Below are 113,076 nucleotides of genomic sequence, written 5' to 3'. Positions count from 1 at the left end.
GGTACATGATCCCGTACCAATGCACTTGCAGCGGGCCGAGATGGATGGCGATCGGATCGATCTGGTGCAGGTAGATCATGCGGCGTAGCGACCCGGCGGTTTGGGGATGCCGGTATTGTGCCCGAGGGGCATGGCGCGTGCCTTGCCCGGCCGTGACCGGAAGGCGATTGCGGCGAAACGGAGCGTCGCGGCCGTCGAGCCGCTCGGCGGGGCCCCGCCAGTCGCTTTGAGGTAGGAGCGACGTGAGTCGCGACCGGACGCCCTGCGGGCGGCGCGGCCGATGAGGTGGCGCGGTCGCGGCTCACGCCGCTCCTACCCCACGGCTGCGGCCTTCAAGCCCCGATCAAAGAATCCGCGGCAGATCCGGCAGCTCGTTGACGTCCTGATCGCCGTCCGCGCGCGGGTAGTGCTCGGCCAGCAGCGCCGACAGCGCCTCGATCCCGCCCAGCACGGCGGCCTCGGCATCGCCCGAGCGCAAGCGTTCCTCGACCAGCTGGCAGACCCCGCGCCACTGCTCGGCGCTGACCCGGCCCTCGAAGCCGCGGTCGGCGACGATCTCGATGCGGTGATCGGCCAGCAGCAGGTACAGCAGCACGCCGTTGTTGGCGCGCGTATCCCAGACCCGCAACTGCGCAAACGCGTCCATGGCCGCGGCGCGCGCCTGGCGGCCGGCCCAGACCGCGCGCGGGTGCAGCGCGGGCTCGACCGCGAAACAGATCTCGCCGGTGTGGCGCAGCTCGCTGGCCGCGATCGCCGCGGCGATGCGCCGCAACAAGGGCTCGGGGAACAGGCGCGTGGCCGAGGGCGCGAACAGGTGTTTGAGTAGGCGCATGGGCGTGGTCTCCGTCACCAGCTACCGGAGGCGCCACCGCCTCCGCTCATGCCGCCGCCACCGGACCAGCCGCCGCCACCGCCACCGCCGCCGAAACCGCCGCCTCCCCAACCACCGCCGCCTCCGCCCCAACCGCCCCAGCCCGCGTCGCGGGCGAAACGGCCGCCGCGCGGCGTGCTGATCAGGCCGATCACGAAACCGATCACCGCGCCGATGCCGCCGACCAGCAACAGCGAGGAAATCAGCCAGGCCACGCCGCCGGCCGCGCCGGCGCCGAGCAGGGCGCGCAGCGGCCGCGGCGCGCTGCCGAAAATGCCGCGCGCGACCTGGGCCACGATGAAGGCCACGAACAAGGCCATCAGAAAACTCTCGCCGCCGCCCTGGTCGCCGCGGTTGTCGGCCATCAGCGCCGGTAAGGGCTCGCCGTCGATGAGCTTGGTCAGCGCCGCGCTGGCCTCGGTGATGCCGCCGGCGTAGTCGCCGCTGCGGAAATGCGGCACCAGATATTCCTGGATCACGCGGCTGGCGGTGGCGTCGGGGATCGCGCCTTCCAGGCCGTAGCCGACCTCGATGCGGACCCGCCGATCTTCCTTGGCGACCACCAGCAGGACGCCGTCGTCGACGCCCTTGCGGCCGATCTTCCACTGCTCGAACGCGCGCACCGCGTACTGGGCGATGTCTTCGGGCTGGGTGGTCGGCACCACCAGCACCTGCAGCTGGCTGCCCTTGCGCTGTTGCAGCGCGCGCGCCTGCGCTTCCAGGTTCTGGCGGGTGGCGGCGTCGAGGGTGCCGGTGGTGTCGATCACCGGCGTATCCAGGGCCGGAATCGGCGCCAGCGTCTGCGCCTGCGCGACCGCGCAGACCAGCCATAGCAGCAGCAACGCGCACCAGCCGCGCGCCAGGGCGCGGCCGGTGTTCGCGAATGCGCGCTTCATCGCCCGGCGTCCGCCGCCGCGCCGATCAGCCCGCCGGCGCCGGCTGCTGCTGCGCGGGCGCCGGCTGCGGCGCGGGCTGCGCGGCCGGCTGGCCGAAGTCGACCTTGGGCGCTTCCTGGATCTGCTGCTCGTTCTCGACCGAGAAGTTGGGCTTGGCCTTGTAGCCGAACATCATCGCGGTCAGGTTCTGCGGGAACGAACGCACGTAGGTGTTGTAGTCCTGCACCGACTGGATGTAGCGCTGACGCTCGACGGTGATGCGGTTCTCGGTGCCTTCTAGCTGCGCCTGCAACTGCAGGAAGTTCTGGTCGGCCTTGAGCTGCGGATAGTTCTCGCTGACCACCAGCAGGCGGCCGATCGCGCTCTTGAGTTCGCCCTGGGCCTGCTGGAACTGCTCCACCGAGGCCGGATCGTCGGCGTTGACGTTGATGCTGCCGACCTTGGCGCGCGCCTCGGTCACCTGGGTCAGCACCTGCTGCTCGTGACTGGCGTAGCCCTTCACGGTCGCGACCAGGTTGGGCACCAGATCGGCACGTCGCTTGTAGACGTTGAGCACCTGCGACCAGGACGCCTTCACCGCTTCGTCCTTCTGCTGGATGGTGTTGTAGCCGCAACCGCTGAGCAGGGCGGCCGCCGCGACCAGCAGCAGGGACATCATGAGCTTACGCATGGCGCAACTCCTTCGTGAGGATGGCGCATTGCACCACCCGCGCCCCACGCTTGCAATGGACGCCGTGTGAGGGTCGCGTCGCGATTGCGGCGCCGCCGCGTGGGCGGCGCCGTGCGGGCGCGCCTGCCTCAGTCGGGCTGAACCCGCGCCATGGCGCGGCGCTTGGCCCACAGGTTGAGGCACTCGACCAGGGCCGAGAAACCCATCGCGCCGTAGATGTAGCCCTTCGGGATGTGCAACTCGAAACCGTCGGCGACCAGGTACACGCCGACCAGGACGATGAAGGCCAGGGCCAGCATCTTGATGGTCGGGTTGCGGTCGATGAACTCACCCAGCGGCTTGGAGGCCAGCAGCATCACCGCCACCGCCAGCAGGATCGCCGCGACCATCACCGGGGTGTGGCTGGCCATGCCGACCGCGGCGATCACCGAGTCCAGCGAGAACACGATGTCGATCACCGCGATCTGCGCGATCACCGCCATGAACGAGGCCGCCGGCTTGGAGTGCACGTCCTCGGACTCGCCCGCGCCGACGATCATGTCGCGCATTTCCATCGAGCCCTTCACCAGCAGGAAGGCGCCGCCCAGGATCAGGACCAGGTCGCGCACCGAGATGCCCTGGCCGAATACCGAGAACAGATCGCTGGTCAGACCGGCCAGCCAAGCCAGGGTCAGCAGCAGCGCGATGCGCGTGATGCAGGCCACCGCGATGCCGAACTTGCGGGCCTTCTCGCGTTGCGCGTACGGCAGCTTGCTGACCGCGATCGAGATGAAGACGAGGTTGTCGATGCCCAGCACGATCTCGATCGCGCTCAGGGTGACCAGGGTGATCCAGACTTGCGGATCGGTTAGCAGTTCAATCACTAGCGGGTTTCCTAGGCTTACAAAACGGGGGCTGCGCGCGATGCGCGCGGCGGATTAGGGCACGGTTGCGCTCAGAACAGGCGCGGCACGACGATCGCGCCCCAGGTCAGCAACACGTTCATCATCAATACGAACACTGCCGCCGACCCCATGTCCTTGGCGCGGCCGGCGAGCTCGTGGAACTCCGGGCCGTAGCGTTCGATCACCGCTTCCACGGCCGAGTTCAACAGTTCGATGCTCAGCACCAGCAGCATCGAGCCGATCAGCAGCACGCGCTCGACCGGGGTCTGGCCCAGCCACCAGCCCAGCGGCGTCAGCACCACGAACAGATAGACCTCGAGCCGGAACGAGGATTCGTGCAGCCAGGCCGCGCGCAGGCCCTGCATGGACCACATCGTCGCCTTGAGGATGCGCGCGGGACCGCGCGGCAGGTGGCCGAATTCGTCTGCCATGGCGGCCTCAGGGAGCGGAAGGGGGAACGACGCCGGCGCGACTGGCCGGTTGCGGCAAGACGGACGGCGCGGCGGCGCGGCCGCGGCGGGACTGCTCGGTCATGGGCATGAGGGTCGGGCTCTCTCCGGACGGGCCGGCGGGGCGCAGCCGGCGGCCGCTACAGGGCATGGATTTTGCCATAAGCCCCGCTCGGCCGCCCCGGCGGCGACCGTGCCGGATCCGGTTAACGCGGGCCCAGGCCGGGCTTCGCGCCCGCTTAGCGCGGCCGGCGCTAGCCTGCCCGCCCCTGACCGACCGAAATGCCTTGCGCCCATCCGGCCCGGCGCTGCGGGCCGAAGCGTCGAATCCGGCCCGCCCGCGGCCTGCCCGGCCGGCCCGCAGTCGCAGCCGGTGAGAATCGCGCGGTTCAGCATCTGCGCCCGGGCAGCACCGCGTCCGCTTCGATCCGCCCCGGCGCATCGGGCCTTCGCGCACGCAGCGCCGCGCCGAACCCACCACTCACGGAGACACCGACATGGCCGTACAGCCCCGCCCCGATGGCTACCACAGCGTCACGCCCTACGTGATCGTGCACGACGCCAACGCCGCCATCGATTTCTACGTGCGCGCCTTGAACGCGACCGAGATCTACCGCCTGCCCATGGGCGACAAGATCGGCCACGCCGAAATCCGCATCGGCGACAGCGTGATCATGCTGTCCGACGAGTGGCCCGAAATGAACGCGCTCAGCCCCAAGACCCGCGGCGGCGCCACCACCGCCTTCATGATCTACGTCGACGACGCCGACGCCGCCTTCGCCCAGGCGACCCAGGCCGGCGGCAAGGTCGACAAGCCGCTGCAGAACCAGTTCTGGGGCGACCGCACCGGCACCATCGTCGATCCCTTCGGCCACAAGTGGACGCTGGCCACGCACGTCGAGGACGTGTCGGAGGAGGACATGCAGGCGCGGATGCAGGAGTGGTCGTCGCAGCAGGGGGCGTGAGGGCGACGGGCCTTTGATCTTCCCTTCTCCCGCGCGCGGCGACCGAAGGAAGGGCTGGGCCGAGTAGGTGCGCCTTTCGGCAGGCTCAGCACAGGCTGCGGGCGGATGAGGGCGGCGACTGGGTGGACTTACGCGCCTGCGCCGGCCCCCGCCCCAATCCCTCTCCCGCGTTGCGGGGGAGGGGCTGGCGAACCTCACTCCTCTTCGTGTATCGCCGTCCCCCGGCTCCCGTCCGGCTTCACCCAGCCGCGGAACATGCTGCCGCTGTTGAACGGCATCGCGATATGGCCTTCGCGGTCCAGCGCGATCGCGCCGCCATCGCCGCCGGCGGCGGGAATGAGCTTGTTGATGACCTCGTCGGCCGCCGCCTGCAGGCTGTCGCCGCGGTAGGCCACGCGCGCGCAGATGTCGTGGGCGGCGTTGTAGCGGATGTAGTACTCGCCCCAGCCGGTGCCGGACACGCCGCAGCGGTCGTCGGCCCAGGTGCCGGCGCCGATCACCGGCGAATCGCCGACGCGGCCGTAGCGCTTGTTGGTCATGCCGCCGGTGCTGGTGGCCGCGGCGATATGGCCCTGGCGGTCCAGCGCGACCGCGCCCACCGTGCCGAAGTACTTGCCCGGATCGACGGCCGCGTTGGCCTCGCGCTTGCCCTTCGCCGCTTCCTCGCGCTGCGCCTTCTCCAACTGCTGGCGGCGCTTGGGCGTATCGAAATACGTGTTGGGCACGCGCTCAATCTCGGCCCGGGTATCGGCGAAAGCTTCCGCGCCCGCGCCGGCCAGCATCACGTGCGGGCTGTGTTCCATCACCGCGCGCGCCAGCTTGATCGGGTTCTTGATCGTGGTGACGCCGGCGACCGCGCCGGCGCGGCGGGTGTGGCCTTCCATGATCGAGGCATCGAGTTCGTGGCCGCCGCGGGCGTTGAACACCGCGCCCTTGCCGGCGTTGAAGATCGGCGAGTCCTCCAGCACCACCACCACCGCCGACACCGCGTCCAACGCGCTGCCGCCGCCCTGGAGCACGCCGTAACCGGCGTCCAGAGCGCGATTGAGATCGGCATGCGCGGCCTTGCGGTCGGCCTCGCTCAGCGCGTCGCGCGGCACGAAGCCGGCGCCGCCGTGGATCACCAGCGCGATCGGGCGTTCGCCGCTGGGCGGGGTCTGGGCGAGAGCGGCGGGGCTGGACATGGCGGCAAGGCTCAACAGCAGGATCGGCAGGCGCATGGCGGTCTCCTTCAAGACCGCGAGAATAGCCGCTTGCGGGCGTTAAGGCTGCTGGCCCGCCGCGATCGTCACGTCGCGCTCCCAATAGCCGCGCAGCTGGTTGCGCTGGCGCGGGCTCAGGCCGTCGGCGCAGGCATCGAACAGCGCCTGCGCGGCGGCGGCATCGCCCAGCGCCCAGGTCTCGCGCGCCGCCTCCAGCAGCGCGCGCCGGCGCACATCCAGATTGCCGAACGGATCGAAGTAGGAGTCCACGCGCGCGGCGTCCTTGACCCCGTTCCAGGCGAAGCGCGCATCGCCGGCTTCGGCGGCGATGGCGCGGTAGCGCGCGATCGCATCCTCGCGCCGGATCCGCGCCTGCAACAGGTCCAGACGCGTGCGCAACAGACGCGTCTGCGCGGTGGCGCCCTGGGCGTCCAACGCATCCAGCGCGCGCCCGACGTAGGCGTAATCGACCTGGCCGGACTGCGACTGCAGACCCAGCAGGTTGAAGCTGGCGATCGCGGTGCGGTACTCGGGCCGGTCGTGCGCGGCGATATCGGCTGCGCTGGGGCGCCCGTAGCTGGAGGGCTGGACCAGGCGCAGGCCGGGCTCGTCCTTCAGGATCGCCTCGATATCGTGCTTGTGGAATTCGCCGACCACCACCGCCACGCGGCCGCCGGGATGCGCGCGCGCGGCGGCCAGAATGCGACGCGCCTGCATGTAGGTCCGATACAAATACAGACGGCGCGCCAGATCGTTCTTGGCGCTGGCGGCCGGCGTCGCGGCCCACTGCGTCACCTTCTGCAGATTGGCCGGATCATCGGCGTGGAAGAAGTCGCGCTGCAGCGTTTGCGCGCCGAAACTGAGGAAGCTGGGGAAACCCTTGAGCAGACGCAGCTCCGGCGGCGCATCCAGGGCCATGCCGAAACCCAGGCGCTGCTCTTCGACCGGCGGCTCCCAATCGATCGGACACAGCTCGATCCCGCTGCGGCGCGCATACGGCACCACCACGTCCTGCACCTCGTAGGTGAACTCGTAGTAGTCGCCGCGCGCGTAGGCGTCCGGCGCGCGCTCGATGCAGATCGCATCGGGCTTCACGCGCGCCAGGAAGGCCTCCAGCAACGCCGGCGGATCGCGCGGCGCGACCAGCTGCGCGGCGTGATCGACGCCAAGGATGGTCACCGTCGTCGGCGCCGCGGCCGTATCCGCGGCCTGGGCCGCGAAGGTCATCGACATCAACAGGGCCAGGGGCCACCACTTGCTCATATCCGCTCCGATCGGGCTGGTCGCACGCACCATGCCAGTCCGCGGCGGCGCCCACCCGTGCCGGTGGTCGTGGTTAGCGTGCGGCGACCGCCGCACGCGAACGCTTACTGCTGGCGCAGCGCCTCGATCGGATCCAGCAGCGAAGCCTTGCGCGCGGGATAGTAGCCGAAGAACAGACCAGTGGCGATCGAGAACGCCGCCGCCAGCCCCACCACCTGCGCGTTCAGCGCCACCGGCAGCGAGCCCAACTTGCCGACCAGCAGCGCGCCGACCACGCCGATCGCGATGCCGATCACGCCGCCGATCATCGCGATCACCATCGCCTCGGCCAGGAACTGGCGGCGAATGTCGCGCGGCCCCGCGCCTACCGCCATGCGCAGGCCGATCTCGCGGATGCGCTCGGTTACCGACACCAGCATGATGTTCATGATGCCGATGCCGCCGATGATCAGGCAGATCGTGGCCACCGCGCCCAACAGCTTGGACATCAGGTTGGTGGTGGCGGTGCGCGTGGCCACCACCTCGGCGATGTTGCGCACGGTGAAGTCGTCGTCGGCGCCGGGCTGGATCTTGTGGCGCTGGCGCAGCAAGGCCTCGATCTCGCCTTGCGCGTAGGTCACGTCCTCGGCGCGCCCCACCCCGACCGCGATCTGCATCACCGCGCCCGGCGGCAGGCCCATCGCGCCGAGCAGGCGGCGGCGTCCGGTTTCCAGCGGTACCAGCAGGATGTCGTCCTGGTCCTGGCCGAAACCGCCCTGGCCCTTGGGCTTGAGCGTGCCGACCACGGTGAACGGCACCCGGCCCAGGCGTAGGGTCTGGCCGATCGCGTCCTCATCGCCGAACAGCTCGCGCCGCACGGTTTCGCCCAGGATCACCGACTTGCCGCCGCCGCTGTAATCGCGCGACTCGAAGCCGTTGCCGGAGGCGATGCTCCAGCCGTTGATGTCGAAGAACTCCGGCTGCACGCCCTGCCACTGCGTGGACCAGTTGTTCTCGGCGTAGACCACCTGGGTGCCGCCGCGCAGGGAGCCGGCGACGAACTGCACCTCCGGGATCTCCTGCCGGATCGCGTCGACGTCGCCCTCGTTCAAGGTGAAGAAACTGGATGCGCTCTGGCGCGCGCCGCCACCGCCACGACCGGCGCCGGAGCCGATGTCCAGCCGGTTCGACCCCAGGCCCGACACCAGCTTGTCGATCTCGGCCTGGGTGCCCTGGCCCACCGACACCATCACGATCACCGCGGCGATGCCGATGATCACGCCCAGCGAGGTCAAGGCGCTGCGCAGCCAGTTGCCGCGCAGGGCGAATACGGCGGTGCGCAGGACTTCGAGGAAGTTCATGCCGCGCCCTCTTGCTGCTCGTGCAGCTCGCCATCGCGCATCGCGAACACGCGGTCGCAGTGCGCGGCCACGTCGGGATCGTGGGTGATCAACACCACGGTGTGATCATCGGCCTGCAGGCGCTTGAACAGGGCCAGGATTTCTTCGCCGGTCTTGGTGTCCAACGCGCCGGTGGGTTCGTCGGCCAGCAGGATCGGCGGGCGGTTGATCAGCGCGCGCGCGATCGCCACGCGCTGCTGCTGGCCGCCGGACAATTCGCTGGGCCGGTGACTGGCGCGTTCGGCCAGACCGACCGAGGCCAGAGCTTCGCGCGCGCGCTCCAGACGCTGCTCGCGCGGCACGTTGGCGTAGCCCATCGGCATCGCCACGTTTTCCAGCGCGCTCATGCGCGGCAGCAGATTGAAGCCCTGGAACACGAAGCCGATCTTCTCCAGGCGCAGCGCCGCGCGCTCTTCCGCGTCCAGGGTCGCCACATCCACCCCGTCGCACAGGTATTGGCCGCTGCTGGGCGTGTCCAGGCAGCCGATCAGGTTCATCAGGGTCGACTTGCCCGAGCCCGACGGCCCCATGATCGCGACGAACTCGCCGCGGCCGATGCGCAAGTCGACCGCGTGCAACGCGATCACCTCGGCCTCGGTGCCCGGCGAATAGACCTTGCCCAGCGCGCGCGTTTCGATCACCGCGGCGCCGGCGGCGGACGCCTCGCTCATGGTTCCTTGCGCCCGCTGCCGACGATCACCTCATCGCCCTGCTGGATGTTGCCCGACACCTCGGTCCAGCTGCCGTCGCTGGCGCCGACCCGGACCACGACCAGCTCCGGCTTGCCGTTGACCAGCTTGTACAGCGGTGCGCGGCGCGCGTTGAGCAAGGCCGCGACCTCGCTGTCCCAGCGCGCCTGCTGTTCGGGATTCAAACTGCCGCGGAACTCGGCGAACTGCTGGTTGAAGCGCTCCTGCATGCGCTGACGCAGGGCGCCCGCGGCCGCGCCGGCGTTGCCGCCGCCGCGGATCACGATGCCGCCGCCACCGCCGCCGGGGCCGCGGCCGCCGAACAGCGGGCTGCCGCCGCCGTTCGCGGGCGGCGTGGCCTGGCGCGCGGCCGAGCGCTGCTTCATCGCTTCCAGCGCGGCGTCGAAGGTCACCTGCTGCGCCGAACTGAGCTTGAGTTGCTGGGCCACACGCGGAAGATCGTTGGCCATGCCGCCGCGTCCGCCGCCCTGCCCGCCGGGACCGCCAGCGCCGCCCGCGGCTTGCGCGGCCGGGTCGTCCTCGGCCGGCTTGTAGCGCAGCGCGGCGTTGCCGACCCGCAGCACGTCGTCGCGACGGCTGACTTCGATCTCGGCGTTGGCGGTCATGCCCGGCAGCAGAATCTGCTCGGCGTTGTCCACCGACACCACCACCGGGTAGGTGATCACGTTGCTGGTGTTGGTCGCCGACAGGCGCACCTGTTGGACCTTGCCGCGGAACTGGCGATCGGGAAAGGAATCGACGGTGAAGCTCACGCCCTGGCCGGACTTGACCTGGCCAATGTCGGCCTCGTCGATGGCCAGCACGATTTCCATCTTCGACAGATCCTCGGCGATCTGGAACAGCACCGGCGACTGCAGGCTGGCGGCCACGGTCTGGCCGGGCTCGACGGTGCGGGTCAGGACCACGCCGTCCACGGGCGCGCGGATCACGGTGCGCTCCAGGTTGAGGCGCGAGGTCTGGGTGGAGGCGATCTGCTGGTTGATCTGCGCTTCCGCCGCGGAGACCTGGGCGCGCGCCTGGTCGCGCGCGGCGCGCGCGAGGTCGGCGTCGCTGCGCGCGACCAATTGGCGTTCGACCAGGGCCGATTTGCGCTGGAAATCCAGTTCGGCGTTGCGCAAGGTGGCCTGTGCGGTGGCCAGGCTGGCGCGCGCGCTGGTGACCTGGGCCGAGCCCTGGGCGATCTGCGCCTGGTAGGTGCTGGGATCGATCTTGGCGATCACCTGGCCCTTGTGCACGCGGTCGTTGAAGTCCACCAGCACGTCGGTGACCTGGCCCGAGATCTGGCTGCCGACATCGACGGTCGAGATCGCCGCGAGCGCGCCGGTGGCCGAAATCGCGACCCGGATGTCGCCGCGCTCGGCCTTGGCGGTGCGATAGGCCGAGGCTTCCGCCTGCTCGTTGCGCTGCGTGTAGTAGTAATAACCGCCGCCGGCCAGGGCCAGCAGCACCGCGGCGACGACAGCGCGACGGATCCAGGGCGAGGGTTTGCGAACGGGCGACTGCGGCTTGCGGGCTGCGCTCATGAGGTTCTGATTGAGAGGTATGGAGCCGGCAACGCGCGCGGCCGCTTTCGGTTGACAGGCCGGGGGGCGGTTTCGTTCCCGGGCGGGGCCGCTGCACGGCGGACTCAGCTTAGCGGGCCTGAGCCTACTATGGATGCCGGCGGGCCCCGAAGCGTCGCGGGAAGGGGCAGCTAGTAACGGGTTGGACCAGGAACGAGCAACTGGTAGGGGCGGTGAGCCACGCCGTCACTCGTTACTCGTTACTGCCCACTAGTTCCTGCCTCAATGGCTGAAACGGATCACCGCCAGCGTGCCCTGCCCCGGCACGCTGCTCAGCTGCACCGGCCAGCCGAAGCGCTCGCCCAGGCGGCGCACGATCGACAGCCCCATGCCCTTGCCGTCCACGCCGGAGAAATCGGCGCGATAGAACGGGTCGAAGGCGCGGTTGAGGGTTTCGGCGGACATGCCGATGCCGGTATCGCGGATTTCGATGCGGTCGCGCGCCAGATGCACGTCGATGCGGCCGGCGTCGGTGAAGCGCACCGCGTTGCTGAGCAGGTTGCCGACCATCACGCTGAGCACGTGCGGCGGCGCCAGCAGGCGCGGCCCGCCGTCGTCGACCACATTGAGCTCGACGTCCTTGCCGGTCAGCATCGGCCGCACCCGCTCGACCTCGTGATCGACGATCTCGCGGACCGGGAACTCCTCGCTCTGCGGCGCGATCTCGGCCTCGCGCGCGAGGATCAGGAAGGCGTCGATCACCGCCTCCATGTCGCGCCCGGCGCGCTGCACGCGCGCCAGCGAACGCTGCGCGCGCACCGGGGTTTCCGGATCGGCCAGCATCAGGTCGGTGGCCACCCGGATCACGGTCAGCGGCGTGCGCAGCTCGTGGCTGGCGTCGCGGGTGAAGTCGCGCTCGCGCTGGACGAATTCGCCGACGCGCTGGGCCAGTCCGCGCAAGGCGCTGGAAAGCTGGCGCACCTCGGTGCCGATCTCGCCGGGCAGGTCCTCCAGCGACGCCGCGACCGCGCGCGGGTCGCGCGGGTCCCAATGCGCGACCGCCGCGGCCAGGCGATTGACCGGCGTGACCAGGCGCTTGGTGTTGCGGTAGGTCAGCCAGGAAATGAAGTACATGGTCAGCAGCGACAACAGCAGCGATGCCAGACCGGTGAACAGGATCGCCTCGTCGATCAGCTCCGACGAGTACAGCAGGTAGAACGCGCCCTCGGCGCGGCGATCGACCAACATCACCCGGTCGTCGCCGGGCAGCTCGTTGAGGCCCTGTCGGCTGGTGCCGCGCGCGACCGCCGGCAGCCCGTCGTTGCTGGCGCCGGCGGGAATGAAATAGCCGACCGTGGTCGACGTGATCGGCAACGGGTGCTGCGGATCGCGCGCATGCCCGGCCCAGAACGCATCGGCCTCGCGCTGCATGCGCTGTTCCAACACCAGGTTGCGCACCGCCAATCCCGCCAGGCCTATGCCCAGCGTGATGACGATGCTGCCGATCAAAGCTTGCGCGATGAAGGCAAGCTTGATCTTGCGCGGCAACCCCTGCGGCATGGCGGCAGGCTCAATCCGGCGGCTGTGAGATGTCCGCGACGCGGTAGCCGGCGCTCTGCACGGTGTGCAGCAGCTGCTTGCCGAACGGCTTGTCGATGGTCTTGCGCAGATTGTAGAGATGGCTGCGCAGGGTGTCGGAGTCCGGCAGGCCGTTGCCCCAGATCTCGCGCTCGATTTCCTGGCGGCTCACCACGCGCGGCGATTCGCGCATCAGAATGGTCAACAGGCGCAGCCCGATCGGCGACAACTGCAGTTCGCTGCCGCCGCGGGTCACCCGCAGGCTGGCCGGGTCCAGCACCAGATCGGCGACCTTGAGCACCTCGCCGCCGACCTGGCGGCGCTCGCGACGGATCAGGGCGCGCAGGCGCGCTTCGAGTTCCTGGATCGCGAAGGGCTTGGTCAGGTAGTCGTCGGCGCCGGCACTGAGGCCGGTCAGCTTTTCGTCCAGGGTGTCGCGCGCGGTCAGCATCAGCACCGGCGTCGACTTGCGCGCTTCCTCGCGCAGGCGCTTGCACACCTCGATGCCGTCCAGACGCGGCAGCATCAGGTCCAGCACGACCACGTCGTAGCTGTTCTCGGCCGCCAGACGGTAACCGTCCAGGCCGTCGGCGGCGTAGTCGACCTCGAAACCACGCCCTTCCAGGTATTCGCCCACCATCTCGGAGATGTTGCGATTGTCCTCCACGATCAGGACCAAGCCCCCGTCTCTAGTGCCCTGCATGCAGCTCTCCAGTTTCCTTCAGTTTTGTGAAGACTGCCGGGGTCGGGGTGGACGCCCCGTGAAGGACCGGCGTTAAGCTGCCCACTTTCCCTTGCGAACCGCCCCCTATGCTCGCCGACCGCCTGTACCCGATCCTGCTGCTGCTGGGCTCCAACCTGTTCATGACCTTCGCCTGGTACGGCCACCTGAAGTACAAGTCGGCGCCGCTGACCGCCGCCATCCTGGTCAGCTGGGGCATCGCCTTCTTCGAGTACTGCCTGATGGTGCCGGCCAACCGCATCGGCAGCGCGGTCTACTCGGCGCCGCAGCTCAAGGGCATGCAGGAGGTCATCACCCTGCTGGTGTTCGCCGGCTTCTCGGCCTGGTACCTGGAGCAGCCGTTGAAGTGGAACCACTGGGCCGGTTTCGGCCTGATCGTGGTGGCGGCCTGGCTGATCTTTCTGGACTGAGCCTCAGAACCGGATCTTGCCGGTCAGGATGTCCTTGAACATCACCCAGTCGCCGACGAAGGAATACAGCGGGTGCTTGAAGGTCGCCGGGCGATTCTTCTCGAAGAAGAAATGCCCGACCCAGGCGAAACCGTAGCCGCAGACCAGCGCCGCCAGCAGCAGCCAGGGCCGGCCCTGGATCACGGCCAGCGCCAGCAACACCAGCACCCCGCAGCTGCCGATGAAGTGCAGGCGCCGACTGGTGCGGTTGCTGTGTTCGCTGAGGTAGAAGGGGTAGAACTCGCTGAAGCTCGCGAATCGATTGGCCATGGCTGCCTCCTAGTCCTCGTCTAACGGACGGTCGCTGCCGGCTCCTGAATCGTCTCTGGAACGGGCGGCCTCGTTGAACACGGTTCGCTGTTTGATCTTAATCAGCTCCGACAGCGTGTTGCCGGTCAAGCAGTACGCGCGGTCGCCTTCGATCCTGAAATGCCGGGGTGGATAGATCCGACGATTCTCGGCCGCGCTCAGCTCGGTGTCGACCGGCAGGTAGGCATCCGATCCGAAGGCCATCGGCTTCGCGGCGGCAATACCGTCGCGCTGCTCCGCATCGTACTCGTCGGACGGCGCACAAGCCGCCCACGCGCCGTTCCGGGTCAGGAAGACGGGGTAGTACTGGTACTTCGCGTGGTAGTAGCGGTCGTCGGACCGGTTCACAAACAGCAGCACATGGGGATAACGCTCGAAGCGCGGCCGCCCGTAGTGATCGTAGACCGTGAATTCGATGACGTCGCCTGGATCATCGCCTTGCACGACCTGCCGCACCCGATAGCGGGCCTGGAACACGCTATCCAGCATGATCTCGCCCGGCTCCAACGCCGGATGAACCTGCTCGAGCAACAGCTTCTCGCCGACGAAGATCGTCATGTGTTCCATTGTCGGCGCGCGCCCCGTAACCATGACGACGGGGCCGTCTTCTGCCATCGCGATCGAGCAGGTGCCTACCATCAGCACCAGCGAAGCGGTCAGGCGGAGCTCTACTCGCATGCGCTAACCCCGATCATTGCGTCGATCTCGACACCGGATCTACTCGCCCCGCTCCTGTCGCTTGGCACTGGCCCAGTAGGCGTCCTGTGCGTCCAGCGACAGACCCGACAAGGGTGTGCGGTCGCCAGCCGCCAGCCGTTCCATCGCCCGGAACCGCCGTTCGAATTTCAGATTCGCGCGCCGCAGCGCGGCGCCCACGTCGACCTTGCCGTGCCGGGCCAGATTCGCGGCCACGAACAGCAGGTCGCCGATCTCGTCCTCGAGGCGGTCGCGCGCGGCCGCATCGTCCGGCGCGGCGGCGACGGCGTCGAACTCGGCGCGCACTTCCTCGATTTCCTCGTGCAGTTTGGCGATCACCGGGGTCACGTTGGGCCAGTCGAAGCCGACCGAGGCGGCGCGCTTTTGCAGTTTCACCGCGCGCTGCCATTCCGGCAGGCCGCGCGCGATGCCCGCGAGCGCCGAGGTGTCGGCTTCGCCGGCCGCCTCGCGTTCGCGACGCTTCTGTTCTTCCCAGGCCACGGTCTGGGCCTCGACGTCCTCGACGCTGGCGCCGGCGAACACGTGCGGGTGGCGGCGCACCATCTTGTCGCTGATCGCGGCGACCACGTCGGCGAACGCGAACGCGCCCTGCTCCTCGGCCATGCGCGCGTGGAAGACCACCTGCAACAACAGGTCGCCGAGTTCGTCCTTCAGCGCCGGCAGGTCTTCGCGGTCGATCGCATCGGCGACTTCGTAGGCCTCTTCGACCGTGTACGGCGCGATGGTGGCGAAGGTCTGCTCGACGTCCCAGGGGCAGCCGCCGTCCGGGTCGCGAAGGCGCGCCATGATCGCGATCAGGCCGGCGATGCCGTCCGGCAGCGGCGCGCCCTCAGCCATCCAGGCAGTCCCGCCAGGGCAACGAAGGATCGCCCAAGGCGATGAAATCGCCGTTGAGGATGCGCGCGCGTTGGTTGTAGCGGAACGGCCGTCCCTGTGGATCCAGCACCTGCCCGCCCGCGGCTTCGAGCACGCATTGGCCGGCGGCGGTGTCCCATTCGCTGGTCGGGCCGAAGCGCGGATAAATGTCCATGCCGCCCTCGGCGATGCGGCAGAACTTGAGCGAGGAGCCCAGGCCGATCGGCTCGACCTGGCCGCCGGCCAGCGCCGACAGGCGGCTCATGAAGGCTTCGGTGCGCACGTCGCGGTGCGAACGGCTGGCGGCCACGCGCAGCGGCGGGCTGGCCGGGATGCGCACCTGCAAGGCCTGTTCGCGCTCGCCGTCGCGGCGGAACGCGCGGCCGCCGCGCACGCCGTACCAGAGCGCGCCGCCGACCGGGGCCTGGACCACGCCGAACACCGGCACGCCATCGTCGATCAGGGCCAGGTTGACGGTGAACTCGCCGTTGCGCTTGACGAACTCGCGGGTGCCGTCGAGCGGATCGACCAGCCACAGCCGCCGCCACTGCCGGCGCAGCTCGAACGACACCTCGTGCGCGGATTCCTCCGACAGCACCGGGATATCGGGGGTGAGCCGGGCCAGGCCGTCGACGATGCAATGGTGCGCGGCCAGGTCGGCCGCGGTCAGCGGCGAGGCGTCGGCCTTGTGCTCGACGTCGAAGTCCTGCTCGTAGATCGCCAGGATCGCGGCGGCCGCGTCGCGCGCGATCGCGATCGCGCCTTCGACCAGGGCCTGGTCCACGTAATCGGGTGCGGTATCGGTCATGCGGGGGGATGCTCTACCTGGGTGCGCAGCCATTCGCGCGCGATGAACAAGGCGGCGATGCTGCGGCCCTCGGAAAAGTCCTCGCACAGGATCAGCTCGTGCAGGCGGTCGAGTTTCCAGGGCACGACCTCGAGCTCTTCGGGCTCGTCGCCGGGCAGGCGCTGCGGGTACAGGTCGCGCGCCACCACCAGCTGCGCCTGATGGCTCATGTAGGTCGGCGCCAGCGACAGCGAGCGCAGCAGGGTCAGGGAGTGCGCGCCGTAGCCCGCCTCCTCCTTGAGCTCGCGGTCGGCGGCCTCGATCGCGGTCTCGCCCTCGTCTATCCGGCCCTTGACCAGGCCCAGCTCGTAGCGGTGCACGCCGGCGGCGTACTCGCGCACCAGCAGCACGGTCTCGGCGTCGATCATGGGCACCACCACCACCGCGCCGTGACCGCGCCCGAGCAGGCGCTCGTAGCGGCGGCGTTCGCCGTTGGAAAACTCCAGGTCCAGCCGCTCCAGCTTGTAGGGCCCGGCGTCGTGCTCGGTGACCCCGTGGATGATGGGCAGGCGCCGGCTCACGAACGCACTCCCGCGGTGCGTGTGCGCGGGGCAAAAGGCGGGATAATGGCGGGATGCAAGATACGAATCAGCATGCCGCGATGCTAGCAGAGGGCGGCGTCTCCGAGGCCGACGCCTGGCGCAAACGCGACCTCGCCGTGCTCTGGCACCCGTGCACCCAGATGCGCGAACACCCCGACACGCTGCCGCTGCTGCCGATCGCCGGCGGCCAGGGGCCGTGGCTGATCGGACGCGACGGCCGGCGCTACCTGGACGCGATCTCGAGCTGGTGGACCAACCTGTTCGGCCACGCCGAGCCGCGCATCGCCGAGGCCATCGCGACCCAGGCGCGCACGCTGGAGCACGTGATCCTGGCCGGCTGCTCGCACGCGCCGGCGGTGGAACTGGCCGAAGGCCTGCTGCGGATCGCCCCACGCGAAGCCGGGCGCGCACCGCTGGCCAAGGTGTTCTACGCCGACAACGGCTCGGCCGGGGTCGAGGTGGCGCTGAAGATGGCCTTCCATTGGTTCCGCAACCGCGGCGAGCCGGGACGCACCAAGTTCATCGCCCTGGACAACGGCTACCACGGCGAGACCCTGGGCGCGCTCGCGGTCGGCGACATTCCGCTGTACCGGCGCGTGTACGCGCCGCTGCTGGCCGAGGCGCTGTTCGCGCCCTCGCCCGACGCCTACCTGTGCGAGCCGGGCGAGACGCCGGCGCAGCGCGCCCAGCACGCGGCCGACGGCCTGCGTGCGCTGCTCGAACGCCATGCCGGCGAAGTCTGCGCGCTGATCCTGGAGCCGCGCGTGCAATGCGCGGGCGGCATGCGCATGCACGACGCCTCCTACCTGCGCCACGTGCGCGCGCTGTGCGACGAGTTCGGCGTGTTCCTGATCGCCGACGAGATCGCGGTCGGGTTCGGCCGCACCGGCACGATGTTCGCGTGCGAACAGGCCGGCATCGCGCCCGACCTGCTGTGCCTGTCCAAGGGCCTGACCGGCGGCGCGCTGCCGCTGGCCGCGGTACTGACCACCCAGGCCATTTACGACGGTTTCCTCGACGATTCGCGCGAGCGCGCCTTCCTGCACTCGCACAGCTACACCGGCAACCCCTTGGCCTGCGCCGCGGCGTTGGCCGCGCAGGCCATCTTCGCCAGCGACGATATCCTGGCGCGCAACCGCGCCACCGCCGCGCGCATGGCCGAGCTGGCCGCGCCGCTGGCCGCGCATGCGCACGTCGCCGACGTGCGCCAGGCCGGCATGATCGTCGCCTTCGAACTCACCCAAGGCGGCGACAAGCGCACTCCGTTCGAGGCCTCGGCCCGGATCGGCCTGCGCGCCTACCGGGCGGCGCTGGAGCGCGGCGTGCTGCTGCGTCCGCTCGGCGACGTGCTGTACTGGATGCCGCCCTACTGCGTCGACGACGAGGCGCTGACGCTGCTCGCCCGAACCACGCGCGAGGCCATCGACCACGCGGTGGCGGAGGCCGGCGCATGAGGCTGACGCGCGTCCACGTCGATCAGCCGCTGCGCGCGGGCACCGAACTGGCCCTGCCCGAGGGCCCGGCCACGCATCTGGCGCGGGTGCTGCGGCTGGGCGTCGGCGATGCCTGCGTGCTGTTCAACGGCGACGGCCACGACTACCCGGCGCGCATCGTCGCCCTGGGCAAGCGCGAGCTGCGTGTCGCCATCGATGCGGCCATGCCGGTGGAACGCGAATCGCCGCTGCGCCTGGTGCTGCTGCAAGGCATCGCGCGCGGCGAGAAGATGGACCTGATCCTGCAGAAGGCGACCGAACTGGGCGTGGCCGAAGTGCGCCCGCTGTGGTCGCAGCGCAGCGAGGTCAAGCTGGACGAGGCGCGCGCCGAGAAGCGGCTCGCGCATTGGCGCAGCGTGGTGGCCTCGGCCTGCGAGCAGAGCGGCCGCGCGCGCGTGCCCGAGGTCGCCGCGCCCTTGTCGCTGAGCGCGGCGCTGGCGGCGCTGCCTGCCGGCGGCCTGCGCCTGATCCTGGACCCGGAAGGCGAGCTCGCCTTCTCGACCCTGAGCGTGGACGCCGACGCGGCGGTCCATCTGGCGATCGGCCCGGAAGGCGGCTGGTCGCCGCTGGACCGCGAACAACTGCGCGCCGCCGGCTTCCTCGGCCTGCGCCTGGGCCCGCGCATCCTGCGCACCGAAACCGCCGGCCTGGCCGCGATCGCGGCCTTGCAGGCGCGGTTCGGCGATCTGGCTTGAGGATGGCGTGCGAGGCGGCTCGCTGCGCTCACCGCATCCTACGAGGTGCGCGGTTTCGTCGGGAACGTAGGATGTGGTGAGCCATAGGCGAACCGCATCGCGCGCCGCCACGGCGGCTAGATCTTGAAGTAGATCCGACGCATATCCAGCGCCCGCACCACGACCCACCACAGCGCGACGAACGCGAGTGCATAGGCCAGCGAAGGCAGGTAGGGTCCGAAGCGCGGGGTCATCCAATCCGCGAACGCATGCCGGTACAGCGGCTCCAGCCAGCCCGCCGCGGCCAGGGCGTAGAGCAGAAAAGCCGAGCCGGCATAGGCCGCGATCGCATTGACGCCGAAAGCGCGCCCCAGCGCCGGCCAGCCGCGCACATCGATGGCGCGGTGGAATACGGCCAGAATCCAGCAGGCGATACCGCCGGTCCACAGCACGTAGCTGGGCGTCCACAGATTCTTGTTGAGCGGCTGCGCATACGACAGCAGGTAGCCCAGCGCCATGCACAGCGCGCCGGCGATCCACAGCGCGCGCAAGCGCCCGTTTCGCAGCCAATCGCCTGCGCGCAGTCCGAGCAAGGTGGTGGCCAAGGCGCCGAGCGTGCTGAGCAGGCCTTCGGGATCGTGACCGCGCCCGCTGCCCGTTTCCAGTTGGTAGACGTGGACACCGAGCAGTTGGCTGTCGAAGCGGCTGGCGATATTCGCGTAGAGCTCGTAGCCGCCACCCGCCGCCAGCAGCAGGCCGTATCCCAGCAGCACGGCGGCCAGCAGGCCCCATTGCGCGCGCGCCGGCAGCCACAGCGCGCACAAGCCGGCCGCGCCGAAGCACAGGCCGATGCGTTGCAGCACGCCCATCGCCCGGTAATGCTCCAGATCGAAGGCCCACCAGGCGCACAGATGCAGCAGCAGGCCCAGGCCGAAGATGCGGGCGGCGCGCGCCAGCACGCCGCGCGCGAGCGCGGGTTTGGCGTCGCCGCGCTCCACGCGCGGATTCAGCGCCAGCGCGATCGACACGCCGACGATGAACAGGAACATCGGGAAGATCAGGTCGGTCGGCGTGCAGCCGTGCCAGTGCGCATGCAGCAGCGGCGCATACACGTGGTTCCAATCGCCGGGATTGTTGACCAGCAGCATCGCCGCCACGGTCAGGCCGCGTAGCGCATCGACCGATGCGTAACGCGGCGGCGCAGCGGAGGTCGCACAGGCGCCCACGCCGCGCGGGAGGCCGGACTCAGGCGGCCTGCGCGAGCGCGCCGCCGATCAGGGCTTCCACGGCTTCCAGGTCGGGCACGAAGGCCACGTCCTCGTTCAGCACCACGCGCGCGTGCACGCCCTGCGGGATGCCTTCCTGGTTGGCGTCCAGCAGCAGGCCGTCCTGCGACACCGTGACCAGGCGCGGGAAGCCCTGGGTCAACATGGCGAAGTACGGTGCGCGCGGATCGCCGCCCAGCGCCTTGAGCACCACGACCTTGCTGCCCAGCGCGGCGTTTTCCTGGGCGAACCCGGCCATTTCCGCGAACGCGATCAGCGGCAGCTGCCAACCGCGCCAGCGCAGGCGGCCCAGCAGCCAATGCGGCGCATCGGCGATCGGCTCCGGCGGCGCGTACGACAGCACCTCGGCGATGGTGGCGTTGGGCAGCAGCAGGCGCGCGCCCGAGACCTGGATCAACACGCCTCGGATGTCGCTGGGCACGGTGGTGTTCTGCTCGGACATATCGTTCGCTTTCCTCAGGACCAGCGCGCGGCCAGGCGCGCGGCCAGTTCGGCCGGTTGACCCGCTTCGCCGCCGCGCGCGATCAACGCGTTGGGCGCGGCCGCGTCGAAGCAACCGTCGGGCGCCTGGCCGGCGACCAGCGCGCCGGCCCAAGCATGATTCATCGCCGCGTCGACCAGGGCCGGATCGCTGCCGCTGAGCATCAGCACTGCGCTGTCGGCGGGCGGCAGCGCCGCCAGCACGTCGGTGCCGTCGCCGTTGAACTGGATGCCGGAGTCGCCGACGTTGATGCCGACGCCCGCGGGCAGGATATAGATCACGCCGGCGATCGCGCGCGAGCCCGGCTCGGCCAGCTTGACCAGCACCGAGGTCGCGCGCTGCATCTGCGCGACCAGCTTGTCGTAGCGGCCGCCGTCCAGACGCTGCTGCACCAGCAGCGGACGCGGGAAGTCTTCCGGCATCGCGCCCAACAGCTGACGCACCGCATCCGGGCCGCCGATGCCGGCCAACACCAGCACGGCGCCGCCGACGGTCTCGGTCGGGCGGTCGTCGACCAGTTCCAGCGAGGAAATGCGTTGTTCGATCGCGTCGAGATCGCGATGCAGGTTGCCGTCGGCGTTGTCGCGGGCGCGCGGCTCGGCGGCGGCGCGCAGCGCCGGCGCCTCATCGTCGAAGCCCCACTCCGGCGCCACCGGCACGGCCACTTCGGCCGCGGGCGCGGACGCCTCGGCGACGGGCTCGTCCTGCGGCGGCAGCGGCGGCGGCACGCGTTCGGACACGAATTCGAACTGGGTGGAGTACATCACCACCGGCGCTTCGGTGGGCGCGCCGGGCATCGACACCGGCGCGGCGGGCTCGGCCTCGAAATCGAAGCTGGACTCGAACGGCGCCAGCTCCACCGGCGCTTCCGGCGCGGCGGCCGCGGCCGGATCGGCATCGATGTCGAAGGTGGATTCGAACGGTTTGAGCTCGATCGGCGCATCGTGGAGCGCGCCTTCGATCTCGATCGGGGCCAGCTCGGACGGAAGCTCCGGCGGCAACTCGGCGACGTGATCGGGGGCGACGAAGGACAGCCCGCCGCTGGGGATCTCGACCGCGACCGGGTCGAAACCGGCGTAGGACTCTTCGCGCACCGGCGGCACGTAGGGACGGTCGGCCTGGGGCGCGAACAGCGCCTGCTCCGGTTCCGGCTCGCGGCCCGGCGGCAGCACGTCGTTGTGGTGGTGCAGCTTGGCGCTGAGGTGGCGCACCCAACGCGCCGCATCCCAGCCTTCGCGGGCGGCGGCGAGTTCGGCTTCCTCGAACAGCACTTCGATCGAGGGGTCCACCAGCACGCTTTCGAAACGGTCCAGCGCGTCCTCGGTGACCTGATCCAGCGCCACCACGACCACGTTCGGCGCGGCGGCGCTGAGCTCGGCCGGCAGCAGCCGGGTCGGATCGGCTTCCAGCACCAACTGCGCGCCGGCGTCGTTAAGCGCGCCACGCAGGCGATCGCGGGCCGCGCCTTCGCGCGCCAGCAGTACCACGCGTCTGCTCGAATCACTCATGGTGTCGCGCGATTCCCAGCAATTCGAACACGTTGCGCATCAGTTCCGGCTCCTGGTAAGGCTTGCCCAGGTAGCGTTCCACGCCGATCTCGAACGCGCGCTGACGATGCTTGTCGCCGGTACGCGAGGTGATCATGACGATGGGCACGTCGCGCAAGCGCGCGTCGGACTTCATCTGCGTGGCCAGCTCGTAGCCGTCCATGCGTGGCATTTCGATGTCGAGCAGCATCAGGTCCGGCACCACATCGGTCATACGCTCCAGCGCATCCAGGCCGTCCTTCGCGGTCAGAACCTCGAAGTTGTGGCGCTCCAGCACGCGGCCGGTGACCTTGCGCATGGTGACCGAGTCGTCGACCACCATCACCAGCGGCACGCGGCGGGTTTCGACCGGCACCACCGGCGCCGGCACGTAGTCGCGCGGCAGCAGGGCCTGACGGCGCACCAGCGGCGCGACGTCCAGAATCACGACCACGCGGCCGTCGCCCATGATGGTGCCGCCGAAGATGCCCGGCACCGAAGCGACCTGCGGACCGACCGGCTTGACCACGATTTCGCGGTTGCCGACGACCTGGTCGACGGTGACCGCGGCGCGCAGATCGCCGGAGCGGATCAGCAGCAGCGGCATCTGCAACTGGCCTTCGGCCTTGGCCGGGGCGTGGCCCAGCAGCAGGCCCAGGTCGTGCACGGCGTAGTCTTCGCCGCCGTAACGGTAGTTGGCGCCTTCGGCTTCCAGGCCCTCGCGCGCGATCCGGCCGACGCCACGCACCGAGGCGATCGGCACCGCGAAGGTCGTATCGCCGATACGCACGAACACCGCCTGGGTGACCGCGAGCGTCTGCGGCAGGCGCAGGAGGAAGGTGACGCCCTTGCCCGGACGCGATTGGATGTCGAGCGTGCCGCCGAGCTGACGCACTTCGCTGGCGACCACGTCCATGCCGACGCCGCGGCCGGCCAGGCGGCTGACCTCGTCGGCGGTGGAGAAGCCCGGTTCCAGGATCAGTGCGTCGAGGTCGCTGTCGGCCAGCACCGCTTCGGCGCGGACCAGACCGCGCTCTTCGCCGCGGCGGCGGATCGCGGCGCGGTCCAGGCCGGCGCCGTCGTCGGCCACTTCCAGCACGACTTCGGAACCTTCGCGGCGCACCGCGATGCGGACCGTGCCCTCTTCCGGCTTGCCGGCCTGCCTGCGTTGCGCGGGCGCTTCCAGACCGTGCGCGACGGCGTTGCGGAGCATGTGCTCCAGCGGCGCGGTCATGCGCTCCAGCACGTTGCGGTCGAGTTCGCCCTGGGTGCCTTCCAGCTTGAGCTGGACCTGCTTGCCCAGTTCGCCCGAGGCCTGACGCACGACGCGACGCAGACGCGGCAGCAGCGCATCGAACGGCACCATGCGCGTGCGCATGAGGCCTTCCTGCAGATCCGAGCTGACGCGCGACTGTTGCAGCAGCAGGGTTTCGTACTGGCGCGTGAGGTCGTCCAGCGTGGTCTGCAAGCTGCCCTGGTCGGCCGCGGACTCCGACAGCGCTCGCGAGAGCTGCTGCAGATTGGAGAAGCGGTCGAGTTCGAGCGGATCGAAGGACTGGTCGCTGGCGTCGCCCTCGCGCTGGTAGCGCGCGATGATCTGGGCTTCGGTTTCGATTTCCAGACGGCGCAGCTGGTCGCGCATACGCGTGTTGGTCTGCGCCATTTCCGCGATCGCGCCGCGGAACGCACCCAACTGCTGTTCCAGGCGGGCGCGGTAGATCGCGACTTCGCCGGCGTAGTTGACCAGGCGGTCGAGCAGGTCGGCGCGGATACGCACCTGTTCCTGCGGCGCGCGCACGCCGATGTCGTCGTCGTCGCCGACGGCGACCTCGACCATCGGCGCCGACAACGGCTTGAGTTCGACCTTGGGCGCGCTGGCCGGGACGATGGTGCCGTCGTCGGTGACGGTGGGCGCGGTGTAGATCTCGCCGCGCGCACGTGCGTCGAATTCGGCGATCAGCGCCTCGGGCATGGCGATCGCGCGACGCGTGCCGACCCGGGTGACCATCGCGTGCAGGCGGTCGAAACCGCGCTCCAGCAAGGGCACGCCGTCGCGGCCGAGTTCGCTGCGCTGATCGACCACCGCCTCCAGCAGCGATTCCATGGCGTGGCCGAGTTCGCCCACGGCCATGATGCCGGCCATGCGCGCGCCGCCCTTGAGGGTATGCAGATCGCGCTGCAGGCCGACCAGCGGCTCGCGTTCGTTCGGGGCCTCGCGCAGCTGCGCGAGCAGGCCGTCGGAATGGTCGAGCAGGTCGCCGCCTTCCTCGACGAAGATGTCGACCAGCTCGGGATCGAGCTCGGCCAGATCCAGCGCTTCGTCCGGATCGGGGTTGGCTTCGATGATGCGCTTGAGCGTTTCCGGCAGCGGCGCGGCCTCGGCGACTTCCACCGTTTCGACCGCGACCGGCTCGGCGACGACGTGGCCGTCTTCGACCGGATCGTCGTTGAAGTACTCGATTTCCGCGAGCTCGTCTTCGGGCGGTGCCTCGAGCGACTCTGCTTCGAGCGACTGGGCTTCGAGCGACTGGGCTTCGAGCGACTGGGCTTCGAGCGACTGGGCTTCGAGCGACTCGGCTTCGCCCGACTCGGTTTCGTCGTTCGCGGCCGGCTGCGGCGCCAGAGCGTCGGCGGGCGGCGCCAACGCCGCGGCGATCGCGGCTTCGGCGGCGGCCTGCTGCTCGCGGGCCACGCGCTCGGCTTCGGCGTACTCGGCTTCCAGGAGCGCGTACTCGCGTTCCTCTTCGGCCAGACGTTCGGCCTCGGCCTGCTCGGCGGCGAGGCGCTCGGCTTCGATACGCTCGGCTTCGGCCTGTTCCGCGGCGAGGCGCTCGGCTTCGAGACGCTCGGCTTCGGCCTGCTCGGCGGCGAGGCGTTCGGCTTCGACGCGTTCGGCTTCGGCTTGCTCGGCGGCGAGGCGTTCGGCTTCGACGCGCTCGGCTTCGGCTTGCTCGGCGGCGAGGCGTTCGGCTTCGACGCGTTCGGCTTCGGCCTGCTCGGCGGCGAGGCGTTCGGCTTCGACGCGCTCGGCTTCGGCCTGCTCGGCGGCGAGGCGTTCGGCCTCGGCGCGCTCGGCCTGGGTTTGCTCGGCGGCGAGGCGCTCGGCTTCGATGCGCTCGACTTCGGCCTGCTCGGCGGCAAGACGTTCGGCCTCGGCGCGCTCGGCCTGGGTTTGCTCGGCGGCCAGGCGCTCGGCTTCGATACGCTCGGCCTCGGCCTGCTCGGCGGCAAGGCGTTCGGCTTCCGCCTGTTCGGCGGCGGCACGTTCGGCCTCGACCCGTTCGGCTTCGGCTTGTTCGGCGGCGATACGTTCGGCTTCGGCCGCAGCGCGTTCGGCGTCCGCCGCGGACGACAGGGCGTCGTCGCTGGGAATCGCCGCGGCGATGGCGCCCGCGATCACGCCGACGAACTCGCCGGCGGCGGAGGTTTCGGACTCCGGCTCATCCAGATCGGCGGCGCTGTGGCCGCGTACCAGACCGGCGGGCACGGCTTCGTCGTCGAGCTGGCCGAACGCGCTCAGGTCCAGCGCGGTGAGTTCGCTGTCCAGGCTGGTGTCGGCGAACGGCGATTCGGCCGATTCCACCGTCTCCAGATGCGGTTCTTCGATCTGCAGGCTGGAACGCGCATCCGGCAGGCTGTCGCGCAAGGCGATCATGCGCTCGGCCAGGCCCGGGAACACCGGCACGCTCTGCGGTTCGGACTTGAGACTGGCCAGGGTGCGTTCGATCGCGACCGCGACCGCGCCGATGGCGGCGACGCCCTCGGCGCTGGCCGGACCGCCCGCGGCCAACAGGCGCTTGACGTAGACCTCGGTCGGCGCGATCACGTCGGTGATGACCGGAACCTCGGTCATCGCGAACGCACCGTTGAGGGTGTGGATCGCGCGTTGCAGGCCGTCGTCGGCCGGCGACGGCGCGGCCTGCGCGGCAGCCAGCCAGCGCTGGATGGTGACCAGGTGACCGGTGACTTCGGTGTCGAGGATTTCCAGCAGCACCGCGTCGACCGAGGCCGGCACGCCGGCGGTGGCGACCTCGACGGCGGCGGGGGCCTCGGGCTCGGCGTCCACGGCCAGCGCTTCGGGCTCGACATCCAGCACGAAACTTTCGCTTTCGACCTCGACCGGAACCGGCACGTCTTCGACGATGGTTTCCAGCACCGGCTCGATCGGCGCCTCGGCCGCGGGCGCGGCCGGCGCGACCAGGTGCATCGGCCGGTAGAAGGCTTCCTCGCCGGTGGCGAGCAGGTCGGCATGGGCCTCGATGCCAGCCAGATCGGCGGTGATCGGCCCCTCGTTGCGCAGCGCCGAGTACAGCTGCGGCAGCGCGCGATGGGCATGACCGACCAGATCGATCAGCTCGGGGCTGACCACGCGGCCATGATCGCGCACGCGGTTGAGCAGGCTTTCGATCTTCCAGCTGAACTCGCCCAAGGTCTTGGCGCCGACCAAGCGGCCGCTGCCCTTGAGGGTGTGGAAGACGCGACGGATCGGGTACAGACGCTCCAGATCGTCCGGCGCTTCGCGCCAGGCCGGCAGCAGGTCGTCGAGGTTGCCGATTTCTTCCTTGAACTCTTCCAGGAAGATGTCGCGGATCTCGTCGTCGATGTCGTCGCTGTGGGCGAAACCGCCGGTGGCGGCGGACTGGCGCGGAGCCTCGGCGAGCGCGGGAGCGGGAGCGGGAGCGGGTTCGACAGGCGGCGCGACCGGCGTCGGTGCCAGGGCTTCGGGCGCGACGTAGTCCAGATGCGCGCGGCCGGCGACCATGGCGTCGATCTCGGCCGCTTCCGGCAGTTCGATGCGGCCGGCGGCGGGCGCCGCGATGGAAGCGCTGGCCGGATCGGGCGTGCGCACGACTTCGGGCAGCGGCCAGTAGCGCAGGGCTTCCAGGCTCTGGCGCGCGATGTCGAGGATGTCGTCGCGGTTCGGACGCTGCTCGCGCAGCGCCTCGAGGTAGTACTCCAGGCTGGCCAGGGCGTCGGCCAGGGTGTCCAGCTGCTGGCCGTTGGGCACGCGATGGCGGCCGATCAGCTCGACTTCGGTGTAGCGCTTGACGCCGGTTAGGTAGTCGGCGGGCAGCGGCAGTTCCAGCATGCGCAGCGCGCCGGCGACTTCGTCCAGCACGCGCGGCACTTCGACCAGCTCGGCGTGATCCCAGTTGGTCTCGACGAAGGCGACGAAGGACTGGCGCGCGTCGCCGAAGTTGGCGATGGCTTCGCGCACGACCACGTCCAGCACCTTGCGCGATTCGCCGGCCAGCAGGTCTTCGTCGGCCTTCTCTTCCGGCAGGCCCAGGCGCGAGACCTGGTCGTCCAGCGAGGCGTCGACATACAGCAGGGCGCCGGCGACATCGAGCAGGGCGCCTTCGTCGGCCGGACGCTTGCCGTCGACGATTTCGATCATGGCGTCGCGCTGCTGCAGCACCACGGTGCGGGCGACGCCCAGCCCCATCATGCCCAGGGTGTCGCTGACGCGGGCCAGGGCCTCGATCTGCGGACGCAGTTCGCTGGCCTCGGTCTGATTGGTGCGCAGGTGCAGGTCCAGCGCGTCCTTGACCCGCAGCAGGTCTTCCTTGATCGCCGCCGATACGGTATCCAGCAGCGCGCGGTTGCGGCCGCTGAGGCTGCCGCGCGCGTGTTCGAGTTCGGACTCGCTGGGCAGGTGCGACGCCAGTTCGAAGGTCTGGCGCAGGTCGTCCAGGGCCGGATGGCGGCCGTCGCTATGGGCGACGTGATAGAGCAGCTGACGGGTCGGCTCGGCCGCGGGTTCGCCGCGCGGGCTGGAGAAACCGTCGTCGGCGAGCATCTGCCGGGCTTCGCGTTCGACGCCGCCGAAGGCCTGGCGCAGCGCGCGCGTGGGCGGCAGGGCGCCGTCGCGCAGGGCGCCGGCGACCGACGAGGCCACCCACAGCATGCGCCGCACCGGCTCCAGCACGACGTCGGCGAGCAGGCCGTCGACCGCCTGGGCAAGCTTGCCGGCATCGGCCGGGGCGCCGTCTTCCGGCCACGCCGCCAGCGCATCGCGCAGCGTGGACAGATGCATATTGGTACTGCCGCGCGCGGGCGAGCTCGGCGGCGGCGGCGCGAGGTGCGCCGGCAGCGGACGGTCGAGATCGGGCGCGAACAGCACGCTTTCGTTGAGGCCCGCCTCGCCGCGCGAGGCGCGCAGTTCGTTGAGCAGCGGCAGCAGCACGATCGGAATGTCGCGATGACCGCCCTGCAGGCGTTCCAGGTAGTCGGGCAGCAGCACCACGCCGCGCATCAGCGCCGCGCAGGCTTCATCGCGATCGCCGACCTGGCCCTGTTGCAGCGCCAGCGCCAGGCGCTCCATTTCCTCGGCGACCATGGCCGGCGCGTACAGCTCGACCATGCGCAGGGTGCCGTGCACCTGATGCAGGTGGCTGGCGCAGAAGCGCATGCGACTGGTGTCGGTGGGATCCTCGGCGTAGGCCTCGATCTCCTGGCGCGCCTGGCGCAGGGTCTCGTCCAGCTCCGGCTTGATCCAGCCCAGCGTGGTGGTATCGATCGCTTCTCGCAGTGCGGTCATGCCGCCCCCCGCCCGTCAGCGAGGCCTCGGCGTGTTCGCCGGTCCTGGAGAAGCCTTGCGGCTGGGATCTTCATCCTGATTGCGACCTCGTCGTCCTGGGCTTGGCTTAGGCCGGCAGCTTGAAGTCGGCGACCGAGCGGCGCAGGTCGGCGGCCAACTGCGCCAGATTACCGATCGACTCGGCGGTCTGGTTGGCGCCTTGGGAGGTCTGCGAGGTGATTTGCTGAATCGTGTTCATGGTTTGAGTGATGTTCGAGGCCGCGCTGGACTGCTGCTGCGCCGCGCTGGAAATGCCTTGAATGAGGTTGGACAAGTCGGACGACACCTTTTCGATCTCGCCCAGCGCGGTACCCGCGTCCTCGGCCAGTCGGGCGCCGGCGACCACTTCCGAGGTCGTCTGCTCCATCGAGCTCACAGCTTCGTTGGTGTCGGACTGAATTGTCTGGACCAGCGTCTCGATTCGCTTCGTCGCGTTGGACGCGCGTTCCGCCAGTCGCTGCACTTCGTCGGCCACGACCGCGAACCCGCGGCCCGCTTCACCGGCCGAGGCGGCCTGAATGGCGGCATTCAGCGCCAGGATGTTGGTCTGCTCCGAGATGTCGTTGATCAGTTCGACGATCGAGCCGATTTCCTGCGAGCTCTCGCCCAGGCGCTTGATTCGCTTCGAGGTTTCCTGGATCTGGTCGCGGATCGAGTCCATGCCCTGAATCGTCTGCCGCACCACGCCCGCGCCCTTGGTCGCGATCTGCACCGAGCGCTGCGCCACGTCCGCCGATTCGGCCGAGTTCTTGGAGACCTGGTCGATCGAGGCCGCGATTTCGCTGATGCGGTCGGAGGCCGAGTTGATCTCCTGGGCCTGGTGTTCGGCGGCCTCGGCCAGATGCATGGCGGTGGCCTGGGTTTCCTGGGCCGAGGAGGCCACCTGCACCGAGGTGTCGGTAATCGTCTGCACCAGGCTGCGCAGCTGTTCGACGGCGAAGTTGATCGAGTCCGCGATCGCGCCGGTCATGTCCTCGGTGACCGTCGCCTTCACCGTGAGGTCGCCTTCTGCGAGCGAACCCATTTCGTCCAGCAGGCGCATGATCGCCTCCTGGTTACGGTCGTTGAGTTCCTTGGTGGTCTGGTAACGCTTCTGCTGGGCGCGGTTCAAGGAGAACAGCAAGCCGGCGATAGCGAGCAGCGCGACGATACCGGAGATGATCGAGACCAGGATGTGGCCGAGCGGGTTGGTGCTGCGCACCGAGCCGAACGAGGTGAAGGCGCTGAACAGGTTTTCGCTGTCGTTGAGCAGCTTTTCCGAGCCGCTGGTGATCGATTCGGCCGCGCTCTGCGCGGCGAACAGCTTGGGCGAGCTGGCCGAGATCGCGTCCAGGTCCTTCTTCATTTCGGCCCACAGCGCCTCGGCCTGGCCGAGCGCGGCGAGCGCGCCGCCGTTGCTCAGCGGCAGCACGCCGGTGGAGGTGTCGCCGCCCTTGCGCAGGCCGGTGAGCACGTTGCCGAACACCGCCGCGTCGCGGCCCAGCGCGTCGCCGGCCAGCGAGGCGCCGCTGCCGCCGGCGCGCATTTCGGTGATGCGACGGGCCATGTTGCCGGCCAGCAGGACCTGGCGCAGGGCGATGTAGACCTGCGAGGACGGCGAGCCGGAGGCCGACATCGCGCGCACCAGCTCGTCCAGGCGCGCCTGCAGCTGCGGCACGCGGCCGGAGAAGCTGTCGAAGTTGCCGGCCAGGTCCAGGACCTGCTTCTCGGAGTTCAGCACCTGGTCGGCGTTCTTGCCCAGCAGGTCCCAGGTGTTGGTCACGGTCCCGATCGGGGTGGACACCTCGAAGGTGCCGCCGTAGACGTCGTTGAGCTGCTTGATGTCGCCGTCGATCTTGGTCTTGGTGGCCTTGAACGCCGCGAAGGCCTCCTTGGCGCCGCCGACCGCTTCACGCCCCTGCACCGCGAGTCTCTGCGAGTTCACCTGCAGCTGCGAAGCCGCGGTGCTGGCGCCGCCCAGCCGCGCCGCCTTCCAGGTCGCGTAGCCCGTGTTCAAGCCGAACACCGTCACCGAGATGCCCAGGATGATCAGCCAGGTGTTGACGCCCAGGTTGCGGCCCTTGCCGGCCACGTTGTCCATCACAGTGCTCATGTTCGACCTCAGAAAGTGTTGCTTATGCGGATTTGATGGTTTGGGCGGGGGAGCGGTTCGGGGTGCAGCGGTGTTGCCAGGGCAATGCGTAAAGGTCCGGACCGGGCCCGTCAGGCCGCGGCCTGACGGAACTCGGGCGTGCGGGCCAGCCGTTCCAGGCTGAAGATCCCCCACGGGTGATCGGCCAGGCGGTAGGCCCGGTCGATGAAATTGGCGTAGCGGCCTTCGGCCATGCGCTCCAGCGCGATCTCGTCGGCCGCGACCAGTTGCTGGTCGTTGAAGCTGCGCTGGCCGTAAAGCTCGTCGATCAGCACCGCGACGTCGCCGCCGGGCTGGCGCACCAGCAGCACGCGCTGACTTTCGTGCAGCACGGTGCGGGTGCCTTCGAGGAATTGCTTGAGGTCGACCACCGGCAGCAGGTTGCCGCGCACGTTGGCCAGTCCCAGCATCCACGGCTGCGCGCCGGGGACCGCGGTGACCTGCGGCAGCGGCAGGATTTCCACCACCTCGTCGAAACCCGAGGCCAGGCGGCGATCGCCGATGCGGTAACCGACGCCGCGCCAGAGGCCCGGCGCATCGAGCTGCTCGGGCAAGCCGACCACGTGCGCCAAGCTGCGGCGCTCGTAATCGACCAGCACATCGAACGGCGACTGCGTGTTCATAGACCGTACCTGATGGCGTCAGCCGCCGAGCAACGCGCTGATGCGCGCGATGAGCTCATCTTCGCGCGGCGGCTTGACGATGTAGTCCTTGGCGCCCTGGCGCATGCCCCAGGCCTTGTCGGTGTCCATGCCCTTGGTGCTCACGATGAGCACCGGGATGGCGCTGGTCGCGGCGTCGCGCGACAACGCGCGAGTCGCCTGAAACCCGTTCATGCCCGGCAGCACCACGTCCATCAGCACCAGATCGGGCAACTCGCGCTTGCACGCCTCGATTCCGTCCTCGGCGCTGCCGGACGCGAACACCTGGTGTCCGTTGCGCTCCAGCAGCTGGGTCAGGACCGCCGTATCGGTCGGCGAGTCCTCGATCAGAAGAATGCGTGCCATGTGATTGCCCTACCCCCCGGTCAGGCGTGTACGTGCTTGCGAATCGCGTCGAGGAGTTCCTCGCGCGTAAATGGTTTGGTGAGGTACTGCTCCGAACCGACGATGCGTCCTCTCGCCTTATCGAACAGACCGTCCTTGGAGGACAGCATGATCACCGGCGTGCTCTTGAACAACTGATTGTTCTTGATCAGCGCGCAGGTTTGATAGCCGTCCAAACGCGGCATCATGATATCCACGAAGATGATTTGTGGATGCTGGTCGGCGATCTTCGCCAGTGCTTCGAATCCGTCCGTGGCCGTGACCACCTCACAACCTTCGCGTTTCAACAGCGTCTCGGCGGTACGACGGATGGTCTTGGAGTCATCGATCACCATGACCTTCAAACCGTCGAGGCTGCCGTTACGAGCCTCATCGAGCATTCTTTGTATCCCCCGGAGCGAAACGCCGCGCAATCCCCGGCGCGTCGCGAAGATGCCTTTATTCCAAGCCGCGCGCATGCTGTCAAGCACGCGTTTTCCCAGCAATAAAGCTGAACGCGTGGACCATGGCGCCCGCCGGGCCCTGAGGCTGCGGCTGGCGCGAGGGCCCGTTCGCGTCCGAGCATGCGCACGAATTGGGTCGGTCCCGTCGGGAATCCGGCGAAGGCCGACCCGACGAGTCAGAAAGGGCCCGGCAAGGACCAATCCTGACGCTACATGATGGCAGATATCGATGACCCGCCTGCTACCATCGCGCACATTTCCAGGTACGAATCGCCCATGCCGCTCGATATCGTCGTCGTGATGGACCCGATCGGGTCGATCAAGATCGCCAAAGACTCCACGTTCGCGATGCTGCTGGAAGCGCAGCGGCGTGGCCACCGACTGCACTATGTGCGCCCCGGTGCGCTGAGTTTGCGCGACGGCGACGCCCTGGCCACGGTCGCCCCGCTGAGCGTGCGCGAGGACCCCAAGGGCTGGTACGAACTGGGGCCGTGGTCACAACTCGTACTGGGCCGCGGCCATGTGCTGCTGATGCGCAAGGACCCGCCGGTCGACGCCAACTACCTGCACGACACCCAGATCCTGAGCGTGGCCCAGAACGCCGGCGCCCTGGTCGTGAACGACCCCCAGGGCCTGCGCGACTACAACGAGAAGCTGGCCGCCCTGCTGTTCCCGCAGTGCTGCCCGCCGACCGTGGTCAGCCGCGACCCGGCCGTGCTCAAGGCCTTCGTGCAGGAGCACGGCGAAGCGGTGCTCAAGCCGCTGGACGGCATGGGCGGGCGCTCGATCTTCCGCGCCCGCGCGGGCGAGGCCAATCTCAACGTGATCCTGGAGACCCTGACCGGCGACCACGGCCTGGCCCTGGCCCAGCGCTATCTGCCGGAGATCGCCCAGGGCGATAAGCGCATCCTGCTGGTCGACGGCGTGGCGGTGGACTACTGCCTGGCGCGGATCCCGCAGGGCGACGAGTTCCGCGGCAATCTGGCCGCCGGCGGCCGCGGCGAAGGCCGCCCGCTGAGCGAGCGCGACCGCTGGATCGCCGCCCAGGTCGGGCCGGAGCTGCAACGCCGCGGCATGCTGTTCGTGGGCCTGGACGTGATCGGCGACTACCTGACCGAGGTCAACGTGACCAGCCCGACCTGCATCCGCGAGCTCGATGCCCAGTTCGGCCTGAACATCGCAGGCAGCCTGTTCGACGCCATCGAAGCCCGGGCGGCGCAGGCGGCATGAGCGCGACGGCGGCCCCTGCCCCCGGCGGTGCCGGCCTGGATGGCGAAGGCCGTTTCAGCGCGACCATGGTGCTGTCCCTGCTGATCCACGGCGTGTTCGTGCTCGGCGTGGGCTATGCCCTGGAGCAGGCCGCGCCGGTGATGCCGACCCTGGACGTGATCCTGACCCAGACCTCGACCGCGCTCACGCCCAAGCAGGCCGATTTCATGGCCCAGGCCAACAACCAGGGCGGCGGCGAGCACGACAAGAGCAGCCGCCCGCGCGAGAACCAGTCCGGTCCGGCCCCGCAGCCCGAGCCCGGGGTGGCCGCGCGCGCCCTGCAGGCGCAGTCGCCGGCGCCGGCCCCGCCGCCGCAGGCGCGGGTGATCAGCTCCGCGCGCGGCGAATTCGTGGCCGCGCGCGCCCAGGCCACCACCCCGCCCAGCGAACGACCGCTGCCGGTGGGCCCGGAAAAAATCGACCGCGACATCCGCATGGCGCGCCTGGCGGCCGAGATCCATCTGCGCTCGGAGCGCTACGCCAAGCGTCCCAAGCGCAAATTCGTGTCCGCCAGCACCCAGGAATACGCCTGGGCCGGCTATCTGCGCGGCTGGGTCGACCGGGTCGAGCGGGTCGGCAACCTCAACTACCCCGACGAAGCGCGCCGGCGTCGCCTGCAGGGCCAGGTCGTGATCAGCGTGGCGGTGCGCCGCAACGGCAGCGTCGAGCGCGCCGACATCGTCCAGTCCAGCGGCATCCCGCTGCTGGACGCCTCGGCGCTGCGCATCGCCCGCCTGGCCGAGCCCTACCCGCCGCTGCCGCACACCGACGAAGACCCCGACATCCTGCATGTGACCCGGACCTGGCAGTTCCTGCCGGACGGGGCGCTGGTGGACGAGTGAGCCAGCGATCGCCGCAAGCGCCGGCCCAGCAGGCGCCAGCGCTCGGCCTACCTCACAGCGACTTCCAGACCGGCCCTTCGCCGCTGCGCCAGTACACGCCCAGCGCCTTGGCGTACAGCGATTTCGCCGGCACCAGACCGAAGTAGCGACCGTCCTGGCTGTTGCCGCGGTGGTCGCCCATCACCAGCACCTGACCCGGCGGAATGATCGCGTCGAGGACGTCGGGCCCGCCGCCGGCATCCAGATTCAGCAGCGCGCGATGCGCGCCGAACCGTTCGACCAGCGGCTCGCTCGCCGAGGCCATCGGCGCGCCGTCGATCGCCAGATGCCCGTCGATCACGCTGACCCGGTCGCCGCCGATCGCGACCACACGCTTGATCAGACGGGTGCCGTCGGTCGGCGACTTGAACACCACCACATCGCCGCGTTGCGGCTCGCCGCGCGCCAGCAGGGTGGTCTCGGTGAACGGAATTCTCAGGCCGTAGGCCGACATATCGACCGCGACCCGATCGCCCGGCATCAGGGTGTGCTCCATCGAGCCGCTGGGCACCACGTAGTGATTGGCGAACGAGGTGCGCGCCACGGTCAGCAGCACCAGCATCAGCAATAGGGACCGGCCTTCGCCGCGCATCCAGCCGCGCAGGCCGGAGGCTTGCTCATTCTTCGCCATCTCGCTTCTCCTTAAGGGCGAAGCTAGTGACCGGCGCGGAATCGTCGGAGTTCCCGTGCGCCTAGGCCGGAGGTCAGGGCGACCGATGGGTGGGTAGGCGACTGGAACACCGGCAGAGCGCGCTCAAGCGCCGCGCAGTTGCTTCAGCAGATGACGGCTCAAAATCTCGCACGGATCCAAGGCGATCAGACGTTCGATCAGCGCCCGATCGCATTCGCCCGGGCGTTTGATCCAGTGCCAGTACAGGCCATTGCGATAGTGCTCGGCGCCGGGAATTCCATCGCCGGTATCGTCTTGCGCGGCGCCGCCATCTTCGAGGAAAAGCTGCAGCTGCGCTTGGAAAAACTCGTCGGGATACAGGTCCAGATCCAGCCACTGGCGAGGCAGCCGGATGAGCGCGGCAAACTCGGACTTATCCATCGTTCTTGCGACGACCGCGATCAACGGCTCGCGCGCAGCGCGCGCTGCTGCTCGATCGTCAACGCAACGTTGTTGCGCAGATAGGCGGGCTCAACGCGTTCCGGCGCCAGCGCTTCGCCGCGCGCGTAGGCGGCGACCGCGAGCCGCGCCACGTCGGCGGCGGTCGGCAGGGCGCTGGCGTCGATCGCCAAGAAGCGCGTGCCGAGATGCCGCGCCAGCGCACCGTCGGCAGCGCCGAAGCCGGTGCCCACGCCCAGCCAACCGTCGCGGTCGTCGGGCAGTGCGGCGGCTTCGGGCGCGAGCACGGCCTCGGCGTCCAGCGCGAACGCGTCGCCGTCGCGCAGTTCGAAGGCGCCGGTGTAGACCTCGCCCATGCGCGCGTCGATGCAGGCCAGGACGCGCTGGGGCTCGCCGATGCTCGCGTCGGCAAGCGGAGCGCGAATCATGTCGATCGCGCACGGCGCGGTGCGGGCGCCCAGGGCCAGGGCCGCGAGGGTCGACACCGCCACGATCGGGCGGTCCAACGCCAACGCGATGCCCTGCCCGATCGCGATCGCCAGGCGCACGCCGGTGAACGCGCCCGGGCCGCGGCCCAGCGCGATCGCGTCCAGCTGCGACTTGCGGATCCCGGCTTCGGCCAGCAGTTGCTCGGCCCAGGGCAGGGACAGTTCGGCGTGACGGCGCGGCGCCAGCTCGTGGCGCTGACGCAGTTCGCCGTCGATCCACAGCGCGACCGAACAGGCTTCGGTCGCGGTTTCGAAGGCGAGCAATTTCATGCGGCGTGGCTCATGCGGATCTCAGGCCGGCGGCGCGGTCGAGGCGTCGTCGGGCGCGGGCTGCCACAACTCGATCAGCGCACCTTCCGGATCGACCACGTAGCCGAACTTGCCCTGCTCGCTTTCCTCGTAACGGTCCAGCACCTGGCAGCCCTCGGCGCGCAACGCGGCCAGGGTGCCGGCGAGGTCGTCGACGCGGTAGTTCAGCATGTAGGGCTTGTCGCTGGGCTGGAAGTACTGAGTGTCGGCCTTGAACGGCGACCACACCGTGCAGGCGCTCTCGCCGGTGTCGGCGCGGTTCCAGAACATCAGCGCGCCGCCCCAGTCCTGGGCGTCGATGCCGAGGTGGCGCGCGTACCACTGCGACAGCGCGGCCGGGTCCTGGGCCTTGAAGAACACGCCGCCCAGCCCGTGCACGCGCGGCTTGCGGCCTTGATCGGTGTCAGTCATGGTCCTGCTCCTGGCTGGGGTCCGGTCCGGATTCTAGCGATTCGTCGCGCGCCGCATCGGCGCCCGGGGCGAAGAACGCGGCCACATCGGCGATCTCGCGGGTGCGCGGCAACGGCGGCAGCGACTCCATGAACACCCGGCCGTAGCTCTTGGACTGCAGGCGCGGGTCGCACAGCACCAGTACGCCGCGGTCGGTCTCGGTGCGGATCAGGCGGCCGGCGCCCTGCTTGAGCGCGATCACCGCCTGCGGCAGCTGCTCGTCGCGGAAGGGGTTGCCGCCGCTGCGCCGGATCGCGTCCAGGCGCGCTTCGAACACCGGGTCGTCGGGCGCGGCGAACGGCAGCTTGTCGATCACCACCACGCTCAGCGCCTCGCCGGCCACGTCCACGCCTTCGCGGAAACTGGCCGCGCCCAGCAGCACGCCGTTGCCGGAGGCGCGGAAGCGCTCCAGCAGCACCGGCCGCGGCGCCTCGCCCTGCACGAACAGCGGCCAGGGCCCGCCGCGCAGCAGCTCGGCGGCCTCGCGCAGGGCGCGGTGCGAGGCGAACAGCACGAAGGCGCGGCCACCAGAGGCTTCCAGCACCGGCCGCAGCTTGTCGACCAGGCTTTCGTTGTAGTGGCGCACCATCGGATCGGGCAGCCCGCGCGGCAGGTAGCACAGCGCCTGGCGCTCCCAATCGAAGGGGCTGGGCGCCAACAGGGTCTGCGGTTCGACCAGGCCGAGCTTGTGCGCGTAATGCTGGAACTGGCCGCCGACCGCGAGCGTGGCCGAGGTGAACACCCAGGACGCGCGCGAGCGCTCGCGGTGCTCGGCCAGCGGACCGGCCACGTCCAGCGGCGTGCGGCTGAGACGGAAGCCGCGCGCGGTGAGCTCGTACCACAGCACGCTGGCATCGGCCTGCGGCGGCGTCGGCTCCTCGCCGAAACCTTCGTCGTCCACGCTCGTCGGTAGCGGCATGCGCACTTCGAAGTCGTCGCCGTCCTCGTCGACGATGTCGTCGGCCTCGCCATGGCGGCGCGGTTCGCCGCGCCAGCGGCGCAGGCGCGATTCGAATTCCTTGGCGCGCGCGTGGCAGCCGTCGAAGCCGGGCGCGGCCTCGCGCAACGGCGCCAGCGCGGTCTGAATCTGCTGCAGCGACGCGGCCAGCACGTCGAAGGCGTACTCGACCGCGGGCAGCTCGGCGGCGCGCTTGCGGGTCGCGCGCACCGGCAATTCGTCCATCGCCGCGCGCAGCGCGCGCACGGCCTGTTCCAGGTCGCGCGCCGGCCCCTGCATGACCGCCAGCGAGCCCGGCGAATGCTTGCACTCGGCCAGGGCGTCGCGCGCCAGCTCGACCAGCGGGCGCGCGCTCAGCGCCTCGCCGAAGAACTGCGCGGCCAGGTCGGGCAGCTGATGCGCCTCGTCGACCACGAAGGCCTGCGCGCCCGGCAGGATTTCGCCGAAGCCCTCCTGCTTCAGGGCCAGGTCGGCCAGCAACAGATGATGGTTGACCACCACCACGTCGGCGGCCTGGGCGCGCTGGCGCGCCTGCACCACGAAGCAGTCGCCGAACATCGGGCACTCGCTGCCCAGGCAGTTTTCCGCGGTCGAGGTGACCATCGGCAGCAGCGGCGAATCCTCGGGCAGGGCCTCGAGTTCGGCCAGATCGCCCATGCGCGTGCGCCCGGCCCAGGACACGATGCGCTGGAACTGCACGGCCAGCTCACGGCTGCCGAAGCGCGGCTCGCCCTGGGCCTGCTTCAGGCGGTAGAGGCACAGGTAGTTCGCGCGGCCCTTGAGCAAGGCGGTCTTGAGGCCGACGCCGAGCGCGTCGCGCACGCGCGGCAGGTCGCGGTGATAGAGCTGATCCTGGAGCGCACGGGTGCCGGTGGAGACGATGGTCTTGAGGCCCGACAACAGCGCCGGCACCAGGTAGGCATAGGTCTTGCCGGTGCCGGTGCCGGCCTCGGCCAACAGGGTGCCGCGCGATTCGAACGCGTCGGCGATCGCCGCCGACAGCTCCTGCTGGGCCGGGCGCGGCGCGAACGCGGCGATGCTGCGCGCGAGGTCGCCGCCTTCGCTCAACGCGGCGCGGCTGGCGACGCCGAGGCGGCCAGGTTCCATTACGCCCACCCCCTCGCCTTCAATACCGCGGCGGCGCGGAAACGGTGCAGGCGTCGGCCTGCGCGCGCGCGGCGGCGACGTCACGGCCGGCCTGGGAGATGCGCGCCAGCACGGCGTCGAACTCCTCCTTGTAGACCGGCGTGGTCTTCAACACGTCCAGACGCGACTGGCGCACCGCCGCGATCGTGCTCCAATGCCGGCGGCACAGCGGGCCGACCTTGGAACCGCCGTCGTAGGCCTGCTTGGCGTAGCGCTCGGCGTCGTCGAGCTTGCGCAGCAGCAGCGCCGCTTCGGCGCGCTCCTGCAACAGGGCCGGGTCGCTGGCGTTGATCGCCAGCGCCTGGTCCAGCGCGGCGGCGGATTCGGCGTACTTGCGCTGCTTCTCCAGCGCGCTCGCGCTCTGGCGCAGGTCCTCGACGCGATTATCGCGCAGGGGCTGCACGTCGAGCTCGCGCGCGGCCACGGCCGACTTGCGGATCGCGGCGACCGCGGCTTCGGCGTCGTAGGGCGGTTGCGGCGGCGCCTGCGGGGCCGTGCTGCAGGCCGCGCACGCGGCGCTCAGGACCCACAGCACGCTGGAACGGAACCTCATACCCACTTCACTGCTCCTGCTGCTCCGGCGCCGGCTCGGCCGGCGCCTCTTCGTCGTCGCGCTTGCCGATACCGAACCAGTCGCGCCAGCCGCCGCCTTCGGACTCCGGCTCGGCCTGCGGCATCGGGCACGGCGCGTAGTCGGGGGCGAAACCGGCGACGAAGGCGAAGCGGCGCGCGCTGGCGCAGCCCGGGTCGGTGGTGTTCTGGTTGACGATGAACTGCCAGTCGATGCCCTTGTCGCCGACCTGCAACGGCGCGCTGGGCAGGCGCGAGAAGATCGACGACCACACCCGCATCGCGCCGGTCGCGCCGTACAGGCCGGTTTCCTTGTTCTGGTCGTTGCCGACCCAGATCACCGCCAGATGATCGCCGGTCCAGCCGGCGAACCAGCTGTCGCGGCCGTCGTTGCTGGTGCCGGTCTTGCCGGCCGGCGACAGGCGGCCGAGGCCGTCGTTGACGAGCTGGCGGCCGGTGCCGCTGGACACCGCCTGCTGCAGCGCGATGGTGATCAGACGCGCCGCGATGGCGTCGCCTTCCTGGGCCGGTGCCGGCTCCTTGTCGTAGCGGTTGACCGCCTTGCCGTTGGCGTCCAGCACGCCGCGCACCGCGTGCAGCGGCTGGATCTCGCCGCCGGAGGCGAGGAACTGGTACAGCTGCGCCATCGCGTACGGGCTTTGATCGACCGCGCCCAGGATCAGCGAGGGATTCGGATCGGCCTCGATGCCGGCCAGGGTCTTGATCAGGCCGGCCACGCGCTCGGGCGCGACCTGCATGCCCACGCGCACCGTGGCCTGGTTGTAGGACTGCGCCAGGGCGTCGACCAGACGCACCGTGCCGTGGCTGCGGCCGTCGGAGTTGCCCGGGTTCCAGCGCTTGCCCTTGCCCAGGGTGACGGTGACCGGCGAATCGTCGACGTAGCTGGCCAGCGAGTACTTGCCCGGCTGGGCCAGCGCGAGCAGATACACGAAGGGCTTGAGCAGCGAGCCGACCGGCCGCTGCGCCTCGACCGCGCGGTTGAATCCGTGCTGGGCGACGTCGCGGCTGCCGACCACGGCCACCACTTCGCCGTTGTGCACGTCGGTGACCACCAGGCCGGCCTGCAGCGGCGGGCGGCGCTTGCTGTCCAGGCTCTTGAGCGTGCGCGCGACCGCGCCTTCGGCCTGGGCCTGGGCCGACGGCGCCATGCCGCTCATCACGCTCAAGCCGGCACCGGCCAGCGCGTCGGCCGGATAGTCGCGCGCGAGCTGGCGGCGGATCAGGTCGACATAGGCCGGGAAGCGGTTGGCGGCGGTGCTGCCCGGCGTCTTGGTGATGCCCAGCGGGGTCTTCAGCGCACGCTGGTACTCGGCGTCGTCGATCAGCTGGGTCTCGTGCATCTCGCCGAGCACGAAGTTGCGCCGGTCCAGCGCGCGCGCAGGATTGCGGCGCGGGTCGTAGTGGGACGGGCCCTTGACGATACCGATCAGCAGCGCGATCTGCTCGGTGCTCAGATCGCGCAGGTCGCGGCCGAACCAGAACTCGGCGCCGGCGGCGACGCCGTGGATCGCCTGCGAACCGCGCTGACCCAGATAGACCTGGTTGAAGTAGGCCTCCAGGATGGTGCGTTTGTCGTAGCGCGCCTCGATCAGCAGCGCGTACAGGATTTCCTTGGCCTTGCGGGTCGGGGTCTGCTCCTGGCCGATGCCGAGCAGGCCGCTGCGCGCGAGCTGCTGGGTCAGCGTGCTGGCGCCCTGACGGGTGCCGGTCGCGGTCTTGAAGGCCGCGCGGATCATGCCGGAGATGTCGATGCCGAAGTGGCTGTTGAAATCTCGGTCCTCAACCGCCTGCAGGCCGGTGACCAGCAGCTCGGGCACATCCTCGATCCGGACCAGGCGACGCTCTTCCTGCTTCTGTCCATACAAGGTGGCGATGCGGGCCGGATCCAGGCGCGCGACCTTCAGCGATTTCTTGTTGCCGGCCTCGCGCAGGCTGGCCACGCGGCCGCCCGACAGCACCACTTCGATCCGGCGCCCGGCGACCGCGCCGTCGACGTCGTTGTAGCCGCGGCTGGAGATGGTCCAGCGCCCGCCCTCGCGGGCGTAGGTGCCGGTGCGCGCGCCGGCGCCGTCGTCGCGGTAGGCCGAGGCGTCCAGCTCGGTCTTGAGCGTGGTCGCATCCAGGGTTAAGCCGGGAGTCAGTTCCAGCGGACGGGCGTAGACGCGTGTGGGGATCTGCCAGCGCAGCTGGCCGAAGCGCTGCCCGACCTCGTGATTGAGGTAGAGCGTATACGGGATCAGGAAACCCAGCCCCAGGCCGATCGCGGCCAGGGCCCAGGTCACCAGGCGCCGTTTCCACGTCGGGGCGGCGCCGTCGTGCGTGCGGGCGTCGTCGGAGCTGTCGTCTTCGTCGTAATCGATTCGGGCCACGGCATGGGACAATGACAGGGCTGCGCCCTCGTAGCCATCGAGTCTAACGCAGCCGGCCGGCGCCGCCGCGCGGCGGGCCCGGCCACCGTATCCGTATTAGGGAATCCCTTCAGCAATGGCGAGCGTTCGATGGCGATGAGTTGGACCGATCTTCGGTTTCTGTTGGACCGGGGAACGGGCCTGGCGCGACGCGGCCTGATCAGCCTGCGTACCCGCGGTCTCGCCGCCTCCTGGCAGCGCGTGCTCCGGCAGTTCCGGCGCGTGCCCGACGCCCAGCGCGCGGCCTTGTGGCTGCCGCAGGAACAGCCGTTCGCGCCATTCGCGCTGCCGACCTCGCCGCAGCCGCGCGCCAGCGTGGTGATCCCGGTCTACAACCAGTTCGCCCACACCCTGGCCTGCCTGCGCGCGCTCGCCGCGCGCCCGCCCGAGGCGGCGTTCGAAGTGATCGTGGTCGACGACGGCAGTTCCGACGCCACCGAGGCCTCGCTGCGCCAGGTCGAGGGCCTGCGCTACCACCGCCGCGCCCGTAACGGCGGCTTCATCGCCGCCTGCAACGACGGCGCGGCGATGGCGCGCGGCGAGTACGTGGTTTTCCTCAACAACGACACCATCCCGCAGCCGGGCTGGCTGGACGTGCTGCTGGCGACCTTCGACGAACAGCCGAACGTCGGCCTGGTTGGCGCCCAGCTGGTTTACCCGGACGGCCGCCTGCAGGAAGCCGGCGGCATCGTGTTCGCCGACGCCAGCGGCTGGAACTACGGCCGCTTCGACGCCCCCGACCATCCGCGCTACGCCTTCCTGCGCGACGCCGACTATTGCTCGGGCGCGGCGATCGCGCTGCCGACCGCGCTGTTCGAGCGCCTGGGCCGTTTCGACACGCGCTACGCGCCGGCCTATTACGAAGACACCGACCTGGCCTTCGCGGTGCGCGCGGCCGGGCTGCGCGTGGTCTACCAGCCCAAGTCGCGGGTGGTGCATTGCGAAGGCATCACCGCCGGCACCGACACCGGTTCGGGCGTGAAGGCCTACCAGGTGCGCAACCGCGGCGTGTTCGCGGAAAAGTGGCGCGAGACGCTCGACGCGCAATGGCCGGCGAACACGCCGGCCGAACGCGCCGCGTACGCGCGTGGGCGCCGCTGCGTGCTGATCGTGGACGCGCTGGTGCCGCAGCCGGACCGCGATTCGGGTTCGCTGCGCCTGGTCAATCTGATGCGCCTGTTGCTGGAGGAGGGCGCGCAGGTGGTGTTCCTACCGGCCAACCGCGCCAACGACGGCCGCTACACCGAAGACCTGCAGCGCATGGGCGTGGAGGTCTGGCATGCGCCGTACGCGCAGCGCGCGCCGGGCTGGCTGCGCGAACATGGCCCGCGCTTCGACACCGTCATGGTCTGCCGCCACTATGTGCTGCGCGAATTGCTGCCGCTGCTGCGCAAGTACGCACCGCAGGCGCGGCTTGTGTTCGACACCGTCGACCTGCACTACCTGCGCGAGCGCCGCGGCGCCGAGGTCGCCGGCGACCCGGCGCTGGCGCGCGCGGCGGAGGCCACGCGCAAGCTGGAGCTCGACATCATCGCGCGCTCCGACGCGACCTTCGTGGTCAGCGAGGTGGAGCGCAGTTTGTTGGCCCAGGATGCGCCGCAGGCGCGGGTCGACATCCTGTCCAACCTGCACCGCGTCGCCGGCGCCGGCCGCGCGTTCGAACAGCGCCGCGACCTGGTCTTCGTCGGCGGCTTCCGCCATCCGCCGAACGTGGACGCCGTGCGCTGGTTCGCGACCGAGGTGTTCCCGCTGATCCGCGCCGAGCTGCCGGAGCTGCGCTTCCATTGCATCGGCGCCGACGCGCCGCCGGAGATCGCCGCGCTCGCGGCCCAGCCCGGCATCGAGATCCTCGGCCACGTGCCCGACCTGGACCCGTACATGGACGGCGCGCGCATCGCGGTGGCGCCGCTGCGCTACGGCGCCGGCGTCAAGGGCAAGGTCAACCTGAGCATGGCCCACGGCCAGCCGGTGGTGGCCACGCGCTGCGCGGTCGAAGGCATGCACCTGCGCGACGGCGAAGACGCGCTGGTCGCCGACGACGCCGCCGGTTACGCGCAGGCGGTGCTGCGCCTGTACCGCGACCCGGCGCTGTGGCAGCGGCTGTCGGAGAACGGGCTGCGCAACGTCGAAACGCATTTCTCCCTCGACGCCGCGCGCGAAGTGGTGCGCAGAGTGCTTTTGAGGCAGGAGTGAGTTTGGAGGAGTGAGGAGTGAGGAGTGAGGAGTGAGGAGTGAGGAGTGAGGAGTGAGGAGTGAGGAGTGAGGAGTGAGCGACAGCGTTCTCCTCCGGGCACAGCCGCACACACGCCTCGGCCTCGCACGCACCGCCGCGTTGCGGCGATCGTGGCCAGATCGCAAGCCGATTTCTCGACGCCCTGCGACACCGCGCGAACGATGCGGTTCGCCTACGGCTCACCACATCCTACGACCGGCATGGCGCGTGCCGTTGCTCTTGCCATTGCCGTTGCCGTTGCCATTGCCGTTGCCGTTGCCGTTGCCGTTGCCGTTGCCGTTGCCGTTGCCGTTGCCGTTGCCGTTGCCGTTGCCGCAGCATTGAAGTCCAAAAGCAACGCACCCACACGACCAACCGTAGACCCGAAGGGCGGCGCGCAGGACGCGCGCCGTTTTTCGAATGGACAGGGATGTCCATTCGAAAAATCCCGGCGAAAGCCTCGAACTCGCAGGGGAGGGTTGGTCACGCTAGCCCTTCTCTTTGGTTACTTTTGACCGAAGGGAATCCAGACGGACTCTTGGGCTAGCAAGAGAAAGTGACCCGCATGCGCAGCAGGCGGAAGCCTTTGACTTCCGTGAAGAACCCGCACAAGCAACAGCAAGAGCAAATCCTCCCCAACCCTCCTTTTCAAAGGAGGGAGCTATAAGCACAGAGAAAGTGACCCGCATGCGCAGCGGGCGGAAGCCTTTGACTTCCGTGAAGAACCCGCACAAGCAACAGCAGGAGCAAATCCTCCCCAACCCTCCTTTTCGAAAGGAGGGAGTTAGGAGCAGAGAAAGCGGCCCGCATGGAGCGCCGACCGCGCTCAGTTCGCCCCAGGCGCAGCCGCGCGCACGCGCTTGGCGAAATCTTCCAGACCCGCCGCCCCCGGGTCCAAGCGGCGCGCCGCATCCAGCGCCGATTGCGCCGCGCGCAACTCGCCCGCGCCCAGACGCTCGTCGCCGACCGCGATCCAGCGCTGGGCCAGGCGTCGGCGCGCATCGCCCAGCGCCGCGCCCTCGCCTTCCAGCGCGCGGCGCGCGTCCAGGCATTCGCCGGCGCGGCTGAGGCGATTGCCGCGCAATTCATCCTCGAAACAGCGCCGCGCTGCCGGCAGCAGGCGGGCGGCGGCGGCGCGCACCTTGGGATCCTGCGGCGCGATCGCCTGCGCCGCGCGCAGCTTGTCGTAGGCGCTGTCGCCGGGCGGCGCCAGCAGTTCGCCGCGCGCTTCGGCCGCCGCGGCCTCGTCGAGCAGGCGGTGCAGACGCTGCTGGCGCTGCGCGAGCGGCAGCTCGCCGCCCAGGCGTTTGCGCGACTGGCGCGCGCGTTCCAGGTGCTGGCGCGCCTCGCTCACCGCCGCGGTCGCCGGCGCGATCGCGTCGGCCTCGCGCAGTGCGGCGGCCGCCTCGTCGAAACGGAAATCCGCGGCCAGGCGTTCGCTGCGTTGCGCGTATGCCGTCGCGACCGCGCTCAGGCCGCGCTGGGCCGCGGCGTCGTCGGGCAGCGCCGTCAGGATCTCGCGATAGCCCGTGGCAGCCTCTGGCAAACGGCCGCGGCGCAGCGCGCGCTCGGCCTCGCCGCGGCCGGCATCGGCGCGGCGCGCGAGGTCGGTCAGCGCGTCGGGCAATTCGCTGTGGCCGGCGTCGGCGGCCTGGACGCGGCGGATGCGCGCGGCGCCGGCCAGCAGGTCGCCGTGGGCCAGGGCCTGACGCGCCTGCTGCAACAGATCGGCCAAGGTATCCTCGCGGCCCTCCAGGGCTTCGACGCGCTCGGGCTGCAGCGCCAGCACGCGCTGGTACAGCGGCAGGGCGGCGCTTTCGCCGTCGTCGAGGTGGCCGGCCGCGCGCGCGCTGGCGGCCTGCGCGAGCAACTGGTCCAGGCCGGCGTCGGCGGCTTCGCGCGCGCGCAGGCGCCGCTCCAGCGCTTCGGCCTGCGCACGCGGCACCGCCAGTTCGGCGGCCAGGGTCAGGGCGGTGTGGGCCTCGGCGTAGCGGCGCTGCGCGATCGCGCGTTCGGCCTGCGCCAGCGCGGCCTGGCCGACCTGGGTCAGGCCGGCGCGCGCTTCGTCGCGGTCCGGGTCCAGGGCCAACGCGGCCTCATAGAGTTGGCGCGCGCCGCGGCCGTCGGCGGAACTCAGGCGGCCTTCGCGCAGGGCCTGGGCGGCGTCGCTGCGCAGTTGCTGCAGGCGCGAATCCGGCCACAACCGGTCCGACAGCGGCCGGCGCAACAGCACCAGCGCGAGCAGGACCAGCATCACCAACCCCGCCGCACCCCAGCCGAACCAGGGCCGCGCAGCCGGCGCCCGCTGTGGGCGTTCGCGGCGATCGAAACGCAGCTCGTTCCAAGGCCCGAATTCGGGCTCGATCCGCGCCGGCGCGGTGGCCGGCGTGCGCGCGCCGGGGGGCGGGTTGCGGTCGTTGCGGGGCGGGCGTTCTGACGTCACGGCCGAAGCATAGCCCCGTCGCGGCTGCGTCTGAGTGACGGTGGCGGCGGGCGCGGGATGGCGAGGCGCCGGACGCGCCTCAGCAGCGCTGCGCCTGCTCCACGCCGGGCAGCGAGGACAGCTTGCCCAGCAGGGTCGAGAGCTGGCCGTAGTCGGCCACGCGCAGGCGCAGACGCAGGCGCACCCGCGCGCCGCTGCGTTCGACGTCGCTGCGGATGCTGACCACATGGGCGTTGCCCTGCGCGATCAGATTGGTGACTTCCTTCAGCAGCCACTTGCGGTCCAGCGCCAGTACTTCGATGTCGGTCTCGTAGCCGCTGCCCTTGCGCCCCCATTCCACCGGCAACACGCGCTGCGGCTGGCCCGCGGCCAGGCGCTCGAACGCGGCGCAACCGGGCCGGTGCACGCTGACGCCGCGGCCGCGGGTGAGGTAGCCGACGATGGGCTCTCCCGGCAGCGGCTGGCAGCAGCGCGCCAGCTGCACCAGCAGGTTGCCGACGCCTTCGACGGTGAAGTCGGTGCTCTTGCTGGGGCGCCGGCGCGGGGCCGGCGCCAGGGTGGTGGTGCCGGTCGCCGGCGCTGGCGCAGCCGCCGCGCGCTCGTGTTCGTGCAGGGCGCGTCCGACCTGATGCGGGCCCAGATCGCCCAGCGCGACCTGCACATAGAGTTCGGCGTCGTTGCCGAGGTTGAAGCGTTCGCGCGCGGGCGCCAGATCGGCACCGAGCAGGCCGAGCCGGCGCAGTTCCTTGTCCAGCAGCTCGCGTCCGGCCTGTTCGTTGCGCGCGCGGTCGAGCTTGTGGAACCAGGCCCGGACCTTGTCGCGCGAGCGTCCGCTGGCGAGGAAGCCGTTGGCCGCGACCAGCCAGTCGCGGCGCGGTTCGCCGGTCTTGGCGGTCAGGATCTCGACCCGGTCGCCGCTGCGCAGCTTGTGGTCCAGCGGCACGATACGGCCGTCGACCTTGGCGCCGCGGCAGCGGTGCCCAACCTCGGTATGGACGTGATAGGCGAAATCCAGCGGCGTCGCCCCGGTCGGCAGGTCGATCACCTCGCCCTTGGGGGTGAGCACGTAGACCCGGTCCTCGACCAGCTCGGTGTCGAGCTCGCCGGCCAGGGTCGCGTCGCCGCCGTCGCGGCCGCCCTCGCCATGGGCGTCGAGCAGCTTGCGCATCCAGGCGATCTTGCGGTCGAAGGAGGCGTCGGCGGCCTGGCTGCCGACCTCCTTGTACTTCCAATGCGCGGCCACGCCGAGTTCGGCCTGGCGGTGCATGTCGTGGGTGCGGATCTGTACTTCCAGGGTCTTGCCTTCCGGCCCGACCACGGCGGTGTGCAGCGAGCGGTAGTCGTTGCGCTTGGGCCGGGCGATGTAGTCGTCGAACTCGCTGGGGATCGGCGCCCACTGGGCGTGGACCACGCCCAGCGCGGTGTAGCAGGCGGCCAGGTCTTCGACCATGACCCGTACCGCGCGCAGATCGTAGAGCTCGCCGATCGGCACGTCCTTGCGCTGCATCTTCTTCCAGATGCTGTAGATGTGCTTGGGCCGGCCGGCGACCTCCGCGCCCTGCAGGCCGGCCGCGGCCAAGGCCCCGCGCAAGGTGCGTTTGACCTGTTCGATGTAGCGCTCGCGGTCGCCGCGCTTCTCGTCGAGCAGGCGCGCGATCTTCTGGTAGGTCTGCGGTTCCAGATAGCGGAACGCCAGGTCCTCCAACTCCCATTTCAGTTGCCAGATGCCGAGCCGGTTGGCCAGCGGGGCGTGGATGTCGCGAGTCAGCGCGGCCAGTTCGCGGCGCGCATCCGGCGCCAGGGCGTCGGCGTTGCGCATGCGCGCGAGCTGGCGCGCGAGCAGGATCGGCACCACCCGCAGGTCGCGCACGATCGCCAGCAACAGCCGGCGCAGGCCTTCGTGACCGGAGCGCCCGCCGTGCTCGGCGTGCAGGGTCCAGACCTGGGCGGCGGCGCGCTGGCCGTCGAGCAGGGCCGCCACCGCCGGGAACTGCTTGTCCAGCGCCGTGCCCAGCGCCGCCGCCAGCCCGGGATAGGCGTGCAGCAGCGCGGCCGCGACGGTGTCGCCGTCGGCGCCGAGCAGGCCCAGCGCGTCCAGGGTGGCCGCAACCACCGGCGGTGCGTCCAGCGCATCGCGCGCGGCGGCCGGGTCCAGCGCGGCCTGGTCCAGGCGCTGCCGCAGCGGGCCGGCGATCGTCGCCGCCGAGGCGTGCGCAAGCGCGGTCTGGACCGGAGCGGGGGCGGAAGGCGATGCGTTCATCGCGGATTGCGTATCGGGATCGAAGCGGTTTGGGGGAGCGTCTACACTAGCCGCCAACCGACCCGAGGAACAGCACATGCTCCGCACCCGTCCGCTGATCGTCGCCACCCTGCTCGCGCTGGCACCGCTTGCGGCTTTCGCCCAATCACTGCCGCCGATCCAACAGGAGATGACGCCCGAGCAGTTCAAGGCCGCGGGCCTGGACAAGCTCAGCGCGGAAGAGCTGGGCCGCCTCAACGACTGGCTCAACCGCAAGATCGGCGACGAGAGCGCCAAGGCCGCCAAGAGCGCCAAGGAAGTGATCGAAACCGAGCACCGCGGTTTCTTCAACTTCGGCGGTTCCAGCGACCCGATCGCCTCGCGCATCAGCGGCGAGTTCCGCGGTTTCGGCCGCGGCCGTCAGTACACGCTCGACAACGGCCAGGTCTGGCAACAGTCCGACGACGCCTCGCTGGCCGGCGTGAAGCTCAGCAATCCGGAAGTGAAGATCAATCCGGGCCTGATCGGCAACGTCTGGTATCTGTCGGTGCAGGGTTACAACGCCCGCGCCAAGGTCCAGCGCATCAAGTGACGCAATGGCCCGTGCGCGCAGCGCACGGCTTTGCCATTGCGTCACCCCCGCGTAGGCGGGGGTCCAGAGCGCCAACGCGCTCCCGTGCGCGCAGCGCACGGCTTTGCCATTGCGTCACCCCCGCGTAGGCGGGGGTCCAGAGCGCCAACGCACTCCCGTGCGCACAGCGCGCGGCTTTGCCATTGCGTCACCCCCGCGTAGGCGGGGGTCCAGAGCGCCAACGCACTCCCGTGCGCGCAGCGCATGGCCTTGCCATTGCTGCCACCCCCGCGCAGACGGGTGTGAGCGGATGCGCCTGCGTGCCACTGGCTCGCGCAGCCGCGAACGCCCGAGCGCTATGCGCTCGGGCCGGTGCGGAATAACGAATCGCGTCGTACCAATGGCGCCGACGCCAGGGTCGCTCTTTACAGCCCGAGCGCATGGCTCGCGAGCCCCCACCCCGCCTTCGCGGAGATGACGAGCGAACGGCAACGCTGACGACGACGCCCGCAGTCTCGGCTGCGCGGCCGCTGGCCACCCTCGCCCGTGTCAAGAAACTGTCACGCCACCGCAATAGTGTGGGCGGCCTGAGCGCCGCCCGCCATCGCCGCATACCGGCTGGCGGCCCGCCCGAATCCGACTCCGCCGTCGCCAGGCCCGAATCCATGCTTCGTCTCCCCCGCACCGCCCTGCTGCTCTTGCTCGCTCTGCTGCCCGCTCTGGCCGGCGCGCAGACCGCCTACCGCGAGGTCGAACGCCGCCTCAGCCCCGAACAATTGCGCGAGACCGGCCTGGACGCGCTGACCCCGGCGCAGCTGGCCCTGCTCAACCGTCTGCTGCGCGAGGATGCCGAACGCGAGGCCGCGGCCGCGCCGCCGGCAGCCACGCCGGCATACGCAAGCGCGACGCCCGGCCGCGACGACGCCGGCCTGCTGGAAGGTGCCGCCGACGGTCCGATCCGCAGCCGCTTGGTCGGCACGGTGTCCGAATGGGCGCCGGGCACGGTGTTCGCGCTGGAGAACGGCCAGCAGTGGCGCGTGCTCAAGGGCGCGCTGAAGCTGGCAAAACCGATGCAGGCTCCGGAGATCGTGGTGGTGCCTGGTGTGAGTGGGCGCTGGTTCCTGCAGGTAGACGAGGATCTGCCAAAGGCGCGGGTGCAGCGGATCAAGTGAGGTTTCGGCCCACGCGCGCAGCGCGTGGCTTTGCCGAAACGTCACCCCTGCGGAGGCAGCGGTCCAGAGCGCCGACACATTCTCAACAGCGCTCAGCGCGGCCGGCGCGTGCCCAGGACTTTCGCTTGGTGCGGGCCAAGTCGCATGCCCCTCATGACGCCGAAGTCGCTGGATCCCCGCCTACGCGGGGATGACGAGCAAAAGCGAAAGCAGAAGATTCGGCGAACAGCGAACAGCGAACAGCGAATAGCGAAAACGGCTGATCGCCGCGCCCTAATTCCGCAACTGCGCCAACCGGTTCGCCAGCTTCTTAGGCGACACCCCGCCGCGCACGCCCAGCTCTTGCGCGAACAGCGACACCCGCAGTTCCTCCAGGTCCCAGCGCAGCGCCTGCCAGCCCGTCGATCCGGCCGTGCCGGCGGCGTTCGCGGCCGCCAGGGCGTCGGCGAAAGGCTTGAGCTCCAGCATCCGCGCCTGGTCGCGCACCGGGTCGCGCAGGGCACGCTCGCCGCGCAACGCCAGGGCCTTGAGGTAGCGCGGGTATTCGCGCAGCGCCTCGGCCGGCACCTCGCGCAGGAAGCCCGGCGGGGTCAGCGTCGCCAGTTGCTTGCGCATGTCGTCGAGATTGCCGCTGGCCCAACCCATCAGCGGCGACTCCAGCTTGGCGCGCGCCTCGGCGACCGCGCCCAGGATGACTTCGGCCTGACGCAGGCGCTCCATCGCTTCCGGGAACAGCTTGCGCGCGGCCGTCTCGCGGCGCGCTTCGAACGCGGCCGCATCGCGCACCTGCTGCAATTCGTCGTCGTCGCCCAGCAGCGAGCGCAACGCGCCGCCGGCCAGGTCGTCGCGCAGGCGGTCGCTGTCGCGCGGGCCGTCGGCGCGCGGCGCGGCCGATTCGATCGCCGCGTACAGCAGACCGGTCTTGGGCGATACCGGCAGTTGCTTGCGCGCCTGCTTGAGCTTGTCGGCCAAAGCGATCGCCAGCAATCGGCGTACGCCGTCCGGATGCGCGCGCAGCGCGGCCTCGCGCTCGGCATGCACGCGCAGGGAAACGCTGTCGCCGTCGTCGTGCAGGGCCGGGAACGCGGGCACGCCGGCCGCGCCCGGCACCGACACCGGAATCGGCTGCTCCGGGAACGCGACCAGACCGCGCTGACCCAAGCCGTCGGCGGCGCGTGCCGCGAATGCGCGCGCGGCGCGCTCGCCGAAGCGCGCGCGCAGTTCGTCCAGATCGCGCGACTCGGCCAGCACCAGCGGTTCGCTCTTGCGGCCGCCACCCTGGTCGTCGCCGCTATCGAGCAGACGCAGGTTCATGCGCAGATGCGCCTCGATCGCGCTCGGATCGAAGTCGGTGGCCGCTACCTCGGTGCCGGTCAGCTTGCGCAGGAAGCGCGCGAGCGCGCCGGCCAGATCGTCGGCCTCGGGCTGGGTGTGCGCTTGCTGGAAGGCCTTGGCGAAATCCGGCGCCGGCACGAAATTGCGGCGCAGGGTCTTGGGCAAGGACTTGATCAGCGCTGCCGCCTTGTCGGCGACGAAGCCCGGCGCCAGCCAGGACAGTTGGGCCGGGTCCAGCGCGTTGAGCAGATGCAGCGGCACCGCCAGGGTCATGCCGTCGTCGGGCGCGCCCGGCTCGAAGCGATAACGCACCGCCAGACGCGCGTTGCCGAGCTGCAGATAAGGCGGAAACCGCGCGGCCTCGCTCTCGCCGCCGACTATCAGGTCCGCATTGGACCATTCCAGCGCCGCCTTCTCGGCCGCGGGCAGCTTGGCGTACCAGGCGTCCAGGGCCTGCGCGTTGTGGATCTGCGCGGGCAAGCGGTCCAGGTACCACTGCGCCATCCATTCCTCGTCGACCACCAGGCCGGCGCGACGCTGCTTGGCCTCTTCGTCCAGCGCCTTCGCAAGCGTGGCCAGGTTGCGCTGCAGGAAGGCGGCGCGGGTGTTGATCTCGCCGGTGACCAGGGCATCGCGGGCGAAGATCGCGCGGCTCTCCTCCGGGAACAGCGCGCCGTAGTGCACCGGCCGCTTCGGCGCCAGCACCAGGCCGAACAGGCTGATCTGCTCGCTGCCGACCACCCGCCCCTGCGAACGCGCCCAGCGCGGGTCGTGATAACGGCGCGCAAGCAGGTGCGGCAGCTCCTGGATCGCCCAATCCGGCTCGATCCCGGCGTTGGTCATCGACCACACCCGCTCGGTGTCCAGCAGGGTCGCGGCCAGCACCCACGGCGGCGGCTTCTTGGCCAGCGGCGACCCCGGGAACAGTTGGAACTTGCGACCGCGCGGGCCGTCGTAAAAGCCCTTGTCTCCGCGCTGGCCGATCTGGCTGGGCAGGCCGGCCAGCAGCGCGCGGTGCAAGGTGGCGTAGGCGGAGGCGTCGTAGCCGCCGGCGGCGTCTTCGTCGGGCTTGCGCGCCTGCCCTCCCTGACGATGACCCTGGCGCTGTAACGGCAGCTGCGCGGCGTCGCGGCTGCGTTCGCTCGCGACCGCACGAGCCGATGGCTCTTGAGCGCGGTCGCTCGCCCAGCCCAGTTCCTCGCACAACAACTTGAGCTGGCGATGCAGCTCGCGCCATTCGCGCATGCGCAGGAAACCCAGGAAGTGCTTTTCGCACCAGCTACGCAGCTTGGACTGGGTCAGCTCCTCGTGCGCGTTCTGGTAGGCGTCCCACAGTTTGAGGATGCCGATGAACTCCGAACGCGGGTCGGCGAACTCGGCGTGCGCGGCGTCGGCCGCGCCGCGCTGATCGGCCGGGCGCTCGCGCGGGTCCTGGATGCCGAGAAAGGCAGCGATCGCGATCATCTCGCGCAGGCAGCCGTGGGCCTGCGCGGCCACCAGCATGCGCGCCAGTTTCACGTCCACCGGCAGGCGCGCCATGCTGCGGCCGACCGCGGTCAGGCGGCGCTGCTCGTCGACCGCGCCCAACTCGGTCAGCTGCTGCCAGCCGTCGGCGATCGCGCGGCTGTCGGGCGGCTCCAGGAACGGGAAGTCCTCGATGATGCGCGCCGCGCCGCCGGCTTCGGCATCGCCCGCGCGCTTGCCCGCGCGGCCGTCGATGCTGCCCAGACCCAGCGAGAGCATGCGCAGGATCACCCCGGCCAGGGCGGCGCGGCGGATTTCCGGATCGGTGTAGCGCGGCCGCGATTCGAAATCGGCCTCGCTGTAGAGCCGGTAGCAGGTGCCCTCGCTGATGCGGCCACAGCGGCCCTTGCGCTGGTCGGCGCTGGCTTGCGACACCGGCTCGATATGCAGGCGGTCGAGCTTGCCGCGCGGGCTGTAGCGCTTTACCCGCGCCAAGCCGGGGTCGACCACGTAACGGATGCGCGGCACCGTCAGCGAGGTCTCGGCGACGTTGGTGGCCAGCACGATGCGGCGCTTGGGGCCGGGGTTGAACACCCGGTCCTGATCGCGCACCGACAGCCGCGCATACAGCGGCAGCACTTCGGTTTCGCGGTACTTGCGCCGTTCCAGGGCCTGGTGGGCGTCGCGGATCTCGCGTTCGCCGGACAGGAAGATCAGCACGTCGCCGCGCGGATCCTCGCGGGTGATCTCGTCGCAGGCGGCGACGATGCCGTCGTTGACTGAAAGGCCGGGAGTCGGGAATCGGGAATCGGGAGTCGTAGCAGCGGCTTCGCGACGGCTCGGTTTTTCGGTTCCCGATTCCCGATTCCCCATTCCCGTATCGTCCAAAGGACGATACCGCACCGTCACCGGATAGCCGCGGCCCTCCACGCTGACCACGGGCGCATTGTCGAAATGGGCGGCGAAGCGCTCGGTATCGATGGTCGCCGAGGTCACGATCAGCTTGAGGTCGGGCCGCTTCTTCAGCAGCTGCTTGAGATAGCCGAGCAGGAAGTCGATGTTGAGGCTGCGTTCGTGGGCCTCGTCGATCAGGATGGTGTCGTAGGCCGACAGCCAGCGGTCGGACTGGATCTCCGCCAGCAGGATGCCGTCGGTCATGAATTTGATCGCGGTGCGCTCGCCGACGTTCTCGTTGAAGCGCACCTGGTAGCCGACCGCGCCGCCGACCGGGGTGTTCAGCTCCTCGGCCACGCGCCGCGCCACCGCGCGCGCGGCGATCCGGCGCGGCTGGGTGCAGCCGATCATGCCGGCCGCGCCGCGCCCGGCCGCCAGGCACAGCTTGGGCAGCTGGGTGGTCTTGCCCGAACCGGTCTCGCCGGCGATCACCACCACCGGATGCGCGCGGATCAAGGCCACGATCCGCTCGGCCTCGGCCGCGATCGGCAGCGAGGCCTCCACCGGCGCGCTGGGCAGGGCGGCGGCGCGCGCCTCGCGCTGCGCCACCGACACCGCCAGGGCCTGCGCGAACGCCTCGCGCGCGGCCGCATCGGCGGGCTTGCCGTTCCAACGCGACCACAGCCCGTGCAGGCGGCCGCGATCGCGGCTCATCGCGCCGTCGATGGCGCGCCGGGCCTGGCGTAACGCGGCGCTAGCGTTCGTGGCGCTAGCATCGTCGGCAGGTGATTGTTTGGAGGACTCGTTCTTCATCGATAGATCGTCTGCATCGCAGCGCTAGGCACAAACCATTTCACATCGGCGGCGACAGCGCCTATTGTCGTCGCAATGCCGTAAAAACCCTATCCGGCGCCGTTCGCCACCCTCTCGCACCTCACACAAGGACAAGCCCCCCATGGCCAAGCCGAACAAGTCCGACAAGACCAAAACCAGCAAAACCAAGGCCGCCAAGCCGCTGGCGCAGGCCGCCTCGCCCGCGCCGGGCAGCAGCGCGCCGTCCATCGATATCGGGATCTCGCCGGCCGATCGCAAGAAGATCGCCGAGGGCCTGTCGCGCTTCCTGGCCGACAGCTACACCCTGTACCTGAAGACCCACAACTTCCATTGGAACGTGACGGGCCCGATGTTCAACGCCCTGCACGTGATGTTCGAGACCCAGTACACCGAGCAGTGGACCGCGCTGGACGAGATCGCCGAGCGCATCCGCGCGCTGGGCTTCAATGCGCCGGGTTCGTACGCCGAGTTCGTGCGCTTGAGCTCGATCCCGGAGGAACCGGGCCTGAGCGACGCCGCCGACTGGCGCGAGATGGTCCGCCAGCTGGTGGTCGGCAACGAAGCCGTCTGCCGCACCGCGCGCAAGGTACTCGACCAGGCCGACGACGTCGATGACGCCCCGACCGAGGACCTGCTGACCCAGCGCCTGCAGACCCACGAGAAGTACGCCTGGATGCTGCGCTCGCTGCTGCAGTAAGCGCTTAAACCCTGCCACCTGTGGGAGCGGCGCGAGCCGCGATTCGGCGCGGGACCGGCGCTGCGCGGGCCCGCCGAATCGCGGCTCGCGCCGCTCCCACAGGGGCAGGCACCGATGGCCGTCGGCCATCGCCGCCCCCGACGGCCGGTGGCGGCCGCGTGACCCGGATAGCGCGCCCTGGGCCGCCCGCGGCGAATTCCTACAGCGGGCCACGGCATCGGCTTAGCGGCCATAAGGGCGACGCTCGTTACACTAGCGCCATGTCAGACCACGCCCTCGACCTGCTGCGCCGCACCTTCGGCCATTCCGACTTCCGCGGCGAACAGGCGCAGATCGTCCACCACGTCAGCGAGGGCGGCGACGCCCTGGTGCTGATGCCCACCGGCGGCGGCAAGTCGCTGTGCTACCAACTGCCCTCGCTGCTGCGCGACGGCTGCGGCATCGTGGTCTCGCCGCTGATCGCGCTGATGCAGGACCAGGTCGAAGCCCTGCGCCAGCTCGGCGTGCAGGCGGCCTTCCTGAACTCCACCCTGGACGCGACCGCCGCGGCCGAGGTCGAACGCCAGCTCCTAGCCGGTGAACTCGACCTGCTCTACGTGGCCCCCGAGCGTCTGCTGACCGGGCGCTTCATGTCCCTGCTCGATCGCGCCCCGATCGCCCTGTTCGCGATCGACGAGGCCCACTGCGTCTCGCAATGGGGCCACGACTTCCGCCCCGAGTACCGCGAACTCACCGTACTGCACGAGCGCTGGCCGCAGATTCCGCGCATCGCCCTGACCGCGACCGCCGACGCTCCGACCCAGCGCGAGATCGCCGAGCGCCTGAACCTGGAGGACGCGCGCCGCTTCGTCAGCTCCTTCGACCGCCCCAACCTGCGCTACCGCGTGGTCCACAAGGACAACGGCACCCGCCAGCTGCTGGATTTCCTGACCGCCCACCGCGGCGACAGCGGCATCGTCTATGCCTTCTCGCGCCGGCGCGTGGACGCGGTGGCCGAGCAGCTGGTCGAAGCCGGCATCCGCGCCCTGCCCTACCACGCCGGCATGGATGCGGCCACGCGCGCCGCCAACCAGCGCCGCTTCCTGCAGGAGGACGGCGTGGTCATGGTCGCCACCATCGCCTTCGGCATGGGCATCGACAAGCCCGACGTGCGCTTCGTCGCCCACATCGATCTGCCCAAGTCGATCGAGGGCTACTACCAAGAAACCGGCCGCGCCGGCCGCGACGGCGAACCGGCCGAGGCCTGGCTTTGCTACGGCCTGGGCGACGTGGTCAACCTGCGCCAGCTGATCCAGCAGGGCGAGGCCGGCGAGGAGCGCAAGCGCCTGGAGCTGCGCAAGCTGGACGCCCTGCTCGGCTATTGCGAATCCACCCAATGCCGGCGCCAGGCGCTGCTGGGCTGGTTCGGCGAACCGCACCCGGGCGCCTGCGGCAACTGCGACAACTGCCTGGAGCCGCCGCAGAGCTGGGACGGCACCCAGGCCGCGCGCAAGGCGCTGTCCTGCGTGTACCGCACCGGCCAGCGCTTCGGTGCCGGCCATGTGATCGACGTGCTGCGCGGCGTGGAGACCGAGAAGGCGCTCAAGTTCGGCCACGATCGCCTCAGCACCTGGGGCATCGGCAGCGACCTGGACGCGCGCCAATGGAGCAGCGTGTTCCGTCAGCTCGTCGCCGGCGGCCTGCTCGAAGCCGACATCGAACGCCACGGCGCCCTGCGCCTCACCGCCGACAGCGGCCCGGTGCTGCGCGGCGAGCGCGACCTGCGCTTCCGCACCGAACAACCCAAGACCGCGCGCAGCCGCAAACCGCGCGCCGGCGCCGCCGCGGCGCCGATGATCGACCTCGACCCGGCCTCGCTGGCGCGCTTCAACGCCCTGCGCGAATGGCGCTCGAGCACCGCGCGCGAACAGAACGTGCCCGCCTACGTGATCTTCCACGACGCCACCTTGCGCGCGATCGCCGAAGCCGCGCCCGACGACCTCGACGACCTGTCGCAGATCCCCGGCATCGGCGCCAGCAAACTCGACCGCTACGGCGAGGCCGTGCTGCAGCACCTGCTCGATCACGCCTAAGCCGCACCACCACCGCCTGCGCAAACCATCCATCGCAACCAACCTGCCCCGCCCCCTGTGGGAGCGGCGCAAGCCGCGACCGCGCACCTCACCCTCCGGCGCAAGCCCAGCATCGCGACGCCCCTCCCTACCCCCTGTAGGAGCGGCGCAAGCCGCGACCACGCACCTCACCCTCCGGCGCAAGCCCAGCATCGCGACGCCCTCCCTGCTCCCTGTGGGAGCGGCGTAAGCCGCGATCGCGAAATTCCCCCATCGACGCGAGCCACGCTCCGCCGCGACACGCCGCCACGCGATCGCGGCTTATGCCGCTCCCACAGGGTAGGAATCTCGCTCTCGATCGCCCGCGTCGCCTCTGCCTACCGGCCCACCGCCCGACTACCGCCCCACCATCGTCCGCATCGCCGCCTCACCGTATGCTTGGCGCAACACCCAAGGAGCGGCGCCATGCGCGAGCTGTACCCCGAGATCCAGCCCTACCGCACGCATCGCCTGGCGGTCGACGATCTGCACGAACTGCACATCGAGGAATGCGGCAATCCCGACGGGCTGCCGGTGATCTTCCTGCACGGCGGCCCCGGTGCCGGGGTCTCGCCCTACCACCGCCGCTTCTTCGATCCGGCGCGCTACCGCATCGTTCTGTTCGACCAGCGCGGCGCCGGCAAATCCACGCCGCATGCCGAGCTGCGCGACAACACCACCTGGCACCTGGTCGCCGACATCGAGCGCATCCGCGAACACTTCGGCATCGACCGCTGGGTGGTGTTCGGCGGCTCCTGGGGATCGACCCTGGCCCTGGCCTACGCCCAAGCCCATCCCCAGCGCTGCCTGGGATTGGTGCTGCGCGGCATCTTCCTGGGCCGGCCCGGCGAGCTGCGCTGGTTCAACGAACTCGACGGCGGCGCGCGCTGGATCTTCCCGGAACGTTGGGAGCGCTACGTCGCGCACATACCCGAAGCCGAACGCGACCACCTGACCGAGGCCTACTGGCGCCGCCTCGACAGCGAGGATCCGGCTGTGCGCCTGGCCGCCGCTCAGGCCTGGGGCTATTGGGAGGGCGGCAGCACCACTTTGATCCACGACCCCGACGAGGCCGGCAATTTCGAGGAACCGCACCTGGCGATCAGCGTGGCGCGCGCCGAAGCGCATTACTTCCGTCACGACGTGTTCCTGGAACCGGATCAACTGCTGCGCGACGTCGGCCGCATCCGTCATATCCCCGCCACCATCGTGCAGGGCCGCTACGACGTCATCTGCCCGGTGAAGAGCGCCTACGACCTCGCCCAGGCCTGGCCCGAAGCCGAGTTCCGCGTGGTGCTGGCCGGGCACAGCGCGGCGGATCCGGCGATCGTGGACGTGCTGGTCGCTGCGACCGACGCCCTGGCCGATCGGTTCGCGTAGTCGGCCACCTGGCCGGTCGCACCGAAGGAGCTCATCGGAATCATGGGGTCGCTCTGGGGCAGCACCTGCGAGTGCCGGAACTGCGAGTTCCGGTTCTCAAGCCATCATTCGTACGGCAGCTATCGCGGCGACCCGCCGATGGGCGGATATTTCTACGTGGTGTGCGCCGACTGCGCGGCGCAGCACATGGTGCCGACCCGCGGCGCGCGCGGCCCCGCCGACGGCGAGCGCATGGAGCTGTGCGCCGTGTCCACCGAGCGGGGTCAGGTCCGGCTGCAAGGCAGCGGCGAGTACCTGGAGTTCTACAAGCTCGCCGACGCCGCGACCTGGTCCGACCTCTTCACGCTGGCCACCACCGCCTGCCCGGTCTGTTGCGCACAGGGCGTGCTTAAGGTCGAACTCCATGCCGGTAATGCCTGCCCGCGCTGCAAGCGGATGGCGCTAAATTGCGATCGGATGCCCTAGGCTTTCCGAACGCTCGCTCACGGCCTTTGGCGTTACAGGAGTACTTCATGCGCACCCCGCTAGCCACTCTGGCCGCCCTCGACGAGGACGATCTGTCCGAGGCGCTGATCTGGATCGACTGGCGCTCGTTCGAGTCCGAGGTGGTCACCGGCTTTTCCGATGAACTGGCCGAAGACGACGCGATCGGCATGCTGGACGAGGACGAGCCCCGGGAGCTGGTCCATCGCGGCGCGACCTATGCGATCCCACTGACCGAGAGCGGTCGCGACCGCTACGTCATGATCGCGTCGATCGCGCAGATCCTCAAAGACCGCTACAGCGTGTTCGTGCACAGCGATTCCTACGGCGGCTCCGACACGCACGGATTCCTGGTGCTGACGAACACGGAAGCCGACCTGGCGCGGCGGCAGCACGCCGATTGGCTGAGCCGGAACTTCGAACCGTTGCCGATGGGCATCGACGGCTTCAGCGGCAAGCCCATTGCGTATCTGGGCTACACGCCGCCCGAGGGCGAAGCCGAGGAACCCGCACCGAGGAAAAAGCCGTTCTGGAAGATCTGGTGATCGGCACGCCGTCGCCTACGCAGGCGGCGCTGACGCCCGCACCGCCGTTCGAATCGCGGACCGGGCCTGAAGCCCGCGACGGACGCCGCCTGCGCGCGGCGGCGCCCACCGGCATGCAGCGACGCGCGCAACGCGCGCCGCCGCGGATGCGCTCACTCCCGCGCAGGCGCGAACTTCATGGTTTCGTACAGCTTGGCCATGCCGGCGCTGGCGGCGCTCTCGTTCGCAGCCAGGGTCTGGGCGTAGATCAGACAGACCCAACCGTCGCCGCAAGGCTTAAGCGCATACAGGTCGACCCGCTTGGCGTACGGCGAATCGGCGCCGAACACGGTATGCGTGTAACGCGACACCAGCGCCGGGAAACGGCCGCCCAACTTGTAGTCGGCGTGCTTGGGTTCCGAGTAGTTCTCGGAGCCGTCGATCTGGCGCTGGACCAGGAACTCGGCCGCGCCCTCCAGCGACGGCGCGATGTCGTCGGGATAGACCTGCAGCGTGATGTCCAGGCCCAGGGTCTCGAAGTCCGGCTTGTCGGCCTCGATCCCGAGCGCGCGCCCGCCACCCTCGTCCATGGCGGTGTTCTCGGTCACCGTCCAGTTGCCCGGCAGCGAAACGCTGATGCCGTCCTGGGCGTATTGCTTAGCGTGAGCGACATCGGGGGCGGCGATGGCGGGCGTGGCGATCTTTTCGGCGTGAACCGGCGTCGCGGCGGCCAGCGCCAGCAACAGGCAGAACGAGGAACGGAGCATGGGATTCCTTTCGATGGGGGATGAACGCCGCAGGGGCGCGGGCCACGATAGACGCTGCCGAGGTCTTCGACAATCGCAAACCGGACGCCGCAGCGGCAAGCGCGCGGCCTTCGCGCGATCGGCGGTGTCGTCGATTCGGCCGCCGGCCGCGTTCGCACCGATACCCGCGCTTCCGGCACAATTCGCGTCCACTCGCGCGATCGGGACCGCATGACCGACATCGCTCTACCGGTACTGGGCCTGGCCGTCGTCGACAGCGTCAACCCGTCCGCACTGGCCGTCGCGCTGTGGTGGATGGCGCGCCCGGGCGCGGGGCCGCGCCTGCTGGCCTACATAGCCGGCATCGCCGTCACCTACACAGCGCTGGGCATCGCCTTGATGCTGGGCTTGGGCACCACGGTCGAGCGCTACGGCACCGTCTTCGATCATCCGCTGGTACTCGCGCTGCAACTGGTGCTCGGCCTGGGCATGCTGGCCTACGGCATCTTCGCGCCCAAACAGGGCAAGCACCCGCCCGAGCAACCGCAGCCGCGCGTCGGCGGCCTGATCGGCATGGTCCTGCTGGGGATGACGGTGACCGCGATCGAGATGGTCACCGCCTTGCCCTACTTCGCCGCGATCGCCCTGATGACCTCGGCCTCGCTCGCGTACTGGCAATGGCTGCCGCTGCTGCTGGTCTATAACGCCGTCTTCGTCGCGCCGCCGCTGCTGTTGCTGGCCTTGTACCTGTTCGCCGGTCGCCGCCTGCAGAGCCGCTTCGAACGCTGGCGGCTGTCCCTGCAGCGCGGCGCGCGCGAAACCCTGCTGTGGATCGTGGCGATCGCCGGCGCGGCCCTGGCCGGCGACGCGGCCGGCCGATTCATGGGCAAGCGCAGCGACCTGGACAAGATCCTCGCCCGCGAGCGCTGCAACGCCGCCGCACGCGAGCCCATGGCCCATGCCGGCTCAGCGCGCCCGCACCATGCCGTGTGCGTCGGCCTGGCGGAGCAGGCTTAGTCGGTCGCTGCCGCCTACCTCAGTTCGATTTCCCGAAAATCGCGCTGCAACTGTTGCTGTAGCTCAGGCTCTGCAGGCTTTGGCCCTTGGTGACGTAGTCGACGATCATGCCGTCGCGGATTTCGAAGCTGGCGGTGCAATCGACGTTGGTTTCCGATCGCGCCGGCGCGCCGCCCACGCACATCATGCCGCCGTTCCTGGAGTTCGGATCGGGCACGTACATATTGCCCGCCCCGCAGCCCTGCGACGGATCGGGACCGAGCAGAACGGTGGCCTTGTAGTAATGCAGGATGCGCTGAGCGCCCTTGTCCTCGAAGGTGGTCGGCTTGCCCCAGGCGCCGACCAGTTCGGTTTCGCCATGCCCGATCCAGGGATCGAGGCCGTTGCGCACCTCGCGCGGCTCCCGCTTCTTGCGCGCCTTGGCGATGCTGGCGTTCGCCGCGGTCAGCGCCATTACGTCGGCGGTGCGCTGCTGGTCCTGCTTATCGGCCTCGACGACCTGGCCGGCGATGGCATTGGCTTCGGCGAGCGCCGCTTTCCTACGCTCGGCGAGCTCGGCCATTTTTGCGTCCATCTCCTGCTTGGACCGCTTGCTGGCGACCACCGGGCGCTTGCCGTCGTTCCAGAAGTTCTTCCAGGCGAACTCGCGGATGTCGGACGTCGTAAGCGGCCCCATGAACAGCAAGCCGCGCTCGCTGTTGTTGAGCGCGCGCATGGCCTTCCGCTCGGCCTGATTCTTCGGCCCCATCTCGCAGGCGAACTCGACCAGCTTGTGGCCGACCGCATCCTTGGGCGGATGCGCGGGCTGGTCGGGCACGGTCTGGATGAAATCGTCGCGCGGCGAGACCTGAATCAGCTTTTCCTCCAGCGTCTTCCGGTCGCAATCGATGAAGATGTTGGAGGTCACCGAGTCGGGCGACTTCGGATGCTCCATCAGCGAGAAGGTTTCCAGCTTGTAGGTGTTCTTGGCGAAGGGCACCGGGTCGAGAAAGGCCTCGTCGACCGCCACGATCAGGCGCCCGGGCTTCTCGCCGCCCATGAACACCAGCCACCATTCGCCCGCCATCGCGGGCGTTGCCATCATCGCGGCCACTACCGCGACGACCATCCTGCATTTCTTCATATCGGGCTCCCGCGCACTGGCGAAAACTGTGAGTCATGCGGCGATCGAAGTCGAGGCGATCGCCCCGCGATTCAGCGCAAACTCCGCGCATTTCGGCGCAAACTTCCGTTCCCAGACATGGCCGGCGGCCGGCGCTACCACCGCGCATGGCGTAGCGCGCCTATCCGATCTTCGCTAAACACCCTTTCGATGAGCAGGCCCTAGCCCATCCGCCTTTGCGCCCGCACGGCGGGCGACGAGCCGCACGCGCGAACGGCCGCGGCGCCTCGAGAGCGTTTTGCCGCCCTCAGGCCTCGCCGCGCGCGAAGCTCGCGCGTATGCAGCCTTCGAGCGTGCGCAGCGCGGCGCCGTCCGCGCCGGGCAGGCGGCGCAGATTGACGTAGTAGTGCGGTAGCGCGGGCAGGCCGTGACCGCGCAGCACGTCCAGACCATCGGGCACGCTGTTGGCCAGGAAGGTCGACACCGCCATGTCGGCCTCGATCGTGCCGGTCACCGATTCGAGATGGCCGAGGTGGCCGATCGGGCGCCACGGAATGCCCGCATGGCCCAGCGCCTCGATGGTCGCCGCGCGCACGCCGCAGCGTTCTTCGTGGCAGACCGCGACCGGCAGCGGCCGGCGTCGCGGCGCCTCGCCGCCGCGCGCGCCCACCCAGACCAGATCGTCGCTGAGCAGCAGCTCCTCGCCCTGGCCCGGCTCGCGTTCGGCCAGCACCGCCAGGTCGACCTGGCCGCCGCGCAGCAGCTCGCGCATGCTCTGGTTATTGTCGCTGAGCAGGGTCAGCTGCACTTCCGGATGGCGGCGGCGGAACGCCTGGAATACCGTCGGCGCCATCAGTTCGGCGACGTCGTGCGCTACGCCCAGACGGATCTCGCCGGGCTCGTCGGCACCGCGCATGGCGCGCACCACTTCGTCGTTGAGCGCGATCAGCCGCTGCGCATGGGCGAGCAGGCTCTGGCCGGCGGGCGTGGGCTTGAGGCTGTCGCCGCCGCGATCGAATAGGATGGCGTCGAGCAGTCCTTCCAGACGCTTGATCTGCTGGCTCACCGCGCCCTGACTGAGATGCACCACGCGCGCGGCGGCGGTCATGCTGCCCGTGCTCACCACCGCCACGAAGGCGCGCAGCAGGGCTATGTCGATATCGCGTACGCCTGTCGCCATTCGATGTCCTAATGAGCGCCAGCAAGAAAATTGGCTGGATCAGCATGGGGGCACGGCGATAGCGTCGCAAGACGTCAACCTCCACAGGAAGCCCTCATGAGCCACCCTTCGCACCACGCCGATCCGCATGCCGCCAGCGCGCCCACCGGCGCCACCTTCGTGCTCGTGCTCGTGCACGGCGCCTGGGCCGGCGCCTGGGCCTGGGCGGGCGTGGCCGCGCGCCTGCGCGCGCGCGGACATCGCGTGCACGTACCCACCCTCAGCGGCCTGGGCGAACGCTCGCACCTGCCCGGCCACGTGATCGACCTGGACACCCATATCGACGACGTGGTCAACGAGATCCTCTGGAACGACCTCGACGGCATCGTGCTGGTCGGCCATTCCTATTCCGGTTTCGTGGTCACCGGCGTGGCCGAGCGCATCGCCTCGCGCATCGCTTCGATCGTCTACCTGGAGGCCTTCATCCCGGAGGACGGGCAATCGTTCGCGGACCTAGCCACCTGGATGGACCCCTCTGTGCCGATGACGCCGGTCCCGCCCTCTTCGCCCGGCGACTACCTGCGCGAAAGCGACCGCACCTGGGTCGACGCCAAGGCCACGCCGCAACCCACCGGCAGCTTCACCCAGAAATTGCGCGTCGGCGGCGCCTATCGCGACCTGCCCAAGAAGGCCTTCGTGCTCGCCACCGGCTGGGACGGCCCGTTCGCGCAGGCGCTGCAAAACGCGCGCAGCACGCCGGGCTGGAGCGCCTACGAAATCGACTGCGGACACGACGTGCCGGTCGACAAGCCGGACGAACTGGTCGCGATCCTGGAAGCCTGCGCCTGAGTCGCAGGCGCCGAACGAGAGCGGCTCCGGGATCGCTCCCGGGCCGCCTCTCAGCCGCGAGCGATCTCCGCCAGCACCTTGGACAGCGTCTGCACGCCGCGCACGATGTCCGCCTCCGGCACCCCGCCGAACCCCAGGACCAGACCGGGGTCGCGGCTGTCGGCGACATAGCAGCTGGAGAGCGCGATCGCGCTGATGCCGCGGGTGCGGGCGCGCCGCACGACTTCGGCGTCGTCGTAACCCGCCGGCAGCCGCGCCGTCAGGTGCATGCCCGCGTCCGCGTTGACGATGCTCAACACGCCGCTCAGACGCGCCTGGATTTCCGCGACCAGCGCATCCCGACGGCCCTGGTAGATCGCGCGCATGCGCCGCACATGGCGGGCGAAATGCCCCTCGCACAGGAAGTCGGTCAGCACCAACTGGTCCAGAGTCTGCGGAAACAGATCCAGGGCCAGGCGCTGGGCGATGAAGGCTTGCACCAGCGACGGCGGCGTGACCAGATAGCCGATGCGCAGCGCGGGGAACAGCACCTTGCTGAAGGTGCCGGTGTAGATGACTCGATCCGCGCCGTTCATGCCTTGCAATGCGCCGAGCGGGCGGCTGGAAAAACGGTAGTCGCTGTCGTAGTCGTCCTCGACGATCCAGGCCTGGTGACGCCGCGCCCAGTCCAGCAACGCCAAGCGTCGCGACACGTTCATCGAAACGCCTAGCGGATACTGATGCGACGGCGTGACGTAAACCGCGCTGGCGCCATCCTTGGCGGGGCGCATCGCCTTCACCGCCAGCCCCTCCGCATCCACCGGCACCGGCCGCACCGTCGCGCCGGTCGCGCCCAACGCCGTTCGGGCGCCGGGGTAGCCGGGATCCTCGAAATAGAGCGTGTCCCCCGGCTTGAGCAACACGCGCGCGCACAGATGCAGCGCCATCTGCGATCCGGACACGATCAGCACCTGACTGGCATCGCAGGCCACCGCCCGCGCCGTGCGCAGGTAGTCGGCCACGGCATGACGCAGCGGCAGATACCCCGCGGGATCGCCGTAGGCCATCGACTCGGCCGACATGCCGCGCGCATGTCGCGTAACCAGGCGCGCCCATAGCCGGTTCGGGAACTGATCGAGCGCGGGCAGGCTGACCCGGAACGCACCCAACTCGGCTTTTCGCTCCCGCGCCCGCGCCGCCTCGGACGATGCGGTCGCGGTCGCGGTTGCGGTAGCGATCGCGCGGCGACGTGGATTGCGCGGGTGCGCGGCGCGCGCGCCCGGCGTGGCCGCGGCCGCGGCCGGCAGCTCGTGTATGGACGAGGCCACGAAGGTCCCCGAGCCCGAGCGCCCTTCCAGATAGCCCTCATGCAGCAATTGCTCGAAGGCGGTCAGCACCGGCAGCCGGGAAATGCCCAGTTCCAGGGCGAGCGCCCGGGTCGAGGGAATCCGTTGCCCGGCGCGCAGCCGGCCCTCCAGTATCGCCGCGCGGTATCCGTCGTAGATCTGGCGATACAGCGGACGCGCATCCGCCGCGACGGCGACGAAGGGAACGAAGGTCTCGCGTGCGGATCGCTTGCCCAAGTGGTTATCCACAAAACAGGCCTAGTGGTCATTGTGTCATAGCCGCCTGGACGGCACTTTGAGCGCCACGCCCGCGCGACGATGCGCAGGGCGGCCAGGCAGGCTGCCGACCGTGGCACCCGCCAAGTCCGCTATCGATCCACGGAGACCGTCATGAAACTAGCCGCGCTTCTGCTCGCCTTGGGCCCATCGCCGGCGCTGGCCGCGGAGCTGCCGCCAGACCTGGCCCAGGCGGTGGCGGCCTACGACCGCGCGCAATTCGACAACAACGTCGCCACGCTCGCGCGACTCGTCGACGACGACTACGTGCTGGTGAATTCGAACGCGTCGGTGGAGGACAAGCGGCAATTTCTCGCCGACTTCCATCTGCCCGGATTCAAGATCGAGCCCTACACGATCGAACAGCCGGTGCGGAAGGTCTGGGGCGACGGCGCGGTGATCGGCGGACTGGTGAACCTGCGCTGGACCCAGGACGGCAAGCGGCAGACGCGCCGGCTGCGCGTGGCCTATGTCTGGGCCAAGCGCGACGGTCGCTGGCTGGCCACTTACGCGCAGGTGACGCGCGTCCCTTGAACGCCACGCGCCGAGATGTTGCTCGACGCAGTCCGCTATGGAGTCGCCCCTCATGTCGCTCATGAAATCGCTCGCCACGCTGTTGACGCTCGTCGCTCTGGCGGCGGGCGCCTACAGCCCGGCCACGTCGGCTCAACCCGCCAAACCGGCCTACAGGACCACCGAGGTCGCGCCCGGCCTGTACAGCTTCGGCGCCGGCATGGCCTTCAACGCCTTCATGGTCACCGACGAGGGCGTCGTGGTCATGGACAGCTTCGACCAGGACTTCGCCGCGGCCTCGCTGGCGGCCATCCGCAAGGTGACCGACCGCCCCATCCGTTACCTCATCTACTCGCACAACCACTACGACCACATCAGCGGCGGCGCGGTGTTCAAGGCGGCGGGCGCCACGATCCTCAGCCACGCGACCAGCGCCGACTGGCTCAAGCGCCATCCCAGCCCGGACGTGATCCCGCCCGACGAAACCTGGTCCGGGGCCAGGTCGGAATTGAAGCTGGGCAGCAGGCGGATCGAGTTGCTGTACTTCGGCGCGAACCACGGCGAAGGCATGACCGTGTTCCGGTTTCCGCGCGAGCGCACGATCTACACCGTCGACCTGGTGGTGCCGAAGCGGGTGGCCTTCGCCTACATGCCCGACTTCGCTCCTCGGGAATGGGAACGCACGCTGGCCGAGATGGACGCGCTCGACTTCGATCGGGTGATGTACGCCCACAACGCGCCGGTAGGCCCCAGGACCAGCGTGGCGGATCAGCTGCGATTTCTGCGCGACCTGAGGGCCGCGATTTCTGCCGAACTCGAAAAGGGCACGCCGTTCATGCAGATTCCCGACACGGTGAAACTGCCGCAATACGCGCACTGGGACGGCTACGAGGCCTGCCTGCCCATGAACGCCTGGCGGGTCCTGCTGGAGATCGCGATGGGCGTGTGAGGGCCTCGCCAGCGCAGACCTCTTGCGCGCTCGGCCAGAGGCAAAAAAGCGAAACGCCCGGGATCGCTCCCGGGCGTTTTGCGTATTTGGTGGGCCGTGTAGGATTCGAACCTACGACCAAAAGATTAAAAGTCTTCTGCTCTACCGACTGAGCTAACGGCCCGGTGCAACGCCGGCAGCGCGCCGGAGTCGGACATTCTAACAAGCCCTAGTCGCGGAGTCAGGCCCCGGCTCTGCGCGGCCCGGTCAGGCGGTTCAGACGTAGCGCGTGGGATCGGCCACGCCGGCGGCGGCGAAGCCGTCGGCGCGCAGGCGGCAGGCGTCGCAATGGCCGCAGGCGCGGCCCTCGTCGTCGGCCTGATAGCAGGACACGGTCTGGGCGAAATCCACGCCCAGGCGCAGGCCCTCGCGCACGATGTCGGCCTTGCTCATGTACTGCAGCGGCGCGCGCACGCGCAGGCCCGCACCCTCGACGCCGGCCTTGGTGGCCAGGTTGGCCAGGCGCTCGAAGGCCTCGACGAACTCGGGGCGGCAGTCGGGGTAGCCCGAGTAGTCGACCGCGTTGACGCCGCAGTAGATATCGGCCGCGCCCAGCACCTCGGCCCAGCCCAGCGCCACCGACAGCATGATGGTGTTGCGCGCCGGCACATAGGTGACCGGAATGTCGTCCTTGGCCGCGTCCACGCCGACCGGGTGGTGGTCGGTGTCCAGCGGCACCGAGATCGCCTCGTCGGTCAGGGCCGAGCCGCCGATGCTGCGCAGATCGACGTTGACGGTCTTGTGCGCGACCGCGCCCAGGGACTGGGCCACGCGCGCGGCGGCGTCGAGCTCGGAGGTATGGCGCTGGCCGTAGCGCACGCTCAGCGCATGCACGGCATAGCCTTGCTCGCGCGCGATGGCGATGACGACGGCGGAGTCCATACCACCGGAGACGAGGACGACGGCTTTTTTCATTTCGGGATTCGGGATTCGAGATTGGGGATTAGGGATTGGTCGGAGCGGGCGATGGGAAGAACGCAGAATCCGGCGGAGTCGGAAGCCGCTGTTGCGAATCCCGAATCCCCAATCCCGGCCTCAACGCCCCGGCTCGTCGTTCCAAAGAATCTTGTGCAGCTGCAGTTGGAAACGCACCGGCAGGCGGTCGGCGACGATCCAGTCGGCCAGGTCACTGGGTTTGATCTGGCTGAAGCTGGGCGAGAACAGCACGTCGCAGACCTCGGTCAGGCGATGCTGCGCGACCACGTCCTTGGCCCAGTCGTAGTCCTCGCGGCTGCAGATCACCAGCTTGACCTGATCGCGCGCGGTCAGCAGGGCGAGGTTGCTCCAGAGGTTGCGGTGCGCTTCCTTGGAATCCGGGGTCTTGATGTCGAGCACGCGCGACACGCGCGGGTCGACCTCGGCGATGTCGATCGCGCCGGAGGTCTCCAGCGACACCTCGTAGCCGGCGTCGCACAAGCGCTCGAGCAGGCCGATGCAGCGCTTCTGCGCCAGCGGCTCGCCGCCGGTCACGCAGACGTGGCGCGCGCCGTGGCCGGCGACCTCGGCCAGGATGTCGTCCATCTGCCACCACTGGCCGCCGTGGAAGGCATAGGCGGTGTCGCAGTACTGGCAGCGCAGCGGGCAGCCGGTCAGGCGCACGAACACGGTCGGCCAGCCGATGCTGCGGGCTTCGCCTTGCAGGGACAGGAAGATTTCGGTCAGCCGCAGGCGCTCGGGCGACGCCAGGGCCGCGTCGGTCGATACGGCGTTCATGCGCCTAGTTTATCGGAGCCGGACCCCGCCGGCCCGAACGGCACTGGAATGCTGCGGCGCGCGAGCGCGACGGTGAGCCAGGTCGGCAACCCGCAGGCCGCGGGGGATCCGCTGGACGCGGTCGCGGCTTACGCCGCTCCTACAGGGAGCGGCTTGGCGCCCGGCTCAGCGCAGGCGGCCGAGCTGGAGCGCGTTGAGGCGGTCGGAGGCCGCGCGCGCGGCGTCGGTGCCCGGGAAACGCGCGACCACTTCGCCCAGGGTGCGTTCGGCCGCGTCGATCTGGCGCAGGCCCTGCTGGGACAAGCCCAGCTTGAGCAGCGCGCCCGGGGCCTTGTCGTGGGTCGGGTAGCGCTCGTACAGCGACTGGAACTGGACCAGCGCGAGCTGGTAGTTCTGGGTCACGTAGTAGCTCTCGCCCAGCCAGTACAAGGCGTTGGGGGTGTAGGTGCCGTTCGGGTAGGTCTCGATGAAGGCCTGGAACATGCGCGCCGAGTCGGCGTAGAGGCCGGCCTTGAGCGCGTTGAAGGCGATGTCGTAGGCGCTGCGCTCGTCGGCGCTCTGGGCCACCGCGCCGGGATCGCCGTAAACCGCCGGCGGGCGGTCCTGGGCGGCCGCATGCGCGGCCGGCGGCGGCGCTGCGACGGTGGGCGCGGCGGGCTTGGGCGCGGCGGCGGCCGGCGCGGAGGCCGGGGCCGGCGGCGCCCCGCCTTCGAGCTGGTTGAGGCGGCCGTCCAGGTCCAGGTACTGGTTCTTGCTGGACTGCTGCAGCTGCTGGTTTTGCTGCTGCAATTCCTCGACCTGCGAGCGCAGGGCCTGCAGTTCGGACTTGAGCTGGGTCACCTGATTCAACAGGTCGACGTTGGCCTGATTGTTGGCCGCGCGCTGCTCCAGCACCGCGACGCGGTCGGCCAGGCTGGCGCGTTGGGCGTAAGCGGGGGCGGCGGCCGCGAGGGCCGCCGCTCCGCAGACGATCGAAGCCGCTAGGGTCTGTGCGAACGTGCGCATCGATCGTGGGTCCGATTACTTGGCGGTGTACACGATCTCGACGCGACGGTTCTTGGCCCAGCAGTCCTCGTTGGAGTCGGTGCAGACCGGGCGCTCTTCGCCGTAGGAAGTCACGGTGATCTGGCTGCCCGAACCGCCGTTGGCCTGGATCGCTGAGGACACCGCATTGCCGCGGCGCTCGCCGAGGCCGAGGTTGTACTCGCGGCTGCCGCGCTCGTCGGCGTTGCCTTCCAGGGTCATGCGCGAGGACGGACGGTCGCGCAGGTACTTGGCGTGGCAGCCCACGATGGCCTGGAATTCCGGCTTCAGGCTGTCCTGATCCAGATCGAAGTAGACCACGCGCTGACGCAGGCAGGCGTCGGTGTCCAGATCGTTCGGGCCGTACGCGCCCGAGGCGACCGGACCGCCGCCGTCGGACGGCTGGGTGGTGCCGGTGTTGCCGGTGCCGCTGTCGGTCGGCGGAACTTCCTTGACCTTCTTCGAGCAGGCGACGGCGAGCGTGCAAAGCAGTGCGGCGAGCACGACCTTGCCGACGGTGGCGGGAGCGATCTTGTTCATGGGTTTTCCTCGTCTGGTGGAACAGGGGGCAGGATTAGCGGACAACAGGTGCCGGGGGATCGATTAGGGAGAGGGCGCGGATTCACTGCGGCGTGCGGTAGGGACCCCACGCCGGTTCGCGCACGTCGCCGTCGTCCAGCACCACGCGCTCGCGCACGCGCGCGTCGGCGGAAACCGAATACAGCACGCCGCGGCGGCCTTCGCGCGCAGCATAAATGATCATGGCGCCGTTCGGAGCGAAGGTCGGGGACTCGTCCAGCGAGCCCGGCGACAGCGTGCTCCAGCGCGCCGAACCCAGGCTGCTGTCCATCATGGCGATGCGATAGGTGTTGCCCGCGCCCTGCGCGACCGCGATCTTCTTGCCGTCCGAGGACACGCTGGGGGTGGCGTTGTAGCTGCCCTGGAAGGTCACGCGGGTGGCGCCGCCGCCGCTGGAGGCGACCTGGTAGATCTGCGGCTTGCCGCCGCGATCGGAGGTGAAATAAATCTTGCTGCCGTCGGCGCTCCAGGTCGGCTCGGTGTCGATGCCGAAATGGTTGGTCAACTGGGTCAGCGCCTTGCTGCCCAGGTCCATCACGTAGATCTCGGGGTTGCCGCTGCGCGACAGGGTCAGAGCCAGGCGGCGGCCGTCCGGCGAGAACGACGGCGCGCCGTTGATGCCGCGGAACTTGGCCACCAGCTCGCGGCTGCCGGAGCTGATGTTCTGGATGTAGATCGAGGAATTGCCGCCTTCGAAGCTCACGTAGGCCAGACGATTGCCGTCCGGGCTCCAGGCCGGCGACAGCAGCGGCTCGGGCGAGCGCACCACCGGCTGCGGATTGAAGCCGTCGGAGTCGGCGATCTTGAGCACGTAGTCGGCGCCGCGGCCGGTGCCGTTGGCGGTGACGTAGGCGATGCGGGTGTAGAAGGCGCCGCGCACGCCGAGGATCTTCTGATAGATCGCGTCGGCGATCTGATGGGCGGCGTCGCGCACCACGTTGGCGCGCGCGGTGTAGGCGAAGCCGGCCAGGCGTTGCTGCTTGGCGACGTCGAACAGTTCGTACTCGATGCGGTAGGCGCCGGCGCCGCCGTCGACCACGCGCCCGACCACGATGTAGTCCTGGTTGATCGCGCGCCATTCCGGATAGTTGATGTCGGCGCCGCGGCTGGGCTGGCTGGCCATGCGCTCCACCGGCAGGCCGCGGAACTGGCCCGAGCGGTTGAGGTCGTCGCGGATCACCTTGGCGATATCGGTGCTGGGCGCGGTGCCGGCGCCCTGATACGGCATCGGCACCACCACGATCGGCAGCGCCGCGGCCTTACCGCCGACGATATCGACATCCAGCCCCTGGGCGGCGGCGGAGAACGGAAGCAGCAGCGCGAGCAGCGCGGCCAGCCAGGACAGGGGTCGGTTCATCGGCACTCCATTACGGGTCATTCGGACGCGGACACTTGTTCAGCTTGGGATTCTTAACAGTTTGGAGGTGAACGCCGCCTCAAAGCTGAACGAATTCAAGCTGAACCACCCAATCGGGCCGGGCTTACTCGTCCTGGGCGGTGAAAGTGAAGTTGAGCTGGCGGTTGAACACCTTTTCGAAGCCCGCGTAGGGCAAGGGCTGGGCCTTGAGCACGGCGGCCTCGATCGAGCGCTGGGCCTGCTCGTCGTAGGAACACGGCGACGATACCTGCACGTCGATGACGGCACCGCCTGTGATCTGGCGGATGACCAGCTTGCATTTCGCGCCCAGCGGCACGCTGTCCGGCCGGGTCCACTTGGCCTTGATCGCCGCCTGCAGCGCAGCCTGGTAGGCCGCCATCAGGCCCGGATCGCCCTGGCCACCCGCGCCGGGGGTGGGCTGGTTGGCGTCAGCCTGGGCCGAGGAGGCGTTGCGGGCCTGGGCGTCGGCGAGCTGCGCCAGCCGCTGCTCGGCTAGGCTGGCCTCGCGCGCGGCCGCGGCGCGCTTGCGCCGGATGTCCTCGAGCTGCTTCTGGCGCTCCAGTTCCATCGCGGTCAGGCGCTGCTGGCGCTGGATCTCCAGCTGACGCTCCTGCTCGGTCAGATCGACCTGATCCTGCTGGCGCTTGGCCTCCTGCACGGTCTGCTCGGTGGCCTTGTTCGGGGTCGGAGTGTCGACCACCTGCTCCTGAACGCTGTCGTCGGGCACCGGGATGAAGTCCTGCGGCGCCTGCTGCTGCGGGGTGGGCGCGTCCTGCGGGATCGGCTCGGGCTCCGGCTGCGGCAGCGCGTCCTCGGGCTCGGGCTGCGGCAGCGGGTCCTGCACCGGCGCGACCTTGCTGCGCAGGGTGCGCTGCATCGCCGCCGACAAGTCGGAGGCGTCGGTCAGTTCGGTGGCCATGGGCGAGCCACCGCCTTCCGGCGCGCCACCCCACTGCAATGCGCTCAGCAACAGCGCCACGATCAGCAGCCCGTGCAGCGCCAGGGCCAAACCGACGGCTTGCGCGGTGTCGGCTTTGGTTTCCCTCATCGGGCTTTGCTCTTCTCGGGCTGGCTGATCAGGCCGACCTTCTCGACCCCGGCGCCCTGCAGGATGTTCATCACATCCATCACGCGCTGGTAGTTCGACTGGCCGTCGCCGGCCACGTAGACCTGGACCTTGTCCTTGCCGTTCTCGGCGACCAGCGCGCTCATGCGCGTGCGCAGGGTCTGCGCGGTCACGCCTTCCTTCTTGTCGGCCTTGACCGCCAGGAAGTAGTTGCCGGCCGCGTCGACCTGCACCACCACCGGATCGTTCTTGGTCTCGATCGACTTGGCGTTGGAATTGGGCAGATCGACGTCGATGCCCAGGGTCAGCAGGGGCGCGGTGACCATGAAGATGATCAGCAGCACCAGCATCACGTCGATGTAGGGCACGACGTTGATTTCGGCCTTGAGTTTGCGCTTGCGATGGCGGCGCGCGGAAATGCCGGACATGGCCTTACCTCTCTTTCTTTACGAGGCCTTCCGCGGGGGCGGAAGGCGCAGGCGCGAATACGCGCTCGGATGCGGATGCGTGCGGAGGGCCCGCATCAGCCTTCGTCGAGGTGGGACTGCCGTTGCAGGATCGAGGAAAACTCCTCGGAGAACGCGTCGTAGCGCACCGACAGGCGTTCCACGCCGGTGGCGAAGCGGTTGTAGGCCCAGACCGCCGGGATCGCCACGAACAGGCCCATCGCGGTGGCCAGCAGCGCCTCGGAGATGCCCGGGGCGACGTCGGCGATGCCGACCTGCTTGGTGGTCGAGATCAGCGAATGCATGGTGACCATGATGCCGAACACGGTGCCGACCAGGCCGATGTACGGCGAGGTCGAGCCGATGTTGGCCAGCAGTTCCAGGTTGTGCTCCAGACCGTCGAGCTCGCGCGAGCCGGTCGCGCGCATCGCGCGCTGGGCGCCTTCGAGCTGGGCGCGCGCATCCACGCCGCGACGCTGGCGGATGCGGTTGAATTCGCGGAAACCGGCTTCGAAGATCGCCTCCAGGCCGCCGACGCCGCGGCCGCGCTCGGTGGTGCCGGCGTACAGCTTGCTGAGCTCGGCGCCGGACCAGAAGCGTTCCTCGAACTGGTCGGCCTCGTGCTTGGCGCGACGGATCACCTTCCACTTGCGGAAGATGATGATCCAGGAGGTGACCGAGGCCAACACCAGCAGGGCCATGATGAACTGCACCGGCAGGCTGGCGTCGCGCAGCAGCGCCAGCAGACTGAAGTCGCCGCCCGCGGCGGCGGCGGCGGTCGCGGCCTGCGTCACCGCGCTGGCGGCCTCTTCCGGCAGGGCTTCCACGGTCGTGGCCAGTAGCGCGATCAACGATGACGTCATGCTTGTTTCTCCGTAGCCCGCAACACGGGCCTGATGGTTACGTTGGTTCTTGCGGCGCCGGGGTGACCAACGCTTGCAGCGGCTCGTACAGCGCCGCCGGAATCGGGCGCGGGCGGAAGTCCCGCGGGTCCAGTGCGGCCAAGCGCACCGTCGCCGTGAACAGACGCTCCTCGCCGCGGTGGATGGCCTGCGCGAACACCAGGCTGGCGCGGCGGCACTCGCGCAGTTGCGCCGACACCGACAGGGCGTCGTCCAGGCGCGCGGGCTTGAGGAAGTCGATCTGCATCGCGCGCACCGCGAACACCAGCTCGAACTCCAGCCGCAACCGCTCCTGGCCGTAACCCTGCGCACGCACCCATTCGCTGCGCGCGCGCTCCAGAAACGCCAGATATTGCGCGTGGTAGACCACGCCACCAGCGTCGGTATCTTCCCAATAGACGCGTGTCGGCCAACTGAACGCCGGTGCAATCACTCGCTCAATCCTCTTCGAAAAGCCCGACGGCATTGGCTTTGGGCCTCAGGCCGACATGCCGGTAGGCCTTGGGCGTGGCCATGCGGCCGCGCGCGCTGCGGACCAGATAGCCCTGCTGGATCAGATAGGGCTCGATCACGTCCTCGAGCGTGCCGCGCTCCTCGCTGAGCGCGGCGGCCAGCGACTCCACCCCGACCGGGCCGCCGTCGAAGGACTCGATGATGGTCAGCAGCAGGCGCCGGTCGAGCTCGTCGAAGCCCTGCGGGTCGACCTTGAGCATGGCCATGGCGGCGTCGGCGGTTTCGCTGTCGATGCGCCCGTTGGCGCGCACCTGGGCGAAGTCGCGCACGCGCCGCAGCAGGCGGTTGGCGATGCGCGGGGTGCCGCGCGAGCGCTTGGCGATCTCGGCCGCGCCCTCTGGCACGCAGTCGATGCCCAGGATCTGGGCCGAGCGGCGCACGATCTTGGTCAGTTCCTCAGCGCTGTAGAACTCCAGACGCTGGACGATGCCGAACCGGTCGCGCAGCGGCGCGGTCAGCAGGCCGGCGCGGGTGGTGGCGCCGATCAGGGTGAAGGGCGGCAGGTCGAGCTTGATCGAGCGCGCCGCGGGGCCCTCGCCGATCATGATGTCGATCTGGTAGTCCTCCATCGCCGGATACAGCACCTCCTCGACCACGGGCGAGAGGCGGTGGATCTCGTCGACGAACAGCACGTCGTGCGGCTGCAGGTTGGTCAGCAGCGCGGCCAGGTCGCCGGCCTTCTCGATCACCGGGCCCGAGGTCTGGCGCAGGTTCACGCCCAACTCGTTGGCGATCACGTGGCTTAGGGTGGTCTTGCCCAGGCCGGGCGGGCCGAAGATCAGGACGTGGTCCAGGGCCTCGCCGCGGCCCTTGGCGGCCTCGATGTAGATCTTGAGCTGCTCGCGGACCGGCTGCTGGCCCAGGTACTCGTCCAGACGCTTGGGCCGGATCGAGGCCTCCAGGGCCTCGTCCTCGCGGGTCGCGCCGGGGGCGATGATGCGGTGGTCGGTCATGCGCCTATGTTCGCATGGCCGCGCGCGAGCCGCCCACGGCGCGGCGCACGTTCCGGCGACGCGGCGGTTCAGGCGTCGACGAAATGCACGTCGTAGCGCTGCGGCGCCTCGTCCAGCGCGCGTGGGTCGGCCTCGCCGCGCAGGATTTTGGGCAGCAGGCGGAAATAGTCGAAACGGTCCACGCCCGGGGTCAGGGTGACCAGGACGTCGGCGACCGCGTCGGGGCCGGCGCCGAAGGAATGCACGACGCCGGGCGGGATCACCACCAGGCCGCCGCGCTCCACGCTCACCGCTTCGCCGTCGACGACCATGCGCAGCACGCCGTCGAGCACGTAGAAGGCTTCGCTGGAACGCGCGTGATAGTGCGGCTTGGCGCCGGCCGCGCCGGCCTCCAGACGCAGGCGATTGGCGCCCAGCGCGCCGCAGCAGTCGCTGGCGTCGGCGAGCAGCCACAGGCGGCTGCCGTTGCCGGCGATGGTTTCGGCGTCGCGCTCCTGGACCAGGTAGGCCTTGGGCCGGGAGGACGCATCGGGATCGGATACCGCGCTGGCGTTCGACATCGCCGGGTCTCGAGGGGAGGAGCGCTCGAGGCTAGGCAGCCGCGCGCGGCGCGGCAATCCATGCGCTGGAACGCTCATTCCCGTCCCGCCGCGCGCATCGCAGCGTTGCGCGGCCGTGCTTGCGGATCAGATTTCGACCTGCGCGCCCAACTCGACCAGGCGATTGCCCGGAATGCGGAAGAAGCCGGTCGCCGGCGCCGCGTTGCGGTGCATGAAGGCGAACAGGCGGTCGCGCCAGATCGGCATGCCGCGGTGGCGGCTGGCGACCACGGTCTCGCGGCTGGCGAAATAGGTGGTGTCCATCGGATCGAAGTAGATGCCGCCGGCGTCGCAGGAGCGCATCAGCGCCAGCGGCACGTCGGGCACTTCCATGAAGCCGAAGCGGATCAGCACGCGGTAGAAATCGTCGCCGATGGCCTCGATCTTGAGGCGCTTCTCGCGCGGCGCATGCGGCACGTTCAGGGTTTCCACGGTCAGGAACACGTTGCGCTCGTGCAGCACCTTGTTGTGCTTGAGATTGTGCAGCAGCGCGTGCGGGACCACGCCCTTGTCGGCGGTCATGAACACCGCCGTGCCGGGCACCCGGATCGGCGGCGCCAGCATCAGGCCGGGCAGGAAGCTGTCGAGCTGAATGCCTTCCTTGCGCACCTCGTCGTGCAGCAGCTCGCGGCCGCGGCGCCAGGTGCGCATCACCGTGAACACGGTCAGGCCCAGCACCACCGGGAACCAGGCGCCGTCGAAGAACTTGGCGCCGTTGGCGACCACGAAGCCGACGTCGACGATGAAGAACACCACGCACAGCGGCAGCACCCAGGCGCGCCAGCGCGGCCACAGCGAGCGCGCGACCAGGGCCAGCAGCAGCGTATCGATCAGCATCGTCGCCGACACCGAAATACCGTAGGCGGTGGCCAGCGCGGTCGAGCTGCGGAAGGCCAGCACCACCGCGATCACCGTGATCGCCAGGATCCAGTTGATGTAGGGCACGTAGATCTGGCCGATGGTGTCGTGCGAGGTGTGCTTGATCTGCATGCGCGGGATGTAGCCCAGCTGCATGGCCTGGCGCGCCACCGAATAGGCGCCGGTGATGACCGCCTGCGAGGCGATCACCGCCGCCATCGTCGCCAGCACGATCATCGGGTACAGGGCCCAGGACGGCACCGCCTCGAAGAAGGGATTGCGCACCGCGTCGGGGTGGCCGAGCACGAACGCGCCCTGGCCCAGGTAGTTCAGCATCAGGCAGGGCAGCACCATGATGTACCAGGCGTAGCGGATCGGGCGCGCGCCGAAGTGGCCCATGTCGGCGTACAAGGCTTCGCCGCCGGTCACCGCCAGCACCACCACGCCCAGGATCAGCACCGAGTGCAGGCCATGGTCGATGAAGAAGCGCGCGCCCCAAATCGGGTTCAGCGCCTGCAGCACTTCCGGCGCGTCGACGATGTTGTGGATGCCGATCGCGGCCAGGGCCAGGAACCACAGCACGGTGATCGGGCCGAACACTCGGCCGACCTTCTCGGTGCCGAAGCGCTGGGCCAGGAACACCATCACCAGGATCACCACGGTGATGGGCACGATGAAACGGTGCAGGCCGGGCGCCGCGACTTCCAGGCCCTCGACCGCGCCCAGCACCGAGATCGCCGGAGTGATCACGCTGTCGCCGAAGAACAGCGAGGCGCCGAAGATGCCCAGGATGCCGACCACATAAGCCGAGCGCCCGCCCTTGGCCAGGGTGCGCTGGGCCAGGGTCATCAGCGCCATGATGCCGCCCTCGCCCTCGTTGTCGGCGCGCATGATGATGGTCACGTACTTCAAGGTGACCACGATCATCAGCGCCCAGAACACCAGCGACAGAATGCCCAGCACGGTGTCGTGGAACGCGGCCGGGGTGATGTGCGGACCGATCAGGCCGAAGTGCGGCGAGAACGCCTCCTTCAGGGTGTACAGCGGGCTGGTGCCGATGTCGCCGAAGACCACGCCGATCGCGCCCACGACCAATCCGGCCAAGCCCTTGCTGCCATGGCCGTGGCCGTGACCCTGGGCGTCATGGGACTTCTTGCGCGGCTGCGCATTGGCGGAAGGAACGGTGGAAGCCATGGTGCGTGTGCTCCGGGCGGGGTGTCCGCCGTGGGCTCAGCGAAGCGCGGACTTTAGCGCTTTGCGGATGATGGCGGCGGCGTCGTCGCCGGCGGCGGTGGCATCGCGCGCCATGCGCGCGGCCTCGGCGGGCTTGTAGCCCAGTTGCTGCAGGGCGACGGTGGCCTCGCTCTGCGGGTCGGCGGGCACGCCGTTGCCGCCGAGGACGGCGCCGGAGCCCACAAAATCGCCTGCGCGATCGCGCAGCTCGACCACCATGCGTTCGGCGGTCTTCTTGCCGATGCCGGGGATGCGGGTCAGCGCGGTCACGTCGCCGGCCTGGACCAGGCGCGCGAACTCCTCCACCGGCACGCCCGACAGCACGGCCAGCGCGATCTTGGCGCCGATGCCGCTGACCTTCTGCACGTCGCGGAACAGACGGCGCTCGGTCTCGCGCAGGAAGCCGTACAGCGAGACGCTGTCCTCTTTCTGCGCGTAGTGGGTGAACAACGCGACCTCGCGCCCCAGCTCGGGCAGGTCGTAGAAGGTGCTCATCGGCGCTTCCAGCTCGTAGCCGACGCCGTTGACGTCCACGACGATCCAAGGGGGCGCCTTGTGCACCAGGATGCCTTTGAGACGACCGATCACGGACACACTCCCCTGGGATGACGGTACGGCGCGCTCACGTGCCGCGCCTGCGCAGTTGCGCCGCGGTCAGGCCGGTGCGGGCGGCGGTAGCACTCATATGCGCATGCGTCAGGGCCACCGCAAGGGCGTCGCCGGCGTCGGCCTGCAGCTTCATTTGCGGCAGGTTCAGCAGCAGACGCACCATGTGCTGGACCTGTTCCTTGTCGGCCGCGCCGCGGCCGACCAGCGACTGCTTGATCACGCGCGGCGCGTATTCGCTGATCGGGATGCGCCGGCGCACCACCGTCGCCAGGGCGGCGCCGCGGGCGTGGCCCAGCTTCAGCGCCGACATCGCCGATTTGTCCATGAACACCGTTTCGATCGCGACCTGCTGCGGCTGCCATTCGTCCAGCGCCGCCTCCAGGCCTTCGCACAGCAAGCCCAGCCGCGACGGGAAGTCCTCGGCGTCGAGCAGCTTCAAGGCATGCGCGTGCACGTAGGTGCAGCGGCCGTCGGCCGCGACGTCGATGACGCCCAGGCCGGTTCGCTGGGAACCGGGGTCGATGCCGAGAATGCGGATCACGCAGGCAGTCTACGCGTAGGCGTCGGCGCCGAGTTCGGCGTTGGAATAGACGTTCTGGACGTCGTCCAGGTCTTCGAGCCAGGCCAGCATCTTGACCACCTGCTGCGCGGTCTCGCCGCCGACGGCGATGTCGTTCTCGGCGCGGTAGGTGACCTCGGCCTGCTCAGGCGCCAGACCGGCCGCCGTCATCGCCGCCTTCACCGCCGCGAACGCGTCCGGCGCGGTCAGCACGTCGATCGAGCCGTCGTCCGGATAGACCACGACATCGTCGGCTCCGGCGTCGATCGCCGCTTCGGTGATCTGGTCCTCGTCCGAACCGGCCGGGAACCACAGCACGCCGCGCTTTTGGAACAGGAACGCGACCGAACCGTCGGTGCCCAGGTTGCCGCCGAACTTGCCGAAGGCGTGACGCACGTCGGCGACGGTGCGGACCTTGTTGTCGGTCAGGCAGTCGACGATCACGGCGACGCCGCCGGGGGCATAGCCCTCGTAGCGGATTTCTTCGTACTCCACCCCTTCCAGGGCGCCGGTCGCCTTCTTCACCGCGCGCTCGATCACGTCCTTGGACATATTGGCCGACAGGCCCTTGTCGATCGCGGTGCGCAGGCTGGGATTGCCGCCGGGATCGCCGCCGCCGCGGCGCGCGGCCACGCTGATCTCGCGGATGATCTTGGTGAAGATCTTGCCGCGACGCGCGTCCTCGGCGTTCTTGCGCGCTTCGATCGACGGACCTCTACCCATGGCGTTACCGGCTCAATCTGTGAACAAGCCGGCGATTTTACTCGATAAGTGCGCGCCCACCGGGTCGCTGGTCCCGAACCAGGCCCGAACCGGGCCGGCGGGGGCTCAGGCGCGCAGGCAGCCGTGGCGGAAATAGGCCGCCGCCATCTGCGCGGCCTGCGCCGAGAACAACAGGCCGGTGTGGCTGGCGGGGATCACGGCATGGTCGCTGAGCCCGTCCAGGCGGGTCTCGGCGACCGCCACCGTGCCGTCGCTGTCCGGTCCGAGATCGCCGAAATAGCGGCCCAGACCGCGCGGGGTGGAGCCGGCGATCACCGCCACTTCGGCCCGCCCGCACCAGGGCGGGCAGCCGCGCAGCAGCAGTTCGGCGCTGCGGCCCAGCGCGGCCGCGGTCCAGGCATGCCGCGCCAGGCCGCCGGCGGCGGCGCTGCCGCACAACGGCGAGCCCAGGCAGACCACGCGCCGTACCGGCAGCTCGGGCTGCGCGGCCAAAGCGCTCAGGGTCATCAATCCGCCCAGGCTGTGGGCCAGGACGTGGGTGGGGCCGGCGCCCAGGCGCTCGGCCAGCCCGGGCAGGGCGGCGTCCGGGCCGCCGGCGGCGCCGGCATAGGCGTGCAGGGCGGGCTCGAAGCCGGCCTCGGCCAGGCGCGCGGCCATCCAGCGCATGGACAGCGCCGGCATCCAGATGCCGTGGATCAGCATCACCTTGCGCGTGCCATCCGTCGTCGCTCGCTCCATCGCCGCTCCGTCGTTCGCCTTTGAGGCGATATCGGGTCTGCGGCGATGCTAACCAAGTCGCGCCGCGGCGGTCGCGTGCGGGAGCGGCGCGAGTCGCGACCACGACGTGCGGGCGACCCGCACAGGTTCGCGAGCATGAGGGTCGCGGCTTACGCCGCTCCTACCCCAGAGCGCCGTGCGATGGCGGGCGTCGACGGCGCGAATCGCGTGGAACAAGCGTGACCTGGCTAGCGGAACGGTTGTCCCATCCACGGGACGCCCTGGACTGTGATGCCGCGCCCCTCCCGGCGCCGCGGGCAGCGCTCACCATCGCCGCGCCCCCCACTCACGGAGTCCACATGGACCTGCGACCCGTATTACCCGGCGTCCTCGCCTTCGCGCTGACCGCCGTGCTCGCTCTGTCGCCCGCGCACGCCGGCGAAACCACGCCCGCGCAAAGCAACGACGACCTGTCCAATCCCCACCGCGGCTTCCTGCTGTGGGGCACCACGGTCGGCGCCGACGGCGGCTTGCCCGACAACTACTACGGCGCGTCGATCTACCAGATCTACCTGCCCTGGCGCGAAGTCGAAACCGCCGACGAGCGCTACGACTGGGACGGCTTCGAGCAACGCCACCTGGCGCCGATCCTGGCCGAGGATCCCAACGCCACCTTCGTGCTGCGGCCGCTCGCCGACTACCCCGACAGCGTCGGCAACAACATCCATCACTACTACGACAGCGAACAGCCCGAGCGCGACTACCCCAAGTTTCTCGGCCAGGCCCCGCTGAACATTCCGGGACGCGTCTACAACAGCTGCGGCGGCGACGGCCCCGGCGTGGCGCCGGACTACAACACGCCGGCGATGCGCGAGCAGTTGCAGCAGTTCGTGCACGCGTTCGCGCGCCGCTACGACGGCGACCCGCGCATCACCGCCGTCCATGTCGGCCTGCTCGGCTTCTGGGGCGAATGGCATACCTCCGGCTGCGCCAGCTACGAGCCCGACGCGACCACGCGCGCGCTGGTGCGCGACGCCTACACCAGCGCCTTCGCGCAGACGCCGCTGCATACCCGCTACGCGCGCGCCAGCGACGTCGGCGGCGCCGGGTTCGGTTTCAGCGAGGACTTCTTCCCCTCCTACACCGCGATGTGCAATACCTATTCGCCCGTGCTCAAGCGTTGCGACGACACCGGCTGGTGGAACCTGGAATGGGGTTATCGCAACGAGGTCCCGGCCGCGCGCGAGAACTGGCGGCTCAATCCGATCGGCGGCGAAAGCCCCTACGCCGATCAGAAGAAGCTGTGGACCGACCGCACCGCCGACATCGTCAAGCTGGTGCGCGACTACCACTTCACCTGGCTGGGCCCGGCCGGGCAGCACGAGAACACCGGCACCGCGGCGTTCCGCGCCAAGCTGCTCAGCATCAAGCGCGCGCTGGGCTACGAGTTCACCGTGCGCCGCGTGGCCTGGTCCGATCAGGCGGTGGTCGGCGCCAGCCTGCCGGTCACGCTGAGCATCGAGAACACCGGCGTGGCGCCGCTGTACCAGGTCTACCAGGCCGAGCTGCACTGGCTGGACGCGGCCGGCACGCTACGCGCGAAGTCGGTGCTGGACTATCCGCTGACCGGGCTGTTGCCGGGCGCGCCGCACAGTCAGGCCATGCAGGCGAACGTGCCGGCGACGCTGGCGCCGGGCCGTTACACGCTCAAGCTCGCGCTGGCCGACAGTTGGCCGGGCCGCCGCGGCATCGCCCCGCAGAACGTCGGCCGCGACAGTAACGGGCGCCTGACCTTGGGTGCGGTGGACGTGGTGGCGGCGCGCTGAGTCTTGCGCATCGCTTGGGGGTAGGAGCGGCGTAAGCCGCGACCGCCATAACTCGACCGCCTGCGCGATGACCATCGCGCAGGCGGTCGCAGGTCGCTGCGGAATCGAAAGCTCGTCGGTGTGCGGGTTCGCGGTCGCGGCTTACGCCGCTCCTACCCCACCGCATGTATCGGCCGGCCGCTCAGGCCTGCGCCGGGCGCCGCAGAATGAACTCGTGGTCGCGGGTGTCGCCGACCACGAAATCGTAGTCGCCGACGTGCACGAAGCCGTGGCGCGCATAGAAGCGCTGCGCGCCGTGGTTCTCGGACCACACGCCGATCCACAGCGTGCGCGGACCGTCGCGCAGCAACCAGTCCAGCACGGTCTGGAACAAACGCCCGCCCTGCCCGCCGTTCTGGGCCTCGCGCAGCACGTACAGACGCTTGAGCTCGCCGTCGCCGGGCGCGACCTCGGCATGCGGCAGGCCGCAAGGACCGGCCAGGGCGTGGCCGACCGCGACGCCGTCGCGCTCCAGCAGCCACACGGCGTAATCGGCGTCGCCCAAGGTGCGCGCCTGCGCCTGGGCCGAATAGGCTTCGTCGATGAAGCGCTGCAGGTCCTGCGGCGGATACAGGTGTCCGAAGGTCTCGGTGAAGGTACGCGCGGCCAGGTCGGCCAGCAGCGCCGCGTCGTCGGGCGTGGCGCGGCGGATATGGTAGTCGTCGCTCATGACCATCAGCTTCCTGTAGGAACGGCGCAAGCCGCGACCGCGCAACCGCACACAGCTGCGCGAACGACCAGCGCACTAAACCGCTACTACGCCGGCGGCCGGTGGGGCGCGGTCGCGGCTCGCGCCGCTCCTACCCCACAGCAGGATCGGCCTTAGGCCGGATCCTTCGGTCGCACCATCACGTGCACTTCGGCCAGCTGCGCGTCCGGGATCGGCGACGGCGCGCCGGTCATCAGGCATTGCGCGCTGGTGGTCTTGGGGAACGCGATCACATCGCGGATCGACTCGGTGCCGGCCATCAGCGCGGCGATGCGGTCGATGCCGAAGGCGATGCCGCCGTGCGGCGGCGCGCCGTACTTGAGCGCGTCCAGCAGGAAGCCGAACTTGGCCTCGGCCTCTTCGGCGCCGATGCCGAGCAGATCGAACACCGCCGACTGCATCTGCGGACGGTGGATGCGGATCGAACCGCCGCCGATCTCGTTGCCGTTGAGCACCATGTCGTAGCCGCGCGACACCGCGGTCTTGGCGTTGGCGCGCAGGTCGGCGATGTCGTCCACGGCCGGCGCGGTGAAGGGGTGATGCAGGGCGACGTAGCGCTGCGCCTCCTCGTCCCACTCGAACATCGGGAAGTCGGTGACCCACAGCGGCTTCCAGCCTTCGCCGATCAGGCCCAGGTCGCGGCCCAGCTTCAGGCGCAGCGCGCCCATGAAGTCGCTGGCGGTCTTGTAGTCGGCGGCGCCGAAGAAGATCGCGTCGCCGCTCTGGGCGCCGCTGGCTTCGACGATCTTGGCCAGGGTGGCGTCGTCGAAGAACTTGGCGATCGGCGAGTTGATGCCCTCGCGGCCCTTGGACGCGTCCTCGACCTTCATCCAGGCCAGGCCCTTGGCGCCGTACTTGGCGGCGTGCGCGCCGGCGTCGTCGATCTGCTTGCGCGACCAGCCCGCGGCGCCCGGCGCGCGCAGCGCGATCACGCGACCGTCGGCGTGATTGGCCCAGTCGGTGAAGACCTTGAACTCGCAGGCCTTGACCAGCTCGGCGATGTCGACGAACTCCAGCTCGATGCGCAGGTCCGGCTTGTCCGAACCGTAGCGACGCATCGCCTCGGCGTAGGTCATGCGCGGGAACTGTGCGTCGAGCTCGACGTCGATGGATTCCTTGAACACCACCCGGATCATGTCCTCAACGGTGTCCTGCACGTCGCGCTCGGAGACCCAGGCGAACTCCATGTCGAGCTGGGTGAATTCGAGCTGGCGATCGGCGCGCAGGGCTTCGTCGCGGAAGCAGCGCGCGATCTGGTAGTAGCGGTCGAAGCCGGCCACCATCAGGATCTGCTTGAACAGCTGCGGCGACTGCGGCAGGGCGTAGAACTCGCCCGGGTGCATGCGCGCCGGCACCAGGAAGTCGCGCGCGCCCTCGGGCGTGGCCTTGGTCAGGATCGGGGTTTCGATGTCCTGGAAGCCGCGCGCGTCCAGCCAGCGGCGCAGCGACTGCACCAGGCGGATGCGCGTGCGCATCATCTTCTGCATCTCAGGACGGCGCAGGTCCAGGTAACGATAGGTCAGGCGGGTTTCCTCGCCGGCGTTCTCGTGGGCATGGAACGGCAGCGGCTCGGCCTTGTTCAGCACCTCGATGGTCGCGGCCAGGATCTCGACCTTGCCGCTGCGGATCTTGTCGTTGGCGGCCTGGCGCGCGCGCACCGTGCCGGTCACGCGCACGCAGCTCTCCACGCTCAGGTCGCTGGCGATCTTGAACAGCTCGGCCATGTCGGAATCGACCACGATCTGGACCACGCCCTCGTGATCGCGCAAATCGGTGAACACCACGTGGCTTTGGACGCGGTTGGTGTTGACCCAGCCGCACAAGGTGACGGTCTGGCCGATCAGCGCCTCGTCGACGAGGCCGCAGAAGTGGGTACGCATGGAAACTCCGGGATCGAAACGGCGGCCGGCGCAGGGCCGGCACGGTGGGGGGCGCCGGGCGGAGCCGGCGCGCGTCCGGGCCTGGGCCAGGAACACGCTATCTTAACGGCTCCAGCCGGTTACTTGTCCCGCAGCGGCGCCCAAGGCTGGATTTCGTCCACATCTAATCCGCCCACTGCCCGCCCCATACGCACCCGCACCACCGGCCGCGGCCCGGTTCGCCGCGTGCTCCATCCGGCTAGGGGATAGGCCATGCTGAAATTGCTCAAACCGTTGTCGCTGGCGTTGTGTCTGGSGGCCCTGGCCGCGCCCGTCCAGGTCCTGGCCCAGCCCCAGGCGCGGGCCTATGCGCCCGAAAACCTGCGCAACCTGTCCTACAACGACCAGGTCCGGGTGATCAGCCTGGAGTACTCCGAACAGTCCAACGGCCGGCGCATTCCGGACGACCAGTTGCGCTTCTATATCGATCAAGTCAACCGCTCCAACTGGACCTTCAGCCGGATCAAGACCGACATCTCGCAGTCCCTGACCGGCAACGGCGGCGGGATCGGCCCCCAGCCTGGCGGCACGATCCGTTGCGAGAGCAGCGACGGCCGCCCGCGCACCTGCCGCACCAGTTGGCCCGGTTATTCGCGCCTGCTGCGGCAGCTGTCCAAGACGCCCTGCACCGAGGGCAGCACCTGGCAGTCGCGCGACGGCAACATCTACGTCAGCGGCGGCTGCCGCGGCGAGTTCGGCCCGGGCCTGAGCCCGCCGGTGCCGCCGGTCGGGCAGACCGTGCGCTGCGAAAGCAGCGATAACCGCCCGCGCACCTGCTCGGTGCCCTGGTACGGGCCGACCCGGCTGTCGCGCCAGCTGTCCAGCTCGGCCTGCGTCGAGGGCCGCACCTGGCAGTCGCAGAACGGCCAGGTCTGGGTCACCCAGGGCTGCCGCGCCGACTTCGTGGCCGGCGCCCAGATCCAGCCGCCGCAGCCCGGCGCGCGTCGGGTGACCTGCTCCAGTGTCGACAACCGCACCACCACCTGCGCCTGGCCGCCCGGCTACGGCGTGCCGCGCCTGTTGCGTCAGATCTCCAAGCAGCCCTGCATCCAGGGCAATACCTGGGGCATCAGCTCGCGCACCGCGATCTGGGTCAGCCGCGGCTGCCGCGGCGAATTCGGTAACTGATAGGCCCATGGCGGGCGCCGCAACGGCGCCCGTCGCATCCGGCTCGCATGAACCCGCCCCCGAATCGCTCCGGGGCGCGGTTCAGTCCGAGGACGCGGCCGGCTTGGCGGCCGGCTTGGGCTCGCTCTTGGCCGGCTCGGCCTTGGTTTCGGTCTTGCTCTCGGCCGGCTTGGGCTTGTCCGAACCGCTGGAACCGGCGGCATCGGCCAGATTGCGCTTCTTGTCGCCGTCCTTCTTGAAGTCGGTCTCGTACCAGCCGCCGCCGGCCAGACGGAACTGCGGCGCGGTGAGCTGACGGCTCACGGCTTCCGCCCCGCAGGACGGGCACACGCTGGGATCGGCGTCGGACAGCTTCTGCAGACGGTCGAAGCTGTGCCCGCAGGCGCTGCACTGGAAGGCGTAGATAGGCATTGCGGTTCGGGTTTTTCCGGGACGGACGACAGCAAGGATGGGGATTTTAACCGCCGATTCAACCGCGGTCGGGTTCGCGGGGAGGCGCAAGGCCGGCGGCGGCGCCAGGCAGGACCCGCCGAGGCACTGCTGGAAGGTCGGGCGTACGTTGACGTAGACCTCGTAGTTGCCGGTGTAGCCGGGCGGCTTCAGCTCGAACTGGGTGTGCAGCTCCTCGATGCCGTACAGGCGGTCGCCCACCCGCTTGAGCGGCCGGAAATACCGGATCCGGGTCGGCGCGCAGGCCTGCGCTCCGTCGGCGAAGGCGCTGGCGCAGTCGCTCACGAAGCGCGTGCCCCCGCTGGGGAAGCGGGCCCGGGTTTGGGTTTCGTAGAGGCGTTCGCTCGCCACCTGCCAGCGCATGAGGATGGTGTAGGCGCCGCTTTCTACGCTGTCGTCGCGGTACTCGCCGCTGCCGTCGGCATTGCGTTGGATTTCCAACGTGTAGTGCAGATTCGGATAGGCCGCGGCCTGCGCGAACGCGGTGCCCAGGGTCCAGGTGCCCTGCGCCTGCGCGGCGGTGTACGGCACGCTGTCCACCGCCAGCGAGCCGCTCACGCCGACCACGGTCTGCCCCAGCACGCCGCTGGAGGTGCCGGTGGCCAGGTAGATCACGGTATCGGCGTAGTCCTCGCCGTCGATGCTCCAGTAGCGCAGCGACACCTGTGGCGTCTGCATGAGCAACTGCGTGCGCTCGACGATCCAGCCGAAGTCGCTGCCGGCGCCGGCCGGCTGCGGCTGCATGTTGGCGCCGACCTTGTTGCCGTGGTCCTCGGTGACGCCGCTGCCACCCGGGTCGAAGCGGTGTTGGACGAAGCCGCACTCGCCGAGCAGCTCGTGGTGGGTCGGAATGTTCACCGGTATCGCGCAGACCCAGGGCAGCGCGCGTCGGCTCGGCGCCGCGATCCAGGTGTTGGCGCGTGCGATCGCATGCAGGTCGGACACCGACCACAGACTCACCGGGTGATACGCCTGCGGCTCGCGCGACGGATCGTCCGGGAAACTGCGCGTCCACTCTTCGCGCGTGACCCACAAGTCGTGGCGATCGCCGTCGAACATGCGTCGCAGCACGATGCGCGCCAGCGTCATTCGGGTGCGCCCGATGCCTTCGTAGCGGTCGATCACGCGCGGCGACTTCGGCAGCAGCACGACCTCGCCGGACGCATCCAGCTGTGCGTTGTAATTGGGGCGCCCCGGCTCGGCCTGGCCATCGTGCAGGCTGTAGCTGCCGTCGGTATTGGCCAGCAGCAGTTGCGGCGCCGACGAGAACACCGGCACGTTGTCCAACTGCACGGGCGCCATCAGCAGCATCTGCGACGGCAACTCGGACAGGTCGCGCAAGGGCGCGTAGTCGGCCTGCGCGAACGCGAGCTCCGGATCGGCCGGCCACGATACGCTGCCGATCCAGTTCCGATAGGCGTTCTCGTCTTGCAGAAACTGCTGCCCGTCGGTGTAGCCACCGGGTAGCGCCGCTGCGCCCGAGGCCACGCCGGCCAGCAGATTGTTGGCGGTGAACAAATCCGCGCCCGACACGGCGCGGGTGGCGCGCTCGAACTCCTGATCGCTGACCGCATCGCGGCCTTTCAGCGCCGTGCGCACCAGAAACGCCAGCGCGCTGCTCCAAGGCGATACCCGCAGCGTCGGCAGCTCGACGGCGTCGACGCGACGGTCGCCGCCGGTATGCGCGATCAGCTTGCCGAAGCTGCCGACCACGCTGCGATAGCGCACGCGCTGCGACAGCACTTCGACGTCGACCATCTCGGCGGGGTCCAGGGCGTCGACCGTCGCCACGTAGCCGCCGCCTTGAATCTGGCCGGCGAAGCTGCGGTTGCCGACCCGCACTAGGATCGATTCCGGAGCCGCGCCCGGCGCCAAACCGCTGATCTCGCCCGCGATGGTCAGGCTGACCGGCGGTCGCTTGGGCTGCGAGCCGCGCGCCTCGATCGGTTCGGCCGGATCGCCCGGCGCGGCCTGCAGCGCCACGCGCACGCTGGCGGCGCGCGCCAGCGCCGCCTGGATCGCCTTGTGGAAAACGGGTGCCGCGAACGCGGCCACCATCACGACCGCGGCCGTCGCCGCCAGCCACTTCCTGTTTCGACTCATTCCCATCCCCAGTGGTAGGCGCAGCGAGCGATCGCGCCGCGCGGCAATCTAAACCAGCATAAGCACAGGGTCGATACTTGCCGGGCTGCAAACCGCCGACTTTGCTGCGGGCGGTGGATCGGCGCGCCGAATCGGGCCACTGCGCGCGCGGACCCGCGGCTAGAATCCCCGGTTCGCTCCAGGTCCGCCGCGCGCGGCCGCCGTCATCAGGAAACGCATGTCCCGAAATCTCTGGCTGGCACTGGCGATCGGCCTTACCGCCGCCGCCCTGGCCGCGACCTACGTCTTCGAACCCGGCGCGCTGCGCAAGCCCGCGCCCCCCAAGGTCACGCCGCTAGGTTGGAGCGGACCATTGCAGTTGCGCGCGGGCGACGGCGTGCAAGGCCTGCGCGATGGCGTCGGCGCGCAGGCGCGTTTCTCCGATCCTTACGGCCTGGCGCTGGGCCGCGACGGCACGCTGTACGTGGCCGACGCCGGCGACAACAACCGCATCCGCACGATCCGCGCCGACGGCAGCGTCGCCACCTTCGCCGGTTCCGACGAAGGCTTCCGCGACGGCGTCGGCGCTGCCGCTGCGTTCGACACGCCCTCGGGCCTGGCCCTGGACGCGGCCGGCAATCTCTACGTGGCCGACACCGGCAACCACGCGATCCGCAAGATCGACCCGCAAGGCGCGGTCAGCACCGTGGCCGGCGACGGCAGCGCGGGTTATCTCGACGGCCCGGGCAAGGCCGCGCGCTTCAACGGGCCCACCGGCGTGGCCGTGGACGCCAAGGGTCAGGTCTACGTCGCCGACACCTACAACGACCGCATCCGCGTGATCGGCCTGGATGGCCAGGTGCGCACGCTCGCCGGCGGCGAACGCCCGGGCTATCAGGACGGCCCCGCCGCATTCGCGCGTTTCGACACCCCCACCGCGCTCGCGCTGGACCGTCACGGGCGCGTGCTGGTGGCCGACCTGCGCAACAACGCGATCCGGCGCATCGGCCTGGACGGCGCGGTGAGCACCGTGCTGCAAGGCCTGCCCGAGGATCCGCCGGACGCGTTACGGCGACCTCTGAGCCTGGCGGTCACCCACGACGGGGTGATCTACGTCGGCGAGATGGCGCGCGGGCGCGTACTGCAGATCGGCGCCGATCGCGTGCTGCGCACCATCAGCGGCGCGGTCGCGGGGCAGCGCCTCGCGCGTCCGTCGGCCTTGGCGCTCGCGCCCGACGACAGCCTCTACGTCGCCGATGCGTTGGGCTATCGCGTGCACCGCCTGGCGCCGGCCGTGCCCGGCGCGGCCGCGATCGCCGATGCCGTCGGCCCCTCGCCGCTCAACCCCTTGCCGCGCAGCGAGGGCCGCTGGCCGCTGGCACCGCAGACCGCTTGGCACGAAGTGGTAGGCACCCTGGGCGAAGTGCGCGGCGACGGCGATGGCGAGAGCCGTCACCACTTGCACGGCGGCCTCGACATCGCCGGCGACGTCGGCCAACGCGTGCTCGCGATCGCCGATGCCAAGGTCAGCAGCCCGCACGCGACCTGGGGCCTGGGTCAGTTGGGAGAAGGCCTGGGTCTGGACACGCTGGGCTATGTGCACATGCGCGTGGGCCGCGATGCGCGCGGCGACTCGCTCGACCCCACGCGCTTCCATCCGCTGTTCGACGACACCGGCAAGCTCGAACGCGTGCGGGTCCCGCGCGGTACGCGTTTCCGCGTCGGCGACGCCTTGGGCACGATCAACGCGATGGCCCATGTGCATCTGATCGTCGGCGCCGAGGGCTACCAGCGCAACGCGATCAGCCTGGGATTCCTGGGCTTCGCCGACCGCTACGCGCCGCAGATCGAGCGCGTGGCCTTGCTGGACGACGCGGCCCAGCCGCTGGAACAGCGCGAGCAAGGGCGCGTGGTGGTGTCGCGTGTCCTGCCCGGCGTGCAGATCGTGGTCGACGCCTGGGATCAGGTCGACGGCAATCAGGCGCGACGCCGGCTCGGCCTGTACGCGCTGGGCTATCAATGGCTGAACGCGGCGGGCGCGCCGATGCCGGGCTACGAGATACCGCGTAGCAACATCCAATTCGATCGCATGCCGTCCGAGGACGAGGCCACCAAGGTGATCTACGCCGACGGCAGCGGCATCACCGTGCACGGAAGCGCGATCACGCGCTTCCGCTACGTGCTGACCAACACCGCCCGCGACGGCAAGCTCGCGACCGGCCTGTGGGTACCGACCGAGCTGCCGCCAGGGGATTACACGCTGCGCATCACCGCCAAGGACTACAGCGGCAACGTGGCCGGAGCCAAACGCGATCTGGAAGTACGTTTGCAGTAAGGCTATAGACAGCGACGCCGAAAACAGTCGCCCCCGCTCCGGACCTCGAAGTTGCTTCGAATGCAGCCATTGCCGTTGCCGTTGCCGTTGCCGTTGCCGTTGCCGCGGCATTGAAGTCCAAAAGCCCCGCACTCACCCGACCAACCGTAGACCCGAAGGGCGGCGCGCAGGACGCGCGCCGTTTTTCGAATGGACAAGGATGTCCATTCGAAAAATCCCGGCGAAAGCCTCGAACTCGCAGGGGAGGGTTGGTCACGCTAGCCCTTCTCTTTGGTTACTTTCTCTTGGGCTAGCAAGAGAAAGTGACCCGCATGCGCAGCAGGCGGAAGCCAACTCGCAGGGGAGGGTTGGTCACGCTAGCCCTTCTCTTTGGTTACTTTCTCTTGGGCTAGCAAGAGAAAGTGACCCGCATGCGCAGCAGGCGGAAGCCGTTGACCTTCGGACCGAGCCGACGAGGCAACAGCAAAAGCAAATCCTCCCCAACCCTCCTTTTTCAAAGGAGGGAGCTAAAAGCAAGAGGAAGTGACCCGCATGCGCAGCAGGCGGAAGCCGTTGACCTTCGAGCCGAAGCGGACGAAAAAACAGCAAAAGCAAATCCTCCCCAACCCTCCTTTGAGAAAGGAGGGAGCTAAGAGCAAGAGCTTGCTGGCGTTCAGCTGTGCACGAACCTGCGGTTCGTAAGCCGCGCAGCTTCACCCTTTTCCAAAAAAGGCGACGTCGCAAGACTTACGTGCTAGGGGGCGCTAAAGGCACTGGATCCCCGCTTTCGCGGGGATGACGAGCAACAGCTAAGGGAACGTGGCCCGCATTTTTCTGTGGGAGCGGCGTAAGCCGCGATCGAATCAGCCGATCGCGACGAAACTCAAGCCGCGTCGTACAGCGCCAACCACTCCGCCTCGGCCTGGGCCAACTCGGCCGCCACCGCCTCGCGCTTGCGCGCCAGCTCGGCCGCGTTGTCGCCGCCGCCCACGTACTTGGTCGGATCGGCCAGATCCATGTCCAGCGTACGCAGCTTGGACTCCAGCTCGGCCACGCGCGCCTCGGCCTGGGCCAACTTGTGCGGATTGACCTTGGCGCGCGGCTTGCTCGGCGGCGCCTCCGGCACCACCGCCGCGGCGGCCGCGGCGATCGCTTTGGCCGCGGCCTTGCCGTCGTTGCTGCTGTCGCGGGTGCGCAGCCACACCGCGTAGGCGTCGAGGTCGCCGTCGAAGGGCTGGGCGACGCCGTCGGCGACGCGCCAGAAGGTCTCGCAGACCAGGCCGATCAGGTGGCGGTCGTGCGAGACCAGCACGATCGCGCCGTCGAAGCTGCTCAGCGCTTCGGCCAGGGCCTCGCGCATGTCCAGGTCGAGGTGGTTGGTGGGTTCGTCCAGCAGCAGCACGTTCGGGCGGCGCCAGGCGATCAGGGCCAGGGCCAGGCGCGCGCGCTCGCCGCCGGAGAAGGAATCGACCTTCTCGAAGGCGCGGTCGCCCGGGAAATTCCACTTGCCCAGGAAGTCGCGCAGCTGCTGAGTGGCCACGCCCGGCGCGATGTCGGCCAGGTGGTCGATCGCGGTGGTGCCTTCGCGCAGCGATTCGACCGTGTGCTGGGCGAAGTAGCCGATGCGCAGGTCCGGGTGGCCGCCGCGCTCGCCGCTGAGCAGCTCCAGCTCGCCGACCAGCGACTTCACCAGGGTCGACTTGCCGGCGCCGTTGGGGCCCAGCAAGGCGACGCGGTCGCCGGCCTCGAGGATGAAACCGACCTGGTTGAGCACGGTATGGTCGCCGTAGCCGCAGTCGGCGTGCATCAGGCGCAACAGCGCGTGCGGCAGCTTCAGCGGTTCCGGGAAATCGATGCGCAGCGCGCGTTCGGCGCGTACCGCCTCGGTGCCGGCCATCTTGGCCAGGCGCTTGACCCGCGACTGCGCCTGCTTGGCCTTGGCGGCGCTGGCGCTGAAGCGGTCGATGAAGCTCTGCAGATGCGCGCGCTCGGCCTGGGCCTTCTCGTGGGTGATCTGCTGCAGGCGCAGGTGCTCGGCGCGCTGGCGCTCGAAGGCGGTGTAGTCGCCGGTGTAGAGCTTGGCCTTGCCGTCGTGCAGATGCAGGGTGTGGGTGGTGACCTCGTCCAGGAACTCGCGGTCGTGCGAGATCAGCATCAAGGTGCCCGGGTACTTCAGCAGCCACTGCTCCAGCCACAGCACCGCGTCGAGGTCGAGGTGGTTGGTGGGTTCGTCCAGCAGCAGCAGGTCCGACGGCGTCATCAGCGCGCGCGCCAGGTTCAGGCGCACGCGCCAGCCGCCGGAGAATTCCTTGACCGCGCGTTCGTGGGTGTCGGGCGAGAAGCCCAGGCCGTGCAGCAGCTTGCCGGCGCGCGCGGTGGCGTCGTAGCCGTTGAGCTCCTCCAGACGGTGGTGGGCCTCGGCCACGGCCTCCCAGTCCTCGCGCTCGACCGCGGCGCGCTCGGCCATCAGCACCTCGTACACGGTGGCGTCGCCGGACAGCACGAAGTCCAGCGCCGGATCGTCCAGCGCCGGGGTTTCCTGGGCCACGCTGGCCATGCGCACGCGGCTGGGCATGTCCAGGTTGCCCAGATCGGACTCCAGCTCGCCCTGGATCGCCGCGAACAGCGAGGACTTGCCGGTGCCGTTACGGCCGATGACGCCGATCCGCCACCCGGCTTGCAGGGTCAGGTCGACTTTGGACAGGAGCAGGCGTTCGCCGCGCCGAAGGGCGAAATCACGGAAGGCAATCATGCGCATAGTGTAGCGGGACCGAGGCCGTCACCGCCTGCGCGATCGCGCCCCGGCCCGTCCGCGCGGGGCGCCGGCGGGGCCCGGGCCAGGCCCTGCGCGCCGCCTCCGGGCGCGCTCGCGCGCCCGTCGCCACGCGCGATCAGGCTTATCGCCGATGGGCGGCAAGGCGTGCCGGATCGGCGCTCGCGCGGCGATTACGGCCGAATTTCAGGCCCGAACTTCGAGCCGCGACTTGCATCGAGGGGTGTCGGCCCACATTCTTGGAAGCCGACACGACAGGAGATCCGATGCATCACACCTCCCTGATCGCGATCCTCGTCGCCGGCTTCGTACTGGCGTTCATCTTCGGCGCGCTGGCGCAACGCCTGCGATTGTCGCCGCTGGTGGGCTATTTGATCGCGGGCATCATCGCCGGCCCCTTCACCCCCGGCTTCGTCGGCGACCAGACCCTGGCGCCGCAGCTGGCCGAGATCGGCGTGATCCTGCTGATGTTCGGCGTCGGCCTGCACTTCTCGATGCGCGACCTGCTGGCGGTGAAGGCGATCGCCCTGCCCGGCGCGGTGGTTCAGATCGCCGCCGCCGCCGCGATGGGCTGGGCGCTGGCGCGTTTCCTGGGCTGGTCGCACGGCGCCGGCATCGTGTTCGGTCTGGCGTTGTCGGTGGCCAGCACCGTGGTGCTGCTGCGCGCGCTGGAAGAGCGCCGCCTGGTCGAGACCGTCAAGGGCCGCATCGCGGTCGGCTGGCTGATCGTCGAGGACCTGGCGATGGTGCTGGCGCTGGTCTTGCTGCCGGCCCTGGCCGGCGTGATCAAGGGCGAGGCCGGCGACCCCAGCGAGGTCTGGGCGGCGCTGTTCAAGACTTTCGCCAAGGTCGGCGCCTTCGTGGCGGTGATGCTGATCGTCGGCCGGCGCGTGATCCCATGGATCCTGGAGCGCGTGGCCGGCACCGGTTCGCGCGAGTTGTTCACCCTTTGCGTGCTGGCGATCGCGCTGGGCGTAGCCTTCGGTTCGGCCGAACTGTTCGGGGTCTCGTTCGCGCTGGGCGCGTTCTTCGCCGGCATGCTGCTCAACGAATCCGAGTTCAGCCATCAGGCCGCCAACGAAACCCTGCCGCTGCGCGACGCGTTCGCGGTGCTGTTCTTCGTGTCCGTCGGCATGCTGTTCAACCCGATGATCCTGATCGAGAAGCCGCTGCCGGTGCTGGCGACCTTCGCGATCATCGTGGTCGGCAAATCCATCGCCGCGTACGCGATCGTGCGCGCGTTCGGCAAGCCCGGTCCGACCGCGCTGATGATCTCGGCCAGCCTGGCCCAGATCGGCGAGTTCTCCTTCATCCTCGCCGGCCTCGGCCTGCAGTTGGAGATCCTGCCGCAGGAAGGCCAGGACCTGATCCTGGCCGGCGCCCTGCTCTCGATCGTGGTCAACCCGCTGTTGTTCGCCTGGCTGGACCGCAAGCAGGCTCGCGAGGCGGCCGCCTTGCAGGAAGCCGCGGTCGACCCGGTGGTGCCGCCGGTGCCGGCCGATATCGCCGACCACGTGATCCTGATCGGCTACGGCCGCGTAGGCAGCGAACTGGCACGGCTGCTGACCGAGCGCAGCGTGCCGCTGGTGGTGATCGACGGCGAGGACAGCCTGATCGCCAAGGCGCGTGCCGCCGGCCTGCCGGCGATCCTGGGCAACGCGGTCAACGACCGCGTGCTGCGCGAGGCCGTGCCCGAGCGCGCGACCACGGTGATGCTGGCGATCCCGCAGGCGCTGGAGGCCGGCGAGATCATCGCCAAGCTGCGCGCGATCAACCCCGGCCTCAGCATCGTCGCGCGCGCCCACAGCGACAACGAAGTCCGCCATCTGATCGAGCACGGTGCCGACGGCGCGGTGATGGCCGAGCGCGAGCTCGCCCACAGCCTGGCCGAAATGGTGCTGGCCGCGCCGATCTACCGCGGCACACGCAACCTGCCGCCCTCCACCGCGCTGGTCTGAGCGCGGTCCGCGACCTTACGGCCCAGGGCCGCATCGTCGACGGAAGCGCGATATACCCAGACACCCCCAAAAATCCGCAGCGAGCGATCATGAGCGAGACCGACAGCCCCACCCCTTCCACCGAAGCCGACGCCGCGCCCGAAGCGCGGCTCACCGCGGTCGAGGCGCGCATCATCGGCTGCCTGATCGAGAAGGAAGCGACCACGCCCGACGTCTACCCGCTCACCCTCAACGCCATCGTCGTGGCCTGCAATCAGAAGACCGCGCGCGAACCGATGATGCAGTTGGAACAGGGCGAAGTCGGCAACGTGCTGCGCCGGCTGGAGCCGCGCGGCTGGGTGAAATCGCAGCACACCGGCCGCTCCGAGCGCTACTCGCACCGCGCCGGCACCCTGCTCGACCTGACCCGGCCGCAGACCGCGCTATTGGCCCTGCTGATGCTGCGCGGCCCGCAGACCCTGCACGAACTGCTGTCGCGCAGCGAGCGCATGGCCAAGTTCGACAATGTCGGCGACGTCCAATACGCGCTGGAACGCCTGGCGCAGCAGTCGCCGCCGCTGGTGCGCCTGCTCGGCCGCCAGAGCGGACAGCGCGAAGACCGCTACGGCCACCTGCTCAGCGGCGAACCGGTGTGGAACGCATCCAGCAACGATGGCGACGAAGACAGCCGCGGCGGTGGCGGTGGCGGATCGGCGCTGGCCGAACGCGTGGCCGCGCTGGAAGCGCGGATCGCCGAATTGGAAGCGCGACTGGATGCGGCCGGGGCCTGATAGGGCCTTCCTCAGGCGAGGAGCGGAGGTGGCGCGGCGGAGCTAAGGCCGGCCCGCATCCGCCAAGGCTGCGATGGCCAGCGCGATACCGCCGAACGTACATGCGAACAAACGCAACCAGTCCGCGCGCTGCAGGGCGCGCAGGTCCGCGAACGTCACGCTGAAGTCCTGAGGCAGGTTGCGTCGCGCTCGGCTGCGCGTGAAAACACGGTCGGTCCCCAGCAGCAGCAACAGGACGGCCGCCAGCAACAAGACGATACTCAATGGCGACTCGCCGCTGGCGGCCATAACCACCGCCAAGACAGCGCAGAACGCCAGGACCAGACCCTTGGTAGCGAATGCGTGCATGCGGGGCGCTCGACGGCTGAGAATGGCGACGACTCGATCGCAATGTATCGCAGGACAAGTCGATACGTGTAGCGCGCGGACCGGCGCACCTAGGCGTCAGACGGATCGCGCAGCGGCAAAAAGATATCGGTGCGCAGCACCGCCTCCGGCGTTTCGTCGGGATCGTCCAGATACTCGTGGTGCAGCGGCGCGTCGCGCAGGCGTTCGCCGCTGTCGGGTAGCCACTGCGCGAGCAGCGCGTCGGTCAGCGCTTCCAGGCCGTCGAAGGGCCCGACGTGGCGCAGGCGCGCATAACGCCCGCTGCCCATCGGCACGCGCCGGAACGCCTCGTCTTCGGGCTCGAACGGCGCGTTCAAGGCGATCATGCAATCGAAGGCGCAGTCGGCCACGGCCACGTCGCGGCGGTCGTCCCAAGGCACGCCGTACAGACCGCTGAGCTGCTCCATGCGCTCGTGCTCGGCGGCCCAGGCGAACAGGCGTCCATAGCCTCGATTCTGCTGCGGATAGCCGCCGGTCACGCGCAGCGCCAGCACCTGGAAGGGATCGACCTCGACCACTTCGACCCGCAGCGGTGCGCTCGAAGCGGCGCTACCCGGCGGCTGCGCCAGGCGCGCGATCTCGCGGCGCAGACGTTCGGGTTCGGCGCGCAGCTCGCTGGGCGTGGCGCCGATCCCCTGGCGGAACGCGCGGCTGAAGGCCTGCGGGGTCTGGTAGCCGACCGCGAGCGCGGTGTCGGTAATGCTGCGGGCCTCGCCCGCGAGCAGACGCAAGCTTTGCAGCAAGCGCAGACGGGCCACGGTCTGGCCGCTGGTCTCACCGGTCATGGCGCGGTAGACGCGGTGGAAATGGAAGGGCGAGAACGCCGCGGCCTCGGCCAGGCGCGCGAGTTCGGGCGGATCCTCGCCCTGCGCGATCGCGCGCTCGATCAGCGCGACCGCGCGTTCGATGCGGCGCCGGTAGCCGTCGCGCGTATCGGCGCGCTGCGGATCGACCTTGCGCGTGGCGTCGGGTTCGGAACGCGGGTTGTCGGAGTCGGCGGCCATCGGCGTGCACCTGGGTCGGTAGTCGGTCGCCAGCATGGCGGCCGCCCGCGCCGGCGGCGGTTCCTATCTTGCGCTCTCGCGCGGCCCGATTCGTGCCGGACGACCTCAGTACGTTAGGGCCAAGCTCACCAGCACCACGGCCTCGATGATTTCGGCCAGGGCGCCGCAGGTATCGCCGGTCATGCCTTGCAGGCGGCGCAGGCAAGCGCGTCGCCACAGCGCGAACGTCAGCGCCGCGACCGCCAGCGCCAATGCGCCGCGCCAGCCCGCGAACGCGCAGGTCGCAACGCCCGCCAACACACTGGCAATGGCCGCCGTGCGCGGCGCATCGACCAGCGCGCTGCCGATGCCGCCGCTGCGCGCGTACGGCGTGCTCACGAACGCCAGCGTCAGCGCCGCGCGCGCCAGCACAGGCGCCAGCAACACGGCCGCCCAGGCCGGCGCGGGCAGGCTGGCGAGCGCGGCGAACTTCAACAGCAGCACCAGCACCAGCGCGACCACCCCGGCCGGGCCGCTGCGCGGGTCTTTCATGATGGTCAGGGTGCGTTCGCGGCGCTCGGCCGCGCTCGCGCCCATGCCGCCGATCCAGGCATCGGCGCTGTCGGCCAGGCCGTCCAGATGCAGCGCGCCGGTCAGCGACACCCACACCAGCAGGATCAAGGCCGCCGCCAGCAACGGCGGCGCCGACTGCAAGGCCCAGGCGAGCAGGCACAAGAGGCCGCCGACGATCGCGCCGACCCAGGGGTACCAGACCAGCGAGCGCGAACGCGCGCGGGAATCCTCGAACACCGAAGCCGGCACCGGCAAGCGGGTCAGGAAGCCGATCGCGTGCAGGAAGGCGCGCATCAGGCCGAGACGGCGCGATGCGCGCCGCTCCATTGCAGGGGATGCAAGGACGCGTGCGCGACGTCGATGTTGGCCATGTCGCCGAAACCGCGGCCCTCGTGCACGCAGCGCAGCAGGCGGATCGCGCCGCCATGGGTCACCACCAGCACGCGCCGCGCGGGCCAGGCCGCCGCGGCCTCGTCCAGGGCCGCGACCAGGCGCAGTTGGAAGGTCGCGAAGGGCTCGGCGCCCGGCGGCGGATGCGCGACCGGATCCGACCAGAAGCGCCCCAGCGCCTCGCCCTGCTCCGCCGCCAGAGTCTCGATGGGCACGCCCTGCCAATCGCCGAAGTCGTACTCGGCCAGACGCGCGTCCAATTGCAGCGGCAGCACGCGCGCCTGCGCGAGTTCGCGCGCGAACTCGGCGCAACGCCGCAAGGGCGACGACACGATCGCGTCCCAGTCACGGCCGACCACGGCCGCACGCAGTTGCGTCCAGCCCAGTTCCAACAACGGATCGTCGAGCCGCCCGCGGTAGCTGCGCTGGCCGGTGTCGCCGTGACGCAGCAGCTCGATCGCGGTGGCGCTCATGCGCGTTCCGACACGCCAGCCTGGGCGAAGGTGGCCATGCCCTCGTGCAGCGCGCAGGCCAGGCGCAGCAAGGGCACCGCCACCGCCGCGCCGCTGGCTTCGCCCAGGCGCATGCCCAGGTCCAGCAGCGGTTGCGCGTCCAGCGCCTGCAGCAACAGGCCATGTCCGCGTTCGTGCGAGCGATGCGCGAACAGCAGCCACTCGCGCACCCCCGGATTGAGCCGGGTCGCGGCCAGCGCGGCCACGGTCGCGATATAGCCGTCCACCAGCACCGGCACGCCGGCCTGGGCGGCGGCGATGAAGGCGCCGCTCAGGGCCGCGATCTCGAAACCGCCCAGGCACCGCAACTGCTCGCGCGCGTCGTGGACGTCGGCATGCAGCGCCAGCGCGCGCTCGATCACCGCGACCTTGTGGGCGATACCCGCGGCATCCAGCCCCGTGCCGGCGCCGGTCAGCTCGGTCGGCGCGCGGCCTAGCAGCGCGCAGGCCAGCGCGGTGGCGGCCGTGGTGTTGGCGATGCCCATCTCGCCGCCGATGTAGAGCTGCGCACCGGACGCGCGCGCCAGCCCTACGCTCTCGGCGCCGGCATCCAGCGCGGCCTGCAATTGCGCCGCGCTCATCGCCGCCTGCGTGCAGAAATTGGCGCTGCTGGCGGCGACGATCGCACGCCGCACGCCGACGATTTCGCCCGGGTCGTTGACCGTGCCCAGGTTGACCACGTCCAGGGTCGCGTCCAGCGCGCGCGCGAGCACGCTGATCGCGGCACCTCCGCCGGCGAAGTTACGCACCATCTCGCCGGTGACCGCCTGCGGAAACGCCGACACACCCTCGGCGGCGACGCCGTGGTCGGCCGCGAACACGCTGATCCAGACCCGCTCCACCTGCGGGTGCGCACGACGCTGCAATGCCGCCAGCTTCACCGCCAGCGCTTCCAGCGCCCCCAGCGAACCCGGCGGCTTGGTCAACTGGGCCTGGCGCGCCAGGGCCTGCGCCTGGCAGTCGGCGTCGGCGACGGCGCAGGCATCCAGGATCCAGTCGCGCGACAGCGACGGGGTCACGACATCGTTCAAGGCAGATCTCCTTTGAGCGCCAGCGGCAGACCCGCGGCGACGAACAGCACGCGCTCGCAGCGCGTGCCCAGGTGTTGATGCAGGCGCCCGGCCTCATCGACGAAGCGCCGCGTGAGTTCGCCCAACGGCACCACGCCCAGGCCGACTTCGTTGCTGACCAGGACGATTTCGCCCGGCAGCATGGGCAGGTCGTGCAATAGCGCGTCGCGCTCGCGTTCGTAGCGATCCGTCGCCTGCGCTTCGTCGAGCAGATTGCTGAGCCACAGCGTCAGGCAATCGACCAGCACGCAACGCCCCTCGCGGGCGTACTCGCGCAAGGCCTCGGCCAGCGCCAGCGGTTCTTCGACGGTGCGCCAATGCGCGGGGCGGCGTTCGCGATGATGGGCGACGCGCGCAGCCATCTCGCCGTCGCGCGCTTGCGCGGTGGCGATGTAGACCACGTCCGCATCGCGCGCGGCCAGACGTTCGGCCAGGGCGCTCTTGCCCGAGCGGGCGCCGCCGAGGATCAGGGTGCGCATGGCGCCGCTCCGGTCGTGGCCGGCAGGCCGAGCAGCGCGGCCAAACGGGCGGTATCCAGGTGGGTTTCGACCGCGTCGGCGAGTCTGTCGATGCCGGCCTCGCGCAAGGCGTGCATGTCCAGAGTTTCGACCTCGTTCAATCCAGCCCAGCGCAGCAAGGCGGTCAAGGCGGCGGGTTCGTCGAACAGCCCGTGCAGATAAGTCGCGAACACCTGGCCGTCCTCGGAGCAGGCGCCGTCGCTGCGGCCATCGTCCAAGCGCACGCTGGCGCACGCCAGCGCTGGCCCTTGGCTGATCCCGCAATGGATCTCATAGCCGCGCACCGGCGCGTCGTCCAACGCGAGCCGGCCGGCGACGTTGCGCAGCTGCTTTTCGGGCTCCAGCGTGGTGTCCAGATCCAGCCAGCCCAGGCCGGCGCTGGAGCCGGGCGCGCCCTCGATGCCGAGCGGATCGTGCACCGCGCGCCCCAGCATCTGCAGGCCGCCGCAGATGCCGATCAGCTTGCCGCCGTAACGCAGATGGCGCGCAATCGCGTGATCCCAGCCGTTCGCGCGCAGCCAGGCCAGATCGGCGCGCGTGGACTTGGAACCCGGCAGCACGATCAGATCGCAGGCCGGCGGCGCTTCGCCGGGACCGACGTAATGCAGCTCGACCTGTGGATGCGCGCGCAACGGGTCGAAGTCGGTGTGGTTGCTGATCCGCGGCAATGCCGGCACCGCCACCCGCAAGGTCGCCCGCGCCTTGCGTTCGCGCTCGCGCGGCAACGCGTCCTCGGCGTCCAGGTGCAGGCCCTGCAGATAGGGCAGCACGCCCAACACCGGCTTGCCGGTCTCGCGCTCCAACCAGTCCAGCCCGGGCTGCAACAAGGCGATATCGCCGCGGAAGCGATTGATCACGAAGCCGGCCACGCGCGCGCGTTCGCTCTCGGACAGCAGAGCCAGGGTGCCGACCAGATGAGCGAACACGCCGCCGCGATCGATGTCGGCGATCAGCAGCACCGGGCAGTCGACCGCCTCGGCATAGCCCATGTTGGCGACATCGCCCGCGCGCAGGTTGATCTCGGCCGGGCTGCCCGCGCCCTCCACGATCACCGCGTCGTAGCCGGCGACCAGGCGCGCGTGCGAGGCCAGCACCGCCTGCATCGCGACGCGCTTGTAGTCGTGGTAGCCGCGCGCGTCCATGTTGGCGACCGCGCGCCCGTGCAGGATCACCTGTGCGCCGGTGTCGCTGTTGGGCTTGAGCAGAACCGGATTGAAATCGGTGTGCGGCGCGAGCCCGGCGGCCTGCGCCTGCACCGCCTGGGCGCGGCCGATCTCGCCGCCGTCGGCGGTGACCGCCGAATTCAGGGCCATGTTCTGCGGTTTGAAGGGCGCCACGCGCACGCTGCGGCGTTGCAGCCAGCGGCAAAGCGCGGTGACCAGCGCGCTCTTGCCGGCGTCGGAGGTGCAGCCCTGCACCATCAGCACGCGCGCGCTCATGCGGGGCTCCGCGCGGCGGCGATCTCGGCCAGGGCCGCGTCCAGGCGCGCGTAGGCCGCGTCGTCGCCGGGCAGGCCGAAGCGCAAGCTGGCCGGCGTCTCGAACAAACGGGTGAGGATGCCGCGCCGCGCCAGCGCCTCGTGCAGCTCGACGGCGTCCTCGCAACGTCGCCACTGGAAGTAGGCGCAGCCGGCGTCGGGCGCGAAACCGCGCGCGCGCAGCACGGCGCCCAACCGCTCGCCCTGCGCCAGCAGACGACCGCGCATGCGCGCCTGCCAGTCGCGGTCGGCCAGCGCCAGTTGCACCGCATGCCGGCTGGGGCCGCTCAGCGTCCACGGGCCCAAACGTTCGCGCAGCGCGGCCAGCAACGGCGGCGCGGCGCAGACGAAGCCCGCGCGCGCGCCGGCCAAGCCGAAGAACTTACCGACCGAACGCAGCACGATCAGCCCGCTGCGCGCGCTATCGGCGCAGAGGCTGCGTTCCGGCGTGGCGTCGATGAAGGCCTCGTCGATCAGCAGCCAGCCGCCGCGCGCGGCCAGTCGCGCGTGCAGGTCCAGCAGGGCCGCGCGCTCGTAGCGCTCGCCGCCGGGATTGTTGGGATGGATCAGCACCACGACGTCGTAGCGCTCGCTCTGCGCGAGCAAACGCTCCGACTCGCACAGCTCGACCGTATGCCCGGCCTGGCGCCAGGCATGCGCGTGCTCGGCGTAGCCGGGTGCGAGCACGCCGACCCGCGCCTGCGCGCGCAAGCGCGGCAAGGCCTGGATCGCGGCCTGCGAACCGGCCACGGCCAGCACCTCCGGCGCGCCGTAGTAGTCGCGCGCGGCCGCGTCCAGGCCGTCCTCGTCCTCGGGCAGGCGATGCCAGGCGCGTGCGGGGATCGCCGGCACTGGCCAGGTCTCGGGGTTGATCCCGGTGGACAGGTCCAGCCAGTCCGCGGGCGCGATGCCGTAGCGCTGCGCGGCGCGCAGTAGACGACCGCCGTGCTCAAGCATGGATGAAGGCTCCAGATGGCGATGCGGGCACGCGATCAGTAGTTGAAGACATAAGTCGCCACCGCCGCGATCACAGTAAGTACGCACAGCCACAACAGCGCGCCGCGCCGTACCAGCGACTGCGCGCGCACGATCGCCGCGGCGTCGGGCGCGTCGCCCTCGCCCAGCAGCGGGCGCGATTCCCAGACGCCGTGATACGGCGCCGCGCCGCCCAGACGCACGCGCAGCGCGCCCGCGCCGGCCGCCATCACCGGGCCGGCGTTGGGGCTGTCCCAGGCCGGCGCCTGGCTGCGCCAGCAGCGCAGCGCGGCGCCGGCGTTGCCGAGCGCGGCGTAGGTCAGCGCGGTCAGGCGCGCGGGCAGATAGTTGAGCGCGTCGTCGCTGCGCGCGGCGGCCCAGCCATAGCGTTCGTAACGCGCGGTGCGGTAGCCCCACATCGCGTCCAGGGTATTGGCGAGCCGGTACAGGACCGCGCCGGCCGGGCCCAGCAACGCGAACCAGAACAGCGCGCCGAACACCGCGTCGTTGCCGTTTTCCAGCACCGACTCGGTCGCCGCCGCGGCCACGCGTTCGGCATCCAGGGCCTGGGTATCGCGGCTGACGATGCGTCCGACCGCGGCGCGCGCGGCCTCCAGGTCCTGCGCACGCAGCGCGCGCGCCACCGGCGCGGCGTGTTCGTCCAGGCTGCGCAGCCCCACGCACAGGTACAGCACGCCCGCCGAGTAGAGTGCCGCCAGCCACGGCGAGACCCGCAGCGTCGCCCATTGCAACGCCGCGGCGCACAGGGTCAGCGGCAACACCGCCAGCAACCAGGCCATGACGCCGCGCGCGCGGCTGTCGCGATACAGCGCGCGTTCGATCGCCTGCGCGAGGCGCCCGTAACCGACCAGCGGATGCGCGCGCCGCGGTTCGCCCAGCACGCGATCCAGCAGCAGCGCTACCCACATCGCGGCGACGGCGAGCACGGCGCTCACGGCTGCAGCAGGCGCAGCGCCGCCGTCGGATTCGACGGGAAGTAGAAGTGCACGAAGCTCGCGCTCATGCGGCGGTCGCGGTACACCGCCTCGCGGCTGGGCCCGCCATTGGGATTGACCGCTTGCGCGATCGGCTCGGCGGCGATCTCGGCGCGCGCGTAGTGGAAGGTATGACCGCGCAGCTCGCCTTCCGGAAGGTTCACCGACTGCATGCCCAGGCCGGCCAGGCGCGGCTGCAGGGCGGCGCTGCCCGCGAGCAGGCCGGCCATGGTCTGGCGCCCGCCGTCCCTGTCGGTCAGCGCGTCGAGCAGGTACAGCAGCCCGCCGCATTCGGCCAGCAGGGCCTTGCCGGCATCGCGGTGCGCGTGCAAGTCGCGTCGCAAGGCCTGGTTGCCCGACAGCGCCGCCAGATGCAGTTCCGGATAACCGCCGGGCAACCAGACCGCGTCGCAGTCGGGCAGGCTGTCGCCGGCCAGCGGCGAGAAGAACTTCAGGTCGGCCCCGGCCGCGCGCAGCAGATCCAGGTTGGCCGGATACAGGAAGCAGAACGCGGCGTCGCGCGCGATCGCGATGCGCCAGCCCGACGGCAGCGTCGGCACGGCGGCGGGTTCGGCCGGCGCGAACGCGACCGGCGGCGGCAGCGCGGCCTCGGCGTGCGTGGCCCAAGCATCGGCCAGCGCGTCCAGGCGCGCATCCAGATCGCCGAGCTCGCCCGCGGACACCAGGCCCAGATGACGCTCGGGCAGGGCCAGCGCGGGATCGCGCGGCAAGGCGCCCAGCCAATGCAGCGACGCCGGCAGGCTCTCGCGCAGCAATTGCGCGTGATAGGCGCTGCCGATGCGGTTCGCCGCCACGCCATGCACCTGCAGGCCGTCGCGGTAGCGCGCCAGGCCCAAGGCCAGCGCGCCGAAGGTCTGCGCCATCGCCGAGCCGTCGATCACCGTCAGCACCGGCAGGCCCAGCGCCAGCGCGAGATCGGCGCTGGACGGCTTGCCGTCGAACAGGCCCATCACGCCTTCGACCAGGATCAGATCGGCCTCGCCCGCGGCTTCGTACAGCCGCGCGCGCACCTCGTCCTCGCCGCACATCCACAGATCGAGCTGATAAGCCGGCGCGCCGCTGGCGCGCTCGTGCACCATCGGATCGAGAAAATCCGGCCCGGTCTTGAACACCCGCACCCGTCGGCCTTGGCGCGTGTGCCAGCGCGCGAGCGCGGCGGTGACGCTGGTCTTGCCCTGGCCCGACGCGGGCGCGGACACCAATAGCGCCGCGCAGCGGCGCGGGGATTCGAGATTGGGGATTCGGGATTCGCTCATAGCGCTCGCACCGCCTTCCGAATTCGCGGACCTAAGCTAGGTCCGTCGGGCTTTGCCCCGTCGGCAGCCATGCCACGCATAGCCTGCGCTTTTGCGAATCCCCAATCCCCAATCCCGAATCCCGGCTTCACAGCTCGATGCCCTTCTGAGCCTTGATGCCGGCCTGGAACGCGTGCTTGACCACGCGCATCTCGGTCACCGTGTCGGCGACCTCGATCAGGCGGTCGGGCGCGCCGCGGCCGGTGATGACCACGTGCTGCAAGGGCGGGCGCGCGGCGACCGCGGCCAGCACGGTGTCGAGTTCGACATAGCGATGCGCGAGCGCGATGTTGAGCTCGTCCAACAGCACGAAGTCGCAGGATTCGTCGGCCAGCATCTGTGCGGCTTTGGCCCAGGCCGCCTGCGCGGCCGCGATGTCGCGCGCCTTGTCCTGGGTTTCCCAGGTGAAGCCCTCGCCCATCACGTGGTAGGCGAGCTGGTCGCCCTCGAAGCGGCGGAAGAAGGCTTCCTCGCCGGTCGAGAAGCTGCCCTTGATGAACTGCACCACGCCGCAGCGGAAGCCGTGGCCCAGCGAGCGCGCGAGCATGCCGAAGCCGGACGAGCTCTTGCCCTTGCCGTTGCCGGTGTTAACCACCAGCACGCCGCGCTCGATGGTGGCGCGGGCGATCTTGCGATCGACCAGCTCCTTCTTGCGCTGCATGCGTTCGCGGTGGCGTTCTTCCTGGGTCGGGACGGTGTCGCTCATGCGCGGGCTCCCTGCTGGGCGGTACGTAGGGCGCCGATGCCGCGGACTATCGCCAGCAGCGCGAACGCGGTGCCGACATAGCCGGCCAGGGTGCCGAGGCTACGCGGATAGTACTGGCCGATGCGCGCGGCGAAGCCGGCCAGCGTGGGATCCGGGTAGCGGCCGGAGAAGAAGTAGAAGCCGCCGCCGGAGAAGACATAGGTCGCGAACGCGGCCACCGCCAGCACCAGCGCCAGACGCGGCAGCGTGGTCCAGCGATCGCGGTGGATGCGCGCGTAGAAATGCCCGGCCAGCCACAGCGTGGCGTAGGCCGGCGCCAGCGCCCAATACGCGGGCGACAGACACCAGTCGCCGATCGTCCCCGAGGCCAGGCTGACGATGTCCAGCAGCGAGGCCAGCACGAACAGCAGCGGCAGCATCCACATCAGCCGCAGCAGCGCGCCGGCGAGGAAGAAGATCGCCCACGACGCGCTGGGCAGGCGGTCGATGGTGGCGAAGTGCTGGCCGCGGGTGGCGATCATCAGCGCCGCCAGAGCGACGCCGACCAGGATCTGCGCGCGCGGCGAGCTCAGCGGCAGGGAATGCGTGGGGCTTGCGGTCATGCTCGTCATCCTCGATCAGGCCTGGGCGTCGCGCGGCGCGACCCGCAGCGGCAAGGCGCGCGCGATCAGCGCATAGGCGGCCAACGCCACCGCGATGTAGCTCAGGGTGGTGCGCACGAACAGCGGCCCCCACTGCCAGACCCGCGCCAGGTACTGGCTCAGGTTCGGATCCTCGTAGCGTCCGCCCAGCCAGTAGAACGCGCCGTTGGAGATCAGGAACGAGACCGTGGCCGCGACCAGGCCGACCGCGAGCGCGCCGAGCAGCGCGCGCGGGGTCGCCTGCAGCCGCTGCGCATAGGCGCGGCCGCCGTACCACAGCGCCGCGTACGCCAGCAGCAGGAAGGCGTACGACGGCGTGACGCAGTAGTGCTGGAAGAAGCTCTTGCCCTGGGCCTGGATCGCGATCCAGTCGATCGCCACCGCCAGCACCAGGAAAGCGACGAAACCCAGGTGCTTGCGCAGCCAGAGGCCGCCGAGGAAGAACACCGCCATCGACGCATCGGGCAGGTGCAGCGCGTCGCCGAAGTGGTGGAAGCGGGTGGCGACCATGACCGCGGCGAGTGCGGTGAACAGACTGTAGTGGACGGATCGGCTGAGAGCGTTCATCGGCGGCCTCGGTGGCGTGGACGGGACGGTGGTGGCGAAAGCGCGGCGATCAGTTCGCCGCGCGGTAGCGCAGGGTCAACAGGTAGTTGCGGCCGGGCTGGTTGTAGTAGGCCGCGGTCTCGTAGCGCTGGTTGAACACGTTGTTGGCCGCCAGCTGCAGGCTCCAGGAATCGTCGAAACGGAAGCCCAGGCGCAGGTCGGTGGTGGCGTAGCCGTCCAGACGGCGCGTGTTGGCCAGATCGTCGAAACGTTCGCCGGCGACGTAGACGCTGCCGCCCAGGCTGAAGCGACCGTAGCGACGGTCGGCATCGAAGCGTGCGCTTTCGCGCGCGCGGCGCGGCAGGATCTTGTCGCGGCTGGCGCCGCGGCTGTCGTTGCGCGGATCCAGCCAGGTCGCGCTGGCGCGCAGGTCCCAACCGGCCAGGACGGTATCGACCGTGGCCTCCACGCCCTGGATGCGCGCGCGATCGATGTTGCCGGGCAGACCGATCGAAGCATCGAACGCGATCAATTCATCGACCCGGGTCTCGTAGGCGTTGAGCGACCAGCCGCCCCAGGCGTGTTCGCCGCGCAGGCCGAGTTCGAAGCTGCGCGACTCCTCCGGCTTGAGATCGGCGTTGCCGAAGCCGGGAAAGTACAGTTCGTTGAAGGTCGGGGCCTTGAACGCGGTGCCGTAGCTCGCGGTCAGGCGCAGCTGTTCGCTGAGGTTCCAGCCCCACAGCGCGCTGCCGGTGGTCTGGCCGCCGAACTGGCTGTCGTCGTCGCGGCGCAGGCTGGCCTGCAGCGCGTGCGCGCCAGATTCGCGCTGGTACTGGCCGAACAGGCCGCGGTTGATGCGGTGATCGTGGGCGTAGACGGTGCTGCTTTCGACCTCGTCGCGCTGCCAGTCGTAGCCCAGGGTGAGCAGGCCGCCGCCGAGGCCGAAGTCGCCCTGCAGCGAGCCCAGCTTGCGACGCGTATTGAAGGTGCTGGAGTAGACGCCGTTGCGGTAGGTGTCGCTGAGGTCGCTGCTGCGGCCCAGGTTGAGGGTCAGCGTGGCCTGTTCGCTGGGCGCGTAGCGCAGGCGTCCGCCGGCGACCTGCTGCACGGTGTCGGCCTGGTTGTTGGTGCTGCCGTCGTATTCGTTACGGCCTTCGGCGCGGAACAGGCGCGCTTCGGCGTCCCAGGCGTCGTTGAAGCGGTAGCCGCCCTGCGCGGTCAGCGACAGGTTGCGGTAGCCGTCGCGGTCGGGCGAGTTAGTGAAGCAGCCGGCGCCGCCCGGCGAGGGCTTGCCGCGACAGGCGTTGATGCCGTCGGTGTCCTCGCTGGCGGCGTTGATCGAGTACCAGCCGTTGTCGCTCTTTCCGCCCACGCCCAGGGTGCCGCGACGCGTCTGCCAACTGCCGATCGAGGCGCTGGCGTGCGGCGCGAACGCGCCTTGCGGGCGGCGGGTGAAGATCTGGATCACACCGCCCAGGGCCTCGGAGCCGTACAAGCTGGAGAACGGGCCGCGCACGATCTCGATGCGCTCGATCTGTTCGACCGGAATGTCCTGCAGCGAGGCGCCGCCGCTGGTGGCCGAGCCGATCTTGATGCCGTCCACCAGCACCAGCACATGGTCGGACTCGGTGCCGCGCAGGAACAGCGAGGTCGACTTGCCGGGGCCGCCGTTGTTGGCCATCGACAGGCCGGGCGTGCCGCGCAGCAGGTCGGGCAAGTTGGTCGGCTGCAGGCGTTCGATGTCGTCGCGGTCGATCACGGTGACCGAGGCCAGGGTCGCGTCCTGGGTCTGCGCGGTGCGGCTGGCGGTCACCACGACCTGGTCGAGGTCGGTGGCGGCGTCGGCGGCCCAAACCGGGACCACGACGGACAGCAGCGCCGTCGCCAGCGCGGTGCGGCGAAGCGCGTAAGGGTGGAAATTCAAAGCATGGCTCCTGATCCGCGCCTACCCGCGCGGAAACGATGGGTCGGAGACACGCGGAGGGAACGACGAGGCGGCGACGCGCGGACGCAAGGCAGCCCCATGACAGCGCCCACCGCGTGTCGGGTCAGCCTCAGGCCGGTCTCCGGGCTTGCAAGCGAGGGCCTCCAGCCCTCCGATCCGCGCCTTCCCATGCATGCGCACAGTGGCTTCATTGCAGATCGTTCGTCTTACTTACCGTTGCGGGGGCAGCTCCGGAATTGCCGTCGCTCCGTTCGGAGGACTGGCGCACCGGATTCCCGTTTCAATCGCCGGCGGGGCCGGCGATCACCTCAAGCCCGCGCATGGTAGCAGCCCCGGATCGGTCCGCCCCCATGAGCAAACGGCATGAGCCGGGCCCCGGGCCCGTGGCGATAACCGCCTGCAGCCGGGTTAAGCCGGCCTGATGTGCCACCTGGCATAGCTGATGCGCATCCGATGTCTAAAACCATGACGTACGGCTATCTACCTATACGAAAGTGGGTTTGACCCAGTTGTTATAACCGTGTTAAACCAAAATGACATCGTTACCAATCCCCCCGCCGCAAGGAGCCGCGCACCATGTCCGTAGCCGTCCGCGCCGTACGCCGTCCGCTCGTCCTCGCCCCCTTGTCGCTGGCCCTGATCGCCGCGCTCGCCTCCCCGGCCTATGCCCAGGACGCGGCCGCCCCGGGCGAGCCGGCCTCCGAGGCCCATACCCTGGACCAGGTGATCGTCACCGGCACCCGGGTCAGCGATCGCACCGTCGCCGAGTCCAGCGCGCCGATCGACATCATCACTCCGGAGGCGCTGGAAGCCACCGGCACGGTCGAACTCGCGACCGCGCTGGCGCGCGCCCTGCCCTCGCTGAACTTCCCGCGCCCGGCCATCACCGACGGCACCGACGCCGTGCGCCCCGCGCAGCTGCGCGGCCTGGCGCCGGATCAGGTGCTGGTGCTGGTCAACGGCAAGCGCCGGCACACCACCGCGCTGATCAACCTCAACGGCAGCCAGGGTCGCGGTTCCTCGCCGGTCGATCTCAACGCGATCCCGATCGCCTCGATCGAGCGCGTGGAAGTGCTGCGCGACGGCGCCTCGGCCCAGTACGGCTCCGACGCGATCGCCGGCGTGGTCAACATCGTGCTCAAGGGCAGCGACCACGGCGGCAGCATCGCCGCGCGCTACGGGCAATACAGCGCCGGCGACGGCGAGCAGTACCAGCTGTCCGGCGACGCCGGCTTCAAGCTCGGCGAAAACGGCAAGCTGCACCTGGCCGCGCAGGGCGGCCACCAGGACCAGACCAACCGCGCGCGTCCGTTCCAGGGCGTGGTCGAACAGCGCTACGGCGATCCCGAGATCGACAGCGGCGCGGTGTCCTACAACGGCGAATACAGTCCGGTCGACTACCTGACCTTCTATTCCTTCGGCAGCTACAGCAAGCGCGACGTGCTCTCCAACGGCTATTTCCGCTTCGCCGCCGACCCGCGCAACATCCCCTCGATCTACCCGAACGGCTTCCTGCCGCAGATCCACAACGTCAGCAAGGACCGCTCGGCGGTGGTCGGCCTGCGCTCGGAAACCGCCGGCGGCACCCAGATCGATTTCAGCTACAACTACGGCCACAACGAACTCAGCTTCGACATCGAGCACACCCTCAACCGCAGCCTGGGCCCGACCTCGCCCACCGAGTTTTACGCCGGCGCGCTCGAGGTCACCCAGCACGTGCTGAACCTGGACTTCGCGCGTCCGGTGGATTTCGGCTGGCAGTATCCGGTGACCTTCGCCTGGGGCGCGGAGTGGCGCGGCGAGGAATTCTCGCAGCACGCCGGCGAACCGC

At 69.8% G+C, this 113,076-nt stretch carries 98 protein-coding genes, 1 tRNA gene and 1 riboswitch (2 of these 100 running past the window's edge); of the genes, 24 read left to right on the top strand and 75 right to left on the bottom strand.

The annotated features are described in order from the left end of the window. The 6 genes from lgt to ASE35_RS19005 all read right to left on the bottom strand — a co-directional run. Window positions 1-79, bottom strand: the start of a protein-coding gene (lgt, locus tag ASE35_RS19030; protein ID WP_057164790.1) for a prolipoprotein diacylglyceryl transferase. Its footprint begins 800 nt before the window's first position; the window shows 79 of its 879 coding nt (coding positions 1-79); its start codon is at window positions 77-79; its stop codon lies beyond the left edge, outside the window. 264 nt (window positions 80-343) lie between these two features. Further along, window positions 344-832, bottom strand: a complete 489-nt coding sequence (locus ASE35_RS19025; RefSeq protein ID WP_056182557.1) for a TPM domain-containing protein — start codon at window positions 830-832, stop codon at window positions 344-346. A gap of 14 nt (window positions 833-846) precedes the next feature. Next, complete coding sequence (locus ASE35_RS19020) at window positions 847-1,767, bottom strand: YgcG family protein (RefSeq protein WP_057164789.1); 921 nt, start codon at window positions 1,765-1,767, stop codon at window positions 847-849. Window positions 1,768-1,792: 25 nt separating this feature from the next. Further along, complete coding sequence (locus ASE35_RS19015) at window positions 1,793-2,437, bottom strand: LemA family protein (protein ID WP_056182207.1); 645 nt, start codon at window positions 2,435-2,437, stop codon at window positions 1,793-1,795. A gap of 128 nt (window positions 2,438-2,565) precedes the next feature. Next, on the bottom strand, window positions 2,566-3,300 hold the full coding sequence (locus ASE35_RS19010) for a TerC family protein (protein ID WP_056182210.1): 735 nt from the start codon (window positions 3,298-3,300) through the stop codon (window positions 2,566-2,568). Between the two features lie 71 nt (window positions 3,301-3,371). Next, a complete protein-coding gene (locus ASE35_RS19005; RefSeq protein WP_057164788.1) occupies window positions 3,372-3,752 on the bottom strand; it encodes a diacylglycerol kinase in 381 nt (126 codons plus the stop codon). 515 nt (window positions 3,753-4,267) lie between these two features. Between ASE35_RS19005 and ASE35_RS19000 the strand changes: the two genes are divergently transcribed. Further along, the gene (locus ASE35_RS19000; protein ID WP_057160743.1) at window positions 4,268-4,735 is read left to right on the top strand and encodes a VOC family protein; all 468 of its coding nucleotides are present in this window, start codon (window positions 4,268-4,270) and stop codon (window positions 4,733-4,735) included. A gap of 194 nt (window positions 4,736-4,929) precedes the next feature. Here ASE35_RS19000 and ASE35_RS18995 read toward each other — a convergent pair whose 3' ends face one another. The 7 genes from ASE35_RS18995 to ASE35_RS18965 form a co-directional block, all read right to left on the bottom strand. Next, entirely contained in the window at window positions 4,930-5,955 is a 1,026-nt protein-coding gene (locus tag ASE35_RS18995) for an isoaspartyl peptidase/L-asparaginase (protein WP_082576656.1), read from the bottom strand. A gap of 42 nt (window positions 5,956-5,997) precedes the next feature. Next, window positions 5,998-7,200: a hypothetical protein gene (locus tag ASE35_RS18990; protein ID WP_057164787.1), complete on the bottom strand. Its 1,203-nt coding sequence runs from the start codon at window positions 7,198-7,200 to the stop codon at window positions 5,998-6,000. 104 nt (window positions 7,201-7,304) lie between these two features. After that, on the bottom strand, window positions 7,305-8,540 hold the full coding sequence (locus ASE35_RS18985; protein WP_056182220.1) for an ABC transporter permease: 1,236 nt from the start codon (window positions 8,538-8,540) through the stop codon (window positions 7,305-7,307). Then, a complete protein-coding gene (locus ASE35_RS18980; RefSeq protein WP_157489571.1) occupies window positions 8,537-9,250 on the bottom strand; it encodes an ABC transporter ATP-binding protein in 714 nt (237 codons plus the stop codon). The genes ASE35_RS18985 and ASE35_RS18980 overlap by 4 nt, the downstream gene beginning before the upstream one ends. Then, window positions 9,247-10,812 (bottom strand): efflux RND transporter periplasmic adaptor subunit, encoded by a 1,566-nt coding sequence (locus ASE35_RS18975; protein WP_057164786.1) that lies wholly within the window; start codon window positions 10,810-10,812, stop codon window positions 9,247-9,249. Before ASE35_RS18975 ends, ASE35_RS18980 begins: the two co-directional genes overlap by 4 nt. Window positions 10,813-11,073: 261 nt before the next feature. Beyond that, complete coding sequence (locus ASE35_RS18970; RefSeq protein ID WP_056182225.1) at window positions 11,074-12,351, bottom strand: HAMP domain-containing sensor histidine kinase; 1,278 nt, start codon at window positions 12,349-12,351, stop codon at window positions 11,074-11,076. Between the two features lie 10 nt (window positions 12,352-12,361). Then, window positions 12,362-13,072 carry a response regulator transcription factor gene (locus ASE35_RS18965; protein ID WP_055900565.1) on the bottom strand — a complete coding sequence of 237 codons (711 nt, stop codon included), beginning with the start codon at window positions 13,070-13,072 and terminating at the stop codon, window positions 12,362-12,364. Between the two features lie 107 nt (window positions 13,073-13,179). On the opposite strand from ASE35_RS18965, the gene ASE35_RS18960 reads away from it, so the two are divergent. After that, a complete protein-coding gene (locus ASE35_RS18960) occupies window positions 13,180-13,521 on the top strand; it encodes a DMT family protein (RefSeq protein WP_157489570.1) in 342 nt (113 codons plus the stop codon). 3 nt (window positions 13,522-13,524) lie between these two features. Here the strand turns inward: ASE35_RS18960 and ASE35_RS18955 are convergent, their stop codons facing one another. The 5 genes from ASE35_RS18955 to nudE are packed head-to-tail and all read right to left on the bottom strand — an operon-like array spanning window position 13,525 to window position 16,809. Next, complete coding sequence (locus ASE35_RS18955; protein ID WP_057164785.1) at window positions 13,525-13,830, bottom strand: DUF962 domain-containing protein; 306 nt, start codon at window positions 13,828-13,830, stop codon at window positions 13,525-13,527. Between the two features lie 9 nt (window positions 13,831-13,839). Beyond that, a complete protein-coding gene (locus ASE35_RS18950; RefSeq protein ID WP_056182246.1) occupies window positions 13,840-14,547 on the bottom strand; it encodes a hypothetical protein in 708 nt (235 codons plus the stop codon). A 39-nt stretch (window positions 14,548-14,586) separates the two neighbouring features. Then, on the bottom strand, window positions 14,587-15,423 hold the full coding sequence (gene mazG / locus ASE35_RS18945; protein ID WP_082611375.1) for a nucleoside triphosphate pyrophosphohydrolase: 837 nt from the start codon (window positions 15,421-15,423) through the stop codon (window positions 14,587-14,589). Then, complete coding sequence (cysQ, locus tag ASE35_RS18940) at window positions 15,416-16,249, bottom strand: 3'(2'),5'-bisphosphate nucleotidase CysQ (protein ID WP_057164784.1); 834 nt, start codon at window positions 16,247-16,249, stop codon at window positions 15,416-15,418. The genes mazG and cysQ overlap by 8 nt, the downstream gene beginning before the upstream one ends. After that, on the bottom strand, window positions 16,246-16,809 hold the full coding sequence (gene nudE / locus ASE35_RS18935; protein WP_056182253.1) for an ADP compounds hydrolase NudE: 564 nt from the start codon (window positions 16,807-16,809) through the stop codon (window positions 16,246-16,248). Before nudE ends, cysQ begins: the two co-directional genes overlap by 4 nt. Before the next feature lie 80 nt (window positions 16,810-16,889). Here nudE and bioA point away from each other — a divergent pair, with 80 nt between their 5' ends. Both bioA and ASE35_RS18925 read left to right on the top strand, forming a co-directional pair. Beyond that, entirely contained in the window at window positions 16,890-18,284 is a 1,395-nt protein-coding gene (gene bioA / locus ASE35_RS18930; RefSeq protein ID WP_057164854.1) for an adenosylmethionine--8-amino-7-oxononanoate transaminase, read from the top strand. Further along, a complete protein-coding gene (locus ASE35_RS18925) occupies window positions 18,281-19,018 on the top strand; it encodes a 16S rRNA (uracil(1498)-N(3))-methyltransferase (RefSeq protein ID WP_057160758.1) in 738 nt (245 codons plus the stop codon). Before bioA ends, ASE35_RS18925 begins: the two co-directional genes overlap by 4 nt. A 116-nt stretch (window positions 19,019-19,134) precedes the next feature. Here the strand turns inward: ASE35_RS18925 and ASE35_RS18920 are convergent, their stop codons facing one another. The 8 genes from ASE35_RS18920 to pilG all read right to left on the bottom strand — a co-directional run bounded on the left by ASE35_RS18920 (window position 19,135) and on the right by pilG (window position 32,427). Next, entirely contained in the window at window positions 19,135-20,223 is a 1,089-nt protein-coding gene (locus ASE35_RS18920; protein WP_255357149.1) for a heparan-alpha-glucosaminide N-acetyltransferase domain-containing protein, read from the bottom strand. 19 nt (window positions 20,224-20,242) lie between these two features. Next, window positions 20,243-20,725: a chemotaxis protein CheW gene (locus ASE35_RS18915; RefSeq protein ID WP_057160761.1), complete on the bottom strand. Its 483-nt coding sequence runs from the start codon at window positions 20,723-20,725 to the stop codon at window positions 20,243-20,245. A gap of 14 nt (window positions 20,726-20,739) precedes the next feature. Next, window positions 20,740-22,272 (bottom strand): chemotaxis protein CheB, encoded by a 1,533-nt coding sequence (locus ASE35_RS18910; RefSeq protein ID WP_082611374.1) that lies wholly within the window; start codon window positions 22,270-22,272, stop codon window positions 20,740-20,742. Then, complete coding sequence (locus ASE35_RS18905) at window positions 22,265-28,831, bottom strand: Hpt domain-containing protein (RefSeq protein WP_057164781.1); 6,567 nt, start codon at window positions 28,829-28,831, stop codon at window positions 22,265-22,267. Before ASE35_RS18905 ends, ASE35_RS18910 begins: the two co-directional genes overlap by 8 nt. Window positions 28,832-28,937: 106 nt before the next feature. Next, entirely contained in the window at window positions 28,938-30,962 is a 2,025-nt protein-coding gene (locus tag ASE35_RS18900) for a methyl-accepting chemotaxis protein (RefSeq protein WP_056182270.1), read from the bottom strand. Between the two features lie 110 nt (window positions 30,963-31,072). Continuing rightward, window positions 31,073-31,624 carry a chemotaxis protein CheW gene (locus tag ASE35_RS18895; RefSeq protein ID WP_056182272.1) on the bottom strand — a complete coding sequence of 184 codons (552 nt, stop codon included), beginning with the start codon at window positions 31,622-31,624 and terminating at the stop codon, window positions 31,073-31,075. 18 nt (window positions 31,625-31,642) lie between these two features. Beyond that, window positions 31,643-32,008, bottom strand: a complete 366-nt coding sequence (locus ASE35_RS18890; protein ID WP_056182274.1) for a response regulator — start codon at window positions 32,006-32,008, stop codon at window positions 31,643-31,645. Between the two features lie 20 nt (window positions 32,009-32,028). Then, window positions 32,029-32,427, bottom strand: a complete 399-nt coding sequence (pilG, locus tag ASE35_RS18885) for a twitching motility response regulator PilG (protein ID WP_055900524.1) — start codon at window positions 32,425-32,427, stop codon at window positions 32,029-32,031. Between the two features lie 339 nt (window positions 32,428-32,766). On the opposite strand from pilG, the gene gshB reads away from it, so the two are divergent. Both gshB and ASE35_RS18875 read left to right on the top strand, forming a co-directional pair. Continuing rightward, window positions 32,767-33,720 carry a glutathione synthase gene (gshB, locus tag ASE35_RS18880; RefSeq protein ID WP_057160765.1) on the top strand — a complete coding sequence of 318 codons (954 nt, stop codon included), beginning with the start codon at window positions 32,767-32,769 and terminating at the stop codon, window positions 33,718-33,720. Beyond that, complete coding sequence (locus tag ASE35_RS18875; protein WP_057164780.1) at window positions 33,717-34,601, top strand: energy transducer TonB; 885 nt, start codon at window positions 33,717-33,719, stop codon at window positions 34,599-34,601. The genes gshB and ASE35_RS18875 overlap by 4 nt, the downstream gene beginning before the upstream one ends. 52 nt (window positions 34,602-34,653) lie before the next feature. Here ASE35_RS18875 and lepB read toward each other — a convergent pair whose 3' ends face one another. The 7 genes from lepB to mrcB all read right to left on the bottom strand — a co-directional run bounded on the left by lepB (window position 34,654) and on the right by mrcB (window position 42,011). Beyond that, on the bottom strand, window positions 34,654-35,271 hold the full coding sequence (gene lepB, locus ASE35_RS18870; RefSeq protein ID WP_057164779.1) for a signal peptidase I: 618 nt from the start codon (window positions 35,269-35,271) through the stop codon (window positions 34,654-34,656). Between the two features lie 123 nt (window positions 35,272-35,394). After that, the gene (locus ASE35_RS18865; RefSeq protein WP_057160768.1) at window positions 35,395-35,691 is read right to left on the bottom strand and encodes a hypothetical protein; all 297 of its coding nucleotides are present in this window, start codon (window positions 35,689-35,691) and stop codon (window positions 35,395-35,397) included. A gap of 20 nt (window positions 35,692-35,711) precedes the next feature. After that, window positions 35,712-36,467 carry a tRNA (adenosine(37)-N6)-threonylcarbamoyltransferase complex dimerization subunit type 1 TsaB gene (gene tsaB, locus ASE35_RS18860; protein ID WP_057164778.1) on the bottom strand — a complete coding sequence of 252 codons (756 nt, stop codon included), beginning with the start codon at window positions 36,465-36,467 and terminating at the stop codon, window positions 35,712-35,714. A gap of 21 nt (window positions 36,468-36,488) precedes the next feature. Further along, window positions 36,489-36,917 (bottom strand): VOC family protein, encoded by a 429-nt coding sequence (locus tag ASE35_RS18855; RefSeq protein ID WP_056182290.1) that lies wholly within the window; start codon window positions 36,915-36,917, stop codon window positions 36,489-36,491. Then, complete coding sequence (locus tag ASE35_RS18850) at window positions 36,910-39,021, bottom strand: ATP-dependent DNA helicase (RefSeq protein WP_057164777.1); 2,112 nt, start codon at window positions 39,019-39,021, stop codon at window positions 36,910-36,912. Before ASE35_RS18850 ends, ASE35_RS18855 begins: the two co-directional genes overlap by 8 nt. 19 nt (window positions 39,022-39,040) lie before the next feature. Beyond that, window positions 39,041-39,613, bottom strand: a complete 573-nt coding sequence (locus ASE35_RS18845) for a hypothetical protein (RefSeq protein ID WP_200944034.1) — start codon at window positions 39,611-39,613, stop codon at window positions 39,041-39,043. A 7-nt stretch (window positions 39,614-39,620) separates the two neighbouring features. After that, complete coding sequence (mrcB, locus tag ASE35_RS18840; RefSeq protein WP_157489581.1) at window positions 39,621-42,011, bottom strand: penicillin-binding protein 1B; 2,391 nt, start codon at window positions 42,009-42,011, stop codon at window positions 39,621-39,623. A gap of 138 nt (window positions 42,012-42,149) precedes the next feature. Between mrcB and ASE35_RS18835 the strand changes: the two genes are divergently transcribed. After that, window positions 42,150-44,252 (top strand): glycosyltransferase, encoded by a 2,103-nt coding sequence (locus ASE35_RS18835; protein WP_057164775.1) that lies wholly within the window; start codon window positions 42,150-42,152, stop codon window positions 44,250-44,252. Between the two features lie 845 nt (window positions 44,253-45,097). Here the strand turns inward: ASE35_RS18835 and ASE35_RS18830 are convergent. Further along, window positions 45,098-46,525 carry a hypothetical protein gene (locus ASE35_RS18830; protein ID WP_057164853.1) on the bottom strand — a complete coding sequence of 476 codons (1,428 nt, stop codon included), beginning with the start codon at window positions 46,523-46,525 and terminating at the stop codon, window positions 45,098-45,100. Between the two features lie 268 nt (window positions 46,526-46,793). Then, entirely contained in the window at window positions 46,794-48,974 is a 2,181-nt protein-coding gene (locus ASE35_RS18825) for a bifunctional (p)ppGpp synthetase/guanosine-3',5'-bis(diphosphate) 3'-pyrophosphohydrolase (protein ID WP_057160775.1), read from the bottom strand. 76 nt (window positions 48,975-49,050) lie between these two features. Here ASE35_RS18825 and ASE35_RS18820 point away from each other — a divergent pair, with 76 nt between their 5' ends. Beyond that, on the top strand, window positions 49,051-49,545 hold the full coding sequence (locus ASE35_RS18820) for a hypothetical protein (protein WP_056182307.1): 495 nt from the start codon (window positions 49,051-49,053) through the stop codon (window positions 49,543-49,545). A gap of 644 nt (window positions 49,546-50,189) precedes the next feature. Then, window positions 50,190-50,696: a hypothetical protein gene (locus ASE35_RS18815; protein ID WP_057164774.1), complete on the top strand. Its 507-nt coding sequence runs from the start codon at window positions 50,190-50,192 to the stop codon at window positions 50,694-50,696. Between the two features lie 273 nt (window positions 50,697-50,969). Here ASE35_RS18815 and hrpA read toward each other — a convergent pair whose 3' ends face one another. Then, entirely contained in the window at window positions 50,970-55,202 is a 4,233-nt protein-coding gene (gene hrpA, locus ASE35_RS18810; protein WP_057164773.1) for an ATP-dependent RNA helicase HrpA, read from the bottom strand. A gap of 142 nt (window positions 55,203-55,344) precedes the next feature. Between hrpA and ASE35_RS18805 the strand changes: the two genes are divergently transcribed. The 5 genes from ASE35_RS18805 (at window position 55,345) to ASE35_RS18785 (ending at window position 60,418) form a co-directional block, all read left to right on the top strand. Beyond that, window positions 55,345-55,920, top strand: a complete 576-nt coding sequence (locus ASE35_RS18805) for a Dps family protein (protein ID WP_057160781.1) — start codon at window positions 55,345-55,347, stop codon at window positions 55,918-55,920. A gap of 260 nt (window positions 55,921-56,180) precedes the next feature. Next, the gene (gene recQ / locus ASE35_RS18800) at window positions 56,181-57,992 is read left to right on the top strand and encodes a DNA helicase RecQ (RefSeq protein ID WP_057164772.1); all 1,812 of its coding nucleotides are present in this window, start codon (window positions 56,181-56,183) and stop codon (window positions 57,990-57,992) included. 444 nt (window positions 57,993-58,436) lie between these two features. Next, complete coding sequence (gene pip, locus ASE35_RS18795; protein ID WP_056182318.1) at window positions 58,437-59,390, top strand: prolyl aminopeptidase; 954 nt, start codon at window positions 58,437-58,439, stop codon at window positions 59,388-59,390. Between the two features lie 42 nt (window positions 59,391-59,432). Next, window positions 59,433-59,855 carry a hypothetical protein gene (locus ASE35_RS18790; protein WP_157489568.1) on the top strand — a complete coding sequence of 141 codons (423 nt, stop codon included), beginning with the start codon at window positions 59,433-59,435 and terminating at the stop codon, window positions 59,853-59,855. Between the two features lie 47 nt (window positions 59,856-59,902). Beyond that, entirely contained in the window at window positions 59,903-60,418 is a 516-nt protein-coding gene (locus ASE35_RS18785) for a hypothetical protein (RefSeq protein WP_057164770.1), read from the top strand. A gap of 152 nt (window positions 60,419-60,570) precedes the next feature. Here the strand turns inward: ASE35_RS18785 and ASE35_RS18780 are convergent, their stop codons facing one another. Next, window positions 60,571-61,164, bottom strand: a complete 594-nt coding sequence (locus tag ASE35_RS18780) for a hypothetical protein (protein ID WP_057164769.1) — start codon at window positions 61,162-61,164, stop codon at window positions 60,571-60,573. 210 nt (window positions 61,165-61,374) lie between these two features. Here ASE35_RS18780 and ASE35_RS18775 point away from each other — a divergent pair, with 210 nt between their 5' ends. Beyond that, the gene (locus ASE35_RS18775) at window positions 61,375-62,160 is read left to right on the top strand and encodes a GAP family protein (protein WP_057164768.1); all 786 of its coding nucleotides are present in this window, start codon (window positions 61,375-61,377) and stop codon (window positions 62,158-62,160) included. A gap of 19 nt (window positions 62,161-62,179) precedes the next feature. Here ASE35_RS18775 and ASE35_RS18770 read toward each other — a convergent pair whose 3' ends face one another. Continuing rightward, entirely contained in the window at window positions 62,180-63,268 is a 1,089-nt protein-coding gene (locus tag ASE35_RS18770; RefSeq protein WP_057164767.1) for a hypothetical protein, read from the bottom strand. Window positions 63,269-63,569: 301 nt separating this feature from the next. Continuing rightward, window positions 63,570-64,442 (bottom strand): LysR family transcriptional regulator, encoded by an 873-nt coding sequence (locus ASE35_RS18765; RefSeq protein WP_057164766.1) that lies wholly within the window; start codon window positions 64,440-64,442, stop codon window positions 63,570-63,572. 96 nt (window positions 64,443-64,538) lie between these two features. Between ASE35_RS18765 and ASE35_RS18760 the strand changes: the two genes are divergently transcribed. Continuing rightward, window positions 64,539-65,270 carry an alpha/beta hydrolase gene (locus ASE35_RS18760; RefSeq protein WP_057164765.1) on the top strand — a complete coding sequence of 244 codons (732 nt, stop codon included), beginning with the start codon at window positions 64,539-64,541 and terminating at the stop codon, window positions 65,268-65,270. A 50-nt stretch (window positions 65,271-65,320) separates the two neighbouring features. On the opposite strand, the gene ASE35_RS18755 is transcribed toward ASE35_RS18760, so the two are convergent. Then, window positions 65,321-66,832, bottom strand: a complete 1,512-nt coding sequence (locus tag ASE35_RS18755) for a PLP-dependent aminotransferase family protein (RefSeq protein ID WP_057164764.1) — start codon at window positions 66,830-66,832, stop codon at window positions 65,321-65,323. A gap of 153 nt (window positions 66,833-66,985) precedes the next feature. Here ASE35_RS18755 and ASE35_RS18750 point away from each other — a divergent pair, with 153 nt between their 5' ends. Both ASE35_RS18750 and ASE35_RS18745 read left to right on the top strand, forming a co-directional pair. Beyond that, window positions 66,986-67,405, top strand: a complete 420-nt coding sequence (locus ASE35_RS18750) for a nuclear transport factor 2 family protein (RefSeq protein WP_057164763.1) — start codon at window positions 66,986-66,988, stop codon at window positions 67,403-67,405. Window positions 67,406-67,457: 52 nt separating this feature from the next. Then, on the top strand, window positions 67,458-68,333 hold the full coding sequence (locus ASE35_RS18745; protein ID WP_235570115.1) for an MBL fold metallo-hydrolase: 876 nt from the start codon (window positions 67,458-67,460) through the stop codon (window positions 68,331-68,333). 87 nt (window positions 68,334-68,420) lie between these two features. On the opposite strand, the gene ASE35_RS18740 is transcribed toward ASE35_RS18745, so the two are convergent. From ASE35_RS18740 to ASE35_RS18660, 17 genes are all read right to left on the bottom strand, one after another. After that, window positions 68,421-68,496: transfer RNA gene (locus tag ASE35_RS18740), tRNA-Lys, on the bottom strand. 92 nt (window positions 68,497-68,588) lie between these two features. Further along, entirely contained in the window at window positions 68,589-69,287 is a 699-nt protein-coding gene (queC, locus tag ASE35_RS18735; protein WP_056182358.1) for a 7-cyano-7-deazaguanine synthase QueC, read from the bottom strand. A 120-nt stretch (window positions 69,288-69,407) separates the two neighbouring features. Continuing rightward, window positions 69,408-70,085, bottom strand: coding sequence for a 7-carboxy-7-deazaguanine synthase QueE (queE, locus tag ASE35_RS18730; protein ID WP_057160798.1), 678 nt, complete (start codon window positions 70,083-70,085; stop codon window positions 69,408-69,410). A gap of 165 nt (window positions 70,086-70,250) precedes the next feature. After that, window positions 70,251-71,090: a tol-pal system protein YbgF gene (ybgF, locus tag ASE35_RS18725; RefSeq protein WP_057160799.1), complete on the bottom strand. Its 840-nt coding sequence runs from the start codon at window positions 71,088-71,090 to the stop codon at window positions 70,251-70,253. A 15-nt stretch (window positions 71,091-71,105) separates the two neighbouring features. Continuing rightward, window positions 71,106-71,648 carry a peptidoglycan-associated lipoprotein Pal gene (pal, locus tag ASE35_RS18720; protein WP_056182367.1) on the bottom strand — a complete coding sequence of 181 codons (543 nt, stop codon included), beginning with the start codon at window positions 71,646-71,648 and terminating at the stop codon, window positions 71,106-71,108. A gap of 82 nt (window positions 71,649-71,730) precedes the next feature. Beyond that, window positions 71,731-73,044: a Tol-Pal system beta propeller repeat protein TolB gene (gene tolB / locus ASE35_RS18715; RefSeq protein WP_056182370.1), complete on the bottom strand. Its 1,314-nt coding sequence runs from the start codon at window positions 73,042-73,044 to the stop codon at window positions 71,731-71,733. A gap of 124 nt (window positions 73,045-73,168) precedes the next feature. Continuing rightward, window positions 73,169-74,113, bottom strand: a complete 945-nt coding sequence (locus ASE35_RS18710) for a TonB C-terminal domain-containing protein (RefSeq protein WP_057164761.1) — start codon at window positions 74,111-74,113, stop codon at window positions 73,169-73,171. After that, the gene (gene tolR / locus ASE35_RS18705) at window positions 74,110-74,559 is read right to left on the bottom strand and encodes a protein TolR (RefSeq protein ID WP_056182375.1); all 450 of its coding nucleotides are present in this window, start codon (window positions 74,557-74,559) and stop codon (window positions 74,110-74,112) included. Before tolR ends, ASE35_RS18710 begins: the two co-directional genes overlap by 4 nt. Before the next feature lie 95 nt (window positions 74,560-74,654). After that, entirely contained in the window at window positions 74,655-75,440 is a 786-nt protein-coding gene (gene tolQ, locus ASE35_RS18700; protein ID WP_057164760.1) for a protein TolQ, read from the bottom strand. A gap of 37 nt (window positions 75,441-75,477) precedes the next feature. Then, complete coding sequence (gene ybgC / locus ASE35_RS18695) at window positions 75,478-75,912, bottom strand: tol-pal system-associated acyl-CoA thioesterase (RefSeq protein WP_235568746.1); 435 nt, start codon at window positions 75,910-75,912, stop codon at window positions 75,478-75,480. Between the two features lie 4 nt (window positions 75,913-75,916). After that, entirely contained in the window at window positions 75,917-76,945 is a 1,029-nt protein-coding gene (ruvB, locus tag ASE35_RS18690) for a Holliday junction branch migration DNA helicase RuvB (protein WP_057160805.1), read from the bottom strand. 68 nt (window positions 76,946-77,013) lie between these two features. Then, the gene (locus ASE35_RS18685; protein WP_056182385.1) at window positions 77,014-77,505 is read right to left on the bottom strand and encodes a cupin domain-containing protein; all 492 of its coding nucleotides are present in this window, start codon (window positions 77,503-77,505) and stop codon (window positions 77,014-77,016) included. 126 nt (window positions 77,506-77,631) lie between these two features. Continuing rightward, window positions 77,632-79,596, bottom strand: coding sequence for a potassium transporter Kup (locus ASE35_RS18680; RefSeq protein WP_056182388.1), 1,965 nt, complete (start codon window positions 79,594-79,596; stop codon window positions 77,632-77,634). A 36-nt stretch (window positions 79,597-79,632) separates the two neighbouring features. Then, window positions 79,633-80,223 (bottom strand): Holliday junction branch migration protein RuvA, encoded by a 591-nt coding sequence (gene ruvA / locus ASE35_RS18675; RefSeq protein ID WP_056182392.1) that lies wholly within the window; start codon window positions 80,221-80,223, stop codon window positions 79,633-79,635. Between the two features lie 34 nt (window positions 80,224-80,257). Further along, window positions 80,258-80,785, bottom strand: coding sequence for a crossover junction endodeoxyribonuclease RuvC (ruvC, locus tag ASE35_RS18670; protein ID WP_056182394.1), 528 nt, complete (start codon window positions 80,783-80,785; stop codon window positions 80,258-80,260). Between the two features lie 9 nt (window positions 80,786-80,794). Beyond that, the gene (locus tag ASE35_RS18665) at window positions 80,795-81,526 is read right to left on the bottom strand and encodes a YebC/PmpR family DNA-binding transcriptional regulator (RefSeq protein ID WP_057164759.1); all 732 of its coding nucleotides are present in this window, start codon (window positions 81,524-81,526) and stop codon (window positions 80,795-80,797) included. Between the two features lie 105 nt (window positions 81,527-81,631). Then, complete coding sequence (locus ASE35_RS18660) at window positions 81,632-82,264, bottom strand: alpha/beta hydrolase (protein WP_235570114.1); 633 nt, start codon at window positions 82,262-82,264, stop codon at window positions 81,632-81,634. A 338-nt stretch (window positions 82,265-82,602) separates the two neighbouring features. Between ASE35_RS18660 and ASE35_RS18655 the strand changes: the two genes are divergently transcribed. Further along, a complete protein-coding gene (locus tag ASE35_RS18655; protein WP_057164758.1) occupies window positions 82,603-84,069 on the top strand; it encodes a DUF4832 domain-containing protein in 1,467 nt (488 codons plus the stop codon). Between the two features lie 181 nt (window positions 84,070-84,250). On the opposite strand, the gene ASE35_RS18650 is transcribed toward ASE35_RS18655, so the two are convergent. Both ASE35_RS18650 and aspS read right to left on the bottom strand, forming a co-directional pair. After that, window positions 84,251-84,784, bottom strand: coding sequence for a GNAT family N-acetyltransferase (locus ASE35_RS18650; protein WP_057164851.1), 534 nt, complete (start codon window positions 84,782-84,784; stop codon window positions 84,251-84,253). A 146-nt stretch (window positions 84,785-84,930) separates the two neighbouring features. Continuing rightward, window positions 84,931-86,697 carry an aspartate--tRNA ligase gene (gene aspS, locus ASE35_RS18645; RefSeq protein WP_056182405.1) on the bottom strand — a complete coding sequence of 589 codons (1,767 nt, stop codon included), beginning with the start codon at window positions 86,695-86,697 and terminating at the stop codon, window positions 84,931-84,933. A gap of 252 nt (window positions 86,698-86,949) precedes the next feature. Between aspS and ASE35_RS18640 the strand changes: the two genes are divergently transcribed. Continuing rightward, window positions 86,950-87,864, top strand: coding sequence for a DUF3011 domain-containing protein (locus tag ASE35_RS18640; RefSeq protein WP_235570113.1), 915 nt, complete (start codon window positions 86,950-86,952; stop codon window positions 87,862-87,864). 81 nt (window positions 87,865-87,945) lie between these two features. Here ASE35_RS18640 and ASE35_RS22280 read toward each other — a convergent pair whose 3' ends face one another. Then, window positions 87,946-90,417 carry a zinc ribbon domain-containing protein gene (locus ASE35_RS22280; RefSeq protein WP_343123527.1) on the bottom strand — a complete coding sequence of 824 codons (2,472 nt, stop codon included), beginning with the start codon at window positions 90,415-90,417 and terminating at the stop codon, window positions 87,946-87,948. 217 nt (window positions 90,418-90,634) lie between these two features. On the opposite strand from ASE35_RS22280, the gene ASE35_RS18630 reads away from it, so the two are divergent. Then, window positions 90,635-92,731, top strand: coding sequence for an NHL repeat-containing protein (locus tag ASE35_RS18630; protein WP_057164757.1), 2,097 nt, complete (start codon window positions 90,635-90,637; stop codon window positions 92,729-92,731). Window positions 92,732-93,593: 862 nt separating this feature from the next. Here ASE35_RS18630 and ASE35_RS18625 read toward each other — a convergent pair. Beyond that, window positions 93,594-95,462, bottom strand: coding sequence for an ABC-F family ATP-binding cassette domain-containing protein (locus ASE35_RS18625; protein ID WP_056182590.1), 1,869 nt, complete (start codon window positions 95,460-95,462; stop codon window positions 93,594-93,596). Between the two features lie 287 nt (window positions 95,463-95,749). On the opposite strand from ASE35_RS18625, the gene ybaL reads away from it, so the two are divergent. After that, window positions 95,750-97,441, top strand: coding sequence for a YbaL family putative K(+) efflux transporter (gene ybaL, locus ASE35_RS18620; protein ID WP_057160817.1), 1,692 nt, complete (start codon window positions 95,750-95,752; stop codon window positions 97,439-97,441). 89 nt (window positions 97,442-97,530) lie between these two features. Further along, window positions 97,531-98,211: a YceH family protein gene (locus ASE35_RS18615; protein WP_082607277.1), complete on the top strand. Its 681-nt coding sequence runs from the start codon at window positions 97,531-97,533 to the stop codon at window positions 98,209-98,211. A gap of 42 nt (window positions 98,212-98,253) precedes the next feature. Here ASE35_RS18615 and ASE35_RS18610 read toward each other — a convergent pair whose 3' ends face one another. The 14 genes from ASE35_RS18610 to btuB form a co-directional block, all read right to left on the bottom strand. Further along, the gene (locus ASE35_RS18610) at window positions 98,254-98,559 is read right to left on the bottom strand and encodes a hypothetical protein (protein ID WP_057164756.1); all 306 of its coding nucleotides are present in this window, start codon (window positions 98,557-98,559) and stop codon (window positions 98,254-98,256) included. Between the two features lie 89 nt (window positions 98,560-98,648). Then, entirely contained in the window at window positions 98,649-99,602 is a 954-nt protein-coding gene (locus tag ASE35_RS18605; protein ID WP_057164755.1) for an AraC family transcriptional regulator, read from the bottom strand. Between the two features lie 105 nt (window positions 99,603-99,707). Further along, on the bottom strand, window positions 99,708-100,451 hold the full coding sequence (locus tag ASE35_RS18600; RefSeq protein ID WP_057164849.1) for an adenosylcobinamide-GDP ribazoletransferase: 744 nt from the start codon (window positions 100,449-100,451) through the stop codon (window positions 99,708-99,710). Next, the gene (locus tag ASE35_RS18595; RefSeq protein WP_057164754.1) at window positions 100,448-101,017 is read right to left on the bottom strand and encodes a histidine phosphatase family protein; all 570 of its coding nucleotides are present in this window, start codon (window positions 101,015-101,017) and stop codon (window positions 100,448-100,450) included. The genes ASE35_RS18600 and ASE35_RS18595 overlap by 4 nt, the downstream gene beginning before the upstream one ends. After that, window positions 101,014-102,063 (bottom strand): nicotinate-nucleotide--dimethylbenzimidazole phosphoribosyltransferase, encoded by a 1,050-nt coding sequence (cobT, locus tag ASE35_RS18590; RefSeq protein WP_057164848.1) that lies wholly within the window; start codon window positions 102,061-102,063, stop codon window positions 101,014-101,016. The genes ASE35_RS18595 and cobT overlap by 4 nt, the downstream gene beginning before the upstream one ends. Before the next feature lie 20 nt (window positions 102,064-102,083). After that, a complete protein-coding gene (cobU, locus tag ASE35_RS18585; RefSeq protein WP_057164753.1) occupies window positions 102,084-102,605 on the bottom strand; it encodes a bifunctional adenosylcobinamide kinase/adenosylcobinamide-phosphate guanylyltransferase in 522 nt (173 codons plus the stop codon). After that, the gene (locus tag ASE35_RS18580) at window positions 102,593-104,083 is read right to left on the bottom strand and encodes a cobyric acid synthase (protein WP_057164752.1); all 1,491 of its coding nucleotides are present in this window, start codon (window positions 104,081-104,083) and stop codon (window positions 102,593-102,595) included. The genes cobU and ASE35_RS18580 overlap by 13 nt, the downstream gene beginning before the upstream one ends. Continuing rightward, window positions 104,080-105,078 (bottom strand): threonine-phosphate decarboxylase CobD, encoded by a 999-nt coding sequence (gene cobD / locus ASE35_RS18575; protein WP_057164751.1) that lies wholly within the window; start codon window positions 105,076-105,078, stop codon window positions 104,080-104,082. The genes ASE35_RS18580 and cobD overlap by 4 nt, the downstream gene beginning before the upstream one ends. A gap of 35 nt (window positions 105,079-105,113) precedes the next feature. Next, entirely contained in the window at window positions 105,114-106,043 is a 930-nt protein-coding gene (gene cbiB / locus ASE35_RS18570; RefSeq protein WP_057164847.1) for an adenosylcobinamide-phosphate synthase CbiB, read from the bottom strand. Between the two features lie 5 nt (window positions 106,044-106,048). Further along, on the bottom strand, window positions 106,049-107,368 hold the full coding sequence (locus tag ASE35_RS18565; RefSeq protein WP_057164750.1) for a cobyrinate a,c-diamide synthase: 1,320 nt from the start codon (window positions 107,366-107,368) through the stop codon (window positions 106,049-106,051). Between the two features lie 127 nt (window positions 107,369-107,495). Beyond that, window positions 107,496-108,113: a cob(I)yrinic acid a,c-diamide adenosyltransferase gene (gene cobO, locus ASE35_RS18560; protein WP_057164749.1), complete on the bottom strand. Its 618-nt coding sequence runs from the start codon at window positions 108,111-108,113 to the stop codon at window positions 107,496-107,498. Further along, entirely contained in the window at window positions 108,110-108,724 is a 615-nt protein-coding gene (locus ASE35_RS18555) for a hypothetical protein (RefSeq protein ID WP_057164748.1), read from the bottom strand. Before ASE35_RS18555 ends, cobO begins: the two co-directional genes overlap by 4 nt. 6 nt (window positions 108,725-108,730) lie before the next feature. Then, window positions 108,731-109,321 (bottom strand): hypothetical protein, encoded by a 591-nt coding sequence (locus ASE35_RS18550; protein ID WP_057164747.1) that lies wholly within the window; start codon window positions 109,319-109,321, stop codon window positions 108,731-108,733. 49 nt (window positions 109,322-109,370) lie between these two features. Continuing rightward, complete coding sequence (gene btuB, locus ASE35_RS18545; protein WP_057164846.1) at window positions 109,371-111,188, bottom strand: TonB-dependent vitamin B12 receptor; 1,818 nt, start codon at window positions 111,186-111,188, stop codon at window positions 109,371-109,373. Between the two features lie 151 nt (window positions 111,189-111,339). Then, a riboswitch (cobalamin riboswitch) is annotated at window positions 111,340-111,571 on the bottom strand. 250 nt (window positions 111,572-111,821) lie between these two features. Between btuB and ASE35_RS18540 the strand changes: the two genes are divergently transcribed. Beyond that, window positions 111,822-113,076, top strand: the 5' portion of a protein-coding gene (locus ASE35_RS18540) for a TonB-dependent receptor (protein ID WP_057164746.1). The gene runs 1,145 nt beyond the window's last position; 1,255 of the gene's 2,400 nt are visible here — the first part of the coding sequence; the start codon lies at window positions 111,822-111,824; its stop codon lies beyond the right edge, outside the window.

Origin of the sequence: Lysobacter sp. Root916 (genome assembly GCF_001429785.1) — a bacterium.
GTDB lineage: Bacteria > Pseudomonadota > Gammaproteobacteria > Xanthomonadales > Xanthomonadaceae > Lysobacter.
This window is presented reverse-complemented; position numbering and strand designations above follow the sequence as displayed.

What these genes read in the sequence shown, in the direction of transcription:
- ASE35_RS19025 (WP_056182557.1), bottom strand. Translation starts at nt 832, where the DNA reads ATGCGCCTACTCAAACACCTGTTCGCGCCCTCGGCCACGCGCCTGTTC.
- ASE35_RS19020 (WP_057164789.1), bottom strand. Translation starts at nt 1,767, where the DNA reads ATGAAGCGCGCATTCGCGAACACCGGCCGCGCCCTGGCGCGCGGCTGG.
- ASE35_RS19015 (WP_056182207.1), bottom strand. Translation starts at nt 2,437, where the DNA reads ATGCGTAAGCTCATGATGTCCCTGCTGCTGGTCGCGGCGGCCGCCCTG.
- ASE35_RS19005 (WP_057164788.1), bottom strand. Translation starts at nt 3,752, where the DNA reads ATGGCAGACGAATTCGGCCACCTGCCGCGCGGTCCCGCGCGCATCCTC.
- ASE35_RS19000 (WP_057160743.1), top strand. Translation starts at nt 4,268, where the DNA reads ATGGCCGTACAGCCCCGCCCCGATGGCTACCACAGCGTCACGCCCTAC.
- ASE35_RS18995 (WP_082576656.1), bottom strand. Translation starts at nt 5,955, where the DNA reads ATGCGCCTGCCGATCCTGCTGTTGAGCCTTGCCGCCATGTCCAGCCCC.
- ASE35_RS18990 (WP_057164787.1), bottom strand. Translation starts at nt 7,200, where the DNA reads ATGAGCAAGTGGTGGCCCCTGGCCCTGTTGATGTCGATGACCTTCGCG.
- ASE35_RS18985 (WP_056182220.1), bottom strand. Translation starts at nt 8,540, where the DNA reads ATGAACTTCCTCGAAGTCCTGCGCACCGCCGTATTCGCCCTGCGCGGC.
- ASE35_RS18980 (WP_157489571.1), bottom strand. Translation starts at nt 9,250, where the DNA reads ATGAGCGAGGCGTCCGCCGCCGGCGCCGCGGTGATCGAAACGCGCGCG.
- ASE35_RS18975 (WP_057164786.1), bottom strand. Translation starts at nt 10,812, where the DNA reads ATGAGCGCAGCCCGCAAGCCGCAGTCGCCCGTTCGCAAACCCTCGCCC.
- ASE35_RS18970 (WP_056182225.1), bottom strand. Translation starts at nt 12,351, where the DNA reads ATGCCGCAGGGGTTGCCGCGCAAGATCAAGCTTGCCTTCATCGCGCAA.
- ASE35_RS18965 (WP_055900565.1), bottom strand. Translation starts at nt 13,072, where the DNA reads ATGCAGGGCACTAGAGACGGGGGCTTGGTCCTGATCGTGGAGGACAAT.
- ASE35_RS18960 (WP_157489570.1), top strand. Translation starts at nt 13,180, where the DNA reads ATGCTCGCCGACCGCCTGTACCCGATCCTGCTGCTGCTGGGCTCCAAC.
- ASE35_RS18955 (WP_057164785.1), bottom strand. Translation starts at nt 13,830, where the DNA reads ATGGCCAATCGATTCGCGAGCTTCAGCGAGTTCTACCCCTTCTACCTC.
- ASE35_RS18950 (WP_056182246.1), bottom strand. Translation starts at nt 14,547, where the DNA reads ATGCGAGTAGAGCTCCGCCTGACCGCTTCGCTGGTGCTGATGGTAGGC.
- mazG (WP_082611375.1), bottom strand. Translation starts at nt 15,423, where the DNA reads ATGGCTGAGGGCGCGCCGCTGCCGGACGGCATCGCCGGCCTGATCGCG.
- cysQ (WP_057164784.1), bottom strand. Translation starts at nt 16,249, where the DNA reads ATGACCGATACCGCACCCGATTACGTGGACCAGGCCCTGGTCGAAGGC.
- bioA (WP_057164854.1), top strand. Translation starts at nt 16,890, where the DNA reads ATGCTAGCAGAGGGCGGCGTCTCCGAGGCCGACGCCTGGCGCAAACGC.
- ASE35_RS18925 (WP_057160758.1), top strand. Translation starts at nt 18,281, where the DNA reads ATGAGGCTGACGCGCGTCCACGTCGATCAGCCGCTGCGCGCGGGCACC.
- ASE35_RS18915 (WP_057160761.1), bottom strand. Translation starts at nt 20,725, where the DNA reads ATGTCCGAGCAGAACACCACCGTGCCCAGCGACATCCGAGGCGTGTTG.
- ASE35_RS18910 (WP_082611374.1), bottom strand. Translation starts at nt 22,272, where the DNA reads ATGAGTGATTCGAGCAGACGCGTGGTACTGCTGGCGCGCGAAGGCGCG.
- ASE35_RS18905 (WP_057164781.1), bottom strand. Translation starts at nt 28,831, where the DNA reads ATGACCGCACTGCGAGAAGCGATCGATACCACCACGCTGGGCTGGATC.
- ASE35_RS18900 (WP_056182270.1), bottom strand. Translation starts at nt 30,962, where the DNA reads ATGAGCACTGTGATGGACAACGTGGCCGGCAAGGGCCGCAACCTGGGC.
- ASE35_RS18895 (WP_056182272.1), bottom strand. Translation starts at nt 31,624, where the DNA reads ATGAACACGCAGTCGCCGTTCGATGTGCTGGTCGATTACGAGCGCCGC.
- ASE35_RS18890 (WP_056182274.1), bottom strand. Translation starts at nt 32,008, where the DNA reads ATGGCACGCATTCTTCTGATCGAGGACTCGCCGACCGATACGGCGGTC.
- pilG (WP_055900524.1), bottom strand. Translation starts at nt 32,427, where the DNA reads ATGCTCGATGAGGCTCGTAACGGCAGCCTCGACGGTTTGAAGGTCATG.
- gshB (WP_057160765.1), top strand. Translation starts at nt 32,767, where the DNA reads ATGCCGCTCGATATCGTCGTCGTGATGGACCCGATCGGGTCGATCAAG.
- ASE35_RS18875 (WP_057164780.1), top strand. Translation starts at nt 33,717, where the DNA reads ATGAGCGCGACGGCGGCCCCTGCCCCCGGCGGTGCCGGCCTGGATGGC.
- lepB (WP_057164779.1), bottom strand. Translation starts at nt 35,271, where the DNA reads ATGGCGAAGAATGAGCAAGCCTCCGGCCTGCGCGGCTGGATGCGCGGC.
- ASE35_RS18865 (WP_057160768.1), bottom strand. Translation starts at nt 35,691, where the DNA reads ATGGATAAGTCCGAGTTTGCCGCGCTCATCCGGCTGCCTCGCCAGTGG.
- tsaB (WP_057164778.1), bottom strand. Translation starts at nt 36,467, where the DNA reads ATGAAATTGCTCGCCTTCGAAACCGCGACCGAAGCCTGTTCGGTCGCG.
- ASE35_RS18855 (WP_056182290.1), bottom strand. Translation starts at nt 36,917, where the DNA reads ATGACTGACACCGATCAAGGCCGCAAGCCGCGCGTGCACGGGCTGGGC.
- ASE35_RS18850 (WP_057164777.1), bottom strand. Translation starts at nt 39,021, where the DNA reads ATGGAACCTGGCCGCCTCGGCGTCGCCAGCCGCGCCGCGTTGAGCGAA.
- ASE35_RS18845 (WP_200944034.1), bottom strand. Translation starts at nt 39,613, where the DNA reads ATGAGGTTCCGTTCCAGCGTGCTGTGGGTCCTGAGCGCCGCGTGCGCG.
- ASE35_RS18835 (WP_057164775.1), top strand. Translation starts at nt 42,150, where the DNA reads ATGGCGATGAGTTGGACCGATCTTCGGTTTCTGTTGGACCGGGGAACG.
- ASE35_RS18830 (WP_057164853.1), bottom strand. Translation starts at nt 46,525, where the DNA reads ATGCTGGTCCTGCTCGCGCTGGTGCTGTTGCGCCGGCCGCTGTCGGAC.
- ASE35_RS18825 (WP_057160775.1), bottom strand. Translation starts at nt 48,974, where the DNA reads ATGAACGCATCGCCTTCCGCCCCCGCTCCGGTCCAGACCGCGCTTGCG.
- ASE35_RS18820 (WP_056182307.1), top strand. Translation starts at nt 49,051, where the DNA reads ATGCTCCGCACCCGTCCGCTGATCGTCGCCACCCTGCTCGCGCTGGCA.
- ASE35_RS18815 (WP_057164774.1), top strand. Translation starts at nt 50,190, where the DNA reads ATGCTTCGTCTCCCCCGCACCGCCCTGCTGCTCTTGCTCGCTCTGCTG.
- hrpA (WP_057164773.1), bottom strand. Translation starts at nt 55,202, where the DNA reads ATGAAGAACGAGTCCTCCAAACAATCACCTGCCGACGATGCTAGCGCC.
- ASE35_RS18805 (WP_057160781.1), top strand. Translation starts at nt 55,345, where the DNA reads ATGGCCAAGCCGAACAAGTCCGACAAGACCAAAACCAGCAAAACCAAG.
- recQ (WP_057164772.1), top strand. Translation starts at nt 56,181, where the DNA reads ATGTCAGACCACGCCCTCGACCTGCTGCGCCGCACCTTCGGCCATTCC.
- pip (WP_056182318.1), top strand. Translation starts at nt 58,437, where the DNA reads ATGCGCGAGCTGTACCCCGAGATCCAGCCCTACCGCACGCATCGCCTG.
- ASE35_RS18790 (WP_157489568.1), top strand. Translation starts at nt 59,433, where the DNA reads ATGGGGTCGCTCTGGGGCAGCACCTGCGAGTGCCGGAACTGCGAGTTC.
- ASE35_RS18785 (WP_057164770.1), top strand. Translation starts at nt 59,903, where the DNA reads ATGCGCACCCCGCTAGCCACTCTGGCCGCCCTCGACGAGGACGATCTG.
- ASE35_RS18780 (WP_057164769.1), bottom strand. Translation starts at nt 61,164, where the DNA reads ATGCTCCGTTCCTCGTTCTGCCTGTTGCTGGCGCTGGCCGCCGCGACG.
- ASE35_RS18775 (WP_057164768.1), top strand. Translation starts at nt 61,375, where the DNA reads ATGACCGACATCGCTCTACCGGTACTGGGCCTGGCCGTCGTCGACAGC.
- ASE35_RS18770 (WP_057164767.1), bottom strand. Translation starts at nt 63,268, where the DNA reads ATGGTCGTCGCGGTAGTGGCCGCGATGATGGCAACGCCCGCGATGGCG.
- ASE35_RS18765 (WP_057164766.1), bottom strand. Translation starts at nt 64,442, where the DNA reads ATGGCGACAGGCGTACGCGATATCGACATAGCCCTGCTGCGCGCCTTC.
- ASE35_RS18760 (WP_057164765.1), top strand. Translation starts at nt 64,539, where the DNA reads ATGAGCCACCCTTCGCACCACGCCGATCCGCATGCCGCCAGCGCGCCC.
- ASE35_RS18750 (WP_057164763.1), top strand. Translation starts at nt 66,986, where the DNA reads ATGAAACTAGCCGCGCTTCTGCTCGCCTTGGGCCCATCGCCGGCGCTG.
- ASE35_RS18745 (WP_235570115.1), top strand. Translation starts at nt 67,458, where the DNA reads ATGTCGCTCATGAAATCGCTCGCCACGCTGTTGACGCTCGTCGCTCTG.
- queC (WP_056182358.1), bottom strand. Translation starts at nt 69,287, where the DNA reads ATGAAAAAAGCCGTCGTCCTCGTCTCCGGTGGTATGGACTCCGCCGTC.
- queE (WP_057160798.1), bottom strand. Translation starts at nt 70,085, where the DNA reads ATGAACGCCGTATCGACCGACGCGGCCCTGGCGTCGCCCGAGCGCCTG.
- ybgF (WP_057160799.1), bottom strand. Translation starts at nt 71,090, where the DNA reads ATGCGCACGTTCGCACAGACCCTAGCGGCTTCGATCGTCTGCGGAGCG.
- pal (WP_056182367.1), bottom strand. Translation starts at nt 71,648, where the DNA reads ATGAACAAGATCGCTCCCGCCACCGTCGGCAAGGTCGTGCTCGCCGCA.
- tolB (WP_056182370.1), bottom strand. Translation starts at nt 73,044, where the DNA reads ATGAACCGACCCCTGTCCTGGCTGGCCGCGCTGCTCGCGCTGCTGCTT.
- ASE35_RS18710 (WP_057164761.1), bottom strand. Translation starts at nt 74,113, where the DNA reads ATGAGGGAAACCAAAGCCGACACCGCGCAAGCCGTCGGTTTGGCCCTG.
- tolR (WP_056182375.1), bottom strand. Translation starts at nt 74,559, where the DNA reads ATGTCCGGCATTTCCGCGCGCCGCCATCGCAAGCGCAAACTCAAGGCC.
- tolQ (WP_057164760.1), bottom strand. Translation starts at nt 75,440, where the DNA reads ATGACGTCATCGTTGATCGCGCTACTGGCCACGACCGTGGAAGCCCTG.
- ruvB (WP_057160805.1), bottom strand. Translation starts at nt 76,945, where the DNA reads ATGACCGACCACCGCATCATCGCCCCCGGCGCGACCCGCGAGGACGAG.
- ASE35_RS18685 (WP_056182385.1), bottom strand. Translation starts at nt 77,505, where the DNA reads ATGTCGAACGCCAGCGCGGTATCCGATCCCGATGCGTCCTCCCGGCCC.
- ASE35_RS18680 (WP_056182388.1), bottom strand. Translation starts at nt 79,596, where the DNA reads ATGGCTTCCACCGTTCCTTCCGCCAATGCGCAGCCGCGCAAGAAGTCC.
- ASE35_RS18665 (WP_057164759.1), bottom strand. Translation starts at nt 81,526, where the DNA reads ATGGGTAGAGGTCCGTCGATCGAAGCGCGCAAGAACGCCGAGGACGCG.
- ASE35_RS18660 (WP_235570114.1), bottom strand. Translation starts at nt 82,264, where the DNA reads ATGGAGCGAGCGACGACGGATGGCACGCGCAAGGTGATGCTGATCCAC.
- ASE35_RS18655 (WP_057164758.1), top strand. Translation starts at nt 82,603, where the DNA reads ATGGACCTGCGACCCGTATTACCCGGCGTCCTCGCCTTCGCGCTGACC.
- ASE35_RS18650 (WP_057164851.1), bottom strand. Translation starts at nt 84,784, where the DNA reads ATGGTCATGAGCGACGACTACCATATCCGCCGCGCCACGCCCGACGAC.
- aspS (WP_056182405.1), bottom strand. Translation starts at nt 86,697, where the DNA reads ATGCGTACCCACTTCTGCGGCCTCGTCGACGAGGCGCTGATCGGCCAG.
- ASE35_RS22280 (WP_343123527.1), bottom strand. Translation starts at nt 90,417, where the DNA reads ATGAGTCGAAACAGGAAGTGGCTGGCGGCGACGGCCGCGGTCGTGATG.
- ASE35_RS18630 (WP_057164757.1), top strand. Translation starts at nt 90,635, where the DNA reads ATGTCCCGAAATCTCTGGCTGGCACTGGCGATCGGCCTTACCGCCGCC.
- ASE35_RS18625 (WP_056182590.1), bottom strand. Translation starts at nt 95,462, where the DNA reads ATGATTGCCTTCCGTGATTTCGCCCTTCGGCGCGGCGAACGCCTGCTC.
- ybaL (WP_057160817.1), top strand. Translation starts at nt 95,750, where the DNA reads ATGCATCACACCTCCCTGATCGCGATCCTCGTCGCCGGCTTCGTACTG.
- ASE35_RS18615 (WP_082607277.1), top strand. Translation starts at nt 97,531, where the DNA reads ATGAGCGAGACCGACAGCCCCACCCCTTCCACCGAAGCCGACGCCGCG.
- ASE35_RS18610 (WP_057164756.1), bottom strand. Translation starts at nt 98,559, where the DNA reads ATGCACGCATTCGCTACCAAGGGTCTGGTCCTGGCGTTCTGCGCTGTC.
- ASE35_RS18605 (WP_057164755.1), bottom strand. Translation starts at nt 99,602, where the DNA reads ATGGCCGCCGACTCCGACAACCCGCGTTCCGAACCCGACGCCACGCGC.
- ASE35_RS18595 (WP_057164754.1), bottom strand. Translation starts at nt 101,017, where the DNA reads ATGAGCGCCACCGCGATCGAGCTGCTGCGTCACGGCGACACCGGCCAG.
- cobU (WP_057164753.1), bottom strand. Translation starts at nt 102,605, where the DNA reads ATGCGCACCCTGATCCTCGGCGGCGCCCGCTCGGGCAAGAGCGCCCTG.
- ASE35_RS18580 (WP_057164752.1), bottom strand. Translation starts at nt 104,083, where the DNA reads ATGAGCGCGCGCGTGCTGATGGTGCAGGGCTGCACCTCCGACGCCGGC.
- cobD (WP_057164751.1), bottom strand. Translation starts at nt 105,078, where the DNA reads ATGCTTGAGCACGGCGGTCGTCTACTGCGCGCCGCGCAGCGCTACGGC.
- ASE35_RS18565 (WP_057164750.1), bottom strand. Translation starts at nt 107,368, where the DNA reads ATGAGCGAATCCCGAATCCCCAATCTCGAATCCCCGCGCCGCTGCGCG.
- cobO (WP_057164749.1), bottom strand. Translation starts at nt 108,113, where the DNA reads ATGAGCGACACCGTCCCGACCCAGGAAGAACGCCACCGCGAACGCATG.
- ASE35_RS18555 (WP_057164748.1), bottom strand. Translation starts at nt 108,724, where the DNA reads ATGACGAGCATGACCGCAAGCCCCACGCATTCCCTGCCGCTGAGCTCG.
- ASE35_RS18550 (WP_057164747.1), bottom strand. Translation starts at nt 109,321, where the DNA reads ATGAACGCTCTCAGCCGATCCGTCCACTACAGTCTGTTCACCGCACTC.